Source organism: Colwellia sp. MB3u-45, assembly GCF_014077005.1.
Taxonomy (GTDB): Bacteria; Pseudomonadota; Gammaproteobacteria; order Enterobacterales; family Alteromonadaceae; genus Cognaticolwellia.
The window spans coordinates 1-115,343 of sequence record NZ_JACGVC010000047.1 but is presented as its reverse complement, the minus strand read 5'-3'; the positions used below and the strand labels follow the sequence as shown (position 1 = coordinate 115,343).

Below are 115,343 nucleotides of genomic sequence, written 5' to 3'. Positions count from 1 at the left end.
CTCATTTAATGAGGCCAGTGTTACCCTTGGTTGATCATTGTTAGAGAAGTGCGATGCTTCATAATTAACATGCGCAATAGCATAGTCACCCAAGTTTTTATAGGTGTTAGAAAACATCATAAAGTTAACGGTTAAGCCCATCACCAGTGCAACAGATGCTGCCATCGACAAACGCACACGTGTTTTACGTTTTTGTTGCTGATGGCTAGCAAAAGTTTGGCGTAAAATTAACTTATTAGCTAAATCTTCAGGCACGGGGATATGCATGGCTTGAGCGATTTTATGTTCTAATGTGTCAAGTTCTTGCGAAAATTTTTGTTTTGCGGAATCACTTTTAATCGCGGCCTTGATAGCATCATCACGGTTATTTGGCTCTGCTAGCATACTGCGTCTAAATTTTAAGTCATCCATTGTGTAGACCTCTTAATTTTGGCTCGTCGTCTACGGCCTCTTTCAATTGATTGCGTGCACGAAATAATCGTGTCATCACGGTATTTTTATTGAGTGACAAGATGCCGGCAATTTCTTCACCACTGAAACCACCAATTACCTGTAAAACTAAGGGTTCACGATATTCTTCAGGCATTTTTGCTATTTTTTCCCGTAACCAGTAGTTTTCAATTTCCTGTTCGCTACTGGTGGCTTTGACATCGGAAATAGTGGCTTCTTCATATTCGCTCATGTCAAAACGCTTACGCTCAAAACGACGAGCGTTTTCTCTGCGCAAAATAGTGATTAACCATGACTTTGCCGCCTTTTCGTCTTTCAACGAGTCAAGCGCGCGCCATGCACGTAAAAATGTTTCTTGCACTAAGTCTTCGGCAATATGCTTATCGTGGCATAACCAGTAGCCATATCGATATAAATCTGCATGTAATGCTTTAACGAGTGCTTCGTATCTAACTTGTTTTGTCGCCATGTTGTAAAAGACCTGAGGCTTTGTCATTTTATTTCACACAAAAGCATTTATTTACATAGTCCCACTATAGCTCAAATAACTGCTTGAAATTTAATTGAATTAACTTTTTCTAGATGTAGCTGTTGTTAAAAAATTTTCAAGTCAAAAGTGATGTTTTTTAGTGGTAGGTTTTTAGTGTTAAGTTATTAGCGCTAGGTTTTTTGGCTCTACGGGGTTAATCGTTTGCTTAACGCTTAACGCTTAACGGACTGAAGTCCGATCGACAAAAAATTGGCCAAGATTGCATTCTCACTCGAAGTTTTTCTGTAGATTGGACTTTAGTCCATTAAGTTAAATAAAATTTAACTATCTTTGACACAAAAGCCGACCTTGAATAGCTCGGCTTTATTTATGTTGAACAGGTGATTTCAATAACGTTAATTTAGAGCAGCTTAATTGCTAGACGCTGCTAAGGATTAATGCTGATATCAACCACGGATGATTTGCTGAATTTGCTTTTATTCAATGCTTGAATGGCAAGGCTCAGCTTGTTGCCTGACCAAGCACTTGGATTTTTTCCATAATAGCTTTGTTGCAACTCAATAATAGCGTTAGACAGTGCGGGGTCGTTAAAATAATCGTGCAATGAGTCAAGTGTTGTTAGTACTTGGCTTTGATTATTGTCTAATGATTGTTGCTTTGATTGATAGCGTGCCCATGGCAGCAAACATGCTAAGGCTAATTCGCCATTATTTTTCTTACAGGCAGCTAAGATAGCAAGATGAGCATTATTGACCTTGGTGTTAGTTTCACTATTGGCTTGCTTAGGCTTAAAAGGGCGCTTTGCTGTTATATACCAAGCTAATAAGGTGAGTAACCATAAGGCTAGAAATAGCCATTGCAAGAAGCTGTTTTGCTGAATGATTACGCTTTCTACAACCCTGGGTGTTGTTGGGTTTTCAAGATTAATACGCGGTGGTTGCTGCTGCATAGTACTTGGTGCTATATCAGCGTTGGGTAATATGATGATTTTTTGCCCTGCTATTGTGGCTATTTCTGCTTTATTAGTGACGGTATTCCACCAAGGAATACTAATTTCGGGTAACTGATATTCACCGGCTTTACTGGCAACAATGGCAAAGTTAACCACTTTTTGGCTGACTAAACGTTCATTGTTTAGGCCAGTATGCAGTTTAGCTTGATCTGGGTACACTTTAAGTCCTTGCGGAACTTGCATGTTAATTTCAGGTAGTTGCTCCTCTGAAAGCCCGACTGCGGTGAGCGTAATGGTGCGAGTGATCGGCTCACCCACTTTAAATTTTCTTGGCGCGGGTTGAAACTCTTGCTGTAAAGCGAATAATTCGCTGGGCAACCATAGCCCGCTAACTTGTGCTGGAATAGCGTTAACCGTTAACGCTATATCGTCACCTACAACACTAACCGGTTTAGTATCGGCAAAACTTAAAAAGTTAGATCGCCTTGCCGAGGCTATGATGATCTCGCCAGAAAAAACCGGTGCTTTTAATATCATATCACCGCTTTTTTGTGGGCTAATGGCGTACACGCGTTCAATAACCCGATAACGTTTGCCTTTGATAATACTTTCTGATTCTTGGTCTTTGCCGATTTGTAAAATATTCGCGCTGACCAGGCTTGGCTCACTCAAACTGCCACGCTTTAATTCTGCAGCGAAGTGTAGCCTTACGGTTAGCGTGATTTGCTGTTGTACGTATAAGTCGGTGGCAGAGGCTTGTGTGGTGATAAACAGGTCTTGCTGGTTTGAAGTGGCTGATTCGTTTGCCGCTAGTGAATTAATGGTGATGATTTGGGTTTTGAAACCATTAATGTCAAACGCGGGTATCACTAGCTCACCTGAACTTCGAGGTATTAACACTGTATTCCATGTCGTGGTGCGTGTGGTGTCAAAATTGATCATGCTCGTTTGTGAGCTAACCGATGTTCTACCGACAATAAAGTCAGTTAATAGTGCTGATGTATCTAAGGCGTTTGCGTTAACATCATCATCGGCGGTAATGGTTAATATTATTGATTCATTAGCCATGGTCAGGCTTTTATCAACCGATGCGCTGACTTTTGTTAATGCGTAGCTATGACATGATAATAAAATAGCCAACAAAGAAATTATAACTTTTACCACTTTTTCTTAACTCCTACATTTCGACGATCTTGACTACGTTTTTGATACTCTAACTGCATTTTATTTCTCAGTAACATATAGGGGTCATCAGTGACTTTGTTGAGTAATTGTTGATGTTTTTGTTCGGTTTCTTTGGCCAATTGTTCAGCTAGCTCTTTAGCTGCTAGGCTTTGTGCATCGCTTGAATCTTCAGGGCTTTTCGCTTCTTGTGCATTTTTAGCTTGCTGTTGTTCTGATTGCTGTTGTTTATCGCGGTCATTTTCTTGCTGATCTTTTTGCTCTTGGCCTTCTTCAGCATCTTTTTGCGCAGAAGATTCATCTTGTTCGCCTGGCTCTTGTTCTTCTGAGTTCTGTGGACTTTGCTGCTGTTCGCTGTCTTTGCTGTCACTATTTTCGTTTTGGCTGTCTTGACTCTCACCGTCTTGGTTTTCACCCGGCTGATCATTGTCTTGCTGGTCGTTGTTTTGTTGATCATTTTGCTGTTGTTCGTCACCTGATTCTTGTTCTTGCTGTTCTTGTTGTTGCTTTAACTTTTCAAGCAAGGCTTTATTCGCTTTTGCATCGGCTAAGTTTGGATCACGCTGTAAGGCTTGTTCATAGGCCGCTATCGCGTCGTCAAATTTTTCTAATTTAGCTAAAGCATTACCTTGATTAAATAGCGCCTCTGCGGTGTTTTCTTGTTTAAATGCGGCTAAGGCTTGTTGGTAATCACCGGCTTTGTAGTAGGCACTACCTTGCCATAGTGGGTTTTTAAATTGTTCTGCTGCTTGCTGATATTGCTCACTGTTAAAGTACGCTTGACCTTGTTGATCTTTAGTTTTCCAAAGATCTTGCCAAATATCAGCCTGAGCCTGGTTATTGGGTATTAACATGAAAGCGAACGGCAGGGTTGCCAGTAGTGCGCCACGTCTAAAATAACTTAACACCATTGGCAGAATTAATAACAGCAGGTAGGGGCCAAACTCTTGCCATTGATCGCCGGTATTTTCACTGGCTTTGGTGTTGTCTGTGTCTATGTCAGTGCTGAGCGGTTTGAAGGTCAGTCGTTCAATATCTTTGTTGTTCTGGGTCAGGGTAGCGTAGTTGCCTCTACCGCGTTGAGCTAAGCCCTGCAATGCTTGTACTGTTAACTTAGGCACAATAATCGCGCCATTGTCATCTTTCATCAGTTCGCCATTACTGAGTTTAATGGGCGCGCCCGTTTTTGTACCAATGCCAAGAATATTAAGCCGATAAGGATGATCGCGTGACCATTGGGTTATATCTTGAATATCAATATTATCGATACCGTCAGTGAACCAATAAATATCGCCGTCTTTATGACCGGCATTGATTAACATTTCATTGGCCAGTGCCAATGCGGCAAATGGGTTGCTACCCAGTACCGGCATAAGTTCGGGGCTTAATGAGGGTAAAAGTAATTTTATATTATTGCTGTCATCGGTTAACGGACTAATGTTAAAAGCATCGCCCGCATAGGCAATCAGACCGATTTCACCATCTTTAATACTATCGAGTAAATCTATGGCTTTATAACGTGCGCGTGTCAGGCGATTAGGAGCAACGTCGGTGGCATACATTGAGTACGACATGTCCATGATCAGCACTGAGCCTTGTGCTACTTGATACACTGGCTGTGGTAGTTTTTGCCAACTCGGTCCTGCCATGGCTAAAATTGACAGTAAGCCGATTAAAAACGGTAACAGCAATGAGTTAGATTTTGCTTTAGCGTTACCTTGCACTAATACTTTTGCTAAATGTGCCGGTAACAGTTGCTGCCAGCCTGACTGCTTAACACGCAATTTTTTTAACATAAACAGCATTAAAAATAAGCCAATAATAGCTAATAGCCAGAGTGGGCGAATAAAATGAAAGTCAGCCATATTAATCCGTCACTCCAGTTGCTGCTTTTTTGCTGAGGAAAAATTGCCCATTGGAGATGCTCTTAGTTAACAGCGTGAGTAAGCTTATCAGTAACGCTAAGCCTAAAGGCCAGTGGAACAAAGCGGTTAAAGGTCGCATCTGTTGTTGTTCTTGTTCTACGGGTTCAAGAGCGTCCAATAGTTGATAAATTTCACTCATGTCTTCACTGGCGCGAGCGCGAAAATAATAACCACCGGTTTCATCAGCCAGACGTTGTAAAGACTCTTCATCAAGATCACTTGAAGGGTTGACGCGACGAGCGCCAAATAATGAGTTTTGCACCATAACATCAGCGCCAATACCAATAGTGTATATGGTGATTTTTTTTGCCACGGCTAATTCAAGCGCTTGGTCGGGGGTAATTTTACCCGCGGTATTTTGACCATCGGTGAGTAACAATAAAACCCTATTCGATTCTTTTTTTTCATCAAAGCGTTTAACCGCAAGTGCGATAGCGTCACCAATTGCGGTTTTTTTGCCGACTAAGCCCAACACGGTTTCATCAAGCATTTGTTGCACAGTTTTACGATCAAAGGTCATCGGCGTTTGCATATAGGCATCGTCACCGAATAAGATCAAACCTAACCTGTCACCGCTGCGTCGTGCGATAAATTCACCCAGTAATTGTTTTAACATATCAAGACGATTAACGCTGCGGCCATTAAGGCTCATATCTTCTACTTGCATACTGCCGGATAAATCAACCGCGATCATCATCTCGCGCCCTTCAGTGGGCACATTGACGGATTCACCTAGCCATTGTGGCTGAGTGCTCGCCAGAACCAGTAACAGCCAAATAAGGCTGAGTATGAGTATTGATGACTTTTTCTTTTCGGGGGCAAACTCTTGTGTCTGAATACCTTTAATGATGGTGGGCATTCTAAGTGGCGCGGCTTGTACTTGTTTTTTAGCCGGTAACCAATAGACAAGTAACGGCAGCGGTAGGGCGATTAAGGCCCAGAGGAAATCAAAATGTATCATGATTTTGCTCCATCATTTTCAATCACTACGTTAGCTGATTTATCTGCTGCTGGGCTGTTATGCAAGCCAGTGTTTGTGTTATTAATTGTTGCAGCCGCTAACCTAGCTAACTCTTTTTTGGGTGGTAAAGCATGGCTAAGCCATAATTTCGCTGCGCTTGAAAATTCAGCCGATATTATATTTGCTGTAGTACTTACCGCAGTACTTTGGTAAACAGAAACAAAGTGTTCGGCGCTAAGTTCAGTAAATTCTTGCTGATGCTTAGGGGGTAATGTGGCGATTAAAAAGCTTTTAAAAGCATTGCCAGTTAAGTGTGCGACTTGTGATCGTGGAAAGTATTGTAAAGCCGCCCATTTTAGTAGGGCTACCATAGCGCTGATGTCAGTCGCTGTTGATAATTGTTTGAGTGCCATTTTTTTCGCCTGACGTTTAATCATGGCTTGTCGCAGTTTTAATAGGCCATAAATGATTAAGGCTAAAACAATAACGGCTAAAAGCCACCAACCTGGTGCGATAAGATAACCGTGCACATTGGCCGGTAGATGAATATCACTTAATTGTGCTAGCGGATCCATGACGCTACTCCGCGATGTAATTGAGTTTCGAGTGCTTCACTGGCACAAAAGTGCAGTAAGCGCACGCCAGCTTTGGTTAGTTTTTCTTCTTTGGTGTTACTTAAACTCAGGGCTTGTTGATGATATTTTTCAGCCAGTGCAGGGTCACCGAGTATTAATTGTTGACGCTCATCACTATCATCACCATTAGTGATGCCAACGCTAATTTTCTGTTTACTCTCTGGCAGTTTTTGTTCGAGTGGATCGCTGAGCAAGCAAACGACTAATTCACAATGTCGCGTAATATGAGCTAAATGGCGCACCGCTTCATCCGTGAGATTAAAGGCATCGGTGATCAGATACACTAAGCTACCGGGTTTAGCGAGTTGGCGAAGGCGCGCACAGTTTTGTTCAAAGGCTAATATTGCTTGTTCACGGTCTAAGGGCTCGCTAGCAATAGTTAAAGAATCAGCGTGTTTCGTAACTAACGCATGCAAGTAATGCAAAACACCTTGTTGCCTGCTACGGGGTTTTAATTCTTGGTGACTGTGTTGGTTAAAGACAATACCGCCAATGCGATCGCCGCGTGACTTGGCATGCCAAGCCACTAAGGCTGCAACATGCGCTGCTTGCACTGATTTAAAAAGTAAACGGCTACCAAAAAGCATGCTGGTGCTTAAGTCGGTGGCAATAAGCACGGGGCGTTCCACTTCTTCATGAAATAATTTTGTGTGTGTTTTTCCTGTGCGAGCCGTTACCCGCCAGTCAATAGCGCGAATGTCGTCACCATTTTGATAATGGCGAACTTCATCAAACTCCATGCCTCGGCCTTTGCTGCGGGCGAGATAATTGCCTGACATTTTGCCACGTAAACTTTTCGAGGCGGCTAAATTAATCAGTGAGCTTTTAGCCTGATAACGAATTAACTCTTCAATGGTTAATTCGATGCCATTACTGACCAGTTCATTAAGCAACAATTGCGGGTTGTTTTGCTCGGTCGATTTTTTTTGATTAAACCACATAAAGGTAACTTGCGCTTAGGCAACCGCCACTAAGCTGAGTAAGTGATCAAGTAGTTGATTACTACTGATACCTTCTGCTTCAGCTTGATAAGTCATTATTATTCGGTGACGCAATACGTTGTGAAAAACCGCTTGAACATCTTCAGGGCTAACAAAGTCTCGGTTATTTAGCCAAGCTCTTGCTCGTGCACAGCGGTCAAGTGCGATAGTAGCGCGCGGGCTAGCACCGTAGGCAAGCCATTGTTTTAATTTGTCATCGTACTTTTCTGGATGACGAGTTGCCATGATCAAATCAACGATATAGTTTTCCACCGCTGGCGCCATATGAATTTGCATGGTTTCTTTGCGAGCAGAAAAAATATCAGCCTGAGTCATTTTTTCAATGGCTTTTGTTGCTACTTTTAATGCTTCACCGCGGTTAAGTTTTAAAATTTCTAACTCACTAGCGGCATCAGGATAATCGATTTCAACATGCATTAAAAAACGGTCAAGTTGCGCTTCAGGCAGTGGATAAGTGCCTTCTTGCTCAATCGGGTTTTGTGTTGCCATGACTAAAAATAATTCAGGTAAGGGATAAGTATTGCGGCCGACCGTAATTTGGCCTTCCGCCATCGCCTCCAATAAGGCAGACTGAACTTTTGCCGGCGCGCGGTTTATTTCATCGGCTAAGACTAGGTTACGAAATAATGGTCCGGGTTGAAAAACAAAGGTACCATCTTCAGGGCGATAGATATCTGTGCCGGTTAAATCTGCTGGTAATAAATCAGGGGTAAACTGAACGCGATGAAAGTCTGCTTCGATACCTTGCGCTAATGCGTTAACCGCACGAGTTTTTGCTAAACCCGGAGGACCTTCTACAATAAGATGTCCATCAGCTAAAAGCGCTATCAGTAAGTTTTCAACAAGGGCGTGCTGTCCAATAATTTGTGAAGATAAATGTTCTTTTAATGAGGAAAAGTGTTCAATAGCCATAGTTTATCGTTCTTATTGATTAAAAAAGTTTAAGTCAGCAGGTCTGACACATAAGTTGATATAAGGTTCAGCTTTTAAAAAAACAACCATCAGGACAAAATTGTAGGGTTTTTTCTTTAGCTTTTTAGTTACTTGGTGTGTTCTTGGTATCTTCTTAGTATAAGTTTGCTTATATTTTGAAGCTAATGATTGAATTATTTCTATAGTTGGTTAGAATTATCACAAATCCGAAGAGGTCTGACCTCTTGAGTGTTGCAACAAGATGGAATTAAAAATGACAAAATCAAAATTAATAACCGGCAGTGGAGAGCGCATAGCTATAGTCGCGGGCTTACGTACGCCGTTTGCAAAACAAGCGACGGCTTTTCATGGCGTTCCTGCTGTCGACTTAGGCAAAATTGTTGTCAATGAATTACTACAAAAGCATGACGTTGACCCAAAAATTATCGACCAGTTAGTGTTTGGGCAAGTGGTGCAAATGCCAGAAGCGCCCAATATTGCCCGTGAAATTGTGCTAGGTACTGGGATGAATGTTCATACGGATGCTTATAGTGTTTCTCGTGCTTGTGCGACTAGTTTTCAATCTGCGGTTAATGTTGCTGAGTCAATTATGGCGGGTTTTGTTGATGTCGGTATTGCCGGTGGTGCTGACTCTTCGTCTGTTGCGCCCATTGGTGTCTCGAAGAAATTTGCTCGCACTTTATTAGATTTAAGTAAAGCCCGCTCATTTGGAGCAAAAATGGCGCTTATTCGCCAGCTTAACTTTAAGGATATATTACCTGTACCTCCGGCTGTTGCCGAATATTCTTCTGGTTTGTCAATGGGGCATACCGCAGAACAAATGGCAAAAACACATGGTATTACCCGTGAAGCACAAGATGCATTAGCGCATCGCTCACATACCTTAGCCACGAAAAGCTGGCAAGAAGGTAAGCTAGCCGGTGAGGTGATGACCGCGCATAGCGAACCCTACAAGTCATTTATCGAGAGAGATAATTGTATTCGTGAAAACTCAGAGCTAGCCAGTTATGCAAAATTACGCCCCGTTTTTGATCGCAAACACGGTACGGTAACAGCGGCGACAAGTACGCCGCTAACCGATGGCGCTTCGGCCATTTTAATGATGCGTGAAGGTCGAGCTAAAGAACTCGGTTATAAACCTTTAGGCTACATTCGCAGTTACGGCTTTGCCGCGATTGATGTTTGGGAAGATATGCTAATGGGGCCAAGTTATGCTTCGCCAATCGCCTTACAGCGTGCCGGCATGAATTTAGCCGATGTAGATTTAATTGAAATGCATGAAGCCTTTGCGGCACAGGCGTTGGCCAACGTGAAAATGTTTGCCAGTAACAAGTTTGCTCAAACGCATTTAGGGCGTGATAAAGCCATTGGTGAAATCGATATGGACAAATTCAATGTCATGGGTGGTTCGTTAGCCTATGGTCATCCGTTTGCGGCAACAGGTACTCGATTGATTGTACAAACATTGAATGAATTAAACCGTCGTGGCGGCGGTGTTGGCTTAACCACAGCTTGTGCAGCTGGTGGTTTAGGCGCGGCTATGATTGTGGAGACAGATTAATGACTGATGTAACAAATAGTGAACAAGCAGAAAATAATAAAACCTTTAGTTTAGCTCGCCAAGAAAATGGTATAGCGCATTTGATCATGGACGTTAAAGGCGACTCTATGAACACTTTGAAAGCTGAATTTTCTGATGAAATAGCGGAAATATTAAAAGAGATACGCGAAGACAAGTCAATTACTGGCTTAGTATTAGCCAGTGGTAAAGCGGATTCGTTTGTCGCTGGTGCTGATGTGCATATGTTGGCCAATTGTACTTCTGCTGCACAAGCCACGGCTTTGTCACGTCAAGGGCAAATGATTTTTGATCAACTGGAAAACTTATCAATCCCGGTTGTTGCTGCAGTGCATGGCGCTTGTTTAGGTGGCGGATTAGAACTTGCTATGGCGTGTCATGCCATCGTTTGTAGTGACAGTTCAAAAACCGCCCTAGGCTTGCCTGAAGTGCAATTAGGTTTACTGCCAGGTGGTGGTGGCACACAACGATTACCCAAACGTGTTGGTATTCAAAAGTCATTAGATATGATGCTAACCGGTAAGCAATTACGTGCTAAGCAAGCATTAAAATCGGGCTTGGTAAATGATGTAGTGCCGCAGAGTATTTTGCTGAAAACTGCAGAGCAGCTGGCGCTTTCTGGCAAGGTAAAACCTAAAGCTCGCCAATTATCCATAATGGATAAGTTACTTGAAGGTAACAGCGTAGGCCGAAATGTTTTATTTTCTAAAGCGACAAAAATGGTATTAGGTCAAACTAAAGGTAACTACCCTTCGCCTTTAAAAATAATTGACTGTATTCGTGCCGGTGTTGAGCAAGCTGCTTCAAAAGGTTATCAAGTGGAAGCTGATCATTTTGGTCAATTAGTGATGAGTGATGTTTCTGTTCAGCTTAGACAACTATTTTTTGCGACCACAGATATGAAAAAAGAGCAGGGAGTTGAAGGTGTGGCGCCTAAAAAAATAACTAATACCGCAGTGCTTGGTGGCGGTTTGATGGGTGGAGGTATCGCTTTTGTCACAGCAACAAAAGCTAAATTACCTGTGCGGATAAAAGATATTTCAAATCAAGGTATCAGCCATGCCTTAAAATATGGTTATGATTTGTTAAACAAAAAAGTTAAACGCCGTTTTATGCGTCATAGCGAAATGCAAAGTCAATTAGCGCTAATAACTGGTACGACAGAATATACTGGTTTTGGCAATGTTGATCTTGTTGTTGAAGCGGTGTTTGAAGATTTAACCTTAAAACAAAAAATGCTGGCGGATATTGAAAGCCATTGTAAAGAAGGTACTATTTTCGCCAGTAACACTTCAAGCTTGCCAATAGGCCAAATAGCAGAGCACGCTTTACGACCTGAAAATGTTATTGGTCTACATTACTTTTCACCGGCTGACAAAATGCCGTTAGTGGAAATTATCGCCCACGATAAAACCTCTGATCAAACTATCTCGACTACCGTCGCATTTGCCAAGCAGCAAGGCAAAACACCGATTGTGGTAAAAGATAAAGCTGGTTTTTATGTTAACCGTATTTTAGCGCCTTATTTAAATGAAGCCGCGACGTTATTGCTTGAAGGTTGCTCTATTAAAGCGCTTGATAAAGCTATGGTTAAATTTGGTTTTCCCGTTGGACCTATGCAACTATTAGATGAAGTGGGTCTTGACGTTGGTGCTAAAATCGGTCCAATTCTACAAGCAGAATTAGGGGATAGGTTTGCTCCACCAACGGCATTCTCTAAATTAATTGATGATGGCCGTTTAGGTAAAAAAACTAAAAAAGGCTTTTATCAATATAATACTAAAAGTAAGAAAAAATTAGTCGATGAAAGTGTATACGCCTTGCTAGGGCTTAAGGTTAGTAATACCACGGTTACTGACGCACAAGCTGAGCGCTGTGTTTATATGATGCTTAATGAAGCAGCTCGTTGTTTAGATGAAGATATTATCCGCAATGCCCGTGACGGCGATATTGGCGCTATTTTTGGTATAGGCTTCCCGCCTTTCCTTGGTGGACCCTTCAAATATATGGATAAGATTGGCGCGGCAACTTTAGTGAGTAAATTAACCCAATGGCAAGCTGAATTTGGTGAGCGATTTACGCCTTGTGATGCCTTAGTGAAAATGGCAGAGCAAAATGAAAGCTTTTATAATTAGCCTATACTCTGGCTAACATTACCTTGTGCGGTATTTATTTACCGCTAAGGTAGTGATAATTAATTTACTAAGGGGCAATTTATTGCCTCTTTTTTTATTTTTTTTTGAAATAGGGGGCTATTAATTTGAGATAATAAGCTCACAATAAAATACATAGTTTTTGAATAATTACTCTAAACTTGTTAAAATAACTAGGCGTGTTGGTTTTTTTACTTTTCAAGTCTAATTTTTCAAAGTGAGTAGAGCATGATTTTGTTATTCAGCGGGGTATTAAGCGTTGTTTTTTCTTTGTTTTTTTATTGCCAGGCCATCAGTAGTGGCTTAGGTATAAAGCGATGGGCAATAGCCGGTTTAATGTTTGGTCCTTTTGTTTGGCCCATGTTCTGCATGAAAAAACGTGTAAAGATATACCAGCGTTTTGGTTTTGATTGCTTGTTATTTCCAGCATAATAAAAAATATAGCCTGTTTTAATGTCAGTAACTTTTAATTTATAAAGACGCTAACTTCCTTGTAGCGTAGTGTCTAATAATCTTTATAAAAATCAACAGGCTTTATAAGGTCTTAATTCCACCAAGTACTTGCAGGCATTTCTTTTATTTCGATGCTTGCCGCAATAGTGTTTTCAGTCTTCGCAGTCATAAATAATGATTTAATTAAATTAATCATAAAGCCTCCTATATGCGAACTTGGGTGCGTCTGGTGCCAATACGAACTTGCGTACGTCTTGTGCCAACTGCATCAACCGTCAATTCTTGAGTGTTGATGCGAACTTGCGTACGTCTTGTGCCAACTTCATCAACCGTCAATTTTTGAGTGTTGATGCGAACTTGAGTACGTCTTGTGCCAACTTCTTCAATTGTGAATGTGTCAACATTTGCAGCAGGAGTGGTAGACATTGCAAAAGATAAAATTAATGAACTAAGCATGGTATTCCTTATTGTTATTAAATTAAATTAAATTAAATTCAACAAGAATAAAGCGAAAATCGTGCCAATAATAAAAGTCTTAATTTACAAGGCTCTTAACACGTTTTTTACATAAAAATTACAGCGTCATAAAGTTGACGACTTTATTTAAATGGCATTTTTTCCAAATGAAGTAGATTTATTGGCAATTTGAAAAGAAAGCAAATACTTTTGGAAGTCACCTTTAGGTAGCGGTTTACTATAAAGGTAGCCTTGTAATTGCTCGCAACGTAAGCCAGACAAAAAGCTCAATTGCTGATTGGTTTCAACGCCTTCTGCGACCACTTGCATACCTAGGTTATGCGCGATAGTCACTATTGTTGCCACCATATTCCGTCCTTGCTCTGAGGTTTCTATATCATCAACAAAAGCTTTGTCTATTTTTAGCGTATTTAAGGGGAATTTTTTCAAATAGGCCAGTGAAGAATAACCCGTACCAAAATCGTCCAGTGATAAATGGATGCCCATCGCACGAATTTGTAACATAGTATCAATCGCTTTTTGTGGTGAGTCCATTACCGTGCCTTCAGTGATTTCTAGCTCAAGATATTTTGCCAGTAAGCCACTTTCTTTTAACGTATCAGCAATCATTGCCACCAAATTTGGTTGGGTAAACTGCACCGCCGAAAGGTTAACCGCCACACGTCCGTCAAAAAGTCCGGTATCGACCCACTTTTTAGTGGCAAAGCATGCTTTGCGCAAAACTATCTCACCAATATCTATAATTTGCCCTGTTTCTTCTGACACAGGGATAAAGACGACTGGGCTTATTATGCCTTTATTCGGTGTTTCAAAGCGAACTAAGGCCTCCATACCTGCTATTTTTCCTGTTGCAATCTCGATTTTTGGTTGATAAAAAACCGAAAATAAATCTTCTTTTAATCCGTGCCGAATTAAGCTTTCTATTTGCAGGCGTTTAACGGCGGTTTTATTCATTGAGTCGCTGAAAAATTGGTATTTATTACCACCCGTATTTTTCGCATGGTACATGGCCGTATCGGCATTTTTAAGGAGCTCTTGTGGACTCGCGCCATCTTCAGGATAAATTACGATGCCAATACTACTATAAAGCACAATTTCTTGGCTTTTAAGCCTAAGCGGTAGTGCAATAGCTTTTAAAACTTCTTTAGCGATGTGGGTGATGGTATGAAGATCATTGGTGTTCTCAACAATTAAACTAAATTCATCGCCACCTAAACGATAAACCGTATCTTGATTTCGGCCTAGAACTTTAATGCGTTCGGCCACTTTGCATAGCAAAACATCGCCAACTTCATGACCTAATGAGTCATTTACTTTTTTAAAGTTATCTAAATCAAACACCAGTAAGGCATGTGGGACTTTACTGCTCACTAATTTTTGTTGATTGACTTGAAAATAAGCACGATTCGGTAACCCAGTTAGGGTGTCGGTATTGGCAAGTTTTCTTAATTCTGCTTCTGTTTGCTTGCGCTTGGTTATATCAGAAAAAACGCCGACAAAGTGCGATATATTGCCACTGTCGTCACGAATTATATCGATATTAAAGTCAGTTGAATAAATCTCGCCATTGTCACGTTTACTTTTTATTTCACCGTGCCAATTACCTTTGGTCATTAAATGTTGTTTAACCTTTTGATTAAAGCTATCAGGATATTGATCAAAATTAAGTAAAGTCCCTTGCATTTGTAACTTATTTTTACCGGTTATATTTTGAAATGCTTGATTGATATCTACGACAGTAAATTGACGGTCATAAATAACAATCGCGTCTGAAATATTCTCGATACATTTTGCAAAAAGTTTTAAACGCTCATCGGCGCGTTTAATTTGACTAATATCTTTTAAGGTCCCTGTCATTCGGCTAGGTTTGTTTTTTTCGTCTCGTTCAACAATTTTTCCACGGTCGAGCACCCAGATCCATTTTTCGTCTTTATCTTTAACACGATAGGTCGCCTCAAAGTGTTCGCTATTGTCTTCCATATGCTGGTTTAAAGCTTCCCGTACTCGTGGGATATCGTGTTGGTGAATATTGGTTTGATCTGCTCCAACATTGCGCTTACCATCTTGCGGGAATTCTAAAACTCCCCATATATTTGAGCGAAATATTTTTCCACTTTTAATGTTCCAATCCCACATTTCATCACCGCTGCCCCAAAGAGATAGCTTCAGACGTTCTTCACTTATCTTTATTTGTAGGTGATAAAGACGCTTATGGCGTATCTGTTGCAATATGTAGGCGAAGATTAATAGCGCAATAAGGCTATAGAAAAATATGGCGCTAGTTGACAGCCACCATGGCGGCATTATGGTAATATTGAGCGTTTTTATTGCACTTTCTTGCTTGTTTTGTAAATCGTATGCTTGTACTTCAAAGGTATAGTCACCGGGGCTTAAATTGGTGTAGGTGGCACGTAGGTTATTTTTACCCGCATCAATCCAATGCTTTTCTAGCCCTGTAAGACGATATCGATACTTTAAATGGCCTAATAATTTAACATTAGGTGTTATGAACTCAATACTAAATGGAGATTGGCTATGTGTTAAGTTTAGTTCCTTCAAAATATTAGGTGATCTAGTCAGAGTAAAAGGTGCCCCTGCTCGATTAATCTCTACATTTGAAATACTGATTTCTTTATTGGCAACTAAAATGTCAGTAAGGTAAGGTGCTGATAATTTTTGCTCTATGGCAAGTAACTCTCTGGGGATAAATGAATGAAAACCATAGATCCCACCAAAATAGATTATGTCGTTACTTGTCAAAATAGCGCTATCACTCATGAATTCATTATTATCTAAAAGCAGGTCTTGATTGAATGACTTTACTATATTGTTTTTTGGGTCAACCGTATTTACTCCCCGATTGGTTGATACCCAAGCAATCTGTTGATTATCTATAATAATGTCGGCTATGAAGTTATTACTTAACTGCTTACTTTCGTTTATGATTGATATCGACTCAGACTTTTTATTAATAATTGCAATACCCTGTCCTCTGGTCCCAAGCCAAATCCAATCCTCTGATAAGCCAATACTTGTTATGCTACCCAATTGTAAATTTGAAGGAATACTTGTAATTGTGTTAGAAAAACTTTCTGTTGAAATACTGTAATATAATACTTGCTTATCTTCAGTAACTAGCCACAACTTGTCATTATTATCATATTTTATTGCAGTGAAATGTTTTTTATTTTCGCCTTGTATTTCTCGTAGGTTATTGTTTTTTAAGTTAAAAGATGATAGATTTTTTGTTTTATCAATAAACCACAATTGCTCATTTGCAAGTATTAAATCACTAAAATCATTATATGTTGACTTTTTTTGCCATGCTTTATGTTCAGTCAGTTTTTCTGTTATTGTTTGATAATAATATAAGTGTCCAGGTTCAGAAGGTGTACTTTGCTCTGTTTTTAACCAAAAATTATCTTTTTCATCAACAAGTAGATGAAAAATGGGTTGGTCATTTTTCATCTTAGCTTGATGAATTTTACCAAGTTTATCAATTTTATTGAGTTGGCCATCGTCGGTCGTAAACCAAACGGTCCCATCAGATGTTTCGGCAAAGGCATATACTGCTTGACCTGAATTATTATAATCAAATAAACCGTGGTGGATTTTTAATTGTAAAGAGCTGAAGGTATTAATACCACCACCATTGGTACCAATCCACATTTTGTCAGAGCTGTCTTTAAATACTTTCAAAATAAGGTCGAACGATAAAGAGTTTTCATGTGGTGTACTTTGATAGGCCGTAATTTCACCAGTAAGCAAGTTGATACTATTCAAACCGTTTGGTGTCCCCAGCCAGATAGTTGAATTATCAAGTTGTGCTATAGAACGAACTTTGTTTGAAAGAATTTTATTTGAACTGTCTAAATTGTTCGCATTGTATTGTTTAATGACTTTGTAATCTTTTGAAACGATATAAAGTCCATTATCGGTCGCTAACCAATATTGGTTATCAATAAGCTTTAGATCATAAAGAGCATTTGCTTTGAGCTTTAAATCCCATTTATTGTCCTCGCTTAAAGAAATAGCGAATGAGAGTGCACTATTGGCTAAATATATCCCTTTATCATAAGTGCCAAGCCAATAATTACCTTTGTTGTCTTGAAAGATGGTTTTAATTTCTCTTAAAGCCGAATCAAAACCTCGAATTCTTATTCGAGAGAAGTTTTTATTGTTTTGGTCGTATTTATGTAGACCCTCTTTGGTGGATACTAAAATATCATTTTGTTGGTCTTGATAAATGTCCCAAATTTCGTTGTCTTTGAGCGAGTTACTGTCGTTGGTTTTATGAAAGAAGTTGTCAAAACTGTCTAATGCTTCGTTGTAACGGCTTAATCCTTCGTTTGTTCCAACCCACATTATATTTTGCTTATCTATAAAAAGTTTGCGAATGAAGTTGCCAGCAATAGAGCTTTTATCGGTACTGTCGTGACGATAATAAACGAAGTTTTTGCCATCATAACGATTTAAACCGTCTTGTGTAGCTATCCATATAAAGCCATTGTTGTCTTGTATAATATCGTAAACATAGCTCTGTGATAAACCTTCGGCAATTGAGATGCGTTCAAATTTCAGTGGGGGGGTATTAATATTATTTTCTGACGCTAAAATTTTGCCATAAGGGTACAGGAGAGTCACTAGAGCCAAGACAGCAAACATGGCACGAAATTGAGAAATTAATTTTTTTTTGAAAAAAAGCAAAAGCACTAATACAACCCTTTTTAGTTAAACCTATACCTTAATGATTTAGCTTATTAGGTATGCCATATATTTTGATTATTTCTGGATGCTACGCCCTATTACAATGGATGTGAGGAACTAAGTCAATCTTTGCTGTTATTGTGTCGGCATTGTGTGGTGATATTCCGGTTATTAATATATTCACTTGTTTGTATCGGCTAACTTAATATTTTCTTTGACATTTTTTTAATAAAAATTCGATATTGTCATTAATGGTTACATTCTTGGTCATTTTATCTAACTGTGTTTTGTTTTCATAACTTAATAACGACAAGCGATCTTTTAGCTCTGCGCCATTAAAATATTGTTGGATAAATTCAGCTACATTATCTATTGAGATAGTTTTAATCATTGCAATGAGTTTTTGCTTTTGGTCAAAAGAGGCTTCTTTATTACAAATAGCGGCCCAGTAACGCTGACTTTTAATTCTCAAGTTCGTATCATTTTCTTGTAACTGACTTGCTAGGCCAAATTGTAAATGCTGCCAGTGCTCAGCAGGCAAGTTTATAATGTAATTATTTGTTCGAGCGATAAAGTCATTCATGGCCTCTGTTAAGGTTACTGAATCGGTGTGCGGCGATTGAATATAAAAAGCAATGCCTGGGTAGCAATTAATCGGTATAAAACCGACACCAACCAAATAGCCATATTGTTTTTCTGTGCGCATTTCTTGGAAGAAAATAGGCGACAATAATTGATTAGTTAACATGGTTAACGCGATTGTGCGCAAATCTTTATTTGGCATGGGGTAATAGAGTAAAGCGGCGTGATCATGCTCTGGTAACTCCATTGTTAGTGTTAATGGGCCTAGGCCCTGAAGATCTAGACATGGAATTTCAACTTGGTTATCTTGAGATAACTTGCCATCAAAAACTTGTTTAACCTTGGTCATAATATGGTCAGCAGATTGTCGGGACCAATTGCCATGAATGAGTAAATTGACCGCGGTGTTTTCAAAAATATGGGCTACAAAATTTGTAAACGTTTGAAACGATATCTTCTCTAGGGCATTAATTAAACTTTGGTTACTGGGGCTTTTGGGTTGCATTGTGGCGCTAAGGTTGGCAAATAGTTGTGAAATTGATTTGCTGTTTTCTGCATTTTGCCAGTGACTGAGCAGTTCTTGCTTAAATAATGCGAATTTATTCGGACAAAATTTTCCCTGCATTAAACTAGCTAACAATAGCGGCAATAGTTTTTCTTGTTTTGTACTAATACCTGATAATTTTAGCGTTAGGCCACTCTGATGAGAATATAGGTGATAGTGAATGCCCGCTAATTCGGCGTTGTAGTGCTCCTCAATAACAGCGTCGCTGTAAAGGTCAATAAATAAACGTGTCATTGCTATCGTGCTAGCACTTTCTATTACGGCTGGAGAGTCTATAGAGAGATAGATATAGCCTTTAGGGGTATTAAAACTAGTGTCATGTTTAAACCAAACATTTAAACCATTTTGCTGACAAATCTTTTTGGGCGGTGTCAGCGGGCCATTTTCTGTATTATCATTTTTGATCAGCTTAGGCCGGGACACTATATAAGGGTTTTTACTGGGTAAAAAAAGCGCGTTTATCTTGGGGGCATTTTGCCATTGTTCAATTTTCTCGGGTTTAATATCCTTGACCGAGTAGGGAACTTGATACCATTTACTGGTGTTGATATGGGGCTGTTGAGGAACATTTTTATCGATAGAAATAATGCGGATGTTAGTCGCAACCATTAAGCCAAGTAAGGTATTTAGTGTTGATTGATTTTGACCTTCCATAACGTAATCACCGAAAATATAATCTTGCTCTGGATAATGTTGCATATTGATCACAAGTTGGCTGACAGAGTTCAGAGGTGATAGTTTTTCTTGGTAAGAAAATGATAACTCAGCTAAGGCTTTTTTTTCTTGATAATACTGTTGATTAATTGGTGCTTGCTTAAGTAAATTTAGATATGAAAATACGATACTGACAATGGTAGTGATGTGCTGTGTACCTAATTCAGAAAGTGAGATACTAATATTGAAATCTTTAAAATTAGAGCCATTTATGCCTGAGCCAGCCGTTAAAGCCAGCGCCCATTGTTTACTTTTTAATAATGATAAAATGCTACCCGGACCTTCATGACCAATTAAGTAGGCCAGAATAGCTTCAGGCTTTTGACGATAAAATTGATCAATACTTGGCATGGCAAAGCTAATGATCAGTTGTTGATCGTTTTTAACTGGCTGCACTGTGATCAATTTTTGTTGATGCTGGGCCAAGTAAAGCGGCTCACTAATTTTTGTTTTAGCCATGCCATTAGTGTTGATTTTAGAGAAATGTTCATGGGCTAAATTTTCTAATTCGGTGAGCGTTTGTGGCCCTTCTAACACTAAGGTCATAAAATGTGCTTGATAATGCTTTTGAAAAAACTCACACAACTCATCGCGTAAATTGTAACCGACTTTATCGGCTAAGGTCTCACTGCTACCGACAGAAAACTTTGCGAAAGGGTGAGCTTGATTAATGGTTTCTTTGTGAACGTCGTAAAGCCGTCGAATATCGTCTTTAAGCTTGAGTTTGAATTCGGCGTCAATGTTCTTGCGTTCTTTGTTAACAAATTCTTCAGATAATAACGGCATAGTAAAAAACTCGCCAAAACGTGCTATTGCCGCGCTAAAATGTTGATAACCTATATCAAAGAAAAAACAGGTATGTTCTGTTGCTGTCCAAGCGTTATTACTACCACCATGTTGATTAATAAATTTCTGATATTCACTGCCATCAGGAAAGTTTTTGGTGCCAAGAAATAGCATGTGCTCAAGAAAATGAGCAAGTCCCTGTCGATGATTAGGATCATCAAAATGACCCACGTTAACGGCTAAAGCAGCGGCAGATTTATTTGATTCAGGGTTATGGATTAATAAAGCTCTTAAGCCATTGCCTAAGGTGATGGTTTGATAGTGTTTAGCGTCATTCGGGCTTTGTTTCACGGTTACTCCCGCACAATTTATGCTGTTGCTCGGCGTGGCTATGCTCTATTGATAATCTTTCTAAATTACCTTAAGGAATAAGGTGAGTCCATTTTATTCTTATTAGATGTTATAAAAAGCTAAACAATTCGTTTACTATAGCCAAAATTATTGAGAACTAGGGCTAAACCACTTGAATATATAAGATTCATCTTGTTTAGACCTACAATCAACAATATTGAAAATTGTGTTGAAATTAAGGTGTTTATGCAAATTTTTGTTATGCGTCACGGACAAGCTAAAATGATTGCGCCGTCTGATGCACTCAGACCGTTAACTGAAAACGGCGTCAAAGAAGCTAAAATTATGGGACAATGGTTATTAGAAAACAGTCTTTCATTTGATTGTGTTTTTGTTAGCCCATATTTACGCGCGCAACAAACGGCAGATGCCGTGATTAGCCAATTAGGCAATGTATGTAAAAGGCAAACCTTAAGTATTATTACACCAGAAGATAGTGCTAAAGATGTTCATGATTATCTTGATGCCGTTTGCGCTGTTGAGCAGTACCAGAAAATATTATTAGTGTCACATATGCCTTTGGTAAGTTATTTGGTCGCCGAATTGAGCAGTGATAACACTATGCCGATATTTCAAACGGGCTCGGTAGCGCAAATTGACTATGATACCGACAAAATGCATGGCGAGCTTATTCGCTTAATGTCACCTAATCAAGTCGTCAGTTAATGAAGCTTTCAGTTAATGAAGTTCGGCGCTAGGTTGCCATGATGTTTTTGAGATTATGGCTCGTTAAGTGTTTTGGTTAATCAATACTAAACTTGTCTTTTAATTCGACTAAAACCAGTATGGCGCCATTGCCACCCCATTCCAATGGCGCTTGATGAAAGGCCATCACATCAGGGTGTTGTACTAACCAGTGCGGCACTTTATTTTTCAATATGCGGCCACCTAAACCATGAACAATACAAACACATTGTGCATGCTCTTTTTCACAAGCGGCAAGCAATGCGGCAATTTCACGTTTTGACTGGTAAAGATCAAGGCCGTGTAAGTCTAAAATTAAGTCTGGGGCGTATTGACCACGGCGTAAATTTTTAGCTTCAAAACTATCAACGCCATCACGAACGTACTTTAGAGGACCATTAAGATTCAGCGCGGGTTCAAATTCATCAGAGAAATGAAACTCAGCCAAGGCTTTTTTATCTTTTTGTTTTGCTAAAGTCGTTTTCTGCTTGCTGCTTCTTTTTGCCGGGTGTATTCTGTCCTGCACCATAGGTTTTACCTTACCTATGGTATCTTTAAATAAATTTATTTCTTCCACATTAAGTGCGTCTTTAGATTTCATTTGCGAAGTTTAAAAACATCGACGAACAATAACAAGTGAAAGTATAATAATAAAAACAAGTGTTATGATAATAAAACCTGAGGAAAGCGTGGGAATAATAAATTTTGTAGAGGTAAGCGAACAGTTACATACCGTTAATGATTATGTGCGTTTTGGTGCGAGTCAGTTTAATCAGGCTGAGTTGTATTTTGGCCATGGTACAAACAATGCCTGGCATGAAGCGCTTATTTTGGTGATGCATCAACTGGCTTTACCGCAAGAAATATCCAATGATCTTATGCAATGTCGTTTGGTATCCCAAGAGCGAATAGCGATTTTACACTTGTTTGAGCGGCGAATGGTTGAAGGGCTACCTGCAGCATATCTAACTAATCAAGCAATGTTTTGTGGCTTGCCCTTTTATGTTGATGAGCGTGTGCTAGTGCCACGCTCACCCATAGGTGAGTTAATCGATAATAAATTTGCCGGTTTAATTGATCATGCGCCAAAGCAAATTTTAGATTTATGTACCGGTAGTGGTTGTATTGCTATTGCCTGTGCTGTTGCGTTTCCTGAAGCAGAAGTTGATGCAGCCGATCTTTCTATTGATGCACTCAATGTCGCACAAATCAATATTGAAGGTCATGGTTTATCAGCACAAGTTATGCCAATTGAATCTGACGTTTTTTCTGGGCTCGTAGGGCAAGGTTATGATTTAATAGTGACAAACCCGCCTTATGTTGATCAAGAGGATGTCGATGCATTGCCGCAAGAGTATTTACATGAGCCAGTAATGGGCTTAGGCAGTGGTTTTGATGGCTTAGATATCGTAAGACAAATTTTGGCGCAAGCCGCGAGTCATCTGCATGATAATGGCGTGTTGATTTGTGAAGTGGGCAATTCACAAATCCATTTAAGTGCTGCTTTCCCCAATGTGCCATTTCAGTGGTTGGCGTTTGAACGAGGTGGTCATGGCGTGTTTCGTTTAACTAAAGCACAACTAGAAAATCATCAGCAAGATTTTCAGACAATAAATAATTAATACCCAACAAGCTGCCTAGCGTAGTTTGTTGGGTACTCTGATACCAATTCATTAAGGCATTTGGTATATCATCATTTTTTACGGGTAAGATTCATTATGTCAGGTAATACTTTTGGTAAGTTATTTACAGTTACTTCATTTGGTGAAAGCCACGGGTTAGGCTTAGGGGCCATTATTGATGGTTGCCCTCCAGGCTTAGAGCTTAACGAAGCTGATTTACAGCACGACCTTGATCGACGCCGACCGGGTACATCGCGTTTTACCACCGCGCGCCGAGAAGCCGACGAAGTCAAAATAATGTCAGGTGTTTTTGAAGGTAAAACTACCGGCACACCTATTGGTTTATTAATTGAGAATACCGACCAACGTTCGCAAGATTACGGTGATATTGCCAAGACATTTCGTCCTGGACATGCGGATTATACTTACTGGCAAAAATATGGCATTCGTGACTATCGTGGTGGCGGTCGCTCTTCGGCGCGTGAAACTGCGATGCGTGTGGCAGCGGGTGCAGTAGCAAAAAAATATTTAAAACAGAAATTTGGTATTACTATTCAAGCTTGTGTCACCCAGATTGGTGACGTATGTGCTGAAAATATTGATTGGAATATTGTTGAAGAAAATCCGTTTTTCTTTCCTGATGCGAATAAACTTGAACAATTAGATGAATTATTACGTGGCATTATGCGTAAAAAAGACTCTATCGGCGCTAAATTGATGGTAGTAGCGAATAATGTGCCTGTGGGTTTAGGTGAACCTATTTTTGATCGTTTAGATGCGGATATTGCCCATGCCTTAATGGGCATTAATGCTGTGAAAGCGGTAGAAGTTGGCGACGGTTTTGCTGTTGTTAATCAAAAAGGCTCTGAGCACAGAGACGAGTTAACCCCTGAGGGTTTTGCGTCAAATCATGCGGGTGGTGTTTTAGGTGGCATATCTTCAGGCCAACCTATTGTTGCGTCGATTGCATTAAAGCCAACCTCTAGTATCGGTGTTAGTGGTAAAACCGTTGATCTTGCGGGTAAGTCTGCTGACATTGTGACTAAAGGCCGTCATGATCCTTGTGTCGGCATTCGCGCAGTACCGATTGCTGAAGCTATGTTAGCCTTGACCTTGATGGATCATTATTTGAGACATCGTGCACAAAATATGGATGTGATTTGTCAAACGCCAGATATTGAACGTTAAGCTTGCGGGTAAATCCCCAAGCGATGGTAGCCTAACCTAATGGCTTCAAAGCAATTCATACGTTTGTCGACAAATTATTTTTGGTATTTTGGTCTCTTAGGTTTAATCGTGCCTTTTTTAGCGGTATTCCTTGATGACAGAGGTTTTACTTCGCTAGAAATTGGTGAAATATTAGCGGTGATCACCGCAACAAAAATAGTAGCGCCGTCATTATGGGCGCAGCTTGCTGACAAGTCAGGTCAACAACTAACGATAGTGAAAGTAGGGGCATTGCTGTCGTTGTGTTGTTTTAGTTTGATTATTTGGACATTCAGTTACTGGCCATTAATGTTTAGTTTGGCCATGTTTAGCCTCTTTATTACCTCAATATTACCGCAAATTGAAGTGATGACCCTGAACTCTATTCGCAAAAGTGCGAAAATATATGCCCGTATTCGTTTATGGGGCAGTATCGGTTTTGTCATTGTTGCTATGCTCAGTGGTGAACTCATTGAGCGTTATTCTGCCGAAGCCTTTAGTTATATTGGTATGGTCATATTAGCAGGGCTTTTTATATCGACACTGCTCAACAAGCAACCTCGAATAGCTAAAAAAACCTCCCTTGATAATGTCTCTATTAAAGCCAAAGTGTTCAACCGTAACTTTTTGTTATTCTTTTTTGCCGGCTTAATGTTGCAAATGAGCTTTGGGCCTTATTATGTGTTTTTTGCTTTATACCTTAAAAATTTAGCTTACTCAGGCTTTTTAATTGGTATTTTTATCGCTATTGGTGTGGTTGCTGAAATTGGGGTTTTTGTTTTTGCCGCTATTTTCTTTAAGAGTTTTTCGCTAAAAACGTTAATTAGCATGAGCATATTATTGACGGCATTTCGCTGGTTTATTGTCGGACATTTTGCCAATAGCGATATGGCATTGGCATTCTCCCAACTGATCCACGCGCTAAGTTTTGGTTTATACCATAGTGCCAGTATTAGCTTTATTCAACAGCACTTTAACGCGAACCAACAAAGCCGAGGGCAGGCGATTTATATCGGTGGTGTTTATGGTGTTGGTGGTGCGATTGGTGCCTATGTAGCTGGCTTATTATGGCAAGAGGGTATTGGCGCCGTGATAACCTTTGATTTTGCGGCGATTACCGCCCTAATTGGCGGGATTTTAGCGCTATTTTTGCGTAATAAACCCATTGAGCGAAAAGTTAGCCTACCTTAGAATGATCGATTATTTATTTCAATGATTATAAGTTAACCGTTTTACTTTGCTGTAACGAAAAAGCTAGCCATTTTATCGGCTAGCTTTTTTGATTTTGCCTAGTTAAGGTTAATTAACTAGGCAGTATGTACTTAGGCGGTAGGTACTATTTTACTTCTTCACCAGCGGCTTGTTTATCAGCATGGTAGCTAGAACGTACAAGTGGACCACATGCGGCGTGATCAAAGCCCATTTTATCTGCTTCACGTTTAAACATAGCAAAGTCATCTGGGTGAACGTAACGCTCGACCGGTAAATGATGTTTACTCGGTTGTAAGTATTGACCAATAGTTAACATGGTAACGCCATGAGCACGTAAATCCCGCATCACTTGAAGAATTTCTTCGTTAGTTTCACCTAAGCCAACCATTAAACCAGATTTAGTCGGTACACTTGGGTTCGCCTCACCAAATTTTTTCAATAGATCTAATGACCATTGGTAGTTAGCGCCTGGGCGAGCTTTGGTATATAAACGCGGTGCGGTTTCTAGGTTGTGATTGAAAGTACCCGGTGGATGGGTATTTAAAATTTCTAAAGCACGATCCATACGGCCACGAAAATCAGGGACTAAAATTTCTACTTTAGTATGTGGTGAATGCTCGGCAATTTCGGTAATACAATCAACAAATTGTTGGGCGCCGCCATCACGAAGGTCATCGCGGTCAACAGAAGTGATCACTACGTATTTCAGCTTCATGTCTTTTAGCGTTAAGGCTAACTTGCGCGGCTCTTCTTTATTTACCGCCATTGGGCGGCCATGGCCAACATCACAAAATGGACAACGGCGGGTACAAATATCACCCAAAATCATAAAGGTTGCTGTACCGTTATTAAAACATTCTGATAAATTTGGGCATGACGCTTCTTCACAAACAGAATGTAAATTATGTTTACGTAGTGCTGCTTTTATACTATCAATACGCTCTGAACTTTTTGGCAGTTTAATGCGTAACCAATTAGGTTTTCTTAGCATGGTTTCGCGCTCAGAAGTCATAACCTTAATAGGAATATGCGCCATTTTTTCGGCATCGCGTAGTTTAGTGCCTGGAGTAATTTGTGATGATTTAGTGGTCATGTATTGTTTCCAATCCCGTTTGATAAGATAAATGCTGGGTGTTTAATAACTCACTTAGGTGTTTAACCAATGAGTCACCCGCTTGATCTACTGTGGCAGGGCCTTGTAAATCGATTGTTTGTATCATTTCTAAGCCTTGGTAACCGCAAGGGTTAATGCGTAGAAATGGTGATAAGTCCATATTAACATTTAATGCCAAACCATGAAATGAGCAGCCTTTACGTACTCTAAGACCTAAAGAGGCAATTTTTTTATCTTCAACATAAACACCGGGTGCGTCAGGCTTTGCTTTTGCCGTAATGCCAAAGTCTGCCATTGAGGCTACTATGCCATCTTCAATTAGCGTAACCAGTGTTCTTATGCCCATTTTTCTTCGACGTAGATTGATCATAAAGTAGATCACTTGTTGGCCAGGGCCGTGATAGGTGACTTGCCCGCCACGATCTACTTTTACCACTGGAATATCTCCAGGCATAAGTAGGTGTTCATCTTTACCTGCTTGTCCTTGAGTAAATATTGGCGGATGCTCTACCAGCCAAAGTTCATCAGCAGTACTTTCGTCTCGATTATCGGTGAAATTTTGCATGGCATGCCAAACATCGACGTAGTCGAGGTTATTCAGTTGCCGAATAATCAATGTGTTTTTCAAAATACATCTCTATAGGTTTTATTGCGGGTATTATAGCTAAATAATAATGTGAATACACCGGATAAGAAGTAGGGTCAAAGCACGTAACGTACTTGCTCAATGGCGTTCAAGGTCTTATATATTGTTTCAATATGTTCTTTACTGGTAACCGTAACAACCACTGAAATTGAATGATAATTTCCTTTCGAGCTTGGTTTTACCTTTGGCGCATAATCACCAGGCGTGTGTTTTTGCAACTCACCAACCACTAGGTCTGGTAATTCGTCACACGCGATACCCATGACTTTAAAGTTTAGTACGGTGGGGAAATCTAATAATTCATCAAATTTAGTATTCATTTTATTCTCTTAATCGGTAAAGAAACCCATATGCTGTAGGTGGTTTAATCATGACTAGCATATTCGAGTTAGTGGTAAATAAACCAATCCATGTGGTAATAATTTAAGCGGCTGAATGTGCCAATTGGTGATATTTTAACACTATTTGTTACGAATGTGACCAGTCGAGGCTAGTTATTGGATATAAATGAGGGGGAGATTAACTAATATCAATGTTTGGTGATGGTTTTATTTTCTAATACAGCTGAATTAAAGCAGAAAACTTAGCCTAGGCTAAGTTTTCTGTGCAGTTTGATATAACCAATAAAACAGTGATTAAAACTAGTTAATAAATTGCAGCTTTACATAGTCGATCAATTTATTAAACAGGCTACCTTCTTGAACTTCTTGTAGCGTTACTAATGGGTATTGGGCAATATCTTCACCGTCGAGTTGTAAAAACAATTTGCCTACTACTTCACCTTTTTGCAGTGGCGCTGTAAGTTGCTTGTCTAACTCAAAATTTGCTTGTAAGTTTTTACGTTGACCACGAGGAATGGTAATTGGGGTATTAACCATAATACCTAAGTCAACTTCTTTGCGATCGCCCATCCAAACTCTATCACTAACAAATTTTTCACCGGCTTTATAGGGGGTGTATGTTTCGTAAAAACGGAAACCATAGTTCAGTAGTTTTTTACTCTCTACTTTACGAGCGCGCTCGCTGTCTGTACCCATAACGACACTGACTAAGCGCATATCGCCTTTAGTAGCCGATGTGACTAAACTATAGCCTGCTTGTGAGGTATGGCCGGTTTTTAAACCGTCAACATTCATACTTTTATCCCACAATAAACTATTGCGGTTATATTGTTTAATGTTGTTATAAGTAAAAGACTTTTGGCGATACAACTTGTACTCATCGGGTACATCACGAATAAGGGCAATGGCCAGTGTTGCCATATCACGCGCTGTGGTTTTGTGTTCTTTGCTGTCTAAGCCATGACTGTTTTCAAAAAAGCTACTATACATGCCTAATTGTTCAGCGTGGGCATTCATTAATTGGGCAAATGCACCTTCACTACCGGCAATATGTTCAGCCATAGCAACACAGGCGTCATTTCCTGATGCAACGATAATACCTTGATTTAACAAGCTTACTGATACTTCTGTACCCACTTCAATAAACATTTTTGATGACTCAGGGAAGTTTTTTGCCCAAGCTTTTTCGCTAATTTTAACGGGGTCATCATTATTGATATTACCATTATCTAGCTCTTTACCTATGATGTAACTAGTCATCATTTTGGTCAAGCTTGCTGGCGCAAGTAAAATATCGGCATTACTTTCTGCAATAACCGTACCCGTGGCATAATCTATTAAAATGTGGCCTTTAGCACTTACTTCTGGAGCGGGTGGGATAATAGTTTGTGCATGAGAAAGGGAGCAAACACTTAATAATACAGAGCCTAAAACAGTTAATAACTTTATCGGTTTTTTAGGTACTCGAGTAACTTTGATTTGGGGCATAATTGTCCTACAGCGCTATCATTTAATGGAAATTATAAAAACATTTAATGGAAATTATAAAAATTTTGTGCAGTATAACATTTTTCTTTTTTAATACTAATCAGTGCTACCATCAATTTGTTACCTTTGATGAATTTTGCTAATTATTTGTCTACGTTCAGTCGTAGTAATATGACTTGTTCGTTAAACATATTCGCTAAAAAATAACGGTTAACCTTAGGGCTTAATATTTTACTCGTGCATAAAAGCTACTAGTGAATAAAGTTACTGGCGAATAAAAGCTTTAGGGTAACCATCTGCTTTAATGGCTAACAATAACCTAGATAATTCATCACTGCGCTCTATCGGACCAACAAGCACACGAAAAATTCCATTTATTTGTTCTAATAGGGTATTTATTTGATGCTGTTTAATTAATCCCTTGGCAAGTTTAGTCGCTTGAGTATGACTTCTACTAGCAAATACCTGAATATATTGTGCTATAGGTGTAACCTTTAATAGTGATGGTGTCACTGTTTCAAGCTCAATTTTTCTCGTGGCTATTGTTTCAGTTGCGACTGAAAGCCTTGTTTTTGGCAAAGGCTTGATTGTTTTTGCGTTATCTGTGGGGCGCTGATTGCGGGCCTGAAGTTTGGCTAAACCATTAAGCGTAAAATCAGTGATTGCTGTAATGGTTACATTGGCAGTACCTGTTTTTAGCATATCGAGCTTATAGGCGGCACTGTATGACAAATCAATAATACGGCTTTGATGAAAAGGGCCACGGTCATTAACTCGAACAATAACAGATAGCCCATTGCTATTATTAACAACCCTTAAATAGCTAGGTAAAGGTAAGTTCTTATGGGCGGCACTCATGGCATACATATCGTAAATTTCGCCATTCGAGGTTAAATGACCATGAAACTTTCGACCATACCAAGAGGCCGTTCCGGCTTGACTAAAATTTTCTGCACTGTTTAATACTTGATAGTTTTCACCGCGTACTTGATAGTGTTTATTACCACCAAGGCTAAAGGCTTCAGCTCGCGGCGTAGCATCATGAAGTTCGCTAGCGGTAGGTAAGCGGCTGGGTGTACTGTCATTTTTTTGTTGGTAGCGACCATAGTTAGCGCTACAAGCCGAGACAAGTATGATCAATACACATAGGTATATAGGGTGGTTGATGTTTAGTTTCGCCATAAATATCAGTAGACTCTATTATTATTTACGTCAATCGTTTATTCGGTGATTTTTTATACGCTATTATTCCATGCGCTATTATTTAATACGCCATTCTTTTTGCTAGATATTAAATCTTCTATGGGTGCTTATTGCCATAAGCATGCCAAATCCTGCCATTAATGTCACCATTGATGTGCCACCGTAACTAATTAAAGGTAGGGGTACACCCACCACAGGCAATAAACCAGAAACCATGCCGATATTAACAAATATATACACAAAAAATGTCAGTGTTAAGCTGCCAGCCAAAAGCTTAGTAAAGGCATGCTGAGCATTGACCGCAATCCATAAGCCGCGCATAACAATGGCCAGATATACTGTTAACAATAAGCCTACACCAATTAAGCCAAATTCTTCACTAAATACCGCAAAAATAAAGTCAGTATGGCGCTCAGGTAAAAACTCTAGTTGTGATTGGGTACCTTGTAACCAGCCTTTACCCTGTATACCACCGGAGCCGATGGCAATTTTAGATTGAATAATATGGTAGCCTGAGCCAAGTGGATCTTGTTCAGGATTTAAAAATGTTAGTACTCGTTGTTTTTGATAAGGTTTCATCAAAAACATCCATAAAACTGGCGCAAATGCAGACGCTAAACCAACACAGGCCCCGATAAGTTTCCAACTGGCACCCGCAAGAAATATTACAAAGATGCCTGAGCTTGCGATCAGTAAAGACGTGCCTAAGTCAGGTTGTTTAGCAATGAGCAGTGTGGGTATTAAGACTAAAATAAAAGCGATGATTATTTTAGATATTTTGATTGGTAAATCGTATTGACTAACATACCAAGCGATCATGATAGGCATGATAAGTTTCATAATTTCAGAGGGTTGAAACTTGGTAAAGCCAAGGTCTAACCAACGTTGAGCACCTTTGCCAACATGACCAAATAGTAGTACGGCACTTAATAGCATTAAGCCGATAATGAAGACAGGCACCGCCCATCTTCGATAAGACAAGGGTGGGATTTGCGCAACAATAAACATCACAAATAATGCTAAGCCAACACGCTTTGCATGTCTTATTAGCACGGCAGACTCTTGCCCACCTGCACTGTAGACAACAAATAATCCCAGTGTTAGTAAGATTAAAATTCCGATTAATAATGGCAGGTCAATATGTAAACTTTGCCATAAAGTGCGCTCTTGGTGTTGATCATGTCCGGTATTACGCACTAGGGATTACCTGCTGTATTTTTAATTTTTTGATGAAAATCCTTGCTATGATGTGGATGCTTGCGCGGGTCTTTACTGATAATTTCGCGATCACCAAAATACTGATCCATAATCTGGCGTGCAACCGGTCCGGCATTGGTACCACCACCACCTTCAGCAACATTCTCTATGGCAACCGCAATCACTATTTCAGGGTTTTCGTACGGAGCAAAGGCAATGAACATGGCATTGTCACGTTTACTTTCTTTAACTTGACTCGCATCGTATTCTTCACCTTGTTCGATGTTAGCGGTTTGTGCCGAACCCGTTTTACCTGCCGCGTCGTATTTACTGCCTTTAAATGCGGCATAACCGGTCGCGCCAAATTTTTGCACGGTATTATGTAAACCGTCTAAAACCAGATCCCAGCTATGTTGGTCTTTTAAGACGATAGGCTGTTTTTCATCAACAACATATTCAGTGACAATGGTTTGCGCTGTGCTAGCATCTTTGTCGTGAACAACCACTTCAGTGGTTGCTTTTAATAAGTGTGGCACCTTAATCTCACCCTTGTTGACTAGAATAGATAAGGCTTGTGATAATTGCAGTGGTGTGACTGACCAGTAACTTTGACCAATACCTACCGATAGGGTTTCACCCGTATACCAAGGTTTATTATAACGGGCTCTTTTCCATTCGATACTGGGCATAATTGCACGACTTTCTTCGTGTAGGTCAATACCAGTATATTCACCGAAGCCGAACTTTCTCATCATTTGACTAATACGGGTAATGCCTAATTTATAGGCTAAATCGTAGTAATAAACATTACAAGACTGCTCTAACGATTTAGATAAACCGACTTTGCCATGGCCCCATTTTTTCCAGTCACGTCGCTTAGTTTCTATCCCGGGCAGTTGATAAAATCCGGGATCATAAATTTCTGTTTCTGGCGTAATGACCCCCGCGTCTAAACCCGTAATAGCTAATAACGGTTTAATCGTTGAAGCGGGTGGGTAGCCTTGTAATGTTCTGTTAAGTAAGGGTTTGTTGCTTTCTGGGGCTAAAAGTCTTTTATATTTTTTGCTGCTAATACCATGCACAAACAAGTTGCCATCAAAACTTGGGTTTGAATACATAGCAAGCACGCCACCGTCTCTTGGGTCAATGGCGACAATCGCACCACGTTTACCCGAAAGCGCCCTTTTTGCGATCATTTGTAGCTCAATATCCAAGGTTAAGGTCAGGTCTTTACCGGGAATGGGTGGGGTAAAGTCTAAGGTACGAATGATCCGACCTTGGTTGTTAATTTCTACTTCTTGGTGGCCAATGGTGCCGTGTAAAATGTCTTGGTAATAGCGTTCTAATCCGCGTTTACCAATATTGCGCGTAGCGGCATAGTTTTCAGCTAAACCTTGCTGTTCTAGCGCGAGTGAGTCTCTACCATTAATACGCGCGACATAACCCAGTGAGTGGGTGGTTAACTCAGCAAAAGGGTAATAACGCTTTAAACGTGCATCAATAAAAAACCCCGGGAATTTATGCTGATTGACCGAAAACAAGGCGACCTGTTGCTCGCTTAAGCGTGAATAAAGCTCTATCGGTTTAAAACGACGTTTACTCTTCATTGCTTGCAGTAGTTTGTCTTGTTTTTCTTGGCTTATATCTAACAGTTGGCTAACTGCTGACAAGCGATTTTTAATGTTATTTACTTGCTCGGGGATCACTTCTAAGCTGTAAACGGGGGTATTGTCAGCCAGTAAAACACCGTTTCTATCGTAGATTAAGCCTCTATTGGGCGCGACAGGTAAGAGTTTAATACGGTTAGAGTTTGAGCGTGTTTGGTATTTTTGATATGAGCTAACTTGAAGATTATAAACATTACTAAATAACACTAATGAAAGTATGATGATACCCGCAAAGGTGATGAAGGTACGGCGGGCAAATAAATTGGCTTCAGCGCTATGATTTCTAATAACAACACGTTTTTTGGGTGCCATTATTTATTCTCTATGATAAGGGTGATTATTATTGATTGACCAAGCACGATAGAGGCTTTCAGCCACAACAATTCGCACCATAGGGTGTGGTAAGGTCAGTGGTGACAATGACCACTTTTGCTCAGATGCCTGAATGCAAGCAGGTGCTAACCCTTCAGGTCCACCAACTAAAAGCGCAACATCTCGGCTATCTATATGCCAACGTTCCAGTTGTTTGGCAAGATCAGGAGTGGTCCAAGGCTTGCCTTCTACTTCTAACGTAACAATGCGATTACCTTTTGGAATAGCCGCTAACATTAGCTCACCTTCTTTTTCAAGAATGCGGGCAATGTCTGCATTTTTACCGCGTTTCCCTGGTGAAATCTCCACTAGATGGAAACTCATATCACGAGGAAATCTACGGCAATATTCGCTAAACCCTTGGCTAACCCAAGCGGGCATTTTATTACCAACGGCATATAAGGTAATGCGCATTGTTGTTTAGACTACTGCCATAGTTGTTCTAGTTGATAACGCTCACGAGTTTCATCAGTCATCACATGTACAACAACATCACCTAAGTCGACTAAAGACCATTCACCAACATCATTTCCTTCAACACCTAAGGCTTCAATACCAGCTGCACGGCATTCAATAGTGAGTGATTGTGCAATGGAAATAACGTGGCGTTTTGAGTTACCAGAGCAAACTAACATGTAGTCAGTGAAACTCGATTTTGTAGCTACTTCTAATGTAACGATATCGCGGCCTTTCATATCTTCGATTTTTTCGGTAACAAAAGTAATTAGGTCTGAACTTTGCAAAGTGGGATCTCTATAATTAACAACAATAATCGGCGATAATAGCATTATTTTGTTTGTCAGTTAACCATCTAATGCAGTAAATAGCCGTTTTTTTGCACAACAATGGATTTATTTCACTTAACTTCTCCCCAAGTGATACAAAATGAGTGATTTGGCGGCAGTTATTGAAAAATAATGGCGTTATCGATAGAGCTTATGTTGCTCTATATAATCATATACGCATTCAGGTAGGTATTGACTGACGTTTGAGCCCGCTTTAATTTTGGCTCTTATTGTGGTCGAGGAAATATCCACAGGGCTACTTTCATGGATCAGTATTTGTCCCGTTTGCTGGCGCTGTAATTGCGCAAGACTATAAATTAAACGAGACTTTAGTGCTGGCTCAAGTGCTGCTTCCAACGCTAGGTGCGGGTAGCCTGGGCGAATATTAACCACTAAGTTACATAAGGTGAGAATGTCTTGCCAGCGGTGCCATTGGGTAAATGATAAGAGCGAGTCCATACCCATAATAAAATATAAAGCGGCATTAGGTTGCTCAGTTTTTATTTGTTGTAAGGTATCGACGGTATATGAAGGGCTGTAACGCTTGAGCTCGCGAGTATCAAGGGTAAATACTGGGCTTTTATCACAGACTAAAGCCACCATTTTAGTACGCTGCTTCGCATTGGCATGAGTGCCAGCTTTATGTGGCGGAATATGAGCAGGAATTAAATGTAATTGTTTTGCGCCTAACCATTGCACAGTTTCTTGGGCAGGTAAGATGTGACCGAGATGAATAGGGTCGAAGGTACCGCCAAGTAACGCGATAAGCGTTGGCGTTTTTTGGTTAGTTATACTCATAATCTAAACTGAAGTGTTGACTGATGTTATCGTGAAATAAGCTGATAAAAACATCACTGAGCAAAATAAAAGCATTAAAGTCGCTACTGGTTTTACTGAGTAAATCCACTTGCGCTAGCCTCGCTAATGCTTGCTCGGCATTGCTTAAGCTTATATTGTTTAACGCATGCTGATATAAGGGTTTTTTCTTCTCCCAAATACGGTATTGCTTAAAAATGTCGTTAATATGGCTGCCTTGTGCTATTTGTTCTAACATGGCATAAAGCTGACTAATTTCTTTGTGAACCACCCAAACTAATTGGCCAAATGCGCTACCGTCATGCTGCATATGATCTAAGATAGTTAAGCACTTTTTAAGATCGCCAATCAGCAAAGTGTCGATCAGTTGAAAAGGATTAAATCTCGCTTGTTTAATTAAAAGTTGCTCTGCTTCTTCAACACTCACGGGTTGCTGTGAGAATAATATCGACAGTTTTTGCAACTCTTGAGCTAATGCCGGTAAATTACCTTCAAATAATTCAGTCATTAAATTAATAACATCGTCAGGTAAGGTTAATTGCAACTGCCGGGCTTGATTGCTGAGCCATTGTTTTAATTGTTTACCTTCAATATCGTATAAAGGCACAAAGCAACCAGCAGCTTCTAACGCTTTGAACCACTTACGTTTTTGTGTGGCAGCGTCAATTTTAGGGCCATGAAAGATGAGTTGAATATCTTGATGTAACAGGGTGAGTAATTGCGCTATACCTTTCGCACCATTATCGCCAATTTTACCCGTGGTAAACTCTACTTCTATAATGCGTAATGATGAAAACAAACTCATTGACTGATATTCTTGGAATAGCTCATCCCAATTAAATTTATCGTCAATGCTAAAACGAATAACTTCATCAAAGCCTTGTTTTTTAGCACTATTTTTAATTTTTTCTAAGGCGTCATTTTTTTGCCATGGCTCATCACCAAAGACTAACCATATCGGCTTAAAGCCTTGTGTTAAGGTTTTCTCGAGGTGATTATGATAAATGCGCATGTGAAGTTACCTAGAGCTGAATACTAGCCATGTCACGTAAAATTTTATTGGCGGCTTCTTTACGCATTTCTCGTAACATTAACGACAATTCGCGACTTTTTGCTAGGGCAATATCAGGATCATCTTGATAGTCACGATTAAGCTCAAAGCGGAAATTTTGAATATCTTGTCCGGGGATTAAAATTTGATAGCGTACGGTATAAATAAGCTCGTATTCTGCTACTTGACCATTCGGGAAAACCGATAGCGTTCTTCGGTCTAAATTGTCTTGTAGTATGCGCATTTGCGGAATAGCTTTTTCACTTTGTCGCACTAAAGTCACATCGTTAATGCTTAAGTGCTGCTTAACTAAACGGGTGAGTTCACCATATTGATCAACCGAGCTAAATATAATGGTTTGTAGCTCAGGCGCTAATAAATAATTGCCGCGTAGTTGAAAGCCACAACCATTTAACATCATTAAGACAATGCTAAAGGATAAAAGTTTGCTTACTCGACGAATTATTAATGGCTGCATAAAGTGTTCACTTTTTATAGGTAAAATTCAATCAGTGCATAGCCGACAAGTTTTAGCTATGCACTTTTAAATCGCTGTTTTAATTAAGTTATCATTAACAGCTGTAACAATAGAAGCTACTAATTAGCAACAATATTCAATAGCTTACCCGGTACATAAATCACTTTACGTACGGTTTTACCGTCAAGAAATTTGCTAACATTGACATCATTAAAACCGATTTCTTCAACCGCTTCTTTTGTTGCCTCGGCTGACACAGTAATTTTAGCGCGCAATTTACCGTTAACTTGTACAATAATAAGCTTTTCATCTTCCACTAAAGCGGTGGGGTCAACCACTGGCCAGGCAGTATTTTCAACTGGCTTACCATCGCCAACCATGTTCCATAAATGATGACTTAAATGTGGCACAATAGGTGTTAGCATTAAGACTACCGCACGAATAGCTTCATGCATCACCACGCGATCTTCAGTGCTGGCAATATTCGCTTTACCTAGATGATTCATTAATTCCATGATCGCGGCAATAGCGGTATTAAAGGTGTTTCGACGACCAATATCATCACTGACTTTAGCAATGGTTTTATGCAATTCAAGGCGTAATGATTTTTGCGCCGAGTTAAGCGTTAAGTTGGCAATCTTGGGTGCTGCTTTTGACACTTCTGCAACTTGGGTAAAGTCATAAGTGAGTTTCCAAACCCGCTTTAAGAATCTATGTGCACCTTCCACGCCGGCATCACACCATTCTAATGTTTGCTCTGGTGGTGAGGTAAACATGATAAATAGTCGTACGGTATCAGCGCCATATAAATTAATAACTGCTTGTGGGTCAATACCGTTATTTTTCGATTTTGACATTTTGCTCATGCCAGCAGAAATAACCGGTTTGCCATCTAATTTACTGATAGCAGAGGTGACATTGCCTTTTTCATCACGTTCAACGTCAACGTCTGTCGGTGCAATCCAATCTTGTCCGCCATTGTCTGCTTCACGATAATAGGTATCAGCTAATACCATGCCTTGGCAGAGCAATTTCTTAAAAGGTTCGTTAGATTCTACTAAGCCAGCATCACGTAATAATTTATGGAAAAAACGGGCATAAAGTAAATGTAAAATGGCATGCTCAATACCGCCAATGTATTGATCTACCGGTAACCAATAATTAGCTTTGGCTGGATCTAACATTTGCGTATCGTCGTTCGGTGAACAATAACGTGCGTAATACCATGACGATTCCATAAAGGTGTCAAAAGTATCTGTTTCGCGAAATGCTTCTTCACCATTGAAGGTGGTTTTAGCCCATTCAGGGTTGTCTTTAATTGGCGAGGTTACGCCATTCATCACTACATCTTCGGGTAGTTCAACAGGTAATTGATCTGCCGGTACCGGCACAGACTCACCATTGGCTAAATGCAGCATTGGAATCGGTGTACCCCAATAACGTTGACGAGAAACACCCCAGTCACGTAAGCGATAGTTTACCGTTACTTTACCTTTGTTTTCAGCGATTAATTTTTCTGAAATAGCTTTAAAAGCCTCTTCAAAATTTAAACCGTCAAATTCACCAGAATTAACTAAAAAACTCTTGCCAGTAATTGCCGCTTTTGTAACGTCAGCGCTTTCATCACTGGCAATAACTTGTTTAATCTCTAGACCATACTTAGTGGCAAATTCCCAATCGCGTTGGTCGTGACCCGGTACAGACATAACAGCGCCTGAGCCATAGTCCATTAGTACGAAGTTTGCCGCCCAAACAGGTACTATTTCACCACTAATCGGGTGCAGTGCTTTTAAGCCGGTATCAACGCCTTTTTTCTCCATTGTCGCCATATCGGCTTCAGTAGATTTATTAGTTTTACAGCCTTGAATAAATGCCGCTAGTGCCGGATTCGTTTCAGCCGCAGCTAAGGCTAATGGATGCTGTGCAGCTAAGGCAACATAAGTCACCCCCATGATGGTATCTGGGCGCGTGGTGTAGATATCGAAGCTTTCAGTCGAGTCGGCCACTTGAAAAGTCATATCTACACCTTCAGAGCGACCAATCCAGTTACGTTGCATGGTTTTAACTTGTTCAGGCCAATCGGTTAATTGGTCTAAATCGTTAATTAATTCTTCAGCATAAGCTGTGATTTTAATGAACCATTGCGGTATTTCTTTACGCTCAACTAGCGCGCCAGAGCGCCAGCCACGACCATCTATTACTTGCTCGTTAGCTAATACGGTTTGATCAACAGGATCCCAATTTACCGTGGCATTTTTCTTATACACTAAGCCTTTTTCATAAAGCTGAGTGAAGAACCATTGCTCCCAACGGTAATAGTCTTTTTTACAAGTCGCTAATTCACGACTCCAGTCGTAACCAAAACCTAATGACTTTAATTGGTTACGCATGTAATCAATATTTTCATAAGTCCATTTGGCAGGCGCGGAGTTATTTTTAATCGCGGCATTTTCAGCCGGCAAACCAAAAGCGTCCCAACCCATAGGTTGCATCACATTTTTGCCTTGCATGCGTTGGTAACGAGAAATCACATCACCTAAACTGTAGTTACGCACGTGGCCCATATGGAGTCGACCACTTGGGTATGGAAACATCGCCAAGCAATAAAATTTTTCTTTTCCTGGTAACTCTTCAGCTTTGAAGGTGTCGTTATCAGTCCAAAATTTCTGAACTTCGGCTTCAATTGATTGGGGATTGTAGATGGATTCCATTAAGATTTCTCAAACACACTTAAATAAGAGCCTTAACCCGCTTTTTTGACAATTTTACCTTGATAAAATTTGTCATGTTAAGGCTAGGTTTTAGCGATAAAAATATTCTTGATAGGATACCTTATCTCTAGCCGTTGCGACAAGTTAAAGCAGGGCTATGCGGAAAATTTTTCTAGATAAGCGAAAAATATTGCGCATTAACAGCTAAATAGCTGATAAAAGCCACTTTAGTCGTTGTTATATGCTTTAATAAAGTGCTAATGGCTGAGGTTATCTACTCAATAAGTAGACTAATAAGTGATTTTTAAATGAGGGCAGCATGATGAAAAAAAAGCAATCTCAAATTCAAGAGCTTTATCAAAAGTTACAAACATGGTTGGAAGACACCAAGGATAACGAAATTCGCTCGGCTGTTGAATTACTCGAACAAGCCAAAACAATATTGATGGCTGCTGAGCAAATTCCTGAGCAGCAAGTTAAACAGTTTATCGCTAATCTTAAGTACGACTTGGGGGATTTTTATCAGCAATATCAAGCGGACATTAAGCATTCAATATATTTAGAGCTACTTAATGAAAACCTTTGGTCAAGCTTGGCGCAAATTACCGATAAGTCGCAAGTTGAATGGGCGGAGCTGATGGATGATTTTCAACATCAAGATGGCTACCATGTCGGTGATTATGTTGGTTTTGGTCAGTTAAAATGTAAAGCATGCCAAGATTGTGTTACTTATAGCCACCCAAATGTTGTTACGGATTGTATTACCTGTGGTGGTCAAGACTTTGATCGATTGAGTTTAACGCCGTAAAAACAACTTTTTTTGATGGTTTTTCTTTATATTATTTTGCTGTTCAGTGGCGTGTCGCTGTACACTGTGCTTATTGTAGCCGTATTTATTTCACCTGATATTAAAATCGCACTCCCGAGAGATCTTCTATGACAAATGTGTCAACAAATACACGTCTTAAACCTTGCCAGTTAACCGCAGACCTAACGGTTAAACAATTTGCTAATGCCACATCGACCTCAGAAATTGAACAAGTATTTATTGGCCATGAAAGAGCGAAAGAAGCACTAACTTTTGGCTTGTCGATGGATGCGCCAGGTTTTAATGTTTACGCCATGGGTGAGCATGGTACCGGGCGTCAAACCCTGATCAAGCAAATGTTAGCCTCAACAGCGAGTCAAGAACCCACACCTGATGAATGGTGTTATATCAACAATTTTGATGACCCAAATTCGCCATATAGCCTTTATGTTAGCCCAGGTGATGGTAAGCAATTACTTACTCGCATGAATACCTTTATTGATGAGTTAATGGATTTGTTTCCAGAGATTTTTGATAACCCTGGCTATCAACGTCAAAAAGCGGCGATTGATCGTGACTTTAATAAAAAATATGATCAAGCGATTACTGAGGTTGAAAAGGCGGCATTAAAAGATGATGTGGTGTTGCTCGAAGAAAATGGTGAAATTGGCTTTTCACCATTAGTTAAAGGTAAGCCACTTAATGATAAAGAGTTTGCTGAACTCAATGAACCAAAACGTGCTGATTTTTATATTTTGTTGGCCAAATTAGAAGATTTACTTTCTGAAAAATTAATTGAATTACCACAATGGAAACGTATTTCTTCTGACAAATTACGTAAGTTAAAACATGAAACGGCAGCACAAAGTATTCAACCTTTTTTGAAAGAATTAGAGACGGAATTCGCCAGTAATACTGGCGTGCAGAAATACTTAGCTAAAGTTAAAGCGCACGTTGTTGATGCTGTTTTAGAGTTACTGGTCGATGAAAGTAACGAGGCGCCTAATGACAAAGATATGCGTAAACTCATGGTGGAACGTTTTTTACCTAACTTACTGGTGACCCGAAAAGCCAATGAAGGTGCGCCGGTTATTTATGAACAGAATCCGACCTTTCAAAACCTGTTTGGTCATGTTGATTTTGGTAGTTTTCAAGGCAGCAGTTACACCAGTTACCGTTTAATAAGACCCGGTGCGCTGCATAAAGCCAATGGCGGTTATATATTACTTGAAGCGGATAAACTTTTGACCCAACCTTTAGTTTGGGCGCGTTTAAAGCTAGCGCTAAAGTCGCAGCAAATTACTATCGAAAATCCGCATTCAGAATATGCACAACCGGGTGCCTTTAGTTTGCAACCAGAAAAAATCCCGTTAAATGTTAAAGTGATTTTATTGGGCGATCCTGAAATTTACTATACCTTACAAGATTATGATCAAGAGTTTACTGAGTTATTTCGAGTTTTGGCAGACTTTGATCGTCACTTAGAAAAAAACCAAAGTAACTTAAATGACTACGCCAGTTTAATTCGTCAGCGTGCCCATCGTAACCATTATCCACAAGTGACAGATGAAGCGGTATTTGAGTTAGTTAAATATGCGCTCAGGCGCGCAGAACACCAGCAAAAAATATCAGCTAATATAGTGGAGGTTAATGACTTATTAGACGAAGCTTTTTATTTATGGCAGCGATCAGATGGCAAAAATGACCTGTGCGGTAAACATATCACCATGGCATTGGCGGCCAAACAACGACGTACCGGCCGCATGAGTGAAGCTTGGTTAGAGGAAATTAAAGAGCGTCAGTTACTTATTGATACCGAAGGTGGGCAAGTAGGTAAAATTAATGGTCTAACAGTATTAGAGATTGGTGATAGTGTTTTTGGTACGCCCGCTCGCATAACGGCGACCGTATATGCTGGTAGCCAAGGGGTGACAGATATTGAGCGTGAAGTTGATTTAGGTAAATCTATTCACTCAAAAGGTGTGTTGATTTTAACTGGTTATTTGGGCCACAAGTATGGGCAGAAATTTCCAGTGACTATTTCTGCTAATATTGCCATTGAGCAATCTTATGGCCATATTGATGGTGACAGTGCGTCAATGGCTGAGCTTTGTGTGTTAATTTCCGCTATCGCTAAGTTACCGATAAATCAAGGTATCGCGATAACAGGTTCGATGAATCAACATGGCGAAGTGCAATCTATTGGCGGCGTTAATGAGAAAATAGAAGGTTTTTATCGTCTCTGCAAGGACAAAGGCTTAACGGGCGAACAAGGTGTTATTATACCTAAAACCAATACTATTAATTTGATGTTGGCACCTGAGGTGATACAGGCAGTGGCCGATGGACAGTTTGCTATTTATGCAGTCGATAATATAGATCAAGCGATAGAGATTTTAATGGCGCAACCCGCTGGAGCAATCACGCGTACTGGCCGTTATCCAAGAAAATCAATCCATGGTATGGTGCTAGATAAACTGTCAGCGTTTTCAGAGCTCATTAATGGCGCTGAAGAATAAGCTTTAACGATAAGCTTAAAAGATAAGTTAGCTTGAATAATTAAGTAAAAAACCTCCTCTAACAATAAACACGGCAAGCGCCGTGTTTATTGCTTTTTACACCAGTTAAAATGTTTAAATGTTAGTATTCGCTTAAAAAACAAGCATTACTTAAATTCTTTTCTATACTGGCATTATCAACAATATTTTTCATCGTAATATTTTCCCAAGCACACTAGCTGAAGTGAGGGCCGAAATTAGAGCCGAAAATCGCTCAGAAATTGATGATGCAAAGTTTGACTATTTGTACTTAGTTATAGGTGCTATCTCAGTAGGATTTATGAAGAGAGCATGTTAGCGAAAACGGAATAACAACAATAAAAAGTAAATGCAGCGAGTTAACCTTATCAATCAGTAATGGTGAGCTCCTTATAAGGTCAGGTATTTAAGCTACCGAACAGACACTTTTTGTCTGTCCCATCTACTTAGTTGTTAATGTGGGATGAAATATGTGTGATGAATTTGAATGACACTGAAATCTAATCTAGCTAACTAACATTGACATTTTTAATGGCTTAATGCGATTGCCAAGCTGCTGATGAGTATCTTGGTGATGGATTTTAAGTAGGTATCATAAGTAGGTATCGATGAGTTTGCTGTCTGTCGATTTGTAGTTTAATGAATTGTTTGCCAATGATATTTGGCATTATCACGCATTAGGTTATCAATGGAGGCTTTGTGGAAACATCGGATCAAATGACACAAGTATGGCCCATTGCGGCTTACTTTATTATTTTGGCTGCCATGCTCGTTCTGATGATGCTGCTATCCCATTTTCTTGGCCCCAAAGGTAAACAGCGAGCGAAGAACACCCCTTATGAATCCGGCATTGTTTCTGTCTCTGACAATAAAACCCGCTTTACTAACCACTTCTTTTTATATGCCATTTTTTTTGTCATTTTTGATTTAGAAACCATTTATCTTTTTGCTTGGGTTATTGCTTTTGATGAGGTGGGTTGGCCAGGTTTTATCGAAGCCAGTATTTTTATTACGGTATTACTGGCGGCATTAATTTATTTAATTCGTATTGGCGCATTAGAGTTAACCCGACGCCATCAACCTTTTAGAGCAACACAACTGCAGCGTTTGCAACAAGTTGAAAACCAGCCCGTTGAGCAAAGCCTCTTTGATAAAACTCTTTTTGATCAAACTAAAGGACAGCAATAATGGAATGGTCACTGACGAAAGCAAAATTAGATGACGCCATGGGGGAGATGAAAGGGGTTTCTGAAGCAGAATTAAAGCGCACTGTTCTGTTTGCTAAGCTTGATGACATGGTGAATTGGGGGCGTAAAAATTCCATCTGGCCGTTTAATTTTGGTTTAAGTTGTTGTTATGTCGAAATGGCAACGAGCTTTACCTCGCGACATGACATTGCTCGCTTTGGCGCTGAAGTGATTCGTGCAACGCCAAGACAAGCTGATTTAATGGTGATTTCAGGTACTTGCTTTCGAAAAATGGCGCCGGTGATCCAACACCTTTATGAACAATTATTAGAACCTCGTTGGATTATCTCCATGGGATCTTGCGCTAATTCTGGCGGTATGTACGACATTTATAGTGTTGTGCAAGGGGTTGATAAGTTTATCCCGGTTGATGTCTATGTGCCGGGTTGTCCGCCAAGGCCAGAAGCTTTGCTTGAAGCCTTATTGCTGTTGCAAACCAAAATACAACATCAGCCACGACCGCTAAGCTGGGCGGTTGGCGAACAGCAAGTCAGCGAAATTGGTAAACCGTCATTGCGAGACATTAAGCACGAAGAGCGTATTCAAGTGACGAACCTTGATTCACCCGATCACACTTAAGCGGCTGTTGGTGTTTTTTAACACTTATTTTTAAAAACTGAGTGTTATTAAAACTAAGTTTTATTAAAGAAAAGTGTCATTAAACAATGTGTTAATAAAGTTAAAACCCAGTAAAAACAGACTAATAAGAAAAATGGCAAGCGTGAAGGGAAGCTGATGGCATCACAAGTAAATATGAAAGCGAGTAATGATTGGCAGATGCTACAAACTGTGCCTTTGCTTGATGAAATTATTACCCTTGCACCTAAGCTCAATTTACAGCCGGTTACTGCCGTTGAAAACATTGTTGACGATATTCCTTCTTATTGGTTAGAAAAAAACCAGTTAATGACATTGATGCAAGTATTAAAGCAAGAGTTAGATCAGCCGTTTGATATGTGTTTTGATCTTACCGCTATCGATGAAAGCGAACGAGAGCATCAATCATTGTTATCACAAGCTTTTACGGTCAGCTACCATTTACGCTCATATCAACGTAATCAAGACATTCGTATTAAAGTTGCGCTGAGCACAACAGATAAAAGTTTAGAAAGTGTTTGTAGTTTATGGCCAAATGCCAATTGGTACGAACGAGAAGTGTGGGATATGTTCGGTATTATTTTTAAAAACCATCCACACTTAAGCCGAATTTTAATGCCAGATACCTGGCAAGGACACCCGTTACTTAAAACTCATCCTGCACGTGCAACTGAAATGGACCCCTTCACGCTTCCTCCTTATCAACAAGATAAAGAACAAGCCGCGCTACAATTTAACCCTGAAGCTTGGGGCATGAAACGACAAAGTAAAGACAGCGATTTTATGTTCTTAAACCTTGGGCCCAATCACCCGAGTGTTCATGGTGCCTTTCGTATTGTGTTACAAATGGAAGGCGAAGAAATAGTCGATTGTGTGCCCGATATCGGTTATCACCACCGCGGTGCTGAAAAAATGGGCGAGCGACAATCTTGGCACAGTTATATTCCTTATACCGACCGCATTGATTATCTTGGCGGCGTAATGAATAACTTTCCCTATGTGATGGCGGTTGAAAAACTGGCGGGTATTACCGTGCCAGATCGCGCGAAAGTTATTCGTATTATGACCACAGAAATGTTTCGTATTCTTAGTCACTTACTATTTTATGGGACTTTCGCGCAAGATCTTGGCGCACTTTCACCTATATTTTATATGTTTATCGATCGTGAAAAACTCTTTGGTATTATTGAAGCCTTTACTGGCGCTCGCATGCATCCGAGTTGGTTCCGCATTGGCGGTGTTGCACAAGACTTGCCAATAGGTTGGGAGGGGTTAGTGCGCGATTACGTTAATTACCTGCCTAAGCGCCTTGATGAATATGAAAAAATGGTCATGCAAAATTCAATTTTAAAGCAACGTACTGTCGGCATTGGTGCTTATTCCACGCAAGAAGCTATTGACTGGGGCGTAACGGGTCCAGGATTAAGGGCAACCGGTTTTTCATGGGATCTACGCAAGCAGCGGCCTTACGGCGGTTATGATCAATTTGATTTTGAAGTACCGCTGGGCCACAAGGGTGATTGCTATGATCGTTGTCGGGTGCGTATAGAGGAAATGCGGCAGAGTATTCGCATTATTAAACAGTGCCTTAACAATATGCCTGAAGGGCCCTATAAAGCTGAACATCCGCAAACTACGCCACCATTAAAAGATCGGACCATGCGTGATATTGATACCTTAATACCGCATTTTCTCAATGTTTCATGGGGGCCTGTGATCCCCGCAGGTGAAGTGTCTATCAGCGTTGAAGCAACAAAAGGCATTATGGCCTATCACCTTATTAGTGATGGTAGCACCATGAGTTATCGCACCCGTATTCGCACGCCTAGTTTCCCTCACCTACAAATGTTGCCATTAATTAGCAAAGGACAAATGGTGGCTGATCTTATTGCGACACTGGGCAGTGTTGATTACGTGATGGCAGATGTTGACCGATAAATTTTTATGCTTGTTTAATAGCAGTAAATTCAATATTGAAAAATATAGTTAAGTGAGTAATACCAAGAATTTCAGCTTTTTTGACAACCAATACTCGTTAATAAAGAGATAGTGATGGAAACAATCAACACCACAATAATTGATTATCAGCATTATTTAACGGCAACTGAAATTGCTGTTATTGAGCATGAGGCCAGTATTATGGAAACGCGTGAAGCTGCTGGTATTGAAGCACTTAAAGTGGTGCAAGCACACCGTGGTTGGATCAGTGATGAAAGCTTATTTGCCATTAGTGACATGTTAGTCATGCCGATTGCGCAACTTGAAGGGGTCGCAACTTTTTATAATTTAATTTACCGACAGCCTGTTGGTCAATACGTTATCCACTTGTGTGACAGCATCGCTTGTCATTTAACTGGCGTTGACTCAGTGCTTGTCGCGATTAAACAACATTTAAATATCGAATACGGCCAAACCACAGCAGACGGTAAATTCACGCTACTTTCTAATGCGTGTTTAGGCAGTTGTGATAAAGCGCCCACGATGATGATTGGCACCGAACATTATCAGTATTTAAGTCCAGAAATCGCGGTTGATATTCTACAAAAACTTTTGGCTAAGGGAGAAGTTAATGGCTGAGTCGATATCTAACAACATCAAGCCGTTAACCCAATGGGTGAATCTACAGCAGCCGTTGTCATTTGATGCATATTGCCAAGCGGGTGGTTATCAAGGAGCAAAAGTAGCGCTAGAACATTCGCCAAACGACGTATTAGAGATCGTTAAAAACTCAGGTTTAAAAGGGCGCGGAGGTGCAGGCTTCCCTACGGGCATGAAATGGAGTTTTGTGCCTATGTTTACTGATGGTGATGAAGAGGCGCCGGATAATAAATATTTAGTCGCTAATGCCGATGAAATGGAGCCCGGGACATTTAAAGATAGGTTATTACTTGAAGGTGTGCCGCACCAGTTGGTTGAAGCTATGATTATCGCGGCTTACACCATAGGTGCGAACAAAGCTTATATTTTTCTGCGCGGTGAATATTACTTAGCGGCAAAGCGCTTACAAGATGCCATTGACCAAGCGTACCAAAATAATTGGCTTGGTGAAAAAATTCAAGGCAGCTCATATTCAATGGATTTATACATCCATTGTAGTGCTGGTCGCTATATTTGTGGCGAAGAAACCGCCTTGATAAATGCGCTAGAAGGTAAGCGTGCAATCCCTCGAGCTAAGCCGCCATTTCCACAAGTCAGTGGTTTATTTGGCAAACCTACCATAGTCAATAATGTTGAGACTTTATGTAATTTACCGCACATTTTAAAAAATGGCATTGCATGGTTTCAGGCTATTTCTCCTAACAGTGATGCTGGTAGTAAAATTTACAGTGCTTGTGGGCGGGTGAAAAATCCGGGCTTGTGGGAACTTCCTATGGGGCCAACCTTGGGGGAGGTGTTATATGACTATGCCGGTGGTATGCAAGATGGCTTGAAATTTAAAGGGCTACTACCGGGTGGTGCATCGACTGACTTTTTAGTGGCAGAGCATTTAGATACACCAATGGATTTTGACTCTATCGCTAAAGTGGGTAGTCGTTTAGGCACAGGTGGCTTGATTGTTTTAGATGATAAAAACTGTCCTGTGGCTATGGTATTAAATTTGATGCGCTTTTTTGCCCAAGAGTCTTGTGGTTGGTGCACGCCTTGTCGAGATGGCACGCCTTGGGCTGTTGAAGTACTAACACGTATTGAGCAAGGCCAAGGTAAAATACAAGATTTAGACACCTTAGCTAAACTCTGCGATTTTATGTGGATAGGTAAAACCCATTGCGCCTTGGCTCCGGGAGCAGTAGAGCCGCTAAGAAGCGCTTTAAAATATTTTCATGATGATTTTTTGCAGCATATTGAGCATGGCTGTTGTCATTATAATCCGTCAATGAGCGCTAAACGCACTAAAGTATCGCAAGCTCAAGTAACAAATATTAAAAAACATCAGTCAGTTAAATCACCTCAGTCACCTCAATCTCCAAAGGTAGGGCAATAACATGAGTGAAAAGAAAGTCACTATTTTCATTGATGACATGCCTTATCAGCTCAGCACTGAAGACAATTTGCTAGCTGGGGTGTTATCACAAAAATTAAACTTGCCTTATTTCTGTTGGCATCCAGCCATGGGCTCGGTTGGCGCTTGTCGTCAGTGCGCGGTTACGCAGTTTCAAGATCAAGCGGATCAACAGGGCCGCATTGTTATGGCTTGTATTACGCCAGTTACTGACGGTATGCGCATTAGTATCAAAAATAAAGCGGCCAGTGAGTTTCGCGAACAAGTTATTGCCGCGATGATGACTAATCATCCTCATGATTGTCCTGTTTGTGCTGAGGGGGGCGAGTGCCATTTACAAGATATGACGGTAATGACCGGCCACAGTGTACGAGAATATCAAGGCACAAAACGCACATTCACTAATCAATATTTAGGTGACTTGGTAGGTCACGAAATGAACCGTTGTATTACCTGTTATCGCTGTACACGTTTCTACAATGACTATGCGGGCGGTAAGGACTTTGGTGTTTATGGTTCGAAAAACCAAGTGTATTTTGGTCGCCAGTCTGATGGTGCTTTGGAAAGTGAATTTAGCGGTAACTTAGTCGAAGTTTGCCCAACCGGCGTGTTCACCAATAAAGTTTTTTCATCGCACTATACCCGAAAATGGGATTTGCAATCTGCCCCGTCGGTTTGTAGTCATTGCTCGGTGGGTTGTAACTTAAGTATTGGCGAACGCTATGGTTCGGTTCGTCGGGTGATGAATCGCTACAACATTGATATTAATGGCTATTTTATCTGTGATCGCGGTCGTTATGGTATCGGATTTGTTAATGGTGAACAGCGTATCAGACAAGCTAAAGGTATTGCGCAGCAGTCACCTGCAGCCTTAACTACATTAGATGTTGCTAAAGCTTTCTCGCATTTTAGAAAAAAACAATTTATCGGGATTGGCTCTGCTCGTACCTCATTAGAAGCGAATTTTTATTTAAAAAATATTGTTGGCGCTGAGCAATTTAGCCCCGGCTATAACGATGAAGAAATGAAAGTGGCGGCACAACATGCGCAATTACTGACCTCAAACAAAGCACCTAGCCTTGCTGAGATTGAAGACAGTGACTTTGTTTTTATTATTGCTGAAGATATTAGCCAAACTGCGCCAAGAATGGCGTTGTCGGTGCGTCAAGCATTGCGTAATGCCGCTAAGACTAAAGCCGAAAAAATAGGTATTGCATCATGGCAAGACAGCGCGGTGCGAACCATTGGCGGTAAGTTACTGTCACCGTTATTTTCCCTGCAAAGTACCAGTACTAAACTCGATGATGTTTGTCAGCAAGCATTACTTTTACCTGTAGAGCAAATATCAAAATGTTTAGCGACACTGGAAAAGCTTTTACAACTGGGCAATGCTCAAACGATTAACAATGACCAAGCTTTAGTACAAGCCGTTAAGCACTTAGCTGAGCAAGATAAGTTGAGCGTCACTGAACAAGGCTTTATTGCCTCAGTTTATAAAGCCTTGCGTAAAGCCACTAAGCCGTTATTTATTTCAGGTACCAGTGGTGTTTGTGCCAACGTACTGAGTAATATTGCCAATTTAATGTCGGCGTTTACAGCGCAAAATAAGCTGATAGCACCAAGGTTAATTATTGTGCCGCCGTGCAGTAATAGTGTTGGGTTATTATCGATTTTAGATGAAAAATCTTTGTCTATTGAGCAAGTATTAGCACAGCTTAATGACCCAGATAAAAGCTATCAAGGACTGATTTTACTCGAGCAAGAACTGGCAAATCTCTCAGCGGTTCAAATCACGCAGTTACGAAAATCAGCGCAAACCCTGATTGTGCTAGATCATTCAGCACACCGACTTTCAAGTATCGCCGATATTGTTTTACCTGTTGCGGCGGTTAGCGAAGGAGATGGTCATTATGTTAATTACCAAGGCCGAGCCCAACAGTTTTTTCAAGTGCATCCTCCTGTTTTGCCAATTCAAGAAAGCTGGCGTTGGTTAGATAATATTGCCGATATTGTCGGTACAAAAGTGACCAGTAAAGCCTCAGATGCAGGTGACCATGAGTCAAATTACTATACTCAAGTTGTGGCTAAAAAAACTCGCTATGAATCACTGACTCAGTTGCATCAATTTTTTCTTGATACTTATGCTCAATGGCCAAAGTTAATAACAAAAAAGGGAGATAAAACACAGCGTGATAAGAGCCAGCAAAAAGCTATTGCGAGAATGAGTCACCGAGCCAGTGGCCGAACAGCTCAAATGGCTAATATCACGGTACATGAAGCAAAAACCACCCAAAAAATTGATGATAGCTTTACTTTTTCAATGGAAGGTAAAGCTACTGGACAAAGTAGCGATATGCCCTTTACTTGGGCGCCAGGGTGGAATTCAAATCAAGCGATTGGCCAATTTCAAACAGAAATTAATGGTCAATTATTGAAGGCAAGCGCCGCGGTATTTATCCCACTATCAAGTGCATTAGCCAACAACCCTTGCTGGCGATTAACTAAGAGTATTAAAAATAGTACTTTTAAAAGTGAGGCTGCTGACAGTACGGTCGCTAAAAATAAAACGGCTAATCACTTAATTTATGTTCAACAAAAAAATGTTTATTTCAGTGAGTGGCAAGCATCGCTCACCGCTGAATTTCAAATGTTGCGACAAAGTAATCGAATCTATATTAATGCTAAGACAGCTCAGCAAGCCGAGGTTACAAAAGGCCAGTGGGGTAAAATTATTTTTTCAGCGACAAACGAAAAAATGCTATGGGTTAATCAAACAGTCATCAGTCAAATTTTTATTGTTAATGATTTGCCTGACACTTTAGTTTTTGGCAACTTCGCCCTCTGTCAGTCGCTGCACCATCAACTAGAAATGACAATATCCTTAGCGTGTGAGCAAGAAGTTACTGATTATCTTGCTCAATTTAATGATGCGTTAATAGCAGCGAAAAAAAGTAAAGAAAACATACTTGAGAGCTTGAAAATAAAGGATCAAACCATTCCTATTCGACTGTTCTCAGGAGGGTTGAATGATGGCTGACATGCTTTGGAAGTTATTTGAAATAACCACTATTATCGCCTTGCTTATCCCTATAGCCGCGATGTTGGTATGGGTTGAGCGCCGAATGATAGGTATATGGCAAGACCGTTGTGGTCCAAATCGCGTTGGGCCATTTGGTGTTTTACAATCATTGGCAGATTTATTGAAAATTCTGGGTAAAGAAGATTGGATCCCGCCTTTTAGTGATCGTTTAGTCTTTGTGCTAGCACCAGTGATTGGTGCTATGTGCGTCTTAATGAGTTTCGCCGTAGTCCCTTTCTCTCCAAGCATTGGCGTTTCTGATTTAAACATTGGTTTACTATTTTTTCTCGCTATGGCTTCGCTCGCTGTTTATAGCGTGGTGTTGGCGGGTTGGGCGTCAAACTCTAAGTATGCTTTGTTAGGCGGCATGAGAGCGGCGGCTCAAACTGTTAGCTATGAAGTGTTTATGGGCTTGTCTGTAATGGGCGTGGTGCTACTTACAGGTAGCTTTAATTTGCGTGAAATCGTGTTGGCACAAACCGATGGCTGGCTTATTCAATCACAATTTGTTGGATTTTTTATTTTCTTAGTGGCTGGTATTGCTGAAAGTCATCGACTGCCTTTTGATTTGCCAGAAGCTGAAACTGAACTCACCGCGGGTTTTCATACCGAATATTCTGGGCTGAAATTTGCCTTGTTTTTTCTCGGTGAGTATTTAAGCGTTACCTTAATATCAGCCATGTCAGTGGTACTGTTTTTTGGCGGTTGGTTAATGCCAGAGCCGCTTGCTTCATGGTTGCCTCCATTGCTGTGGTTTATTATTAAAATTATGTTTTTTGTGATGTTTTTTATTCTGCTTAGAACATCGCTGCCACGACCACGTTTTGACCAACTACTCAAGTTTGGCTGGGTCGTTATGTTGCCTTTAGCGTTATTAAACCTTTTGGTCACCGCGGTGTTGCGCTTAACGGGAGTGCTATAACTATGATTAATTATCGGCAAACTTATGCGGTTACTTTTAAGGCAAACGGGGGCGAAAATGTTTAGTCAACTTCGAACCATTTGGTTAGTGCTTAAACACACATTTACCAAAGCCGATACGGTCCAGTATCCAGAAGAAAAACCTTATTTAGCACCCAGATACCGAGGTCGCATTGTGCTGACCCGAGACCCTGATGGCGAAGAGCGCTGCGTTGCCTGTAACCTTTGTGCGGTGGCTTGTCCGGTTGATTGTATTGCCTTGCAACAAGTGGTTGATGACGATGGCCGTAAACGTGCTGATTTTTTTCGTATTAACTTTTCACGTTGTATTTTATGTGGTTTTTGTGAAGAAGCTTGTCCGACCTATGCCATTCAGTTAACCCCAGATGTGGAATTGGCAGAATACGATAGGCAAAACTTAGTTTATGAAAAACAGCACCTACTGATTAATGGTCCAGGTAAATATCCAGATTATAGTTTTTATCAACAATCAGGTATTGCGATTGCAGGTAAAGGCAAGGGACAAGCAGAGCAGGAAAGGCCACCCATTGATATTAAAGGATTAATGCCATGAATTGCGAACTCTTTATGTTATATAAAGCTAAAAATAGTGGCAAGGAGAGAGAAAATGTTAGCTAATTTAACCTCAATTGAAAGCTTATTTTATCTTGCTGGTTTGGTCGCTGTTATTGCTAGTTTAAAGGTGGTTACTGGCCATAATACCGTGCACGCTTTGTTGTATTTAGTGGTGTCGCTATTAGCTGTTGCGGTTTGCTTTTATTTAATGGGAGCACCCTTTGCTGCTGGCTTAGAAGTGATTGTTTATGCAGGTGCAATCTTAGTGTTGTTTGTTTTTGCTGTACTGATGTTTGGCTTAGGTAAAGATGAAACCACAAACGCACCTAAGCATAAAGGTTTAGCTAATATGCTGGGCGCGATGTTGTTGGCGTTTGCGCTGTTAGTAGAAATTATCGTTATTATTAATAATGCCGATATGCAACAAAACTTACAAGCTACGGTTATTAGTTCAAAAACGGTGGGAATTATGTTGTATGGCCCCTATTTACTTGCCGTTGAAATTGCTTCCTTTCTACTCTTATCCGGTTTACTCGCCGGTTATCACTATGCAAAACCTGATGTTACTGGCGGGCCATTATGACCACTATTCCCTTGTTTCATGTGCTTATTTTATCAAGTCTATTGTTTGCCATTGGCTTTGTTGGTGTGGTGGCAAGAAAAAACACACTATTTATGTTGATGAGTTTAGAAATTATGCTAAATGCTGTTGGCGTTGCCTTTATTGGTGCGGGCAGCGTTTGGCAACAAGCGGATGGGCAAGTGATGTTTATTTTAATTTTAACGCTTGCCGCTGCTGAGGTCGCCGTAGGGTTGGCGTTATTAATCCGTATGCAGAAGAAATATCACTCTTTAGATATTGATTTGTTAAATCAGATGAAGGGGTAATAACAGTGTTATTAGCGAGTTTACCTTTTTATCCCTTAGTGAGCTTCTTAGTGTTAATTGCCTTTGGCAAAAGACTGTCATGGCAGCTTGCGGCTATCATTGGTGTCAGTAGCATGGCACTGACGGTATTAGTTAGCGCGATATTATTGTTTGAATTATCCACTAGCCAAAACCAAGTGCTAAGCGTCAACCTCTGGCATTGGTTTGATTTAACTAATCAAATGGGGACGGGTGAAGTTAACGTGAGTTTTTACCTTGATGGCTTATCCGCTGTCATGATCAGTGTTGTTAGCGGTGTGGGTTTTCTTATTCATTTATTTGCTGCTATTTACATGAAAGCTGATGCGAATTTCTCACGTTTTATGGCGTATATGAACCTATTTATTGTCGCTATGTTGATATTGGTCTTAGCGGATAATTTAGTACTGCTCTATTTGGGCTGGGAAGGTGTGGGTTTATGTAGCTTTTTATTGATTGGCTTTTGGTATCAAGAAAAGAGCAATGTTTTAGCTGCACGTAAAGCTTTTATTGTTACCCGTATTGGTGATACCTCGATGGCGATAGGCTTGCTGTTAATGTTTAATACCTTTGGCGAATTAAATATAGCCGCGGTAACAACACTGGCTCAACAAGCCAATATGGTTACTGGCCCTAATTCTGTTTCTAGTGCAGAGCAAGCCAACAATATTTATTGGATTGCCTTATTATTGCTTGGCGGCGCTGTGGGTAAATCAGCGCAATTGCCACTGCAAACTTGGTTACCTGATGCTATGGCAGGGCCAACGCCGGTGAGCGCCCTAATACATGCCGCGACTATGGTCACGGCAGGGGTGTATTTAATTGCCCGTATGCATGGCATTTTTTTATTAGCACCTGAAGTCATGAATTATGTCGCTTGGTTGGGTGCACTGACCTTATTACTCGCCGGCGTTGCTGCACTCGCGCAAACTGATATTAAACGAGTTTTGGCCTATTCAACCATGAGCCAAATTGGTTATATGATGCTGGCGCTCGGAGCGGGTGCGTGGTCTGCTGGCGTTTTTCATTTAATGACCCATGCTTTTTTTAAAGCGCTGTTGTTCTTAACGGCAGGTGCGGTTATTTATGCGCTACATCATCAACAAAATCTTTTTAAAATGGGCGGTTTATGGAAGCAGCTACCCTTTGAAACGAGTTTATTTGTGGTGGGTTTAATTTGTTTGATGGCGCTACCTGGTACTTCTGGTTTTTTCTCTAAAGAAGCGATTATTGCCCAGCTTTGGTCGTCCAATACGGCAGGGCCGATGTTATGGTGGTGCGCCATTCTAGGGGCGTTATTAACCAGTATTTATAGTTGTCGATTATTTTTTCTCGCCTTTCTGGGTACGGCACGCTGCAGTGAAAATCCCCAGGCTGAAAAGAATGTATTACTGCGTAGTGCATTGATTATTTTAGCCTTGTTATCTTTATTTGGTGGGCTTATTCCGCTTGATCTTACCTTGGTGTTTTCAGCGGCTATTCAAAGACCTTTAGTACAGTTGATTGAGCCTACTTGGTTACATAGCCTTGCCATAATAACGCCATTTATCGGTATGCTGTTTTCTTGGTTTTATTTCAAAAACTATCGTCTTTCACCGCTTAAAGGTATTGAGCAACATATTGAGGCGAGTGAAGGTAAATTTGTGCTGTTCTGTCGTCAAGGTTTAGGTTTTGATGCGTTTTATAATGCGCTGTTAGTTAAGCCTTATCAGTGGCTTGCCCAAGTAAATCAACGCGATATTCTTGACCAAATCATTATGCTCAATGCTTGGTATGTTGGATTATGGCACGATAGTTTGATTCTAGTGCAAAATGGTAGTTTACGCTGGTATTTAGCTGCTTTTGGACTAGCGATAATCTTGCTGTTAGGAGTGAGTTTCTTATGACAGTAACTTTAATTATGCTGGCATTAGTTATTGCGGGTGCATTGGCCTGGCGAGCTGAAACATACTGGCAAGGTAGTGCTAAATGGCTAGCGCTAATTAGCTTAGCGTTATTAGCAACAGTTTTTGCGGTCTTTGTTATCGACTACGCTATTAACCACAATAATGACTTTGCGCAGTTACAGGTATTGAGCCGAGTAAATTGGATTCAAACCTTTAATATTCAATATAGTATAGCGCTTGATCAGTTGAGTATTGTATTAATAGCGCTGACCTGGCTGTTAGCGATTATTTGTGTGTTAGTTTCTTGGCATGAAATTAAGCACCATGTTGGTTTTTACTATTTTAATTTACTGTTAACTATTGCGGGCATTATTGGGGTTTTTGTTGCGGTTGATATGTTTCTTTTCTTCTTCTTTTGGGAAGTCATGTTACTGCCGATGACCGCTATTATTGCTATTTGGGGCCATGAAAAAAGACACTTTGCAGCGTTAAAATTTTTCATTTTTACCCAAGTAAGTAGTTTATTGATGCTAGTGGCTATTATTGCCACCGGCTATTTTCATTTATTACAAACGGGGCAGTTAAGTTTTTATTACCTAGATTGGTTGATGTTGGATATACCGCTGTCCATGAGTCAATATTTAATGTTAGGTTTTTTTATTGCTTTTGCGGTTAAGTTACCTTCTGTGCCGTTGCACAGTTGGCTACCTGACGCGCATACCCAAGCGCCAACCGCGGGCAGCGTATTACTTGCCGGCGTATTATTAAAAACGGGCGCTTATGGCTTAATACGTTTTGTTATTTCTTTGTTCCCACAAGCCAGTACGCAATTTGCCCCTATTGCCGCGACATTGGCGGTGGTAAGTATTTTGTATGGTGCGAAAATGGCCTTTGCCCAGCAAGATTTTAAACGTTTAGTGGCTTATAGCAGTATTAGCCATATGGGCTTTGTCATGTTGGCACTTTTTGCTTTTAATAGTGTGGCTTATCAAGGGGCTATTGTGACTATGGTGGCGCATGGTCTTAGTAGCGCTGCTTTATTCGCGCTCGCAGGCATGATTTACCAACGTATTAATAGTCGAGATTTGGCTGATATGGGCGGCTTTTGGCAAAGTGCACCTCGTATGGGGGGATTTGCTTTGGCCTTTGCCGGTGCTGCTTTTGGTTTACCGGGTTTAGCTAATTTTATTGGTGAATTTTTCAGTCTAGTGGGTGTGTTTCAAGTCTTGCCTGAATTTGCCGTTATTGCTGCATTGGGGCTTATTGGTTCAGCTATTTATGGCATGGTGCTGTTTCAATCAAGTTTTCAAGGTACGCCAAGACAAGACATTATTGATCTACAGCCTAGGGAGCTGATTATTTGTGGCTCATTATTATTGATGCTCTTAGCCATTGGTTTATATCCAAGGCTATTGCTTAAATTCTCATTTGGAGCCTAAGTGATGATGTCTATAACGAGTAACTCACCACCTTTACTAACCATGACGATGGCCGGCGCAATTTTGCCACAACTCATTATCGCTTTTGGCATCACCTTAGCGTTATTGCTGGTGGCTTGGAAAAGATCACAACGCACCATCGCGGTATTTTCCTCTTTGATACTTTTTACCGCCTTGATAGCCAATGTTAGCTTGCTAGCCATGCCAACAACCCAAGTAACGCAATTGTTAAAAGTTGATGGTTACAGCCGCTTTGCTTTTAGCTTGATACTGATTTCAGCCTTGGTGGCTTTACGTATGAGCCATAGTTTTCTTAAAGCGCATATAGAAGTGCATGATGAATACTATTTATTGTTATTGCTACTCGTACTTGGGGCGGGCGTTTTGGTTACTAGCGACCATTTTGCCAGTTTATTTTTAGGCTTTGAGCTGCTAAGCCTAAGTTTGGTCGGGCTAGTGGGTTATCATCGAGAGAGTCATTACAGTGTTGAAAGTGCTTTTAAATATCTGGTATTAAGCGCCACCGCATCGAGTTTTATGCTCTTGGGTATTGCCTTTATTTATAGCGTTACCGGCGATATGAGCTTTAACGCCACCACAGCTTCTGCGATATACCATCAGCAAGGTTTAGGCATGTTTTTTCAGCTAGGGCTGTTGTTATTCGTTTCTGGCATCGCCTTTAAATTATCAATTGCGCCGTTTCATTTCTGGACACCTGATGTTTATCAAGGAGCACCAACACCAATCACTATGTTGATGGCCACCATATCAAAAGTCGCTATGTTCGTTGTTTTGCTTAAGTGCATTATTGCTCAGCGCTATTGGTTACACGACAGCTTTCAATTATTTTTGATGTCATTTGCGGTGATTTCCATGTTGCTAGGTAATGTGATGGCACTTAAACAGCAACATTTAAAACGCTTATTGGCTTATTCATCGATTGCCCATATGGGCTACTTACTGATAGTGATCATTGTGAGTTCAGCGCAAAGTTTGGCGTTTACTTGGCAAAGTGCGTTATTTTATTTAGCGGCCTATACCCTGGCTAACCTATCAATTTTTATCGTTATTGCGTTAATTCAGCAGCAAAATACCCGCGCGGCTTTTCAAGAAGATATTTTATTAGCAGACTTACAAGGTTTGTTTTGGCGCGTACCGAGTTATGGTTTGTTGATGTTACTTGGCTTGCTGAGTTTAGCGGGCATTCCTTTAACCATGGGTTTTATTGGTAAATTCTATATCTTAAGTCAGGCAACTATTGCTCATGCTTGGTGGTTAATTGCCACGCTTATTGTCGCTAGTGGTATCAGTTTAGCTTACTATTTACCGATGATATTTAAAATTTTTGCCGATGCGCCATCTGATACGTTATCCGATACACAAAAAATTAACGGTAACGTTAAAGCGCTTAGAGGGCATATTATTGAGCAAGTATTAGTGTACAGCTTTATTGCCTTTGGCTTGGTCTTTGGCATTTTACCAGAAGTGATTAATCAACTTATCGCTTCCTAGCTATTGTGAGCAAGCTCGCTAATTGATGGTCATTTTTAGCAAATATATCGAATTTGTGTATCTATTATTGACGGCTCACAAGCCATAGAGATTAATGACCTTGATGATAATTTTTATATTGACCATAGTTCAGGCAATATTAGTTCAGGTAACCTTTTTTAAAAGGTCTATTAGACAGGGCATTTTTTGAAGATGGCTCAGGTGGCTTAAGGGTAAAAAAGTAGATGGCGAGATCACTATTGACGATGGCTTTGGTGATCTCGAGATAGAGTAAGCTAGCGGGTTAAAAATCCTGGCAAGTGGCTCAGGTGGTTTACGGGTTAAAAAGGCAAAATCCGGCTTTGAAATCGACAGTTAAGTAAGATTCGTTTAAATTATTGTAGAATGTTCAGCACAGCGTAAAGTAGCATTTTTAGGTTTTTATGCTTTTCTTATGCTTTTTTACGGTTTAATAGCGTTTAATGCACATTATAGCTTGTATAAATTAACAACATCCGTATAATGCGCGCCTCTGTAATCGTCAATCAAAAAAGTTTCCAAGTGAAACTTAGCGAATTATAGAAACTTAAAATGAGTGGGGTATATCCGCCCATAGACTTGCCCAGTTAACCTTTCAACGTTAACGTAAGAATGTGCCTTAAGTCTTCCTGGTGGTTTCCTCGTATATGTACGTAGGAATTTTGGCGCATAGCCAGTTTCTACCATGAGAAGACAAAAATTATATGACTGATCTTAACAACGCCTCTGTAGGCTTTGACGCCCTTGGTTTGCCTGAAAACTTAGTATCTGCTGTAAAAGCACTAGGTTTTGAATCATCTACTGCAATTCAAGCGCAAACAATTCCCCCTTTACTTGCTGGTAAAGACGTCCTTGGTGAAGCGCAAACAGGTACCGGTAAAACGGCTGCATTTGGTTTGCCTGCACTAGCAAAAATTGACGTAACGATTCGTAAACCACAATTAATGGTTTTAGCGCCAACGCGTGAGTTAGCGATTCAAGTAGCAGAAGCAATTGAAACATTTGCACAACACATGAAAGGTTTACGTGTTGCTACTTTATATGGTGGTCAATCGTACCAGCCACAATTTCAACAACTAGAACGTGGTGCACAAGTTGTTGTTGGTACTCCTGGTCGTTTGATGGATCACTTACGTCGTAAGAGCCTTAAACTAGATAACTTATCATTTTGTGTGCTTGATGAAGCTGATGAAATGTTAAACATGGGCTTTTTAGAAGACATTGAGTGGATCCTTGAGCACTTACCAAAAGAAACACAAATGGCATTGTTTTCTGCAACTATGCCAGCGCAAATTCGCAAAGTAGCGAATCGCTTTTTGAAAAATCCTGAGCATATTAAAATTGCGGCAGTGAAAAAAGAAAAAGCCAATATTACTCAATATGCATGGAAAGTTAGCGGCATTAACAAAATGACAGCTTTGGAGCGTATTGCTGAAACTGTTGAATACGATGCAATGCTAATTTTCGTACGTACTCGTAATGATACCATTGACGTTGCTGAAAAATTAGAACGTGCAGGTTATGCTTCTGTTGCCTTAAACGGTGACATGAACCAAGCACAGCGTGAACGTACTGTTGACCAACTTAAATCAGGTGCGTCATCAATTCTTGTAGCAACTGATGTTGTTGCTCGTGGTCTTGATATTCCTCGTCTTTCATTAGTTATTAACTATGATTTACCAGGTGACAACGAAGCTTATGTTCACCGTATTGGCCGTACTGGCCGTGCAGGACGAAGTGGTACAGCAATTTCATTTGTTCGTCCACGCGAAATGTATTCTTTACGTCATTATGAACGTTTAACTTCTGGTACGATTGCTATGTACGACTTACCAAATATTCAAGAAATTGGTAAGGCACGTATTGAGCGCACTTGTACTGAGTTAGCGAGTATTGTTGCTGATAAAGAGTTAACGGCAATGCGCGAAATTATTGAAACTATGGCGAGTGAGTCAGAACTTTCAATGACAGATTTAGCGGCAGCGTTACTTTATCACAAACAGTTAAAGCAGCCTCTACAGCCGAAAGAAGATCCAAAGCCTCGTCGTGATGCACGTGAAAGAAATGATCGTGACAGCAAAGGTGGTGAAAGTCGTGGTGCTCGTAATGACAGCCGTGGCGGTCGTAATGAAGCCCGTGGCGGTCGCAGTGAAGCCCGTGGTGATAGTCGCAATGAGAACCGTCCAGAGCGCGCTCCTCGTAAAGCGAAAGTTGCACGTTCAGATGTCGATTGGCAGACTTACCGTCTAGAAGTAGGTAAAGAACATGGTGCACGTCCTGGTGATATCGTTGGCGCTATTGCTAATGAAATTTCATTAGACAGCAGCTACATTGGCGCGATTAACTTACACGACAAACATAGTTTTGTGCAATTACCTAAAGGTATGCCTGACAAGTCATTCACGCAATTAAAGCGTGTTCGTGTTCGTCGTCAAGCATTAGAGATTACGGTTTCTGATACTCAGACACCAGCAGCATCGTCTGAGCGTCCACGTAAAGAGCAACACACTAGCAGCTAGTTCATTAGTATAAATAACATGCTTAAAGCGCTAATTCTTCACTAGAATTGGCGTTTTTTTTTGCCTGTAGCATTCAGTTCAAGCACAGGTTCTTTTAATAGCAGTTTCATTAATTATCGGGTCTATTTATAGACAGGTAAAATAAGACAGTAGTACGTTGTTTTAACCAGGTAAAATGATCAGAAAATTAGTGAAATTGGTATAACGAGTCTCTTAATTTATTGAAGATTTTTTGACGGTTAACTGAACGAATTGTCGAGCCTTAAACTTGCTGTAAATATATAGTTACATCTGTGGGTGTTGCTAGCTATAGCTTAGATCCTCATCACTAATAAATCATCTGTTTTGCACGTAAAAATAGATTTACGCCTCAAAAAATGTCAGTTTTTTCATTCACTTCCTCTGCGATGAATTCACGGTGATAATCGCCTCATTGCTACAATGAGAGAAACAACTATGACAGAATTAACAAAGACAGAATTAACAAACCCACTTAATTTACGTGGTATCGAATTTATTGAATATGCATCGCCAGATTCTGACTTTATGGAAAATGCGTTTTATGGTTTTGGCTTTTCAAAAACAAAAAAATTCACAGGCCGCGATATCGATTATTTTAATCAGAACGATATTCATTTTTTATTAAATCATGAACAAGCGGGTTTTTCTAAAGAGTTTGCTAAAAGCCACGGCCCAGCAATTTGTTCAATGGGTTGGCGAGTAGAAAATGCCGATTTTGCCTTTGAACAAGCGGTTGTTCGTGGTGCAAAGTCAGCGCAAGACGTTGATAATAAATTACCTTACCCCGCTATTTTTGGTATTGGTGATAGCTTAATTTACTTCATTGAGAAATTTGGCGCTAAAGGCTCAATATATGAAGATGATTTCGAAGATATTGCTGAACCTGTATTAGTAAAAGATAAAGGCTTTAAAGCCGTTGATCATTTAACTAATAACGTTTACCAAGGCACAATGGAGCATTGGGCTAATTTTTATAAAAACATCTTTGGTTTTACTGATATTCGCTACTTTGATATTAAAGGGGCAAAATCGGCGTTGGTTTCATACGCTTTACAATCGCCTTGTGGCACTTTCTGTATTCCTATTAATGAAGGGAAAGGTACCAGCAATAACCAAATAGACGAATATTTAAATGAGTATAATGGTCCAGGTGTACAACACTTAGCTTTTATTTCAGATGATTTATTGGGCTCTTTAGATCAATTAGATAAAAACATCATTGATACCTTAAATATCGTACCTGAATATTATGATGATGTGTTTGATCGTATTCCTTGGGTAAAAGAAGATCACCAGCGCATTCGTGATCATCAGGTATTAGTCGATAGCCAAAACGAAAATTCATACTTGTTACAGATATTCACTAAGAATATTTTTGGACCTATTTTTATTGAAATGATCCAACGTGTTGATGACCAAGGTTTTGGCGAAGGTAACTTCACCGCTTTATTTAAGTCAATCGAACTTAACCAGATAGAACGTGGCGTGCTTTAAGCTAATTTATAGCGCTATAATTTATCTAAAAAGCCAGCATTTGCTGGCTTTTTTATGTTCTGACATAAGCCAAGAACCAAAGTTTGTCTGGCTAGGGATATAAGTTCCCTATCCAACTCTAGTCGCTGCGTTTATGTAGGGACAGGCTAATAACCTAAGTACTGCATCCGTGTTGGCAATATCATGGCTATATAGCTGTTCTTAGCCATTGATGTCATACGATATTAGCCTCTCTTGATAATTGCTCCCGTATATACGCTAATAAGCTTCATTCATTGATGAAAGTGTAGGTTAATACGACAGAGTCATTATTTTCAGGACAGCAATAGACTAATCACCTAGCTATGGTGTCAATGCTAGTAAATCATATAACCTAAATTGTAGAGCCAGAGCCAGAGTCAGAGCTAGGTTATGTTATTTCAGGTAAAAAAAAAGCGCCAGAAGGCGCTTTTGATCGTCATGTCTAATGCAAGTATTTACTTACTTAGCGCATCACCTAAATGAGGTCGAATATCTTTTAAAATTTCTTTTGCTAAGCGTGGGCTACTTGCGACAATATTGCCTGAGTTACCGTGATTATGGCCACCAACAAAGTCAGTTACTAAACCACCCGCTTCAATGACCATTAATTCACCTGCGGCGCTATTCCAAGGTTTTAAACCAATTTCAAAGTAACCGTCAACACGGCCAGCAGCCACGTAAGCTAAATCTAGAGCGACACAGCCAGCATGACGCATATCAGATGTTTTACCAAAGAGTGTTTTAAACATTTGTAAATAAGCATCAGTGTGTTGCTTATGTTTAAACGGGAAGCCGGTCGCTAAAATAGAACCTTTAAGTTCTTTAGATTGTTTTACGCGAATACGGAAACCGTTTAGTTGAGCACCTTTACCACGACTTGCGGTAAATAACTCACCACGAATGGGATCGTAAATAACTGACTGGTCTAATTTGCCTTTCACTTTTAAAGCAATTGACACGGCAAAGTGTGGAATACCTTTAACAAAGTTAGCCGTTCCGTCAAGTGGGTCAATAATCCACTGATAGTCGTTGTCTTTACCTTCAATTAATCCACACTCTTCACCAATAATAGTGTGATTAGGGTAAGATTTTTGAATTGTTTCAACAATAGCTAGTTCAGCACTTATATCAACATTAGTAACGATATCGTTCGTACCCTTAGATTCAATTTCAATCTTATCTACTTGTTCAAAAGCGCGCAAAACTACTTTGCCCGCAGCACGCGCAGAGCGCACGGCAATATTTAGCATCGGATGCATTATCGACTACCCTATATGTTGTAAAATGTCATAAACAGCTATGTAAAAGAACGAGGTTAACCTTAAGCGCCATACGATGATGAACCCCTAAAATTAAGCGCGCGAATTATAGCAAAATAATTATTACTTTGCGACACTCTTATTTATCATTAATGAACTGATATCCGTTAGGTCAGATAAAGTCATAACGAATAAGGTAAAACTTACCCTATTTTCTTCGTCTTATAAGCAAAAGAGCTAGGCCATATTGATAAACACTATAAAACTAATATAAAAGCCGTGATTTTTTCTCAGTACAAGGATAATGTTCTGTGTTAACATTATCGGCAATTTTAGCCGTCTAGATAGGTAGTGTTGTTAGCTAATTACAGTCATGTTAACTAATTATTGCCCTCGAATTAAGTAAGTGTAGATAATGTCAGATTCTTTATTAAGTAAGGTTCGTATCGTTCTTGTTAATACCTCAGATTGTCGTAATATCGGCTCAGCCGCTCGCGCCATGAAAACAATGGGTTTAACTGACCTCATTTTAGTTGATCCTATTGAAATGCCCAATGGTCAAGCACAAGCTTTAGCGGCTGGTGCAACCGATGTCTTAAAAAATGCCAAAGTAGTGGCAACACTCGAAGAAGCCATTAAAGATTGTGGTTTAGTCGTTGGGACAAGTGCTCGGTCGCGCACGTTACCTTGGCCCATGCTAGAGCCTAGAGGTTGTGGCGAAAAACTGATCACAGAAGCAGAAGAATATCCTGTGGCATTAGTCTTTGGCCGTGAGAGTAGTGGCTTAACGAATGAAGAACTTCAGTTATGTAACTTTCATGTGCAAATTCCAGCAAATCCAGAATACAGCTCATTGAATTTGGCTATGGCAGTACAAACCTTAAGTTATGAAGTGCGTACAAGCTTCCTAATCCATCAACAACAAGCCTTTACTCTGAATGAAAATGAAGAATATCCGCTTGCTGAGGAAACAGAGCGCTTTTATCAACATTTTGAAAATTCACTAAAAGCAACGGGCTTTATTATGCCAAGTCACCCAGGTTTAGTGATGACTAAGCTGCGCCGTTTGTTTAACCGTGCACGACCCGATGTAAAGGAATTGAAAATGATGCGTGGTATTTTAGCCTCAGTTGAACGCACTGCAAAAGCATCTAATATTGAAAAAAACAAAGATTAATTATAGCGTTAGTTAGTCACTTAACTCAGTGACTAACTCTGATTACAGCATAGAGAATTAAGGAACGTGGTATGTTTAACCGCATGAAAGAAGACATCAATAGTGTATTTGACCGAGATCCTGCCGCACGTAATGTTTTTGAAATTTTAACCAATTATCCTGGCCTTCACGCCGTGTGGTTTCATCGTTTAAGTCATCGTTTGTGGAAATGTAATTGGAAATGGTTAGCGCGAACACTCTCAACATTTTCCCGTTGGTTAACGGGTATTGAGATCCACCCGGGTGCGACTATTGGTCGGCGATTTTTTATTGACCATGGTATGGGTGTGGTCATCGGTGGTACCGCTGAAATAGGTGACGATGTCACTTTATACCAAGGGGTTACCTTAGGCGGCACAAGTTGGAAAGAAGGCAAGCGCCATCCAACCTTAATGAATAATGTTGTTATTGGTGCCGGTGCTAAAATTTTAGGTCCAATTACCATTGGAAAGAACGGCAAGGTAGGTTCTAACTCCGTGGTGGTAAAAGATGTGCCTGAAAACGGCACAGCTGTTGGTATTCCCGCTCGCATTGTTAACGCTAAAAAGGATGATAGTGCCGCTGAAAAACGTGAGAAAGTAGCAAAGAAATATGGCTTTGATGCTTATGCGGTGGCTACTGACAATCCAGATCCCGTCGCTAAAGCGATAGGTCGTTTACTTGACCATATGCATTTAATGGAAAATAAAGTTTCTGATTTATGTCGAGAGGTTAATCAGCTTGGTGGTCATGTTTGTCAAGAAGCGCTGCCTGAATTAAGGGTCGGTGAATTTGACGAAGATGAGAAAGCGGCAGCAAAACGTCGAGAAAGCGTAACAGAATCTTTTGATCCAGCAATTTAGTCATTGTTTATTTGCAGCTAGAGATTATGCTTGCTGCAAGCGAACATTTAGCCTAGCTATTGATACTAAATTTCTACCCCAGCTTTACTTCATTTAGAGGTTATTAAACATTAGAGTGATGTAAACTTTAATGTTTCTTCCTTCGTATTGACTAAGTATTAAAGGCGAGTATAATACTTGAGTAAATCAGTCGGGTATTTAGTTGACTATATTGTAGGGACATGTAAATTCGTAGGGATATGTAAAATTGCCAACGAATTGATAGGGGTAATAAATGAAATTGACGTCTAAAGGCCGATATGCAGTAACAGCAATGCTTGATGTAGCTATTCATGCGGTAACAGGACCTGTTCCACTGGCTGATATTTCTGAGCGCCAAGGCATCTCACTATCATATCTAGAGCAACTTTTTTCACGGCTGAGAAAATACGGACTAGTCAATAGTGTTCGTGGGCCAGGTGGCGGTTACCGGTTAGGACAATGTTCAGCGCAAATTACCATTGCTGATGTTATCAACGCTGTTGACGAAAGTATCAATGCAACTAAATGTGGTGGTACAGGTAATTGTCAAGACGGTCAGCAATGCTTAACGCATTATTTATGGACCGATTTAAGCGACAGAATTGAAGATTTTTTAAAAGGCATTTCACTTGCCGAGCTCGTCGAGCAACGAAATGTAAAAATAGTGTCACAACGACAAGATAAAGCGACAGCGAAAGCTCGCAAATCCCCTTCGTTAGAGACCTTAATTACTACCCGCAATATTATGAATGACTGGCATTAATAGCTGGTTCAACTGGAGATTATTAATTAATGAAGCTTCCCATTTATTTTGATTATTCATCGACAACACCGGTAGACAAACGTGTTGCTGAAAAAATGATGCAATATATGACTACTGATGGTTTTTTTGGAAACCCAGCATCACGTTCACACAAATTCGGCTGGCAAGCTGAAGAAGCGGTTGATATCGCTCGTAATCAAATTGCTGATTTGATTAACGCCGACCCACGCGAAATTGTTATTACCTCAGGTGCAACAGAGTCTAATAACTTAGGTATTAAAGGTGCCGCTAAGTTTTACAGTAAAAAAGGTAAGCATATTATTACCTGTAAAACAGAACATAAAGCCGTACTAGATACTTGTCGTGAATTAGAACGTCAAGGCTTCGAAGTCACTTACCTTGATCCTGAAAGCAATGGTTTAATTGATTTAGACAAATTAAAAGATGCCATGCGTGAAGACACTGTTCTTGTTAGTATCATGCACCTTAATAACGAAATTGGTGTGATTCAAGATATTGCTGCTATTGGCGAAATGTGTCGCGAACGTAAAATTATTTTTCATGTTGATGCGGCGCAAAGTGCCGGTAAAATTGAAATTGATTTACAAGTTTTAAAAGTGGATTTAATGTCATTTTCTGCCCATAAAATTTATGGTCCAAAAGGCATAGGTGCACTTTATGTTAGTCGTAAACCTCGTGTGCGTCTTGAATCACAAATGCACGGTGGCGGCCATGAACGTGGTATGCGCTCAGGTACACTAGCCACTCACCAAATTGTGGGTATGGGTGAAGCATTTAGACTTGGAAAAGAAGAACTAGCACAAGACGCAATACACGTAACTAAAATGCGTGATCGTTTATGGGCTGGTTTAAACGACATGGAACAAGTTTTTGTTAACGGCGATTTTGACCAACGTTATCCAGGTAACTTAAATATCAGTTTCAACTTTGTTGAAGGTGAATCGCTTATCATGGCGTTAAAAGATTTAGCAGTATCTTCAGGTTCAGCCTGTACTTCTGCAAGTTTAGAACCATCGTACGTACTTCGAGCTTTAGGGCTAAATGATGAAATGGCGCACAGCTCAATTCGTTTTAGCTTTGGTCGTTTTACTACAGAAGAAGAAATAGATTATGCCATTGACCTGATTAAAAAGGCAATTGGCCATTTACGTGACATGTCACCGCTTTGGGAAATGTTCAAAGACGGTATCGATTTAGATTCAATAGAGTGGGCTGCTCACTAGAGCACCAGGAGAAATATTATGGCTTATAGCGAAAAAGTAATTGATCATTATGAAAATCCACGCAACGTTGGTTCTTTTGATAAGAATGATCCACTAGTTGCTACGGGTATGGTTGGCGCACCTGCATGTGGTGACGTAATGAAGTTACAACTTAAAATTTCAGCAGACGGCATTATTGAAGATGCGAAATTTAAAACTTACGGCTGTGGCTCCGCGATTGCCTCAAGCTCATTGGTAACAGAGTGGGTTAAAGGTAAGTCAATTGATGAAGCTGGCCAAATCAAAAACACGGCGATTGCTGAAGAACTTGCATTACCACCAGTGAAAATTCACTGTTCAATCTTAGCGGAAGACGCAATTAAAGCGGCAATCGAAGATTACCGTAGTAAGCATAAAGGTTAAGCTGGAGACACAATATGAGTGTAACGATGACACCTGCTGCATCTGACAGGATCAAATCGTTTATCGAAAACCGAGGCAAGGGCCTCGGTCTACGATTAGGTATTAAAACAACGGGTTGCTCTGGTTTAGCTTATGTACTTGAATTTGTAGATGATCTAAATGACGACGACTCAATGTTTTCCATTAATGATGTTAATATCATTATTGACGGTAAAAGCCTGGTTTATCTTGATGGTATCGAACTTGATTTTATTAAAGAAGGTTTGAACGAAGGCTTTAAATTCACCAACCCAAATGCCAAAGGCGAATGTGGTTGTGGTGAAAGTTTTAATGTTTAATGAGCGATTAATTTCACTGGAGTTGTTGTGAATTATTTTCAGTTATTTGGTTTAGAAATTCAGTTTACTATTGACTTGGATAAGCTTTCAACAATTTATCAAACATTACAAAAAAAAGTACATCCTGATCGTTTTGCTCATGGTTCAAACCAAGAGCAAATGCTAGCCGTTAAAAAATCAACCTTGATTAACGATGCCTACCAAACGCTAAAAAAACCACTAAAACGCGCGCAATATCTCTTAGAATTGCGCGGTATTAGCATGCCTAACGAGCAAGCTTCTTTTGGTGATGTAAGTTTTTTAATGCATCAAATGGAACTGCGAGAAATGCTAGACGAAGTTAAGCATGCTGATGATGTTGATGCAGCTGTGTTTGACGCCTCACAAGTGTTTGAAGCAGAATTCCAGCAACTCTTTAATCAGCTGCAAAGTCAATTGGCAGAAAACACGCCAGACTCTAATAGCTTAGCTTGCGATAACTTAAGAAAACTTAAGTTTTATCAAAAGCTTAATCTTGAGCTAGATAAGCTCGAAGAGTTATTGCTAGACGGCTGAGCATAAAAAATTAAGACGTTAACAACTACATTGATTTTTCTATGAAAAAACAATGTAGTTGTTAATACAAAATTCGTAAAACTATCACCTAACGAGCTTTTACAATGGCATTATTACAAATCGCTGAACCAGGGCAAAGTACAGTTCCTCACGCCCACCGCCTTGCGGCGGGTATTGATCTTGGTACGACAAACTCTTTAATTGCTAGCGTAAAAAGTGGCCTAGCGGAAACTATTGTTGATGATAATGGGGCTGATATTTTACCGTCAGTGGTCAGTTATCAAAGCAAGGGTATACTTGTCGGTCATGACGCAAAAGCGTTAGCCGTGAGTGACCCTGAAAATACTATCGTGTCAGCAAAGCGCCTAATTGGCCGCTCTAAAGCTGATATAACGACAAAATATGCCTCACTGCCGTATGTTTTTTCTGGTGATGAAAACCATCCCTCAATAGCAACTCGCACCGGCGAAGTTAATCCGGTACAAGTGTCGGCCGAAATACTTAAAACTTTAGTGAAACGAGCTGAATTATCGCTAGGCGGCGAACTAACCGGTGTGGTTATTACCGTGCCGGCTTATTTTGATGATGCACAACGCCATAGCACGAAAGACGCGGCAAAATTAGCTGGTGTCAATGTCTTACGTTTACTTAACGAACCGACAGCGGCCGCAGTTGCTTATGGTTTAGACACTGAACATCAAGGAAAACAAGAAGGCGTTGTTGCGGTTTATGATTTAGGCGGCGGCACCTTTGATATTTCCATATTACGCCTCAATAAAGGTGTATTTGAAGTGTTAGCTACCGGTGGTGATTCCGCGCTTGGTGGTGATGACTTTGATGGCATGCTGGTTGAACATCTGATCAATAAAGCGGGCTTAGTTCGCCCTTTGTCTGCTTCAATGGAACGACAATTAACCCAGCAAGCTTGTTTTGCTAAAGAGCAATTGTCAAACAGTGACAGTGTTGAAATATCACTAACACTTGCCAATGATGAAACTTGGACCAGCAGTTTTACCCGCGTTGAGTTTGAGCAGTTGATCGCGCCATTAGTAAAGAAAACACTGCGAGCATGTCGTCGAGCTGTTAAAGACGCAGAGCTAGAGATCAGTGATATTATTGAAGTGGTCATGGTTGGTGGTTCTACCCGTGTACCCTTAGTGCGTCAGGAGGTTGAAGATTTTTTCAAACGACAACCTTTAACCTCAATTGACCCTGATAAAGTCGTTGCTTTAGGTGCAGCCATTCAAGCTGATATTTTGGCGGGTAATAAGCCAGATAGCGATATTTTGCTACTTGATGTTATTCCTTTATCATTAGGTTTAGAAACCATGGGTGGGCTAGTTGAGAAGGTTATTTCGCGCAACACCACCATTCCAGTGGCTAAAGCGCAAGAATTCACCACCTTTAAAGATGGTCAAACGGCGATGGCTTTACATGTATTACAAGGCGAGCGTGAGTTAGTTGATGATTGTCGTTCATTAGCACGTTTTGAACTTCGTGGCATTCCGGCAATGACCGCTGGTGCTGCACATATTCGTGTCACCTTTAAAGTGGATGCAGACGGCCTGTTAGAAGTATCAGCGATGGAAAAATCAACCGGTGTTGAGTCGAGTATCACGGTTAAACCAAGTTTTGGTTTAGAAGCAGATGAAATCACTAACATGCTAAAAGACTCCATGGTAAATGCTGAGCAAGACATGCAAGTAAGGATGTTGAAAGAGCAGCAAGTTGAAGCGTCACAAGTGATTGAGTCGATTCAAGCGGCGCTTCTTGCGGATAGCGCTTTATTAAACGCAGCGGAAATCAGCAAAATAGATAGCGCTATTTCTGCGCTGAAACAAATAAGCCAAACAGGTAATGCCGATGAAGTTGAAGCGGCAATAGCGATATTAAATAATAGCACCGCCACATTTGCTGAACGTAGGATGGATTCATCTATAAGAACAGCATTATCTGGCCATTCAGTAGACGAGGTTTAGTCAAATGCCACAAATTATATTTTTACCCAACGCAGATCTTTGCCCAGAAGGCGCAGTAGTAGAAGCCGAAAAAGGCGAGAGCGTATTAGACGTAGCACTGAGAAACGATATTGGTGTTGAGCATGCATGTGAGAAAGTGTGCGCTTGTACCACGTGTCATATGATTATCCGTGAAGGTTTTGACTCTATCAAAGAGGGCGATGAACTCGAAGAAGATATGTTAGATAAAGCTTGGGGTTTAGAGCCTGAATCACGCCTTGGTTGCCAAGCATTAGTAGGCGACGAAGACTTAGTAGTAGAAATTCCTAAGTATACCGTTAATATGGTCTCTGAAACCCACTAGTTTTTCAGTCGGTAGCAGATAAAAAAGGGTAGTAACCGTGATGTTATTGCCCTTTTTTGATCAAGCCTATTGGCTGATTGAACTCACCTTTAGCAGGGACTTTAGTTAATTATTTTGACAATAGTGAGCAAGGATTACATTACTAACGCACTTGACATCGAGCACAGTAAGCTTTAATTATCGCTGATGGTTATGCTTTAAGTCATACTTAAATTGTGTAAATATCAGTGTGAAGGATGACACATACTCACCACCTACAAGATATATTATTAATGAAAATTTACTTTATTAGCGTATTAGCTATTCGCATTTATATGACATAGCTAAATAGACACGTGATTAAAAATTTGCTTTAATCAAGGTTCAAGTTTTTTGCGTTGAGAGCGCTTTATAACCCAAGGAACGGATACCTATATTTTAAATAACTTCTAGGCATCATAAATTTGTCAGTACTATCTAAATCACAAACGATAAAAAGTTTAATCATCACTAATCAGTTTGCTACTGATATTTTGTTATTAAACACCCCAAATGAAATTTGGCAGTATTTAGCCCAAAATATTGTTGAAAAGCTCGGTTTTGACGATGCCGTTATTTACACTTTAGATGCTGGGGGGGAAACCTTAAGTCGCATGTCGGGCTTTGAAAAGAAAACCTCCTTTAACCATGATAAAAGCAGTAATGTTGAAATAAAAAACACTTCGTCTAACTCGATAGTTATTCCTTTTAATGAAGGTGTTATTGGTAAGGTTGCGGCAACTAAGCAAGCACTATTAGTCAAAGATATTCGAAAATTTGAAGGCTATATTGTTGAAGATGAAACTACGTTATCAGAGTTAGCGGTTCCTATTTTATTTAAAGAGCAACTATTAGGTGTTATTGACTCCGAACATGCACGGGTTGATTTTTACACTGAATATCACCTGAGAACACTGACTGCATTAGCTTCTCTTACCGCAATGAAAATATCTCAAATCATCAAAGTTGATGGCCTGGAAGAGGTGATTGAAAATTTAGAATATGCCAATAAAATTCAAGATGCCCTATTTGAGATTGCTGAACTTACCTTTACCACTAGCACTATGGGTGATTTTTATCGGAGTTTACATCAATGTATTGGCCGTATTACTTTTGCAAAAAACTTTTTTGTTGCCTTACTTAAAGATGACGGAAAAACCATCGAATTTCCTTATGCGGTAGACGAACTTGACCAAGATATTGTTGACGAGTTAGATCAAGGAAAGATTTTCGATAAAGTAGCTATTGATCCACAACATTTAAGTATTACAGGCTATGCCCTGTTAAAAGATAAACCTTTTCTATTATATGAAAAAGATATTCAAAAAATGCTGGATAACAAAGAGCTCTATATTTTAGGCAGCATAGCAAAAGCTTGGTTAGGTGTGCCTTTTGGTCGCGGTGATAATAAAGGTATTGTCGTTGTACAAAGTTATAGCACTGACTTTTTATTCCAAGAAAAAGACAAACAACTATTATCTTTTGTCGCGAAACACATCCATAACGCCATTGAAAGAATGGCAGCTCAGCAGAAGTTGCAGTTTTTAGCATTACATGATCCTTTGACAGACTTACCTAATAGATCGCTTTTTAAAGATAGAATGCAACACGCGTTTTTACATTGTCAGAATAATCGCCAAGACAATTTAGCCATACTGTTTATCGATGTAGATAGATTTAAGCAAGTTAACGACACTTATGGTCACCATGTTGGTGATAAGTTACTTATTGCTATTGTAAAATCAATAACGACAACTTTAAGAAATACCGATACATTGGCTCGTTTAGGTGGCGATGAATTTGCCATACTGCTTGATGGTAAGATTGATTATGAGACCATTTGTCGGGTAACAGAAAGTATTATCGAGGCGACATCAGGGGCTTTCACTATCGATGGTTTGAATATTTCTAGTAGTGTCAGTATTGGCATCGCCACTTACAGTGATGCGAGTGAGAGTGCTGATCAATTATTGATTGATGCTGATCATGCTATGTACCAAGCCAAGCTCAAAGGCCGTAATCAGTATGTCTTTTTTGAAGCACTTGAAGAACAAAATAAATCAACCAATGTTAAAGTTGAGTACGATTTCGAACATGGAGTTAAAAATCTTGAGTTTATCGGCAATTATCAACCGCTAATTGATTTTGATACCGGTGATGTTATTGGTGCTGAAATTTTGGTACGTTGGCAGCATCCTAAATTAGGCCTGTTATTTCCAGATATTTTTATTCCTATTTTAGAAAGATCAGGGCAAATAGTGCAGCTTGATCTTTATATGCTGAAGTTGGCGGTGAACAACCTCAAGCTTTGGGCAGATTGGCTGCCAGAAAAATTTAAGCTCAATGTTAATGTCTCAACATCAGGTTTTGCGTCACAAGATTTTATTAATTATTTGCAAGAACAACACCTTGAGTCTGCTGGTGTTACTGAACGATTATGCGTAGAAATTACTGAAGCAAGTCTAATTCTAAATGCTGATGCCGTGAAAAAACATCTAGATATTTTGAAAAGTCTTAATATTTCAGTCGCCTTAGATGACTTTGGTACGGGTTTTTCGTCGCTGAGTTATTTACATCAATTTTCTTTAAATTATTTGAAAATAGATAAAAGCTTTGTTGATGACATCAATGAAGTGAGCAGTAAGGTCTTGATATTAGACGCTGTGGTTAATTTAGCTAAAGCATTGAAAATAAAAACGACTGCGGAAGGTATTGAAACTAAAGCGCAATATCAAAAGCTTAAAGAAATTGGCTGTGATTTAGGACAAGGCTATTATATTGCAAAACCGCTACTGGATACTGACTTTAAACGTTTTCTTTTAAACAGGGGGTATTAATACCAATCTCACTAATTATCTGATCATTTTTACTGGTTAAAATAACCAACTACTGCGTTATTTATTTAATAATTAGAACAACTAGTTATTAAAATAAATATCTTATATTTGGCCACTTTTCCTGCGTATAAAGTAGACCACCTAATTAATGAAATTGGTATAACTTTAAATGGCTTAATACCGATACAGCTAACTTAAGTTAATGCTAGGTAAGTATCTAGCTAGCTAGGCAATCAATATTTTTAAGCAACAGCCTTAAGCCACACCTTTAAGTAATAGCTTTAAGCAATATCGTTATGCCGTATTAAGTTTCACTACCTGTTTACCGGTAAAACCGCCGGCTAACTGTTTGTTTAGCGCGGCGGAAACATTCGCTGCGCTAAAGTTAACTAGGTTAACTTTAGGTACAATTAAATCACCTTTTTCTACACTATCAAGCAATAAATTACTCATAAAACTCATACGTTGCTGTGCACACAAACTATTAGCTAGCCAAGCACCAGCAAGCGATACAATGCTAATGTTAGGTGCCTTTCTAAACAGCAGTTCTTGCTCAAAGCTAGGTAATGATTTTAAACAGGCAATACGACCACAAAAACGCATTAATTCAATATTGCGCACCGTGACATCACCGCCAATGGAGTCAAGTACAGCATCAAAACCTTGCGGACCTAATTCACGGCGAATTTTCTCACAAAGTTTTCTATCCTGATAATCAAATACCGCATCAGCCCCTAACGATTTGACTAATTTATGATTATGTTTTGCTGCTGTGGTAAATACATCTACACCGCGTTGTTTAGCAAATTGAATAGCAATTTGACCAACGGCACCTGCGCCCGCTTCAATCAATAAAGTATCACCCTCAACAAGTTGTAATCGGTCGAGTGCAATTAACGCTGTCATACCCGCACAAGGCAGTGCAGCCGCTTGTTCGGGACTGACGCTTTCAGGTACAACAGAAACCGCATAGTTTGCTACTTTGGCGTACTCACTCAGTACACCTTGTGCGCCCATGCTGGCATGCCACATAACACGTGCGCCTATATTGGGATAAACTCCTTTTGGCGCTTTAACGACTATGCCTACCGCATCTAAACCCAGTATATGTGGATACTGCCAATGACAAAACCCTGTTTTGGCATATTCTGCATCTAAGGGATTCAGGCCAACATATTCTACTTTTATTAAGAGTTCGTTATCGTTGCATTTAGGCACACTAAGCTCAATATTCTCCAAGCGAATTTCTTCGTTAGCTTCGCGTAAAACAATAGCTTGCATTGTTTTTGAAATATCTTTTTGTGGTGAAAATTCAGTATCAAACATAGGTAAACTCAATCATTAAAAGCGGGTTAAAGCATCACTCCAGCAAGCATTAAAGCCATGATAGAAATTAACTTTTGCCAGCAATGACGCAATAACTGCGTCTACAGCATTCTCTTGAACTATTAAAGCATTCTGTCGAGCATCTAACAACGCCAAGTCAAGCCTTTGGCCTATTTGCTCTATAGCACCTGCAGGCAAAAAGCATTGATAATCTATGAATAACGCGCTTTAGCGCAGTGTTCTTAGCTACCTTGCTTTTTGCCTAATCGCCAGAATGTTCCAACGGCTACCTTAAGGTTTTAGCCAGCATAATACTGCGTTGATATTATTTTAATGTCGGCACTTTTTTCTCATTACTGCCTTTAGTCACTAAAATATAAAACACTGGCGTAAACAATAAGCCAAAGAAAGTAACGCCAACCATGCCAGAAAATACGGCATTACCCATGGCATGGCGCATTTCTGCCCCAGCACCCGTAGCTAATACTAAGGGTATTACGCCTGCAGTAAAAGCAATTGAGGTCATTAAAATTGGCCGAAGTCGCATACGACATGCGGCCATAATAGCGTCAAGATGAGACATGCCGTGTTGGTTTTGATCTTTGGCAAACTCCACCATTAAAATCGCATTTTTCGAGGCTAAGGCGACCAGCACTATTAAGGCAATTTGGGTGAAAATATTGTTGTCTGAACCGACATACCAAACCCCTAATAATGCTGAAAATATGGTCATGGGCACAATCAGAATAATAGCCAAAGGTAAGCGTAAGCTTTCATATTGTGCAGCAAGTACCATAAAAACTAACAATACGACTAAGGGGAATATATATATCATGGTATTGCCAGCAATAATTTGCTGGAAGGTCACATCGGTCCATTCATAAGCAATGCCTTGAGGTAGCGTATTGGCCAGTATCAGCTCAATGGCTTGCTGAGCCTGATCCGTGCTATAACCGGGCGCAGGACTGCCATTAAGCTCGGCACTTGGGTAACCATTGTAATGCATTACGCGATCAGGGCCTGTGGTCGGTGTAACCATTAATACTGAGCCTAGTGGCACCATATTACCTAAGTTGTTACGTACTTTTAGATTCAAGATTTGTTCAGGATCTTTGCGAAATTCAGCATCTGCTTGTGCTTTAACTTGATAAGTACGACCAAATAAATTGAAATCATTGACATAAACTGACCCTAAGTAAATCTGCAAGGCGTTGAATACTTCGTCTAATGCAATGCCTTGTATTAAGGCTTGTTCACGGTCAATATCAATATCCATTTGCGGTGTTTGAATACGAAAGCTTGAATACAAGCCAACGAGGGCAGGGTCTTGTTGTGCTTTTGTAATGACTTTTTGCAAGCTATTAAATAGCGCCTCAAAGCCTTTGTTATCTCGGTCTTCAATTTGCAATTTAAAGCCACCAGTTGTACCTAAGCCTTGAATAGGTGGTGGTGGAAATACAGCAACATAGGCCGCATCAATCACACTAAATCGTTGATTAAGTTGTCCGGCAATAGCCATAGCCGACAAGCTAACATCTTCACGTTTTTCAAAAGCGTCTAAGGTGACAAAAACAATCGCGCTATTAGGGCTGTTAGTAAAACCATTCACTGATAAACCAGGAAATGCTACCGTATGGGCAACGCCATCAATGGTATGGGCAATGGCTTCCATTTCTTGTACAACGTCTTGGGTACGATCAAGACTCGCCGCATCGGGTAACTGAGCGATAGCCACTAAATATTTTTTATCTTGCGCAGGAATAAACCCGCCAGGTACAGCATCAAATAAGGTCACTGTGCCACCTAATAAAGCGACATAAGCGACGAGCACAACTATGCTCATACGTATTAGCTTTTGCACTAATTTTTGGTAACCCTTTGCGCCACGGTCAAACAAGCGATTAAAAGGTTTAAACAACCAGCGGCCAAAAATAGCATTTAAAAAGCGTGTTAAGGCGTCGGGTTTACTGTCATGCGATTTCAATAATAGCGCAGCTAATGCTGGCGATAATGTCAGTGAGTTAAAGGCTGAAATCACAGTTGAAATAGTAATCGTTAAAGCAAATTGTTTATAAAACTGGCCCGATAAACCAGAGATAAAGGCCGTAGGAATAAATACCGCTAATAATACTAAGGCAATGGCAATAATAGGACCGGTAACCTCAGTCATGGCAACGCGGGTGGCTTCTAAAGGCGATAAACCTTTCTCGATATTACGTTCAACATTTTCTACCACCACGATGGCATCATCAACGACGATACCTATGGCTAATACCAGACCAAATAACGACAAGGTATTGATAGAAATTCCCAGCCATTGCATAACAGCAAAAGTACCAATTAATGATACCGGCACGGCAATTAATGGAATAATTGAGGCACGCCAAGTTTGTAAAAATACCACCACAACAATCACGACTAGGGCAATAGCTTCTAATAAGGTGGTAATCACCGCATCAATAGAGTCACGAACAAAAACGGTGGGGTCATAAACAATGTCATACTCAACCCCAGCAGGAAATTTCTCTGATAACCGTGCCATGGTTGCACGTACTTGGTCGGATAACTCAATGGCATTTGAACCCGGGCGTTGAAAAATAGGCATAGCCAGGGCAGGTTGGCCATCTAGGAGGGCTCTTAATGCATAATTATTTTGACCTAGCTCTAACCGAGCAACATCTTTAAGGCGGATCAACTGACCTTGCTCGCCCACTTTAATAATGACTTGGTCAAACTCTTCGATACTATTTAAGCGACCTTTAACATTGAGTAGAATTTGAAATTGGCTATCGTTAGATGCAGGTTGTGCACCTAAGCTACCGGCGGCCACTTGTTGGTTTTGCGAGCGTAATGCACTTATCACATCCATTGCGGTTAATTTACGGGCAGCTAATGCATCTGGATTTAACCACACTCGCATCGCATATTGACCACCACCAAATAATTTCACATCACCGACACCGGGTAAGCGAGCAATTTCGTCTTTAACATACAAATCAGCATAGTTAGATAAATAAGTTGTATCATGCGTTTTTTCGGGCGAATAAAGATGCACCACCATAGTCAGGTCCGGAGATGACTTTTCTGCCACTACGCCAAGGCGTTGTACTTCTTCTGGTAAACGTGGCAAAGCACTGTTAACACGGTTTTGTATTTGGACTTGTGCGCGATCTAAATCGGTACCCAAGGCAAAAGTAACGGTTAATGTCATACGACCATCACTAGTGGCTTGAGAAAACATATACAACATGTTTTCAGTACCATTTATTTCTTGCTCAAGCGGTGTTGCTACTGTTTGTGCAATAACGGTTGGGTTAGCACCAGGGTAATTAGCGGTGACCACAACGGTTGGAGGTACCACTTCAGGGTATTCACTGATCGGTAATTGAAATAATGAAATACCGCCACCGATCAAAATAATAAGTGACAAGACGGCCGCGAAGATAGGCCGTTGAATAAAAAAGTGAGAAAAATTCATCAAAAGCTCTTAATATTTAGCAATAAGGCTAACATCGCCCATTGCAGACAAAGTAAATGCGATATCGCTCGTATCAATGGCAACAGTTCTTGGCTTGATTGGCATACCAGGTCCAACACGGGCTGGGCCGTTAACTGCGATAATATCCCCTTTGCTCAAACCCGCGGTAATCGCACGTAACTTTCCGTAACGTTCACCAATTTCAACTAATTTGTACTCTAGAACGTTATTTTTATCTACCGTAAGCACAAAACGATTTTTCAAATCTGTACCTATGGCACGTTCAGGTATAATAATTTGCTTAGTGATGGCATTAGCTGCGAGCTTAATGCGGGCAAAAGATCCCGCACGTAGTTGATCGTTTACTTGCTTATGTTTACCTTCAAAGATGGCGCGCACTCTTAATGTACCCGTTGATGGATTAATGCGGTTATCAATAAAATTAATGTAACCCTCATGGCTAAAGTGTTTCTGTCCGAGTTTTTGCATTACAACTTGTTGTTTACTTGCTGCAGTGATATCAGCAAATGAACTATTCCAAGTGCGTTCATCAATATCAAAATAAGCATACATTTCATGATTAGATACGATTGACGTGAGGATACTTTGGCCGGCAAGTACGTTATTACCACGGGTGATATTCGCGCGTGAAATTACACCATTAATAGGTGATCGAATGGCAGTAAATTCTAAATCAAGTTCTGCGGAAGTGAGTTGTGCTTGCAATGCGGCTAGCTGTGCTTCACGTTGGTGTAAAATCGAGGTGCGAGACTCAGCTTGCTCTTCAGAGATAGCTTTTTGCGCTGTTAAGCGTATTGCACGTTTGGCTTCACTTTTCGCTTGACCTAATGCGGCCTTTGCACTGAGAATTTGTGCCTCCAAACTAGCAACAACGGCGGCAAAAGGGCGATCGTCAAGTTGAAATAATAAGTCGCCTTCTTTGACATCATCGCCTTCTTTAAAAGCGATGTGGTTAATAACACCTGAAACTCGTGGCATTAAAGCGACTTCTTGGGGAGATTCTAAACGGCTAGTATAAATATGCCAATTTTGTACAGGTTTAACCAACACCTCCGCAACATCAATAGCTTGCAAAGGTTGTGCTGCTTTTTTTTGCTCTGGCTCTTCTGCACAGCCGGTTATTGCTAAGCTGAGGGTGAGGATAGCGGCAATAAAAATATTTTTACTCATCATGATTCTCGTTTTGCTCAAAATAATACTCTAGGATAATGGCGTGCATGATACGTAACTAATGTGTGGACAAAAAGTATAGATTTTTAAATACATTAGTGCCAAAATTGCACCAATTGGTGTGGTACGGAATAAATAATGGATACAACAAGCCGGTTATTAATGTTGTTAGATGTGGTCGAACTTGGCTCATTTACCAGCGCAGCGCAAAGCAGGAACATTGACCGCTCGGTTATTTCAAAACAAATTAGCCGACTTGAAGATGATTTGGGTGTCAGGCTATTAAATAGAACAACCCGGTCTTTTTCACTGACTGCTGCGGGTGCTGAAATGATAAAAAAATCTCGGGAGCTGCGTGAGTTACTGGGACAAACCGTTAGGTTGGCGGAAAATTATCATCAAGAACCACGAGGGGTATTAAAAATCACCTCGCCAACCATCATCGCTAAGCGATACTTACAACCTGTGATCAATGATTTTCAAAAACGTTTTCCGCAAGTTGAAGTTGAGCTACGTTTAGACGATCGTGTGATGGATATTGTTGCCGAAGGTTTTGACTTGGCTTTTCGTATTGGCGAACCTAAAGACTCGACCTTGATTGCCCGAAAACTGGCCCGTAATCGCATGATTATTTTGGCGTCACCCGAATTTATCCAAACCTATGGCATGCCTAAAACTATCGATGAACTCGCATTATTGCCGGCGGCAAGCTATACCAGTAATTCGCTAAGAGTAACGAGTATTAGCACCATTGATCAACATGGCGATAGGTGTGAAAAAACTATAAAAAGTATCTTTCGAGCGAATGATGCCGAGGTATTGTTATTAAAAGCGCTGTCTGGCACTGCATTTGTGGTAGTGCCGGCGTTGACCCTTGGCAATGAAGTTGCTGATGGACAGTTAGTCCCCCTGCTGACAGATATACAATTGTCAGATTATAGCGCCATGTATGCGATATATCCTCATCGAGATCTGCCAGTAAGAACGCGACTATTCTTTGACGCAGTTCGAGAATATATTGGTAAAACCACACCTATTTGGGAAAGTAACATTCCAAATTTTGAGCACTTATATCAAGGGTGATTCAAAATAGTTTATATAAATCAAAAGGATTATTTTTATAGCTTAATCATTGCTGGGCGTGTGGCATATTAACTAACCCATAGTGATAAAGGCGGGTCGACGCTAATCACTTGCACGGGAGTCGTGATAACTTGATAGGCATTAAGCATTAACCCGCGAGCATTCGGTTGGTTGATGGCCGCTCTAAAAGCATGGATCGCTTTAGGCGGCAATGCATAATATTTCTTGGCAAAAGGTGGGGTATCATCAACCTCATGTTGTTTTCAGGTATGGTTAACGAATTGAGACTTTTCAACTTGATGAAGTGCTTCAAGTAGTCCTGAAAACCATCTACCATTTGGAGTATAAATAGCAAACATAACTCATGTTTGCTTGAAAAGTATCGAATTTATCTTGTTCATAACAAGGTGTTGTGAACAAGATCTGCTGTTGGATTAAAGCAATATCAATAGTGCTAACAAGGAAAGTCAGCAATCAGAGTTTCAAATATCACCTGTTTAAGTTGCTTATCAGCTAATTGATTAATATCCATAGATTTAGCAATCGATGAAGCAATTTCTTTTCTGTCATACTCACGTGGAATACAAAATTGGTACGCCTCTTCATTACTCAACATGGAAGATGTTGTTAACACGCGTGTTCGATAAGCTCGCTTTAAAAAATCGCTTTGTTCAGGAGCTGTGCGCTCAATCATTGCCTTGGGTTTTACCACACCATCATCGTTGAGTAATGACGAGTCAATAAAGCCATCTATATATAGCTTACAGGCATTTATTTCACTTTTGTCGTCACCTTGTTGGTAAGCTTTACAAGAACTGATAACGTCAGACTTAAAGTCAGCCTTTACTACTGTAGACATAGCCAATAGTCCAATTGCAGCCATATTAAGTATTAGAAGTTTTAAATTTTTCATTTTTTTGTCCTTTTGTTACGGTTAATTTGTTTGAAGATCGACTGATTAACCAAGCACCAGCAACGGCTGATATTAATGAACCAACTAACACGCCAACTTTTACTTGGGTTTGATAAGCCAAACCCTGCTCTTCAAAGGCGAGTGAGCCAATAAATAAACTCATAGTAAAGCCTACGCCACAAAGTAAACATACGCCGTATAATTGTGTCCAAGTGGCGTCTTTGGGCAAGCGACATAGTTTTAGTTTCACGGCAATAACACAAGCCGCGAATATACCTAATTGTTTACCGATGAATAATCCACCAATAATACCTATGGATATGGGGGTGAAAAGTTCATTAACTGAAACCCCGGTTAAGCCCACACCTGCATTGGCAAAGGCAAAAAGTGGTAGCACAAAAAACGCTATCCATGGATGCAAGCCATGTTCAATTTGATATGACATAGACTGTGACTTTTCACGGGCGATAGGAATAAACCAAGCGACGGCAAAACCGGCTAAAGTTGCATGTACACCTGATTTTAATACCGCAGCCCAAACGATAATTGACAGTAATATATAAGGCGCTTTGTTCTCTAATTTAAGTCGATTAAAAATAAAGAGTGTCACTAAACCTATACCCGCGATAATAAGCGAGTTAGTGGCTAGCTCTTGTGAGTAAAATATGGCGATAATAATAATTGCACCAATATCGTCAATAATAGCAACAGATAACAGAAACAGCTTTAAACTAGGGGGTAAGTATTTGCCAAATAAAATAAAAATGCCTAAGGCAAAAGCGATATCTGTTGCGGAAGGAATCGCCCAACCATTCATAGCAACCGCATCTTGATAATTAAAAGCCACATAAATTAATGCCGGGCAAATAATACCGGCAATAGCGGCCAAAAAGGGTAATACCACCTGGTCAGGACGTGACAACTGACCGTAAAATAATTCACGCTTAATCTCTAAACCAACAACAAAGAAAAATAACGCCATTAAACCATCGTTGACCCACAAGACTAAGGGTTTACTGATAGCAAAGGAGCCTAACGTAATGCTCACGGGGAACTCAAGGAAGTCATTGTAACTCTGACTAAAAAAACTGTTAGCCATTATCAATGCCAGTACTGCGGCTAATACTAAAATAATGCCAGAACTCGCATCAGTTTGGATAAATTGTTTCCAACGTAGAACAATAATGTTTTCTGCCATAAAATCTCCTTTGATCTAGCTCATACCAATATCACTAATTTTCTGCTCATTTCACCTGGTTAAAACCAGCCATTCCTGCGTTATTTATTTAATAATTATCGTTGCATGTATACAACTGATTAGACCATGCAGGAGCCTATTGTGCTGAACAACGCGTTATTAAAATCAATGCCTTGTATTTGGTCATTTTCCCTAGGTGTAAAATAGCCCCGCAAATTAATTAAACTTGTATGACACATTTATAGCTAATAATTCAACGCAATGAAAGTCGACTGTAGCTGTGTTTTTATCAACAAAAAGTTGCTAAGGTATAGTGCTAGAAGGCTAAACAGTGACAGGGAAATTAAAGAGGTTATATGGCTAAGCTTAATTATCATCACTTACAGTATTTTCATGCAATAGCAACACATGGCAGTATTGCTCAGGCGGCAAAGGTTATGCATATCACACCACAAACCCTGAGCGCTCAACTCAATTTATTAGAAGAACAATTAGGCTATAGCTTATTTGAACGTAAAGGTAAGCGTTTGGTCCTTAATGACATGGGGCGTATTTCTTTTCGTTATACCCAGGAGATATTTAGTTTAGGCGATGAACTGCTGCATTCATTAAAAAATCATTCAACTGATTTTTCTTTTCGTTTTTCCATTGGCGTCACTGATGTTATCGCGAAAGTTTTTTCATTTAATTTATTGAAATCTATCTATGACATAGACAATTCTATCAAGCTGGTGTGTAAGGAAACTAGCTTAGATGTTTTACTTGGAGAGCTTGCGATGAATAAATTGGACGCGGTATTAAGTGATACTCCACTGCCGACAGGTTCACCATTAAAAGCCTATAGTCACTTGATAGGTAAATGTGGCTTAAGTTTTTTTGCTGACAAAAAATTAGCGCAATCATTAACAGGCGACTTTCCAATGTCACTTGATGGTATGCCTTTTTTTACCGCTGGCGAAGGCTCAAACCAACATTTAAACGTCTTGTCTTGGTTTAATGAATTAGATATTTCCCCCAAGGTAATTGGCGAGTTTGATGATTCAGTGTTAACTAAATATTTTGGCCAGGCGGGATACGGTATTTTTTGTGCGCCCACTATGATTGAAAATCATGTTGTTGAGCAGTTTGATGTTGAAATTATTGGTAGAACTAACGATATTATCGAGCATTACTACTTAATATCCCCTGAACGGAAAGTAAAACATCCAGGGGTGCAACATTTATTAACCGAAGGCAAAAAATTATTTAAAAAGCCTATGTCGTAAAGCTTATGTTGTACAAATTTAAGTTATAAAAGTTAAGTTATTAAGGTTAAAGGATATTGTTAAGTGATGACGAGCAATAATAGATTTGTAAAGCTAACAGCCAACAAACCATCACTATTAGCAGTATAATTTAATGAATGCCATGTGCTTTTATTTATTTTAAAATACTATATAAACATCAACTTAAATCAGAGATTTTGCGTGAAATAAATTTTTCAGGGCAGTAAATTGGTGTAAGGTTTTGTTTAAAAACCGTTAAGCGTTAAATTAATATGATTAATTTAACGCTGTTCAGTGACTGGGTTTTTGTACCACGATGTTGGGCTAATAATGCTTATTTTTTGCTTATTTTTTGCTTTTTTTTCATCCATCACCTGATCAGCATCACTAAGCAGATGCTCAATATTAATATGCTTTTTTTGATCAAAAGATACAATGCCATGCGCAAAAGATATTTGGTAAGGTAGATCTAGGTGTTTACTGACAGAAATTAAATTATAAGCAAAACGTTTTATCACTTGTTTAGCTGTTTCAAGCTCTGTATCGCTCAGCAATACCACAAACTCATCACCGCCTATTCGGGCACAAACATCAGACACTCTAAAGCTGACTTTCAATTGTTCAGAAAATAGTTTTAATACTTGATCGCCAATCATATGGCCATAATTGTCATTGAGTAATGTAAAGTCATTAAGATCAAAATAAGCCAGATGACAGTCATTGTTTTGTCTAACAGCCTTATCAATAGAATGTTGACTTAAACGTTTGAAACCTATTCTATTCGTTATATTGGTTAGTTCATCCATAGTAGCCCCATGCCATGAAATAAACTCATCCGTTATTAAGGCACTCAACTCTGTTAACGAAGCAATTTCATCCTCGCTTAAGGTTCTTGTTTTTGTGTCTATAATACATAAGGTTCCTATGTTTTCACCGCTTGGTGAGGCAATGGGATGACCAGCGTAAAAACGTATATCAGGTAGGTCGACAACCAAAGGATTATCAAAAAAACGCACGTCTTGTAAGGCATCTTCAATAATAAATGTATTTTTTTGGTGAATTGCATGGCCACAAAAAGAAATATCTCTGGGCGTTTCTTTGGCGTCTAAGCCAATTGAAGATTTAAACCACTGGCGCTCTTTATCAACTAAAGTAACCAGTGCAATAGGCACATTAAATAGCTTTTTAGCTAGGCGAGTAACGCGATCAAATCGCTCATCAGGATCAGTATCTAATATGTTCAGAGCATCTAACGACGCTAATCGACATTTTTCATTTTTTGGTAGACTAGGTGCAAGCATTATTTATACGCAAATTGATGACCACTTAGTGAGTATAGTGCTATTTAATAGTGAAAGAAAAATGCTTTTACTTTTTATTGACTGAAATTAATAAAAAAGACTTTTTTGTAGTATTTCACTACAGCGATTTTGCTAATAATGGTTTGAGGTTGGTTGTTTATTGTGCAAATATGATAGGGCAAAAATAGTTTACGTATGATAAAAATAATAGAACTAAAAAGGAGTTTGTTTTGAATTATTCAATTAAAAATATAATAAAGCCTATGTCAATCATAGGATTATTTTCAATGTTATCAGCATGTGGGGGTGGTGACTACACCTATATTGGCACGCCAGAACCTGAAAAACCAGAGCCGATTACGCCGCCAGTTGTCGTTACACCTGTACCTTCATTTGATGGCGATGGCGTATTATCAGCAAATATTCGTTGGACAGATTATGGTGTACCGCACATTACCGCCGACAACTTAGAAAGTATGTCGTATGGCGTGGGTTATGCATTCGCTAAAGATAATATTTGTATGCTTGCCGATCAAATCCTAAAATATAACTCACAACGCGCAAAGTATTACGGCCCTGATATCGTGCCTAGTTCAGGTGACTCAGCGCATTTAATTAATGACTTTGGTTTTTTAACCTTAGGAATTAGAGCGCATGCAGCACAAAATATAAAGTCACTTTCAAGCAATAGCCAAGCTTTATTGTCAGGCTATGCACAAGGTTATAATAAATACTTAGCCGATACGGGTGTTGCTAATATTGATGGCTCATGTGCCAACATGCCTTGGGTACAGCCGATTAGTGATATTGATATGCTGACTTACACACTCGGTATTGCTTTGTTACCAGGAGCCGCAAATTTTCTTGGGCCAATGTTTTTAGCTGCTCCTCCAGGAGAAAATTTCGCACCTTACCCACAAAGTGCTGATGTTAATCAGTATAAAGTTAATTCAAATCCGGTTGTTACACTCCCTAAAAAGAACCCAAGTGATTTGGGGTCAAACGGTTGGGGCTTAGGTAAAGATAAAACTGAAAACGGTAAAGGCATGGTGTTAGCGAATCCACACTTTCCACATACGGGAAATTTACGCTTTTGGCAATTCCATATTACTATTCCTGAGCATTTGAATGTTATGGGGAGTTCGCTTACCGGCATGCCAGGAGTCGTAAACATTGGTTTTAATGAAAATGTGGCTTGGACCCATACTTTTTCATCAGCTGAGCACTTTGTGGTTTATCAGTTGACATTGAATCCAAACGATCCGGCACAAATGTCGCAAGTGATTGACGGAGCAAACCGTTTAATCACAGGTAAAGAAATCGCCATTGATGTGGCTGTGGGGCCGGGCCAAACGATTAAACTCGCGAAAATGACTTACTCAACCCATCATGGCCCTATGGTTGTTGTTCCGGGAAGTTTTGCATGGGGCCCTGGTGGTAGTGCCTTTGCCATAAAAGATGCTAACTTGGGTAATGTCGATATTATCGACCACTGGTTAGCGATGAATTTAGCGGGTAATATTGCTGAATTTAAACAAGCCTTTGTTGATTATGATGGGGTGATTTTTAACAATACTATGTCAGCAGATAGTGACGGCAATGTTTTCTATATTGATGACTCAACGGTGCCCAATTTAACTGCGACAGCCATTAATGAAATGACCACAAATCCATTGCTTGTTGGTGCTAAGCAAGCTGCGGGCTTTACTGTTTTACCGGGATTTTTATCCGCATTTGATTTTGACCGCGCTGTACCCTATGAAAATGCACCCCAATATTCTGGCACTGACTCTGTCCAAAATTCAAATGACAGCTATTGGCTTACCAATATTAATGCGCCTATAACAGGTGTTTCACCTTTATATGGTGCGGTAGATAATCAGCAGTCTCTACGTTCTCGCTTAGCACAGAAATTATTGGTAGATAGTGCCGGCAGTGATGGTTTATTTAATCCGGCAGAGGTCGAGCAAGCCTTATTAAGTAATCGCAGCTATTTAGCTGAAAATATTCTGACTGATCTTTTAAGCATTTGCCAAGCACAAGGCAGTACAGTAGTTAGCCTTGAAACACAGGACGTTGATATCAGTGACGGTTGTGCGGCATTAGCGCTTTGGGATGGTACTTTTAATAAAAATAGTAGTGCGGCACATTTATTTCGAGAGTTTGCCTTTTTATTTAATCAAAAACCGCAGTGGCAACAAAGTTTTTCTGCAGATAATGTGCTGACCACACCTAGTGGCTTAATAAATAATGCCACAACACTGGAACAGTTTGCCCAAGCTCAGCTTAATGTTGAATCAGCGGGGTTAGCATTATATGCTACATTGGGTTCAGTGCAGTTTGTTGAGCGTAGTTTAGCTGATGGCAGTGCCTCAGGTATCAAAATTCCTTGGGCAGGCTCTCACAATATAGAAGGAGGCTTTAATGTCTTTGATACCCGCACAGGTAATGACGGTTCATTGTTGCCTCGCCATGTTTATCCGGCACAAAATAGCGATTCTATACTAAGTGCTGAAGGTGGTGGTTATCATATTAATTATGGTAGCAGCTGGATGACAGTAGTGAACTTTACCGATGATGGCCCAGTTGCTAGAGGTTTATTGAGTTATTCTCAATCTCATGAATATGGCAGCGATCATAGCATAGACCAAACCTTGCTCTATTCACAACAACCACAATTGAGACCTTTGCGCTTTACCCAAGCAGATATTGAAGCTAATAAAGTCTCTGAAATGACGATTAGTTCTGCTCCAGAGTAACATTTAGCGCGTTGTAAAAAAAAGCCAGTAGTAACCTTAAAGGTTATGCTGGCTTTTTTTAGCGGTAATAGCATCAGTGAGTAAAGTTAGCTGGTGATTGAAGCAAGCTCTAAGGTTACTTGATCTAAGCCTAAATCTGATATCTTACGATTAATTTCAGATTGTTTGCTACTAATTAACGATATACCTTCAACAATCATGTCGTAGGCTTTCCATTCTTGCGACTTGGTGTCTTTGCGCATTTGAAAGGTAATATTTATATCTGGCTTACCCGTGTCGATAATTTTGACATCAACAGAAGCTGATCTCACATTCGCCCTCAGTTGACTTTCTGGTTCAAATAACACTTTCTGATTACTGTATTGCGTTAAAGCGTTGGCATAAGTGCGAACCAAATAAGCACGCATGGCAGTAATAAATTTTACTCTTTGCTCTGACGTTGTTTGTCGCAAATGTTTACCTAAAATTTTAAACGCAGCATATTGATAATCAATAGATGGCATTAATTCTTCTTCAACAATATCTCGCATTAGATCTGGAAATTTTTTCAAAGCATCTTGATTGTTCGCAATTTTAGTAAATAGGTTATTACCTGTTACAGCGATGACTTGATAAGGAGAAACTGATGGCGTAGCTTCAACTGCCATACTGTTTTGGACAAAACTAGTGAATAACACCAACAGCATTAAGAGCTTTTTCATGATGACCCTGTAAGATATAGTTAATTTTAATTGCAGCTATTATACATACCGACCGCGCGGTATGTAAATGCTTTTTAGGCTTAAGATAGAAGATAAAGTGTTAAGAAATGTTAACTCAGTGAGGCGTTAATTTAGCATTAACGTTTTAATTGGCCCATGTATCGGCAAAGCTCTTTGATGACTTTGTCAAACAGCTCTTTGTTTAATGAGCTTTTACTTAAACTGGAAGAGCCATGAAAGGTTGAGACAATAAAGTAAGCGATCTGGCTAAAATCAAGGCCTGGTTGTAACTGGCTGCTAACCCGCGATAGGTTAGTGGCAATTAATAAGTTTAACTGTTGTTGCATCGCCAGTATGCGAATACGAAAGCCTTCATCTACGCCTGACATTTCCTGACAGAGGTTGTTTAAAGGGCATCCACAGACTAGTTCATCACAACTCATCTCTTTAGACATTGAACTGAAAAAATCAGATAAGCCTTGAATGGGATCTTCAGCTTCTACGGGCGGTTGCCAAAGCGCAATAAAAGCGGGGGCATAAACTTCCTCAAATACCGCATAGCCAAGTTCCATTTTATTAGCAAAATGATGATATAACGCCCCTTTAGATATTTCACAGCGAGCTAAAATACAAGACAAGCTAGTGGCGTTGAAACCCTTTCGATGAATTTCATCAGCGCTAACTTCTAGTATTTTTTGGCGGGTTTGCTCTGGGTCTCTCATGGGCTTACCTTAAAATATCTTACAACATAATAGCCCTAGTTTAACCGACCGACAGGTCGGTTGCAAAGATAAAGTGTGAAAACCATGTATTGCAATGGTTGCTAGCCATATTGATAGAGTAAAAGCTAAAGCGTTTGCAGCTGAATTAACTTTCCAATTGGATCGTCCAAAGATGCTGGCGGCATAGTAAACCATTGTGGGCCATTTTGGGTTAGGTAAATACAGTCTTCAAGTCGTACACCAAATTCACCTTGAATATAAATACCTGGCTCATTAGAAAAACACATGCCTGGTTTTAAACGTTCAGTTTCGCCATGAACAAAGTTGACACTTTCATGTCCTTCCATGCCGATACCGTGCCCGGTTCTGTGCGACAATCCGGGCAATTTATAGCCAGGACCAAAACCTTTGCTTTGATAAAATTTACGCACAGCATCGTCAACTAAGCCCGCTTGTGTACCAATTTTTGCTTGTTCAAAGGCAATTTCTTGACCTTGTCTAACCGTTTGCCAAACCTCACGCTGGCGCTTACTTGCTTCACCAAAAACAAAAGTACGACTGATATCAGATTGATAACCATGAACATTGCAGCCGCAATCCATTAATACCACCGAACCTTCAGTTAGTATTTGCTTTTGTTTAGTGCCATGCGGGTAAGCACTGGCTTGATTAAATAGCGCCATATTCCATGCGCCTTTACCGCCTAATTGCCCTTGGGCTGTGTGCATTAATGATTTTACATCGCTTTGGCTCATGCCAATTTTTAGCTGAGCGAAAACATGAGCGTAGGCAAGTAAAGTCACTTCATTGGCTTTGTGCATTAACTCAAGCTCATGTTGGCTTTTATACATACGACAACCAAGCGTTACTGGCTCGGCACTGACATGCTGCATAGTAGAAAGTTGGGCCATAACGCCACTCATAACAAAATAACGCACTGAATTTTCAAAGGCGACTTTGCCTTTATTTAATCCTGAGTCTTTTAATATTTGTTTAATTAAAACGAATGGACTTTCATGCTCTTGCCAAACACGAATGTCATCACCAACCGCTAAACTCTCGCGTACGCTTGGCGCTTCAAAAAAAGGACAAACAACAGAAATTTTACCTTCACGTGGGATAATAACCGCCGTTACACGTTCACTGCGCCGCCATTGTATACCTGAGAAATAATCCATCGCGGCGCCGGGTTCAAGTATCAAGGCTGATATTTCAAGTTGTTGCATTAATTTTTGTGCTTTGGCTATACGCTCCAATCGCTCGACTGGATTAATGCCTGTTACCGTACCTGTAATCGATTTAAGTGCTGCTCTTTGGTCTTGCTTTTGGCCTTTGTTATCAGGCTGATTTAGGCTAGCGGCAAGGGCCGATGACGTCAGGGTTTGTCCAGCAATAGACAGGGTGGCAATACTTGCACCACTGGCTTTTAAAAAAGTTCTTTTACTGATGTTCATGTCTTGTTCCTGTCTATAACCCAGTATAAAAATGCTATCTAGGTTTGAAGGTTATATTAAAGGGTAAAATAATATTTATACTTTACGCTAGCGTTTATTTTCTCAATGAGCAAGCGCTTACTGATAAAAGCCATTGCGCAGTTTTGGTTTAATATTTGAGGTTATTCAGCCTTGAGGGTATCTGCAAATAATGATGATTTATTTTGGGGTTAACCTACAAACCGCCAGCGATGGAAAGCGCAGGCGGTACTTTTTTACTCTTGTACTCTGGTTCAATTGAGCTAGCTTAAGTTAATGGGAATTGACCAGAATAAAAGGGCATTGATTTGACATCTGCTATTTATCTGTAAGTCGCTTGATACAAAAGGCTATTAGGTAATTATGTGGCGCAGGTATAAAACAGGCTCATTTCTGTTATGGTGAGCTAACTAGCTTATTAAGTTTAGATAGTAGCTTTTTATTGTTATAAAATATAACCATTAGCATGAAATATTCATGTGATTTACAGACTAAAAATGACTAAGTACGCTGACATAATTTATGGCAAAACCGAATAAAAAAGGCCCAACAAAAACCATCGATATTTTTTGTGTGGGCTGTAATACCTTGTTATTTAAATACCGAAAGGGCGGCAAAGGAGCCTTAGTAAAAAGCTTTAAAGAACGGATCAGCCAAGATTATACCGTTGAACCTTGTCTTTGCCCAAAATGCTATAAACCTTTTGCCCGAGATACTTTGATCCGCGGTTTACCTGCTTATAAATTTATTGGTGGTAAAGTTTGGTTTAAATAACTCAGACATCAGGGTAACCACTAACACGCATTGTGCTGGTTATTATTGCGCGAAAGTTACAAAGGCAGCGAGTGTTTAAATAGGGAAGTGGCGAATTTTAAATACTTGTTATCACATCATTGATCTGAGGTATTTGAGATTTAGCTCAAGCATTGATGTCTTTAGCTATTGTTTAGCTATTGTTTAACTATTGTTTAGATGAACTTCGGTTCTATTTCTTCCCCGCGATTTCGCTTTATATACCGCATTATCCGCTTGAGTAAATAAATCGATAAATGATATTTGCTCATCACAAATGCTCACGCCAATACTTACGGTCAGCGAACTGTCGCCGACTTTAATTTCAGCGATTAACTTATGTAGTTTACTGCATAGTAATAAGGTATCACTTTTGTTGGTATCTGGTAACATGATCAAAAATTCTTCTCCGCCAAAACGGGAGATAAGATCTGTTTTTCGGCCAAATCCTTTTAATAACTGCCCGAGTTTTTTTAGTACTCGGTCACCTTCTAAATGGCCCATGGTGTCATTTATTTTTTTAAAATGATCGACATCTAGCATTAATAAACTTACTGAGTAATGAGATCTTGCTGCTTGTTCTAACATTAAGCTACTGCGAAATTTCATTTCTCTTCTATTTAATAACTCGGTTAACTCATCAGTTGAGGCCAGTAATTTCAATTCCTCAGCTTGTATCTCAAGTGTTTCTCTGGTTTTTATCAGCTCATCATAGAGTTCATTTCGTTTAGATGCATTGAATAAACTCCAATAAATACAACCATCAGCACTCAAACTAGCATTCACTGTGATAGGAATACGTTGTCCATCTGCATGAAATATAATGAGCTGCATTTCCTCACACATTTTTTCGTGTAAAAGTGTCGGAATTAAATAACTTTGAAAAAATATTCTTGAAGATTGAGTAAACAGAACATCCACACTTTTACCAATAAGATCATTAGGCTGCCACAATAGTTGCTTGGTAAAGTATGAATTGATATAGGTAATAACTCTTGCGGAATTAGTGACTAAAGCACCACATGGAAAGCTATCAAGAGAGTAATTTAATCCCCTGTTATTCTCAATGTTATTTTCCCCCACTTTAATTACTTCGCATATTCTATTATCGAATTCATAATAGCTTCAGGATGAGTCATGTGTAGGCAATGGCCATTAGCGGCTATCACTTTAAGGTGACTATCAGGCATTTCACGAGCCATGAACTCACCAACAGAGACTGCAGCGAGTGCGTCATTTTCACTTTGTAAAATTAATGATGGCGGTTTAATCGCTTTTAAAAGATAACGATAATCGGATAAAAATGTTACTTCAGCAAAATTTCTGGCAATAACAGGGTCGGTAGAACAAAAGCTGCCCGATAGCTCGCCAATAAGATCATCTGAATTAGCTGTACCCATCACTAATGGTGCCAAATAATGAGCCCAGCCGATATAGTTTTTATCCATAAGGTTTAATAATTCTTTTAGATCTTCTTTATCAAAACCACCAAAATATTCAGGAGGAAAATTTAAAAAACAGGGCGTAGGACAGATCATTATTAACTTAGAGAATAACTCAGGTCGTTGGATGCTAACAATGCCACCAATCATACAGCTGACTGAGTGTCCGATGAAAGTAGCATCAGATAGTTCTAAAGTGTCACAGATTTCTATAATATCGTCAGCATATCCTTCAAGTTTACTGTAACGTCTTTTACTGTATTGAGATATATCAGAAGCACCTGAGCCAACATAATCAAATAATACAATAGTGAAGTGCTTGGACAATTCTGGCGTTAAAAAGCGCCACATATTTTGATCGCAGCCAAATCCATGGGCAAGAAACAGGGTTTTACTGCCTTGGCCAATTAATTTAACATTATTTCTAATAAGTACATTATTTGTATCTAGCAAGCTAATTTAATCCTTATTTATGAGCTTAACATCCATTAGTGCTGATCGATTGCATCTTAGTCAATCTAATGTAATCGTTCGAGTTAAGCAAACCCTTTATCATTAATCAAATATTATAATAAAGTTGATGATGGAGATATTAATGGTGGTGATTACAGTGTGGCGAATTCATTGTTTCAAAAAATACAATTTTACGCTAATCAATAGCGAAAAAAAAATGCTAGCCTTGCTCAGCATTTATACATTATTTTACTTATGTCGGCTTTATGCAGGGCAGTGGCAAGATGGTGAGTGTTAGCTTGAATTAGTTGTACTAAGTGACACGCTAGTGACCAAAGGTGATAAACGGCTATGAGCTAACAGCAGTTGAAGTGAATAATTTAGTATCGAGAGAAGTAATACGAATTTGATTAAATAAGCACACTCAAATTAACCAACCCACTATATTAAATGGCCTAAGTAATTTGAGTGACTTAACGTTAAAGACTCTAAATCATAAATTATGAATTTCAGTTCTCTTCAGGTAGAACTTTAATCGCCATATAATAGCTAGCTTCTAGCTCATCATTGATACAGTTTAATAAGTAACTGTTCATGTCTGATGTAGTAATTTCATCTTCTACAGCGTCATTTTTACATTCTGCTAAAAGGCTGACGACATATTCTGAAGGGGCTGCCATTAATTCGGTTTCATCTTCTTGGCCAAATGCTGCAGTTGACGTTAATGCTAGTACAGCGAATGCTAAAATTAATTTTTTCATATTGAATCTCGTTGATGTTTCATTACATGTCCCAATAGTCACTTAAAGAATTAAGCTCTCTATCAAGAAATCTTTTTTCATTTAATGAATCTAATCTTTGTCTTATTTGATAATTTTGTTTTGCCGTTTTTCTAATTGCTTTTTTATTGGTTGAGCCAGAGTCAATTTCAAAACTAGCAATACCCGTATCAAAATTTGAATCATCATCAACATCTATATCAGTATCTGCATATGTATCAATGTTCATTTCTTTACCTTATAAAAAATCATATTTGTGTTTTCAAGCTGATAATGGGCCGTTAATTTAAAATTGGAAAGTGAATTATTTTGCGGTTATTAATCAAATTTTTTTATCAAATTAATTTAACGGTTAAAATCTTGATTAGCATTATTGAGATAAAAATTCCACGTAATGGTTAATAGGATGTATAAGCTTATAAGTTATTATAAAACAATGGGTTAATATTTTCACGGTAGTTTTTATGATCGTTTTTCTTGTTTAGTCAGAGGTGTGTTTAATCATGTTTTGTTTTAGTGGCAGCAGGTAAGGGGATTATGCAACGCTAATTTTTTTAAGTCTACACTGGTCGTTATCAAGTCGTTATCAGGTCGTTATCAAGTTTAACGGGCTATTAGCCCTAAAAATAAAGTGGAGGGTAGATAAGGGCAAGCTGTTGAAAAATTAATTTATCAGCCACGGGCTAACTCAATATTTACGGTCATAACTCTAGCTTAACCTTGGTCTGGTCAACTTCTTTATGGTGATAATTAAGCGGTGGATACGCGAAAATTATAGCGGAAATGAGATTTTTTAAAGGCTTTAGCCTTAAACTTAGCGTAAATTATTAAAGCTTTTTAGCTAATAACTCAAGTTTTTCTTCTAATTGCGTTAGCTTTTCAGTGATGGCGGTATTTTGAGTAATAATTTGAGCATTTTGCATTCTCAGCTCTCTGTTTTTAATGTTGGTATCGGCAAAACCAAATATTTTGTTGATAAACATCGCCCCCATAGCACCCAGTATACCTACGCCGAGTATAAACATAATAAAAACAGACGCTCGACCAATAAAAGTGATGGGGTAAACGTCACCAAAACCAATCGTGGTAGAAGACATCACCATTAGCCAAATAGCATCGCTATAGCTTTTTATGTTTGAGCCTTCAAGCCCATACTCAGCTTGATAGGTAATATAGCCCAAGGATAAGTTTAAGGTTAAAAATAAGAGGAAAGAGGCAATGCCAATAAAGCCGTAGTTGTAATTTTTTATGCCGAAGTCATCAACACGGTATAAATTAGTTTTCTCCATTGCTTTTTGAACGACTATCATTTTAATCTCTTACATTATCTATGGGCTTTTATGAAACAAGTTAATCGGGGTAAACTTAGCTCGGCTTTAGTCAATAAGGCTATTATTGACATAATTAATTAAATCATCCATTAATTTTTTCTTAATTTCAAGTTGCTGTTCTGATGATAAAGCATATTTTTCAGCCAGTAAGGCATAATCGTCAGCTGACAAGCTTACGGTTAATCTTGGACGTTTAGGGCGCTTATTTATCGGTAAGCCCAGAATGTCTCGAATTTGCTCTGACGGGCTGATACCAGCCTCTAACGCTTGCTTTCTAATGGCGAGTTGAATTTTCTCATCCATATCAAAAGCAACTTGCACTGCTTTGACCGCTTTTACGGATGATTGCCATTTGTCGGGAATTTTTCGTGACACAATTAACTCCCTGGATACATATCAACAATATCTGTGGTGGGTTTAAATAAGGTTAAAAATACTTCGGTATCGCCGTCTTGCCATACTTCAATATCGACGCCTTTATCTTGATCTTCATCAAATAGCGAATAAAGCTCAAATTGCTCACCACTGTCTTTGCCTTGGTAAGCTGAGAGTTCATCTTTTCGATAATCTTTGCGATGAAAGTAACCTACTTGGGCATAACTGCTTTGTCGATATATTTCGCTGCTCCAGCCTGACGTGGTGCTACTGTCTGCTATGCGCTCTAATTGCGCTTGACCCGGTTCATCGAAAACTTCAGCAAATTGCTCAAGATCAAACAGTGTTTCAACATCTTGATGCAATATTTTCAGGGAAAATTTTAGATAGGTTTTATCATCAACGTCCAAAGTTAAATACAACTCTGTATTGTCACCGCCCTGCAAAACCCATTCTGCTTGAGTTTTATTTTCAAATTCATAGCTGTTAACGGCCGTTACTTGAAATTCTTGCGCTCTTAGTGCTGCGGGCAAACCAAAACTGTCTGATAGCACAATGATGTCACCTAGGGTGAGTTCTTTTACATTATTGAGTTTACGTTCTGGCGTTGGTTTCTTAAATATATTTTTAAAAAAGCTCACTATTTGCTCCGAATATCAATGGCTAAACTGGCATTTAATTAAACTAAAAAACCGCTTTGCATCATGGATACAAAGCGGTGGTAGTAACTTGTAAGTTACTTCTTTTTAGCTTTTAAACGCTCTAATACTGAATTTGCGTTGTTGTCACTAGCGCCAATGCCAGCTTCTTTAAGCTTAGCTTCAAGTGAGTTATCTGAGTTTTCTGACTCAAGTACTTCAGCGGCTTTCATGCGATCATCAAATTTCTGTTGCTTAGCTTTAATGCGCTCTAATGAGTCTTTGGCACTTAATAGCTTAGAGTTACTTGATGAGAAGTTATCGGTAATTGCCGAGGTGGCTTTTTGCACGCTTTCTGTGGTTTTCACCATAGACAATTGACGTTTGTATTCAGCTACGTGACGTTCACTCTTTTTCACTAACTCTTTCAAGCGTTCAGCACTGCCTTGAAAGCTATCAAGTGATTGTTGCTGCGTGGCGAGTTCATTTTCAAGTGCTGATATCTTTTCAGCAACTGCTAAAGCAAGTTCGTCGTCACCTTTTTCTAGGGCTTGAACGGCATAACCTTCATGCTCAGTAACTTCACGCTTAATGCGCTCAACGTCACGGCTAGACGACATTTGTTGTGCCATAACACCGGTTAGGTCACGTTTAGCTTTAGTGAGGTGATTTTCTGCGTCACGAATTTCTTGTTCAAAAATACGGGTTGCATTTGAGTCAATAATGTTTTCACCGACTTCAGTTGCGCCGCCGCGAATAGCGGTCATAATTTTTTTAAAAATACTCATCATAATACTCCTAAGGTGGTTGCTTAAATTAAGTAATCACTCATGTCATCAATAATTTCTAGCGCATTATTGCTCAATACCGCTAGTTCGTGTTCGATATCATCAAATGTTGAGCTAATCGCTAGCGCACCAAAAATGACATATTTATCACCAATTTTCGAAAATGAAGATAATGGCATAGGTATGTTCATTTCTAACATACTGACATGCATTTCATTTATCTTGTCTGATTTAACTTCTTCTTCACCCCAGAGGTAGGTGATACAAAGAATTTGATCATCCGTTACCGACACAAAAATAGGTAACTCTTCACGGCCGAATACCGAAATTTGTAATACATCGACTTCACCTGAAATGGGTTGGCAATCAAACACCATCCCAGTATCTGAATCATCAGCCAAGGTATTTAGGTAGTCAGCTATTTTATGAATATTCATGTTATTCCTCATGCTCGAATAAGTAGCGTAAAATCAGTGATACTGTTTTACTTAACGACATAATATGTCGTATTGGGTTAATTTAGCATCATGACATATTATGTCAAGTGCTTATTTCATTTTTCTTATTTTATCTTAGCTTAAGCTATATCAAACGTCTTGGTGCTAAATAAAAGATCAATAATGCCGTTGCAGTTTATCTGTATTCATTGTGCTCACTGTAAATGAGCATTGTTCAAGCCTTGTTGATCTTGCCATGCTTTTTGATGTAATTGATAAATTGCATGACTGCCAAGGTAATTAATCGGTACGGTTTCACTGTCTTGATAAAAATCTCGAGAAAATTCAAAGGCATTAGTCACCATAGGTAAGGTTAGCCAATGGTGATCAACAGGCAATTGAGGTAAGCGTTTTAATCTTGTTAAAGGCGCTGCGCCCATTTTACTGGCAATAGTCCAACCCCATTCGCCGAAACTAGGTACGTTGTCATGATATTGCTGAACCGTTGAATATCCAGCGGCTTGTACCGTTTTACCAATAGCAATAAAGGCGTCTTTAGCATGATAAGGACTGGCCGATTGAATGCCAATTAAGCCATCGCCCGCCAGTAGTTGCTTTAATCGGGCATAAAAATTAACTGAATAAAGTTTATTTAAATCTGGATGGCTGGGGTCGGGTAGGTCAACAATAATCGCGTCAAAGGTTTGATGGCTTTGCAATAGTTGATCGATAGCGATAAAAGCATCAGCGGCAATAATTTCAACACGCTCATCGCGCAAACTTACTGCGTTTAAGTCTTCAATGGCATTAGCCAGCCTCAGAGGTAATTTATCATGTGGATTTTTAAATAATTCAATGAGTTGCGCATCTAAATCCACTAAGGTGACTTTTTTAGGTTGCCACTGTAAAACATCTCTTAATGCTAGGCCATCACCGCCACCAATAATGAGAATGTTGTCATGGCGTGCTGAGCCAGCTAATACTGGGCTAACAAGATAACTGTGGTAAATAAATTCATCTGAGGATGAAAACTGTAAGCGGCCATTTAAATAAAAGTTAATAATGCTGCCTTCTTCAGGGCCCATATTTCTTTTGGTAAAAGTCAGTTGTTGAAAACGCGTTTTGTCACTATAAACAACTTTGTCGAGATAAAGTAAGTTACTCATTTGACTTAACCAGCCATTACCAAATTGGTAAATTGCCATGATCATCACTAATAAAATGCCATGAGCCGTTATTAAGGTTTTTCGCCAGGTCAGTTTTTGCCAATAATATAAAATAAATACAATGCCAGCAGTTAGATTTAAGGCGGCAGTTAATGCACTCGCTTTGCTGATGTCTATAGATAAGAGAAATATTACCCAAATGGCAGCGCCAATACCGGCGCCAATATAATCAGCGCCGTAAATGGTGCCAAGATTATTTTTAAGATGTTTTTGATGTATTTCTTCGCGAATGCGTGCAATAAGGGGGATTTCCATACCAATAAAAAAGCCCAGAATTAGACCGAAAAAATAGGGACTATTAAAGGCAATAAAACTCAGTTGTTTAAATAAACCACCTCGCGGGTAGGCGTCAGGGGGCAAGTTAAACATCGAGCCTAATATGTCAGGAAAAGTTTGTGTGATGGCGATCAGTCCACCAATAATGAGTATTGAGCTACTACCCAGAAAAGCAATCATTAGCTCTAACCAAACAAAGCCATTAAAGGCGCATTGAATTTTTCGCGCCGCAAAAGCACCTAAACCCATAGCGACAATCATCAGGCCAATCATAGCGTAAATGGTACTTTCCATAATACCCAGTACACGACCGGCATAATGTGACAATAGGTATTCGTATATCAGGCCACAACCCGCTAAAACAGCCATAGTTAAAATCAGGAGTACATCATCCCATAGGCGATTTCTATTGCTTGTCATGGTTATTCCTAGCTTGAGTTAAATGGGTGTTTAATGAAACGGGGAAAATAACCAAGCGTAATAATTTACCCTTGGTTATTTTAATAGCAAAATTTTGATAAAACTATGACATTAACGCCGTTAAAATAAGCGCAATTGAAATGCTAATCGCCATCTCAACACTGGCGACACCAATATTGTGTTGATGGTCTACTTCCTCAACTAAGTTGATACCCATCAGCACTAGGCGTTTAGCAATAGAAGTAAGAACAGCGACTAATATGGTCATAATTATACCAAAGATAAACCAGCCAACTATATTAGCTAATAAGGTCTCTGGGCTATAAGTTAAAAAGTGGCTGGCAGCTGTTACCGCTAGGGCCGTACTAATAACTTGACCAGCATAACGAATGGCGAGAGCCACTTGGCCTTCAGCAAAGGCATTTTGCATGCAGCTATTTTGATTGTTTTTAGCATACTGGCGTTCTTTAATACGGGTAACTAACACTAACATGGCTTGTGAGACTATAAAGCCAGCAATAATAGCGATAAAGGTGTTGATATCTAAACCGTAAACCCACAGTAATACCGCGCGAATAATAATGGCGGTGGCAATAGCACCTGAAGCATCGACAATACCCACTGAGATATTATGGGCTTTAATTTGCGCATTTTTATCTATTTGGTTTAAAGCAAAACGGTCATGAAAAACCCGGCCTACTTTAATTAAAATTAAACCTAAAATGCCATAGCTTGCCATGCCGACAATTTCCATTAAATAACTTTCGGCATTTTCACCGGTAATGGCACCCGTTAGTACAATACCCAAGGCAGCAACACTACCGGCAACACTAACACCAAAAGCAAAGTTATCTTCTTTGGCAAGTTCGTCTGTAGAGTTAACTTTTGCAGATAAACCACTAATAAAGCGCATGGCGCAAAGTAATATAATGGCAATCGTTATATCGATAGCTAAGAAAATTAATAACTCTATATTTAGACCAGTTATTTCAATAAATGTATTCATACTTATCCCTACTTTCCACGTCTAAAGCTTCGTGACGTTGTACTCTTACTGTTTCTAAAGCTAGCATTTTTTCCACTTGTGCTTGATCTTGCATAAGCGCTTTTATTGGCTGTTTTGCTAGCAAATCGATTGGCACTGGTTTGTGCGCTTTTGCTCTGGCTAGAAATACTTGACGCGCCAGTTCTATTTTTGCTGTAAGTACTGGTGTATTTTTGGCCGCGGCTTTGAAATGATTTTTTGGTGCGAGCATCTAAATCAGTTTGTTTACTTAGTTGATTTGGCGAGCTGTAGCGCTTGCGGCCATAATCATTGTAATAACTATAATTTCGGTTACGGCCCCAATCATTATAACTCGTTCGGCGAGAGCCAAATACATCACCCATCATCGAGTACATACCGTACCAAGCCCAAAATGACATGCCATTTGAGCCAGTAGTCCAGTTACCGTAAGACGGATTGCCAATAAGCTGTTCACCTGTGCCAAAGTCTTGTGCTTTATTGGCTGCTAAGCTTTGCTCTTTTGACATCGCATTAACGCGCGGTAAAGTGCCATCAGACATATCAGCCAAGACATTAAGCGGATCGCTTAAGGCATCAGAATATAGAACGGGATCGGCTGCTTGATACAGGTTTAATAACTCATCATAAATAGCTTGAGAACTCTCAAACATTTGTGGTTGTTTTTTTACCGTATTTAGTCGGTCAACTAAGGCAATAAACATCGGGCCTTTTGTGCCGGTATCTTTTAAAAACTCGTCAATTAAGGGTTTATAATCTGGCTTACTTTGTAGTAATCTCTCCCCGTATTGAGTAATCAAATTAGCATTACGAACTTGCCCGTTAGCAAGTGCTTGAGCAAGTAATTCAATACGTTGTTCAGTGAGTGGGATTTGTTGAGTGATTTGCCCTTTTATTGGATCTCCACAAGCGGAGAGCAATAACGTTAGCAAGAGTATCATTGATTTTAGCGGCTGCATTCCTGCCATAGTGTCCTCAAAAATGCTATGGTTATCATTCATTAGTATCACTTCTGACATATTATGTCTATTTTTTTAAGTATATCAGTGAAATTAATTTGTTACTGATTGTTATTAATTATTACTTACCTTACTCATTTTCATTTTAGCTTTTATCGAGGATAACGTGTCTAATTCATCGTCTTTGCCATTTCCGCCATTACTTGCCAGCCAACAAGCTGATAGTTGGCTAGAGTTTTCTCAACAATATCCGAATGTTACCGATACTTTATCACCAGAGCGCTTAGCGCTGTTTAAAAGGGCATTAGGGTTAAGTGACTTTATTTTGCGTAGTGCCATACAAGCCCCCGAGTTGCTGGTTGAGCTTTTTAATAGCGAGCAGTTATTGTCGAGTGAAACACCGCAATATAGCGTAATGCTTGCTGACAGTATTGATAAATGCTCCACAGAAGAACAACTGCAAAAGTGCCTGCGATTGTTTCGTTTAAAGCAAATGGTAGATATTGCTGTTGGTGATTTTCTATTGGATATAACGCTTGATGAATCGTTAAAACGACTGTCTTCATTAGCTGATAGTTTGATTATTGCGGCTAATGCTTGGTTAACAAAGTTTTGTGAAAGCAAGTGGGGTGTACCGGTCAACAGTGCCAATGAAACCCAAAATTTACTGGTATATGGCATGGGTAAATTAGGCGGACAAGAGCTTAACTTTTCTTCTGATATTGATTTGATTTTTGTCTATCCTGAAGCGGGAGCAACCCAAGGGCTTAGGCGAAGTATCGACAATCAATTATTTTTTACTCGCTTAGGGCAAAAATTAATTACCGCGTTAAATCAACATACCGCTGACGGTTTTGTTTATCGTGTTGATATGCGTTTACGCCCTTTTGGTGAAAGTGGGCCATTAGTCTTATCGTTTAATGCCATGGAAGATTATTATCAAGATCAAGGGCGTGATTGGGAGCGTTATGCGATGTTAAAGGCGCGGTTGGTCGGAGAAGGTAAGTATCATGACCAATTGTCTAATATGTTGCGACCTTTTGTATATCGACGCTACATTGATTTTAGCGTTATCGACAGCCTGCGACGTATGAAAGCTATGATTGCCCAAGAGGTTAGGCGTAAGCAACTCAATAATAATATCAAGCTGGGCGCGGGCGGTATTCGCGAAGTTGAATTTATTGTGCAAGTTTTTCAAATGATCCGAGGTGGCCGTGTTAGTGATTTACAGCATCGTAACTTACTCACCGTACTGCCTTTATTGGTAACACACGATGTGCTTACACAACCCAGTGCGCAAGTGTTAACGGCTAGTTATCGATTTTTGCGTCGGGTTGAAAATATTATTCAAGCGTTAAATGATCAACAAACTCAAACCTTACCTGACAATGAATTAGACCAGCAGCGCTTAGTCAGCATTCTTGCCGACGAAAATTGTACAAACTGGCCAACTTTTTTGGCACAGCTTGCTACTCATATGCAGGGCGTTCATCAACAATTTAGTGAACTTATTGGTGAGGAAAGTCCAAACCGTCAGGCGCTTGATCAATATTGGACCACACTTTGGGATAGTGAATGGAGCGATGAGGAGGCTATTGCTTGGATTGATCAGTCTCCGCAATTGCTAGAGACAAAAGCTGGTGTTGAGTTTTCTCACAGTGAAACTATATGGCAGGCGCTGAGAGATTTTCGCGCTGAAATGACCAAACGCAGCATGGGCAGCCGTGGCCGCCAAGTGCTAGATAAATTGATCCCAACCCTGCTGTGGCATCTTGCTGATTTAAGACTAACCGATCAGACCTTAGCACGAGTATTAGGGGTGCTAAAAACGGTGGCAACACGTACCGCCTATCTGGAATTATTATTTGAGAATGAAGGGGCATTAAAGCAATTAATTCATCTGTGTCGCAACAGTAGTTGGGTGGCAGAGCACATTGCTAAATTTCCCATATTACTTGATGAACTCATTGATCCTAAATTATTTTATCAGCCACCACTGTTATCTTCTTATGTCGCGGAACTACGTGAAACTATGTTACGGGTACCTGAAGACGATCAAGAAGCGCAAATGATCACCTTACGTGAGTTTAAACAAGCTAAACAATTACGTATCGCCGCTGCCGATATTACTGATATTTTACCGATTACCAAAGTCAGTGATCATTTAACTGCATTGGCAGAAGCCCTAGTCGAAGAAGTAGCCAACTTAGCGTGGCAACAAATGGCACTGCGTTTTGGTGTGCCAACCAGTAAATTAGACGGCCAAGACAAAGGTTTTGCTGTTATTGGTTATGGAAAGTTAGGCGGGATTGAACTCGGTTATAGCTCTGATTTAGATTTAGTGTTTGTCCATGATGCTGATTTGGCAGAAATGACCTCAGGAGAAAAGTCGATTTCTGCTGGACAATTTTACTTAAAGCTTGCTCAACGTATGATGCACTTATTTAATACTCGCATGGCAAACGGTATTTTATATGAACTCGACATGCGATTAAGACCTTCGGGCAATGCCGGTCTTTTAATGGTGCACATTGATACCTTTGCTCATTACCAGTCCAGTGACGCTTGGACCTGGGAGCATCAAGCGTTAGTCCGTACCAGAGTCATTTATGGTCACGCCAGATTAGCCGACAGGTTTAAAGAAATTAAACGCAATGTTTTAATGAGAACTCGTGATAAAAAAGTGCTACGTGAAGACGTGATAAAAATGCGTAATAAAATGCGCCAACACTTGGATAAGTCATCAAAGACTGAAGTCGATATTAAACAGGGACTGGGTGGTTTAGTCGATATTGAGTTTCTTGTACAATATTTGGTTTTAGCACACAGTGCTCAGCATCCCAATTTGAGCGATTATTCAGACAACATTAATCTACTGGAGTATTTAGCGAACATAGGCGTTATAACTAAACAACAACAGCAGGCATTAGTGGATAATTACTGCAAGTTACGTGACATCAGCCACCATGCAACCTTGCAAAACAGCGCAGCCATGATCCCCGTTACTGAATTTAGCGCTGAGTATAGTCAAGTTATGGTAATGGTTGAACAGTTGTTGCAGTAGCCTATAGCCGATGAAAACCGCTTGGTGATATTAGTGACGCCTGTTCGGTAACAGCAGGCATTCTTTATCCAAGTAAGCCGTGCCATGCTCGATGACAACAATAGTACGTTGCTGATAACAAAAGTAAATTGAAAGGCCATTTTCAAAATGGCCTTCAATAGCTTTGCCGACTTGATAAGAGGTAGTGACAATATCTTTATTAATTCTAAAGGCATTTTTAACGACAAAGTCACGATTAAGCCACCAAATTACTTGTAGATTATTATCTCCCGCATACTCTGATAATTTGCCAAATAAGGTTTCGCCAAGACGAAATGGATGGTTATCAGTTTCGCCGATCCAATTTTTTGGTAAGGGTCGAGTGATTAAAGCTCGTGCGGTTAATATTTTCTCTAAATCACCTTTTGGCTCTGGTAAATAGACAATGTTATTACGAATTTGCGGGCCATCTCCAGTCATGTCACCACGTATGCTAGCATAATAGTTAGAAAGCCCGTCAGCAGCGGCATTGGTACTTTTTTCAGCATCAAGGATTTCTTCTTGTGCTGAGGATTCAGCTTGCTCTGCCTGATAAGTGTCAACCTTTGTGGCAACCACTTTATCGGCTGGCTCTTGGCTGTCGGAAAATAAGGGCTCTGTGTTGAGCAGTAATGCTGACGCTAAGCCAATTAGGATCAAACCTAAAATAATACTTCGTAACCAAAATTTCATAAATTACTTAAAATTAAATTCATACTTTACTGACACCATAGCTAATTTCAACTATTTATACAATGACGGATCATCTTCATTCGGGCGAGTTTTAAAGCGGCGGTGCAACCACATATATTGTTCAGGTTTCACCATGATTGCTTTTTCTAACTCTTGATTTATTCTTAATACGTCTGCGGTGTCATCACCGGTGGGGAAATTCTCCAGCATAGGCTTTATCTCTAAGGTGTAACCACTGCCGTCATCATTACGAGTAGGGATTAACATATGTGTTTGGCAATTTTTTTGCCGAGCAAATATTAATGTACCTGTGGTTGAGGCGGCGTCTGGTACCGCGAAAAAGGGCACAAAAACACTGCGACTGCGACCATAATCTTGATCAGGTAAGTAAATACAGGCTTCGCCCTCTTTTAGTGCTCGAAGTAAGCCTTTAACATCACGTTTGCCCAGCATATATTTGTTTGAGCGACCACGACCACGAAACTGAAAATATTCCATTAAGTAATTGTTATGAGGTCGATAAAACACCACCATAGGATGTCCGTAACCTATGCCTCGACAATTAATTTCGGCGCTAAGGTAATGCATGGCGAGTAATAGTATACCTTTACCTTGCTTTTGTGCTGCTTCAATATGCTCAAGGCCAATAATTGTTGTGTGACGTTTTACCCGCCAATCTGGCCACCACCAACCCATACCAGTCTCCAATAAGGCAATACCGGTATTTTCAAAATTGCGTTTGAGCAAAATTTGGCGTTCGGCATCTGACATCTTAGGAAAACAAAGCTCTAAATTTCGTAAGGCAACTTTTTTGCGGCTTGAGCCTATTTTATATAGTAAGCGGCCAATCATTTTGCCGAGAAAAAGCTGAAACCGATAAGGTAACCAAGAGATAGTGTAAAGAATAAATACCCCAATCCAAGTTGGCCAATACTTAGGTAACAGGAAAGATATTTTAAAATTTGGTTGTAAAACTTTGTTTTTACTCACAGGATGATTTCAACTCATTGAATTGCTTGTGTTACAATATCGCTTATTATATCTGTTATAGGGTACAGGATGAAAGTAGATATTCCCGCTTTTGAAAAAGCACGTGTTTTAGTCGTTGGTGATATCATGTTAGATCGCTATTGGTCTGGTCCAACACAACGTATTTCACCCGAGGCACCTGTGCCGATTGTTAAAATACTTCAAGACGAAGATCGCCCAGGAGGCGCAGCCAACGTCGCTTTGAATATTGCATCACTAAATGGCCAGGTTACTTTACTGGGTATTACCGGTCAAGATGAAGCGTCGACAACATTGCAAACTCAGTTGTCAGCAATGAATATAAATTGTCAATTTATTCAATCGCAAGCTCACCCAACGATCACCAAATTGCGTATTTTAAGTCGTAATCAACAATTATTACGCTTAGATTTTGAAGAATCATTTGCCGAACTTGATAAACAGCCGTTGATAGAGCAAACCCAAGCCTTAATTGCTCAGCATGATCTTTTACTGTTATCAGATTATAACAAAGGTACCTTGTCAGAAGTTCAAGCCCTGATCAAAGTGGCGAAAGCACAAAACATTCCTGTGTTAGTTGACCCAAAAGGCACTGATTTTTCACGCTATCGCGGTGCTACGTTAATTACGCCTAATCTCGCAGAATTTGAAGCGGTAGTAGGACACTGTAAAAGTGAGGCCGATATCGTTAGTAAAGGCCAAGCATTACTTAAATCATTAGATTTAACGGCCATGCTAGTCACTCGAAGTGAGCAAGGCATGACCTTGTTACGCCATGATCAAGAAGAATTCCATTTACCCACGCAAGCGAAAGAAGTTTATGATGTAACTGGCGCGGGAGATACGGTTATTGCAACACTTGCCCTTGCGATAGCCGCCAAAGCTGAATTTACCCAAGCCAGTGCTTTAGCCAATATTGCGGCCGGCATTGTTGTGGGTAAACTAGGTACCTCGACCGTAAGCCAAGCTGAATTAAGTGCAGAATTATCATCGGGTCAAGAAAGTGGTTTTGGTGTGATGTCTGAAGAACAGTTAAAAATTGCTGTTGCATTAGCGCAAGCACGTGGCGAAAGTATTGTGATGACCAATGGTTGTTTTGATATTCTGCATGCTGGTCATGTTTCTTATTTGACCACGGCAAACACGTTAGGTAGCCGCCTAATTGTTGCGGTAAATGATGACGCTTCTGTGACGCGCTTAAAAGGCCCAGGTCGCCCGGTTAATCCTGTGGATCGCCGAATGGCGGTATTAGCAGGTCTAGGTGCTGTTGATTGGGTAGTCCCCTTTAGTGAAGATACCCCGCAACGCTTAATTGCCAATATATTACCCAACACCTTAGTTAAAGGCGGCGATTATAAAATAGCAGATATTGCTGGAGGCAAGGAAGTTATTGCGGCGGGCGGCGAAGTGAAAGTGCTTAATTTTGAAGATGGTATTTCGACCACTAAAATTATTAACGCGATAAAACAAGAGAAGTAGTCAGGTGAATTTTCTTCTAGCATCGTCGTTCTTTCACCTCGATGTAGATAAATGTTCTCATGCCCTGAAGCTATGGATGGCTCAGAAAGGCCAAGTGAACACGACATTGCTGACATAGATACAGGTATTTGAGTTATGTCTGCAACTGATAATTCGTACTTACTACGGACGTGAGTACTTATTTTTTGTCAGAGACAATAAATTAACTGTCTGTCCTGAACATAAAAAAGCAGCATTAATGCTGCTTTTTTTCAATTTTTAAGCTAAGGGATTTATTTAGCAGCGATTAAACCTTGGTTTATGTCGGCTAAATCTTGCTCGGTAATGGTGCCGCCAGCACGCTTTAAGGCTAATACATTTTGAATGTAATTATATCGCGTTGACGATAAATTACGCTTGGCGTCATATAAGTTTCTCGTACTGTTTAAAACATCAACAATGGTACGCGTACCCACTTCAAAACCTGCTTCAGTCGCTTTTAACGCACTTTGTGCACTCACCACGGCTTGCTCTAATGACTTAATAGCTGACACTGCAGTGATAACGGTATTATAGGCATTACGGGTGTTACGCACTACGTTACGATGCGTTTGTTCCATATTCTGGCTTGCAGCAACATAATTGCTTTGCGCTTGACGAACACTGCTTGATATTGCGCCGCCTGAATAAATGGGCACATATAAAGACACACCAATTGAGTGGCTGTCTAGTGCGGGGTTATTAAAGTTGAGACTATTGACTTCATTATCTTGCTCTCGGCTGCCATAGCTGCCATTTAAGCTTAACGTTGGGTAATGTCCTGATTTTGCGATATTGATATTTTCTTTGGCAATATCAATGCTTATTCTTTCTGCAATCAGTTCTAAATTTTTTGCTTCTGCCGTTTGCTGCCATTCGTTGGCGCTATCTGGGTATGGGCGAGAAGTACTAAAGCGTTCGGTATTTAAAATGTTCAAATCACGGGGATAAACATTGGTGATAACACGTAATGCTTCTTCGGCATTAAACACTTGGTTTTCTGATCTAATTTCACTGGTTACGGCATTGTCATACTGAGCCTGAGCTTCATGAACATCCGTAATAGCTGTTAAGCCAACAGAAAACCTTTGTTTTGTTTGTTCTAACTGACGTTCAATAGCGGCTTTTTCTGCTTTTGAGAATTCCAAATCATCTTTTGAACTCAGCACCTGAAAGTAGGCTTGTGTTACGCGCACAATTAAATCTTGTTTCGCTAACTGGTATGACACATCACTTTGGTGCGCAACTTTCTTGGCATTATCAAGTTTTAACCAAGTACTATGATTATATAACTCCATGTCTAAGTTAATACCATAACTCGTGGTGTCACTTTTATTAGTCAGGAGTAAACCTGAAGATTGTCCAGTATCAGAAGTAGGAATAAACTCACTCTCGCTTTCTGTATAGCTTGCTGAGCCGTAAACCTGTGGCAATAAGACTGAGCGCGCTTGTTCAATACCTTCTTCTGTTGCTAAATATTGCGCATGGGCTCGAAGAACAACCGGATCACTAGCTTGGGCTTGTTGGTATACTGACAGTAAATCTTCGGCATTAGCTAAAGAGCTACTTGCAGCACAGGCAAGGCCAATAAATAATGCGGTTATTGTTTTTTTCATCTTGAGGAGGTTCCTATAATAATGAACTGGCTATTATTTTTCTAATTGTAACCATCTTATCGCGAATAAGGAATTAGCTAAATAAAATAAGTGTTTAGGAAAGTATTCTAGTGTAACAAAATGTTAAATGCTAGGGTATTGGAAAATTGCCTAACAGCATAAGAGAGAACTCACGATGAGTATAACCAAAGACGCTTTATTACGCTTTAATTTAACCGACGTAGAGGTGATTAAAAAATCAAGAAAATACCAAGGTTTTTTTGCCCTCGATGAGTATCAACTCCGTCACAAAATTTATGCTGGCGGCTATAGTAAAGTACTAACACGAGAGGTTTTTGAGCGCGGTGATGCGGTTGCTTTATTACCCTATGATCCGATAACCGATTGTATCGTATTAATTGAACAATTTCGCCTAGGCGCATTACGCAGTAAAACCGGACCTTGGCAATTAGAACTTATTGCGGGTATGTTTTCAGAAAATGAAGTGGCATTAGACGTTGCGATCCGAGAAGCAAAAGAAGAAGCTAACTTGGATGTAGCGCCTGAAAAGGTGATTAAAGTGATGGATTACCTTTCAAGCTCAGGCGGTATGAGTGAGTGCATTCACCTTTATTGTGCCTGTGTTGATAGTGAGCATATTTCAGGCGTTCATGGTTTAGAGACCGAAGGTGAAGATATTTTAGTGCATGTTGTTACGCGCCAAGACGCTGAAAAGTTACTTGCAGAGGGAAAGATAGCTAATGCTGCGACTATTATTGCGTTACAATGGCTAGCTCTAAATCTTGATAAGCTCAAAGCTAACTGGAAATAAATGTCAGTTGTTGTAAAAAAATATCGTCCTCATTTACCCACTTTAATGACCTTGTTTGAAGTTAACTACATGTTATTGCTGCGCGTACTTGCTGATAAAGAACAGGTAGGCGAACAACGCTGTTTTTTTATCTCTGATTTTTTGAGTTACCGAGTGAGAGTTGACGAAATTACTAAATACACAACCTTACTGACGATTAATCAAGAAGCCAATATTCACGGTTATAATTTAACCGCGTTATTTCGCCCAAAAATGGTGATTCGCTTATATCATGACGCTCGCATGGCTGAAGTGATCAGTAATCAAGATGTACAGCAAATTAAGCCACGCTATGATTACCCTAATAAAAAAATGCACTTACCTGATGAAAAACAGCAAATTAATTATTTCTTAAAAGAATGGTTACAGCTGTGTTTGCAATTAGGCCAAGTGCAGATCAATCTCAATATCCTGAAAAACTCCTAAGTTAATGTTAAAGAAACTCAAGTGAAAGCGCTTAATGTCAGATAAAACAATACCCAACAGTTTAAGGTTAAAAAAACTGAACTTAGCGCAAATTAGTGATAGCCATTTATTTGCTGATCGCACTGGCCTGCATCACCAGGCTAATGTTTACCAGAACTTAATCAATGTGTTGTTGGCCATCAAAAATCAGCCATCAATTGATGCGATTATTTTTACCGGTGATTTAACACAAGATCACACACTAGAGTCTTATCAGCTATTTGTCAGCGCATTTGAAGCCTGTGAAATTATCACCCCGGTTTATTATATTGCCGGTAATCATGATGAGCCTAGGTTGTTATCACGCTATTTGTCACATGCCCCTTTTTGCCAAGACAGTATAATTGAAAATGATGATTGGCAAGTGCTATTGTTGGAAAGTAAAAGTGCCACACCTGCTGGCGAGATCAGCAAAGCACAGTTTGATATTGCCGCTGGCATGATTGACCCGACCAAAGCTCAATTGTTATTAATGCATCATCATCCAGTTGATGTTGGTTATTTTATTGATCAACATGGCTTAATAAACCAAGCAGAATTTCAACAGTTCTTAACTAACTTTCCCTCGATAAAAGCCGTAGGCTGTGGTCATATTCACCAAGCATTAACCTTGCCTATAAAGTTGGAACACAGCACAGTGAGTTTATATACTTGTCCGGCAACATCGATTCAATTTGACATCAATTCACTGACAGCTAAGTCAAATGGCCAACCGCCAGGCTATCGACTATTTACCTTGGCCACAAATGGCGAATTTACCAGTACAGTACATTTTGTTTAACTTAATGAGAGGAAACAACTTATTATGATTAATGTTTTATACATTCATGGTTTTAACTCATCACCTCAGTCAATGAAAGCTCAGATCACGCAGGATTTTTTTGCTAAAAACCACCCAGAAATAAACTTTCACTGCCCACAAATTGCCTCTTCACCCGATACCGCCATGGCACAACTTGAGGCTATTATTACCCTTGAACCCAGCGCGACTTGGCTATTAGTCGGCTCGTCTTTAGGCGGTTATTTTGCCACTTATTTAGCTGAAAAATATCAAGTGAAAGCAGTACTAATTAACCCAGCGGTTAAGCCATTCGAATTAATGAAAGCTTACCTAGGTGAGCAGGTAAATCCTTATACGCACGAGTGCTATCAAGTTAAAGAGCAACATATCGTTGAATTGAAAGCACTTGAACAGGAAAATATTTCTAACAATAATTACTTGGTCATGGTACAAACCGGTGATGAAGTGTTAGATTACCAACAAGCTGTTGAAAAATACCGCCAGTGCCAATTGGCAATAGTGCAAGGGGGAGATCATAGTTTTATTGATTATGAAAATACCTTGCCTAACATAGCGTCATTTTTCAACTTACCCCTAATATCAGCCTAATTATCAGAACCTATAAATGAGCGAACAATATAATTCCGACTCCATTGAGGTCCTAAGTGGCCTTGACCCGGTGCGCCATCGTCCTGGCATGTATACCGACACTACTCGTCCTAATCATTTAGGCCAAGAAGTTATCGATAACTCTGTTGATGAAGCATTAGCCAAGCATGCACAAAATATTACCGTCATTCTTGATAAAGACCAATCATTAGAAGTGATTGATGACGGTCGAGGTATGCCGATTGATATTCACCCAGAAGAAGGAGTGTCAGGGGTAGAACTTATTTTTTGTAAGTTACATGCCGGTGGTAAATTTTCTAATAAAAATTATCAGTTTTCTGGTGGTTTACATGGTGTGGGTATTTCTGTTGTCAACGCCTTGTCTACCCGTGTAGACGTGTCGGTTAGGCGTGATGGTAAAGTCTATGAAATGGCTTTTGAAAGTGGCTATAAAGTAGAAGAGTTAAGAGAAACTGGTATCGTGGGTCGTCGTAATACCGGCACCCGGGTGAAATTTTGGCCTGATGCTAGTTATTTTGATTCTGCCAAATTTTCAGCACGTAGGTTAGTACATTTATTAAAAGCTAAAGCCGTACTTTGCCCCGGATTGACCATAAAGTTTCATGATAAAAATGAAGATAATAAATATCAATGGTGCTATGAAGACGGTTTAGTTGACTATTTAAAAGAGTCAGTTAAAGGTTATCCAAGCTTGCCAGAAGAGCCTTTCGTTGGCAGTTTTACCTCGCAACATGAAGCCGCTGAATGGGCGATAACCTGGTTGCCAGAAGGGGGTGAGTCGGTTGGCGAAAGCTATGTTAACTTAATTCCTACGGTGCAAGGCGGTACACATGTTAATGGTATGCGCCAAGGCTTATTAGAGTCAATGCGTGAGTTTTGTGAATTTAGAAGCTTACTGCCACGTGGTGTTAAGTTAACGCCAGATGATATTTGGGATAAGTGTTGTTATATCCTGTCGGTGAAGATGGAAGACCCACAATTTGCCGGACAAACTAAAGAGCGACTCTCTTCACGCCAATGCGCTGCATTTGTTACCGGCGTAGTAAAAGACTCGTTTAGTTTATGGCTAAACGAGCATACTAGCATTGCGGAAACATTAGCTGAGTTTTGTATTTTTAATGCGCAGCGTCGTTTACGTGCCGGCAAAAAAATCATTCGTAAAAAAGTCACCCAAGGGCCGGCTTTACCGGGTAAGTTAACTGACTGTGGTAGCCAAGATATTTTGCGTACCGAGCTATTTCTGGTCGAGGGCGACTCAGCTGGAGGTAGTGCAAAACAAGCCAGAGACCGTGAAGTTCAAGCCATCATGCCGCTACGTGGTAAAATTTTAAATACCTGGGAAGTTGACTCGGGACAAATCTTAGCTTCGGAAGAAGTGCATAACATTTCTGTGGCTTTAGGTATTGACCCTGATAGCGATGATTT

Annotated in this window: 95 protein-coding genes (1 of these 95 running past the window's edge); 45 read left to right on the top strand and 50 right to left on the bottom strand. The window is 39.8% G+C overall.

Annotated elements, in window-relative coordinates:
* From H4J41_RS10030 to H4J41_RS09995, 8 genes are all read right to left on the bottom strand, one after another.
* On the bottom strand, positions 1-411 hold the 5' portion of the coding sequence (locus H4J41_RS10030) for a DUF3379 family protein (protein WP_182138281.1). It extends 303 nt beyond the left edge of the window; only the first 411 of its 714 coding nucleotides appear in the window; its start codon is at positions 409-411; its stop codon lies beyond the left edge, outside the window.
* The gene (locus H4J41_RS10025) at positions 404-919 is read right to left on the bottom strand and encodes a sigma-70 family RNA polymerase sigma factor (RefSeq protein WP_259364503.1); all 516 of its coding nucleotides are present in this window, start codon (positions 917-919) and stop codon (positions 404-406) included. The genes H4J41_RS10030 and H4J41_RS10025 overlap by 8 nt, the downstream gene beginning before the upstream one ends.
* A gap of 448 nt (positions 920-1,367) precedes the next feature.
* Entirely contained in the window at positions 1,368-3,056 is a 1,689-nt protein-coding gene (locus H4J41_RS10020) for a BatD family protein (RefSeq protein ID WP_310649836.1), read from the bottom strand.
* Positions 3,050-4,939 (bottom strand): tetratricopeptide repeat protein, encoded by a 1,890-nt coding sequence (locus H4J41_RS10015; protein WP_182138283.1) that lies wholly within the window; start codon positions 4,937-4,939, stop codon positions 3,050-3,052. Before H4J41_RS10015 ends, H4J41_RS10020 begins: the two co-directional genes overlap by 7 nt.
* A gap of 1 nt (position 4,940) precedes the next feature.
* Positions 4,941-5,960 carry a VWA domain-containing protein gene (locus tag H4J41_RS10010; protein WP_182138284.1) on the bottom strand — a complete coding sequence of 340 codons (1,020 nt, stop codon included), beginning with the start codon at positions 5,958-5,960 and terminating at the stop codon, positions 4,941-4,943.
* Positions 5,957-6,535: a DUF4381 domain-containing protein gene (locus H4J41_RS10005; protein ID WP_182138285.1), complete on the bottom strand. Its 579-nt coding sequence runs from the start codon at positions 6,533-6,535 to the stop codon at positions 5,957-5,959. The genes H4J41_RS10010 and H4J41_RS10005 overlap by 4 nt, the downstream gene beginning before the upstream one ends.
* Entirely contained in the window at positions 6,523-7,536 is a 1,014-nt protein-coding gene (locus H4J41_RS10000; RefSeq protein WP_182138286.1) for a DUF58 domain-containing protein, read from the bottom strand. Before H4J41_RS10000 ends, H4J41_RS10005 begins: the two co-directional genes overlap by 13 nt.
* Before the next feature lie 15 nt (positions 7,537-7,551).
* Positions 7,552-8,508, bottom strand: coding sequence for a MoxR family ATPase (locus H4J41_RS09995; protein ID WP_182138287.1), 957 nt, complete (start codon positions 8,506-8,508; stop codon positions 7,552-7,554).
* Between the two features lie 274 nt (positions 8,509-8,782).
* Between H4J41_RS09995 and fadI the strand changes: the two genes are divergently transcribed.
* The 3 genes from fadI (at position 8,783) to H4J41_RS09980 (ending at position 12,693) form a co-directional block, all read left to right on the top strand.
* Positions 8,783-10,090: an acetyl-CoA C-acyltransferase FadI gene (gene fadI, locus H4J41_RS09990; RefSeq protein WP_182138288.1), complete on the top strand. Its 1,308-nt coding sequence runs from the start codon at positions 8,783-8,785 to the stop codon at positions 10,088-10,090.
* Positions 10,090-12,243: a fatty acid oxidation complex subunit alpha FadJ gene (gene fadJ / locus H4J41_RS09985; protein WP_182138289.1), complete on the top strand. Its 2,154-nt coding sequence runs from the start codon at positions 10,090-10,092 to the stop codon at positions 12,241-12,243. The genes fadI and fadJ overlap by 1 nt, the downstream gene beginning before the upstream one ends.
* Before the next feature lie 246 nt (positions 12,244-12,489).
* Positions 12,490-12,693 (top strand): hypothetical protein, encoded by a 204-nt coding sequence (locus H4J41_RS09980; RefSeq protein WP_182138290.1) that lies wholly within the window; start codon positions 12,490-12,492, stop codon positions 12,691-12,693.
* 225 nt (positions 12,694-12,918) lie between these two features.
* Here H4J41_RS09980 and H4J41_RS09975 read toward each other — a convergent pair whose 3' ends face one another.
* The 3 genes from H4J41_RS09975 to H4J41_RS09965 all read right to left on the bottom strand — a co-directional run bounded on the left by H4J41_RS09975 (position 12,919) and on the right by H4J41_RS09965 (position 20,896).
* A complete protein-coding gene (locus H4J41_RS09975) occupies positions 12,919-13,140 on the bottom strand; it encodes a hypothetical protein (protein WP_182138291.1) in 222 nt (73 codons plus the stop codon).
* Between the two features lie 177 nt (positions 13,141-13,317).
* Positions 13,318-17,904, bottom strand: a complete 4,587-nt coding sequence (locus H4J41_RS09970) for an EAL domain-containing protein (RefSeq protein WP_182138292.1) — start codon at positions 17,902-17,904, stop codon at positions 13,318-13,320.
* A 196-nt stretch (positions 17,905-18,100) separates the two neighbouring features.
* The gene (locus H4J41_RS09965; RefSeq protein ID WP_182138293.1) at positions 18,101-20,896 is read right to left on the bottom strand and encodes an insulinase family protein; all 2,796 of its coding nucleotides are present in this window, start codon (positions 20,894-20,896) and stop codon (positions 18,101-18,103) included.
* 246 nt (positions 20,897-21,142) lie between these two features.
* On the opposite strand from H4J41_RS09965, the gene sixA reads away from it, so the two are divergent.
* Positions 21,143-21,622 carry a phosphohistidine phosphatase SixA gene (gene sixA, locus H4J41_RS09960; RefSeq protein WP_182138294.1) on the top strand — a complete coding sequence of 160 codons (480 nt, stop codon included), beginning with the start codon at positions 21,143-21,145 and terminating at the stop codon, positions 21,620-21,622.
* A gap of 76 nt (positions 21,623-21,698) precedes the next feature.
* Here the strand turns inward: sixA and smrB are convergent, their stop codons facing one another.
* Positions 21,699-22,241 carry an endonuclease SmrB gene (gene smrB, locus H4J41_RS09955; protein WP_182138295.1) on the bottom strand — a complete coding sequence of 181 codons (543 nt, stop codon included), beginning with the start codon at positions 22,239-22,241 and terminating at the stop codon, positions 21,699-21,701.
* A gap of 88 nt (positions 22,242-22,329) precedes the next feature.
* Here smrB and prmB point away from each other — a divergent pair, with 88 nt between their 5' ends.
* The 3 genes from prmB to H4J41_RS09940 all read left to right on the top strand — a co-directional run bounded on the left by prmB (position 22,330) and on the right by H4J41_RS09940 (position 25,659).
* The gene (gene prmB / locus H4J41_RS09950) at positions 22,330-23,262 is read left to right on the top strand and encodes a 50S ribosomal protein L3 N(5)-glutamine methyltransferase (RefSeq protein WP_310649837.1); all 933 of its coding nucleotides are present in this window, start codon (positions 22,330-22,332) and stop codon (positions 23,260-23,262) included.
* Between the two features lie 96 nt (positions 23,263-23,358).
* Positions 23,359-24,450, top strand: coding sequence for a chorismate synthase (aroC, locus tag H4J41_RS09945; protein WP_182138297.1), 1,092 nt, complete (start codon positions 23,359-23,361; stop codon positions 24,448-24,450).
* A gap of 39 nt (positions 24,451-24,489) precedes the next feature.
* Complete coding sequence (locus H4J41_RS09940; protein ID WP_182138298.1) at positions 24,490-25,659, top strand: MFS transporter; 1,170 nt, start codon at positions 24,490-24,492, stop codon at positions 25,657-25,659.
* A gap of 145 nt (positions 25,660-25,804) precedes the next feature.
* Here H4J41_RS09940 and lipA read toward each other — a convergent pair whose 3' ends face one another.
* From lipA to leuS, 13 genes are all read right to left on the bottom strand, one after another.
* Positions 25,805-26,773: a lipoyl synthase gene (gene lipA, locus H4J41_RS09935; protein ID WP_182138299.1), complete on the bottom strand. Its 969-nt coding sequence runs from the start codon at positions 26,771-26,773 to the stop codon at positions 25,805-25,807.
* Entirely contained in the window at positions 26,763-27,425 is a 663-nt protein-coding gene (gene lipB, locus H4J41_RS09930) for a lipoyl(octanoyl) transferase LipB (protein ID WP_182138384.1), read from the bottom strand. Before lipB ends, lipA begins: the two co-directional genes overlap by 11 nt.
* 71 nt (positions 27,426-27,496) lie before the next feature.
* Positions 27,497-27,760, bottom strand: a complete 264-nt coding sequence (gene ybeD, locus H4J41_RS09925; RefSeq protein ID WP_182138300.1) for a DUF493 family protein YbeD — start codon at positions 27,758-27,760, stop codon at positions 27,497-27,499.
* Between the two features lie 321 nt (positions 27,761-28,081).
* Positions 28,082-29,269: a serine hydrolase gene (locus tag H4J41_RS09920; protein ID WP_182138301.1), complete on the bottom strand. Its 1,188-nt coding sequence runs from the start codon at positions 29,267-29,269 to the stop codon at positions 28,082-28,084.
* 264 nt (positions 29,270-29,533) lie between these two features.
* A complete protein-coding gene (locus H4J41_RS09915) occupies positions 29,534-30,451 on the bottom strand; it encodes a septal ring lytic transglycosylase RlpA family protein (protein WP_182138302.1) in 918 nt (305 codons plus the stop codon).
* A 102-nt stretch (positions 30,452-30,553) separates the two neighbouring features.
* On the bottom strand, positions 30,554-31,669 hold the full coding sequence (gene rodA, locus H4J41_RS09910; protein ID WP_182138303.1) for a rod shape-determining protein RodA: 1,116 nt from the start codon (positions 31,667-31,669) through the stop codon (positions 30,554-30,556).
* Complete coding sequence (gene mrdA, locus H4J41_RS09905; RefSeq protein ID WP_182138304.1) at positions 31,669-33,648, bottom strand: penicillin-binding protein 2; 1,980 nt, start codon at positions 33,646-33,648, stop codon at positions 31,669-31,671. Before mrdA ends, rodA begins: the two co-directional genes overlap by 1 nt.
* A gap of 3 nt (positions 33,649-33,651) precedes the next feature.
* Entirely contained in the window at positions 33,652-34,122 is a 471-nt protein-coding gene (gene rlmH, locus H4J41_RS09900) for a 23S rRNA (pseudouridine(1915)-N(3))-methyltransferase RlmH (RefSeq protein ID WP_182138305.1), read from the bottom strand.
* An 11-nt stretch (positions 34,123-34,133) separates the two neighbouring features.
* A complete protein-coding gene (rsfS, locus tag H4J41_RS09895) occupies positions 34,134-34,451 on the bottom strand; it encodes a ribosome silencing factor (RefSeq protein WP_259364505.1) in 318 nt (105 codons plus the stop codon).
* A 180-nt stretch (positions 34,452-34,631) separates the two neighbouring features.
* A complete protein-coding gene (nadD, locus tag H4J41_RS09890) occupies positions 34,632-35,291 on the bottom strand; it encodes a nicotinate-nucleotide adenylyltransferase (RefSeq protein WP_182138307.1) in 660 nt (219 codons plus the stop codon).
* Positions 35,278-36,321 (bottom strand): DNA polymerase III subunit delta, encoded by a 1,044-nt coding sequence (gene holA, locus H4J41_RS09885; RefSeq protein ID WP_182138308.1) that lies wholly within the window; start codon positions 36,319-36,321, stop codon positions 35,278-35,280. Before holA ends, nadD begins: the two co-directional genes overlap by 14 nt.
* Positions 36,322-36,331: 10 nt before the next feature.
* Complete coding sequence (gene lptE / locus H4J41_RS09880) at positions 36,332-36,838, bottom strand: LPS assembly lipoprotein LptE (protein ID WP_182138309.1); 507 nt, start codon at positions 36,836-36,838, stop codon at positions 36,332-36,334.
* 119 nt (positions 36,839-36,957) lie between these two features.
* Positions 36,958-39,549 carry a leucine--tRNA ligase gene (leuS, locus tag H4J41_RS09875; protein WP_182138310.1) on the bottom strand — a complete coding sequence of 864 codons (2,592 nt, stop codon included), beginning with the start codon at positions 39,547-39,549 and terminating at the stop codon, positions 36,958-36,960.
* Positions 39,550-39,868: 319 nt separating this feature from the next.
* Between leuS and H4J41_RS09870 the strand changes: the two genes are divergently transcribed.
* The 17 genes from H4J41_RS09870 to hppD all read left to right on the top strand — a co-directional run bounded on the left by H4J41_RS09870 (position 39,869) and on the right by hppD (position 63,109).
* On the top strand, positions 39,869-40,357 hold the full coding sequence (locus tag H4J41_RS09870; protein WP_259363158.1) for a zinc ribbon-containing protein: 489 nt from the start codon (positions 39,869-39,871) through the stop codon (positions 40,355-40,357).
* Positions 40,358-40,485: 128 nt separating this feature from the next.
* Positions 40,486-42,876: an ATP-binding protein gene (locus tag H4J41_RS09865; protein WP_182138311.1), complete on the top strand. Its 2,391-nt coding sequence runs from the start codon at positions 40,486-40,488 to the stop codon at positions 42,874-42,876.
* Between the two features lie 717 nt (positions 42,877-43,593).
* Positions 43,594-44,082: an NADH-quinone oxidoreductase subunit A gene (gene ndhC, locus H4J41_RS09860; protein WP_310649838.1), complete on the top strand. Its 489-nt coding sequence runs from the start codon at positions 43,594-43,596 to the stop codon at positions 44,080-44,082.
* A 38-nt stretch (positions 44,083-44,120) separates the two neighbouring features.
* Positions 44,121-44,720, top strand: a complete 600-nt coding sequence (locus H4J41_RS09855) for an NADH-quinone oxidoreductase subunit B family protein (RefSeq protein ID WP_310649844.1) — start codon at positions 44,121-44,123, stop codon at positions 44,718-44,720.
* 156 nt (positions 44,721-44,876) lie between these two features.
* A complete protein-coding gene (gene nuoC, locus H4J41_RS09850; RefSeq protein ID WP_220460934.1) occupies positions 44,877-46,676 on the top strand; it encodes an NADH-quinone oxidoreductase subunit C/D in 1,800 nt (599 codons plus the stop codon).
* Between the two features lie 123 nt (positions 46,677-46,799).
* On the top strand, positions 46,800-47,315 hold the full coding sequence (gene nuoE / locus H4J41_RS09845; protein WP_404842452.1) for an NADH-quinone oxidoreductase subunit NuoE: 516 nt from the start codon (positions 46,800-46,802) through the stop codon (positions 47,313-47,315).
* The gene (gene nuoF / locus H4J41_RS09840) at positions 47,308-48,720 is read left to right on the top strand and encodes an NADH-quinone oxidoreductase subunit NuoF (RefSeq protein ID WP_182138314.1); all 1,413 of its coding nucleotides are present in this window, start codon (positions 47,308-47,310) and stop codon (positions 48,718-48,720) included. The genes nuoE and nuoF overlap by 8 nt, the downstream gene beginning before the upstream one ends.
* Position 48,721: 1 nt before the next feature.
* Complete coding sequence (nuoG, locus tag H4J41_RS09835) at positions 48,722-51,775, top strand: NADH-quinone oxidoreductase subunit NuoG (protein WP_182138315.1); 3,054 nt, start codon at positions 48,722-48,724, stop codon at positions 51,773-51,775.
* The gene (gene nuoH, locus H4J41_RS09830) at positions 51,765-52,739 is read left to right on the top strand and encodes an NADH-quinone oxidoreductase subunit NuoH (protein WP_310649839.1); all 975 of its coding nucleotides are present in this window, start codon (positions 51,765-51,767) and stop codon (positions 52,737-52,739) included. Before nuoG ends, nuoH begins: the two co-directional genes overlap by 11 nt.
* Positions 52,740-52,796: 57 nt before the next feature.
* Positions 52,797-53,312: an NADH-quinone oxidoreductase subunit NuoI gene (gene nuoI / locus H4J41_RS09825; RefSeq protein WP_182138316.1), complete on the top strand. Its 516-nt coding sequence runs from the start codon at positions 52,797-52,799 to the stop codon at positions 53,310-53,312.
* Positions 53,313-53,366: 54 nt separating this feature from the next.
* Positions 53,367-53,897, top strand: coding sequence for an NADH-quinone oxidoreductase subunit J (gene nuoJ / locus H4J41_RS09820; RefSeq protein ID WP_220460935.1), 531 nt, complete (start codon positions 53,367-53,369; stop codon positions 53,895-53,897).
* Positions 53,894-54,202, top strand: coding sequence for an NADH-quinone oxidoreductase subunit NuoK (gene nuoK / locus H4J41_RS09815; protein WP_182138317.1), 309 nt, complete (start codon positions 53,894-53,896; stop codon positions 54,200-54,202). The genes nuoJ and nuoK overlap by 4 nt, the downstream gene beginning before the upstream one ends.
* Positions 54,203-54,207: 5 nt before the next feature.
* Positions 54,208-56,106, top strand: a complete 1,899-nt coding sequence (gene nuoL, locus H4J41_RS09810) for an NADH-quinone oxidoreductase subunit L (RefSeq protein WP_310649840.1) — start codon at positions 54,208-54,210, stop codon at positions 56,104-56,106.
* Positions 56,103-57,545, top strand: coding sequence for a NuoM family protein (locus tag H4J41_RS09805; protein WP_182138318.1), 1,443 nt, complete (start codon positions 56,103-56,105; stop codon positions 57,543-57,545). Before nuoL ends, H4J41_RS09805 begins: the two co-directional genes overlap by 4 nt.
* 3 nt (positions 57,546-57,548) lie before the next feature.
* Complete coding sequence (locus H4J41_RS09800) at positions 57,549-59,057, top strand: NADH-quinone oxidoreductase subunit N (RefSeq protein WP_182138319.1); 1,509 nt, start codon at positions 57,549-57,551, stop codon at positions 59,055-59,057.
* Positions 59,058-59,779: 722 nt separating this feature from the next.
* Complete coding sequence (locus H4J41_RS09795) at positions 59,780-61,594, top strand: DEAD/DEAH box helicase (protein ID WP_182138320.1); 1,815 nt, start codon at positions 59,780-59,782, stop codon at positions 61,592-61,594.
* Positions 61,595-62,050: 456 nt separating this feature from the next.
* Entirely contained in the window at positions 62,051-63,109 is a 1,059-nt protein-coding gene (hppD, locus tag H4J41_RS09790; RefSeq protein WP_182138321.1) for a 4-hydroxyphenylpyruvate dioxygenase, read from the top strand.
* Positions 63,110-63,585: 476 nt separating this feature from the next.
* Here hppD and suhB read toward each other — a convergent pair whose 3' ends face one another.
* Entirely contained in the window at positions 63,586-64,389 is an 804-nt protein-coding gene (suhB, locus tag H4J41_RS09785; protein ID WP_182138322.1) for an inositol-1-monophosphatase, read from the bottom strand.
* A gap of 415 nt (positions 64,390-64,804) precedes the next feature.
* On the opposite strand from suhB, the gene trmJ reads away from it, so the two are divergent.
* From trmJ to H4J41_RS09735, 10 genes are all read left to right on the top strand, one after another.
* Positions 64,805-65,566 carry a tRNA (cytosine(32)/uridine(32)-2'-O)-methyltransferase TrmJ gene (gene trmJ / locus H4J41_RS09780; RefSeq protein ID WP_182138323.1) on the top strand — a complete coding sequence of 254 codons (762 nt, stop codon included), beginning with the start codon at positions 64,805-64,807 and terminating at the stop codon, positions 65,564-65,566.
* Positions 65,567-65,637: 71 nt separating this feature from the next.
* The gene (gene cysE, locus H4J41_RS09775) at positions 65,638-66,447 is read left to right on the top strand and encodes a serine O-acetyltransferase (protein ID WP_182138324.1); all 810 of its coding nucleotides are present in this window, start codon (positions 65,638-65,640) and stop codon (positions 66,445-66,447) included.
* Between the two features lie 274 nt (positions 66,448-66,721).
* Complete coding sequence (gene iscR, locus H4J41_RS09770) at positions 66,722-67,231, top strand: Fe-S cluster assembly transcriptional regulator IscR (protein WP_182138325.1); 510 nt, start codon at positions 66,722-66,724, stop codon at positions 67,229-67,231.
* 29 nt (positions 67,232-67,260) lie between these two features.
* Positions 67,261-68,475, top strand: a complete 1,215-nt coding sequence (locus H4J41_RS09765; RefSeq protein WP_182138326.1) for an IscS subfamily cysteine desulfurase — start codon at positions 67,261-67,263, stop codon at positions 68,473-68,475.
* Positions 68,476-68,493: 18 nt separating this feature from the next.
* Positions 68,494-68,877, top strand: coding sequence for a Fe-S cluster assembly scaffold IscU (gene iscU / locus H4J41_RS09760; RefSeq protein WP_182138327.1), 384 nt, complete (start codon positions 68,494-68,496; stop codon positions 68,875-68,877).
* Between the two features lie 14 nt (positions 68,878-68,891).
* Positions 68,892-69,215 carry an iron-sulfur cluster assembly protein IscA gene (gene iscA, locus H4J41_RS09755; RefSeq protein ID WP_182138328.1) on the top strand — a complete coding sequence of 108 codons (324 nt, stop codon included), beginning with the start codon at positions 68,892-68,894 and terminating at the stop codon, positions 69,213-69,215.
* Positions 69,216-69,242: 27 nt separating this feature from the next.
* Positions 69,243-69,770: a co-chaperone HscB gene (gene hscB / locus H4J41_RS09750; RefSeq protein WP_182138329.1), complete on the top strand. Its 528-nt coding sequence runs from the start codon at positions 69,243-69,245 to the stop codon at positions 69,768-69,770.
* Positions 69,771-69,874: 104 nt separating this feature from the next.
* Complete coding sequence (gene hscA, locus H4J41_RS09745; protein ID WP_182138330.1) at positions 69,875-71,749, top strand: Fe-S protein assembly chaperone HscA; 1,875 nt, start codon at positions 69,875-69,877, stop codon at positions 71,747-71,749.
* Between the two features lie 4 nt (positions 71,750-71,753).
* Entirely contained in the window at positions 71,754-72,092 is a 339-nt protein-coding gene (gene fdx / locus H4J41_RS09740; RefSeq protein ID WP_182138331.1) for an ISC system 2Fe-2S type ferredoxin, read from the top strand.
* A gap of 443 nt (positions 72,093-72,535) precedes the next feature.
* The gene (locus H4J41_RS09735; RefSeq protein ID WP_182138332.1) at positions 72,536-74,947 is read left to right on the top strand and encodes an EAL domain-containing protein; all 2,412 of its coding nucleotides are present in this window, start codon (positions 72,536-72,538) and stop codon (positions 74,945-74,947) included.
* A 294-nt stretch (positions 74,948-75,241) separates the two neighbouring features.
* On the opposite strand, the gene H4J41_RS09730 is transcribed toward H4J41_RS09735, so the two are convergent.
* The 3 genes from H4J41_RS09730 to H4J41_RS09720 all read right to left on the bottom strand — a co-directional run bounded on the left by H4J41_RS09730 (position 75,242) and on the right by H4J41_RS09720 (position 80,942).
* Positions 75,242-76,273, bottom strand: coding sequence for a zinc-binding dehydrogenase (locus tag H4J41_RS09730; protein WP_182138333.1), 1,032 nt, complete (start codon positions 76,271-76,273; stop codon positions 75,242-75,244).
* 325 nt (positions 76,274-76,598) lie between these two features.
* A complete protein-coding gene (locus tag H4J41_RS09725) occupies positions 76,599-79,751 on the bottom strand; it encodes an efflux RND transporter permease subunit (protein WP_182138334.1) in 3,153 nt (1,050 codons plus the stop codon).
* 9 nt (positions 79,752-79,760) lie between these two features.
* Positions 79,761-80,942 carry an efflux RND transporter periplasmic adaptor subunit gene (locus tag H4J41_RS09720; RefSeq protein WP_182138335.1) on the bottom strand — a complete coding sequence of 394 codons (1,182 nt, stop codon included), beginning with the start codon at positions 80,940-80,942 and terminating at the stop codon, positions 79,761-79,763.
* 138 nt (positions 80,943-81,080) lie between these two features.
* Between H4J41_RS09720 and H4J41_RS09715 the strand changes: the two genes are divergently transcribed.
* The gene (locus H4J41_RS09715; protein ID WP_182138336.1) at positions 81,081-82,025 is read left to right on the top strand and encodes a LysR family transcriptional regulator; all 945 of its coding nucleotides are present in this window, start codon (positions 81,081-81,083) and stop codon (positions 82,023-82,025) included.
* Positions 82,026-82,479: 454 nt separating this feature from the next.
* Here the strand turns inward: H4J41_RS09715 and H4J41_RS09710 are convergent, their stop codons facing one another.
* Entirely contained in the window at positions 82,480-82,884 is a 405-nt protein-coding gene (locus tag H4J41_RS09710; protein ID WP_182138337.1) for a Rap1a/Tai family immunity protein, read from the bottom strand.
* Positions 82,885-82,909: 25 nt separating this feature from the next.
* Complete coding sequence (nhaA, locus tag H4J41_RS09705) at positions 82,910-84,136, bottom strand: Na+/H+ antiporter NhaA (RefSeq protein WP_182138338.1); 1,227 nt, start codon at positions 84,134-84,136, stop codon at positions 82,910-82,912.
* A gap of 356 nt (positions 84,137-84,492) precedes the next feature.
* Here nhaA and nhaR point away from each other — a divergent pair, with 356 nt between their 5' ends.
* Complete coding sequence (gene nhaR / locus H4J41_RS09700) at positions 84,493-85,401, top strand: transcriptional activator NhaR (protein ID WP_182138339.1); 909 nt, start codon at positions 84,493-84,495, stop codon at positions 85,399-85,401.
* A gap of 281 nt (positions 85,402-85,682) precedes the next feature.
* Here the strand turns inward: nhaR and H4J41_RS09695 are convergent, their stop codons facing one another.
* Positions 85,683-86,702: a sensor domain-containing diguanylate cyclase gene (locus H4J41_RS09695; RefSeq protein ID WP_182138340.1), complete on the bottom strand. Its 1,020-nt coding sequence runs from the start codon at positions 86,700-86,702 to the stop codon at positions 85,683-85,685.
* Positions 86,703-86,965: 263 nt separating this feature from the next.
* Here H4J41_RS09695 and H4J41_RS09690 point away from each other — a divergent pair, with 263 nt between their 5' ends.
* The gene (locus H4J41_RS09690) at positions 86,966-89,461 is read left to right on the top strand and encodes an acylase (protein ID WP_182138391.1); all 2,496 of its coding nucleotides are present in this window, start codon (positions 86,966-86,968) and stop codon (positions 89,459-89,461) included.
* A gap of 86 nt (positions 89,462-89,547) precedes the next feature.
* On the opposite strand, the gene H4J41_RS09685 is transcribed toward H4J41_RS09690, so the two are convergent.
* The 3 genes from H4J41_RS09685 to H4J41_RS09675 all read right to left on the bottom strand — a co-directional run bounded on the left by H4J41_RS09685 (position 89,548) and on the right by H4J41_RS09675 (position 92,338).
* Positions 89,548-90,162 carry a phospholipid-binding protein MlaC gene (locus tag H4J41_RS09685; RefSeq protein WP_182138341.1) on the bottom strand — a complete coding sequence of 205 codons (615 nt, stop codon included), beginning with the start codon at positions 90,160-90,162 and terminating at the stop codon, positions 89,548-89,550.
* Between the two features lie 137 nt (positions 90,163-90,299).
* Positions 90,300-90,884 (bottom strand): TetR/AcrR family transcriptional regulator, encoded by a 585-nt coding sequence (locus H4J41_RS09680; protein WP_182138342.1) that lies wholly within the window; start codon positions 90,882-90,884, stop codon positions 90,300-90,302.
* Between the two features lie 125 nt (positions 90,885-91,009).
* Positions 91,010-92,338 (bottom strand): Xaa-Pro peptidase family protein, encoded by a 1,329-nt coding sequence (locus tag H4J41_RS09675; protein WP_182138343.1) that lies wholly within the window; start codon positions 92,336-92,338, stop codon positions 91,010-91,012.
* 540 nt (positions 92,339-92,878) lie between these two features.
* Between H4J41_RS09675 and H4J41_RS09670 the strand changes: the two genes are divergently transcribed.
* A complete protein-coding gene (locus H4J41_RS09670) occupies positions 92,879-93,130 on the top strand; it encodes a hypothetical protein (protein ID WP_182138344.1) in 252 nt (83 codons plus the stop codon).
* Positions 93,131-93,313: 183 nt separating this feature from the next.
* Here the strand turns inward: H4J41_RS09670 and H4J41_RS09665 are convergent, their stop codons facing one another.
* The 12 genes from H4J41_RS09665 to H4J41_RS09610 form a co-directional block, all read right to left on the bottom strand.
* A complete protein-coding gene (locus H4J41_RS09665; protein ID WP_182138345.1) occupies positions 93,314-94,231 on the bottom strand; it encodes a diguanylate cyclase in 918 nt (305 codons plus the stop codon).
* 5 nt (positions 94,232-94,236) lie between these two features.
* Positions 94,237-95,043, bottom strand: coding sequence for an alpha/beta fold hydrolase (locus H4J41_RS09660; protein ID WP_182138346.1), 807 nt, complete (start codon positions 95,041-95,043; stop codon positions 94,237-94,239).
* A 509-nt stretch (positions 95,044-95,552) separates the two neighbouring features.
* Complete coding sequence (locus tag H4J41_RS09655; RefSeq protein ID WP_182138347.1) at positions 95,553-95,804, bottom strand: hypothetical protein; 252 nt, start codon at positions 95,802-95,804, stop codon at positions 95,553-95,555.
* A gap of 22 nt (positions 95,805-95,826) precedes the next feature.
* Entirely contained in the window at positions 95,827-96,051 is a 225-nt protein-coding gene (locus tag H4J41_RS09650; protein WP_182138348.1) for a hypothetical protein, read from the bottom strand.
* 598 nt (positions 96,052-96,649) lie between these two features.
* Entirely contained in the window at positions 96,650-97,132 is a 483-nt protein-coding gene (locus H4J41_RS09645) for a potassium channel family protein (protein ID WP_259364506.1), read from the bottom strand.
* A 66-nt stretch (positions 97,133-97,198) separates the two neighbouring features.
* Positions 97,199-97,528, bottom strand: coding sequence for a hypothetical protein (locus H4J41_RS09640; RefSeq protein WP_182138349.1), 330 nt, complete (start codon positions 97,526-97,528; stop codon positions 97,199-97,201).
* Positions 97,529-97,530: 2 nt separating this feature from the next.
* Positions 97,531-98,169, bottom strand: a complete 639-nt coding sequence (locus H4J41_RS09635) for a hypothetical protein (protein ID WP_182138350.1) — start codon at positions 98,167-98,169, stop codon at positions 97,531-97,533.
* A gap of 95 nt (positions 98,170-98,264) precedes the next feature.
* Positions 98,265-98,954, bottom strand: coding sequence for a PspA/IM30 family protein (locus tag H4J41_RS09630; RefSeq protein ID WP_182138393.1), 690 nt, complete (start codon positions 98,952-98,954; stop codon positions 98,265-98,267).
* Positions 98,955-98,977: 23 nt separating this feature from the next.
* Positions 98,978-99,391, bottom strand: coding sequence for a YjfI family protein (locus H4J41_RS09625; protein WP_182138351.1), 414 nt, complete (start codon positions 99,389-99,391; stop codon positions 98,978-98,980).
* A 215-nt stretch (positions 99,392-99,606) separates the two neighbouring features.
* Complete coding sequence (locus H4J41_RS09620) at positions 99,607-101,313, bottom strand: polyamine aminopropyltransferase (RefSeq protein WP_182138352.1); 1,707 nt, start codon at positions 101,311-101,313, stop codon at positions 99,607-99,609.
* Between the two features lie 103 nt (positions 101,314-101,416).
* Positions 101,417-102,319 (bottom strand): DUF350 domain-containing protein, encoded by a 903-nt coding sequence (locus H4J41_RS09615; RefSeq protein WP_182138353.1) that lies wholly within the window; start codon positions 102,317-102,319, stop codon positions 101,417-101,419.
* An 8-nt stretch (positions 102,320-102,327) separates the two neighbouring features.
* On the bottom strand, positions 102,328-103,338 hold the full coding sequence (locus tag H4J41_RS09610) for a hypothetical protein (protein WP_310649841.1): 1,011 nt from the start codon (positions 103,336-103,338) through the stop codon (positions 102,328-102,330).
* Positions 103,339-103,462: 124 nt separating this feature from the next.
* On the opposite strand from H4J41_RS09610, the gene glnE reads away from it, so the two are divergent.
* Entirely contained in the window at positions 103,463-106,360 is a 2,898-nt protein-coding gene (glnE, locus tag H4J41_RS09605; RefSeq protein ID WP_182138354.1) for a bifunctional [glutamate--ammonia ligase]-adenylyl-L-tyrosine phosphorylase/[glutamate--ammonia-ligase] adenylyltransferase, read from the top strand.
* Between the two features lie 30 nt (positions 106,361-106,390).
* On the opposite strand, the gene H4J41_RS09600 is transcribed toward glnE, so the two are convergent.
* Entirely contained in the window at positions 106,391-107,071 is a 681-nt protein-coding gene (locus H4J41_RS09600) for a TcpQ domain-containing protein (protein ID WP_182138355.1), read from the bottom strand.
* A gap of 51 nt (positions 107,072-107,122) precedes the next feature.
* Positions 107,123-108,061, bottom strand: a complete 939-nt coding sequence (lpxL, locus tag H4J41_RS09595) for an LpxL/LpxP family Kdo(2)-lipid IV(A) lauroyl/palmitoleoyl acyltransferase (protein ID WP_182138356.1) — start codon at positions 108,059-108,061, stop codon at positions 107,123-107,125.
* A gap of 69 nt (positions 108,062-108,130) precedes the next feature.
* On the opposite strand from lpxL, the gene hldE reads away from it, so the two are divergent.
* Positions 108,131-109,558 carry a bifunctional D-glycero-beta-D-manno-heptose-7-phosphate kinase/D-glycero-beta-D-manno-heptose 1-phosphate adenylyltransferase HldE gene (gene hldE, locus H4J41_RS09590; RefSeq protein ID WP_182138357.1) on the top strand — a complete coding sequence of 476 codons (1,428 nt, stop codon included), beginning with the start codon at positions 108,131-108,133 and terminating at the stop codon, positions 109,556-109,558.
* 272 nt (positions 109,559-109,830) lie between these two features.
* On the opposite strand, the gene tolC is transcribed toward hldE, so the two are convergent.
* The gene (gene tolC / locus H4J41_RS09585) at positions 109,831-111,192 is read right to left on the bottom strand and encodes an outer membrane channel protein TolC (RefSeq protein WP_182138358.1); all 1,362 of its coding nucleotides are present in this window, start codon (positions 111,190-111,192) and stop codon (positions 109,831-109,833) included.
* Between the two features lie 175 nt (positions 111,193-111,367).
* Between tolC and H4J41_RS09580 the strand changes: the two genes are divergently transcribed.
* The 5 genes from H4J41_RS09580 to parE all read left to right on the top strand — a co-directional run.
* Complete coding sequence (locus H4J41_RS09580) at positions 111,368-112,003, top strand: NUDIX domain-containing protein (RefSeq protein ID WP_182138359.1); 636 nt, start codon at positions 111,368-111,370, stop codon at positions 112,001-112,003.
* On the top strand, positions 112,004-112,468 hold the full coding sequence (locus tag H4J41_RS09575) for a DUF1249 domain-containing protein (RefSeq protein ID WP_182138360.1): 465 nt from the start codon (positions 112,004-112,006) through the stop codon (positions 112,466-112,468).
* A gap of 34 nt (positions 112,469-112,502) precedes the next feature.
* The gene (locus tag H4J41_RS09570) at positions 112,503-113,288 is read left to right on the top strand and encodes a metallophosphoesterase (RefSeq protein ID WP_182138361.1); all 786 of its coding nucleotides are present in this window, start codon (positions 112,503-112,505) and stop codon (positions 113,286-113,288) included.
* Between the two features lie 24 nt (positions 113,289-113,312).
* The gene (locus H4J41_RS09565; RefSeq protein WP_182138362.1) at positions 113,313-113,897 is read left to right on the top strand and encodes a YqiA/YcfP family alpha/beta fold hydrolase; all 585 of its coding nucleotides are present in this window, start codon (positions 113,313-113,315) and stop codon (positions 113,895-113,897) included.
* Positions 113,898-113,913: 16 nt separating this feature from the next.
* On the top strand, positions 113,914-115,343 hold a 1,430-nt coding region (parE, locus tag H4J41_RS09560; RefSeq protein ID WP_182150452.1), incomplete at its 3' end, for a DNA topoisomerase IV subunit B.

Bases quoted from the DNA above. Each gene is read 5' to 3' on its own strand.
- hppD (WP_182138321.1), top strand. From the start codon at position 62,051: ATGACAGAATTAACAAAGACAGAATTAACAAACCCACTTAATTTACGT.
- iscU (WP_182138327.1), top strand. From the start codon at position 68,494: ATGGCTTATAGCGAAAAAGTAATTGATCATTATGAAAATCCACGCAAC.
- H4J41_RS09915 (WP_182138302.1), bottom strand. From the start codon at position 30,451: ATGGCGAAACTAAACATCAACCACCCTATATACCTATGTGTATTGATC.
- H4J41_RS09615 (WP_182138353.1), bottom strand. From the start codon at position 102,319: ATGAATACATTTATTGAAATAACTGGTCTAAATATAGAGTTATTAATT.
- nuoK (WP_182138317.1), top strand. From the start codon at position 53,894: ATGACCACTATTCCCTTGTTTCATGTGCTTATTTTATCAAGTCTATTG.
- H4J41_RS09870 (WP_259363158.1), top strand. From the start codon at position 39,869: ATGATGAAAAAAAAGCAATCTCAAATTCAAGAGCTTTATCAAAAGTTA.
- H4J41_RS09570 (WP_182138361.1), top strand. From the start codon at position 112,503: ATGTCAGATAAAACAATACCCAACAGTTTAAGGTTAAAAAAACTGAAC.
- nhaR (WP_182138339.1), top strand. From the start codon at position 84,493: ATGGCTAAGCTTAATTATCATCACTTACAGTATTTTCATGCAATAGCA.
- nuoC (WP_220460934.1), top strand. From the start codon at position 44,877: ATGGCATCACAAGTAAATATGAAAGCGAGTAATGATTGGCAGATGCTA.
- nuoF (WP_182138314.1), top strand. From the start codon at position 47,308: ATGGCTGAGTCGATATCTAACAACATCAAGCCGTTAACCCAATGGGTG.
- H4J41_RS09720 (WP_182138335.1), bottom strand. From the start codon at position 80,942: ATGAGTAAAAATATTTTTATTGCCGCTATCCTCACCCTCAGCTTAGCA.
- nuoI (WP_182138316.1), top strand. From the start codon at position 52,797: ATGTTTAGTCAACTTCGAACCATTTGGTTAGTGCTTAAACACACATTT.
- H4J41_RS09610 (WP_310649841.1), bottom strand. From the start codon at position 103,338: ATGAATGATAACCATAGCATTTTTGAGGACACTATGGCAGGAATGCAG.
- holA (WP_182138308.1), bottom strand. From the start codon at position 36,321: ATGCGCATTTATCATAATCACCTCGAGAAAACCTTAACACAAGGCTTT.
- H4J41_RS09765 (WP_182138326.1), top strand. From the start codon at position 67,261: ATGAAGCTTCCCATTTATTTTGATTATTCATCGACAACACCGGTAGAC.
- H4J41_RS10015 (WP_182138283.1), bottom strand. From the start codon at position 4,939: ATGGCTGACTTTCATTTTATTCGCCCACTCTGGCTATTAGCTATTATT.
- fadJ (WP_182138289.1), top strand. From the start codon at position 10,090: ATGACTGATGTAACAAATAGTGAACAAGCAGAAAATAATAAAACCTTT.
- nuoJ (WP_220460935.1), top strand. From the start codon at position 53,367: ATGTTAGCTAATTTAACCTCAATTGAAAGCTTATTTTATCTTGCTGGT.
- H4J41_RS09800 (WP_182138319.1), top strand. From the start codon at position 57,549: ATGATGTCTATAACGAGTAACTCACCACCTTTACTAACCATGACGATG.
- H4J41_RS09655 (WP_182138347.1), bottom strand. From the start codon at position 95,804: ATGAAAAAATTAATTTTAGCATTCGCTGTACTAGCATTAACGTCAACT.
- suhB (WP_182138322.1), bottom strand. From the start codon at position 64,389: ATGCATCCGATGCTAAATATTGCCGTGCGCTCTGCGCGTGCTGCGGGC.
- trmJ (WP_182138323.1), top strand. From the start codon at position 64,805: ATGTCAGATTCTTTATTAAGTAAGGTTCGTATCGTTCTTGTTAATACC.
- H4J41_RS09995 (WP_182138287.1), bottom strand. From the start codon at position 8,508: ATGGCTATTGAACACTTTTCCTCATTAAAAGAACATTTATCTTCACAA.
- H4J41_RS09855 (WP_310649844.1), top strand. From the start codon at position 44,121: ATGGGGGAGATGAAAGGGGTTTCTGAAGCAGAATTAAAGCGCACTGTT.
- H4J41_RS10010 (WP_182138284.1), bottom strand. From the start codon at position 5,960: ATGATACATTTTGATTTCCTCTGGGCCTTAATCGCCCTACCGCTGCCG.
- hscA (WP_182138330.1), top strand. From the start codon at position 69,875: ATGGCATTATTACAAATCGCTGAACCAGGGCAAAGTACAGTTCCTCAC.
- H4J41_RS09730 (WP_182138333.1), bottom strand. From the start codon at position 76,273: ATGTTTGATACTGAATTTTCACCACAAAAAGATATTTCAAAAACAATG.
- leuS (WP_182138310.1), bottom strand. From the start codon at position 39,549: ATGGAATCCATCTACAATCCCCAATCAATTGAAGCCGAAGTTCAGAAA.
- smrB (WP_182138295.1), bottom strand. From the start codon at position 22,241: ATGAAATCTAAAGACGCACTTAATGTGGAAGAAATAAATTTATTTAAA.
- H4J41_RS09690 (WP_182138391.1), top strand. From the start codon at position 86,966: ATGTCAATCATAGGATTATTTTCAATGTTATCAGCATGTGGGGGTGGT.
- cysE (WP_182138324.1), top strand. From the start codon at position 65,638: ATGTTTAACCGCATGAAAGAAGACATCAATAGTGTATTTGACCGAGAT.
- mrdA (WP_182138304.1), bottom strand. From the start codon at position 33,648: ATGGCACCCAAAAAACGTGTTGTTATTAGAAATCATAGCGCTGAAGCC.
- H4J41_RS09980 (WP_182138290.1), top strand. From the start codon at position 12,490: ATGATTTTGTTATTCAGCGGGGTATTAAGCGTTGTTTTTTCTTTGTTT.
- H4J41_RS09920 (WP_182138301.1), bottom strand. From the start codon at position 29,269: ATGCCCCAAATCAAAGTTACTCGAGTACCTAAAAAACCGATAAAGTTA.
- H4J41_RS09620 (WP_182138352.1), bottom strand. From the start codon at position 101,313: ATGACAAGCAATAGAAATCGCCTATGGGATGATGTACTCCTGATTTTA.
- H4J41_RS09940 (WP_182138298.1), top strand. From the start codon at position 24,490: ATGGCTTCAAAGCAATTCATACGTTTGTCGACAAATTATTTTTGGTAT.
- H4J41_RS10000 (WP_182138286.1), bottom strand. From the start codon at position 7,536: ATGTGGTTTAATCAAAAAAAATCGACCGAGCAAAACAACCCGCAATTG.
- lipA (WP_182138299.1), bottom strand. From the start codon at position 26,773: ATGACCACTAAATCATCACAAATTACTCCAGGCACTAAACTACGCGAT.
- H4J41_RS09565 (WP_182138362.1), top strand. From the start codon at position 113,313: ATGATTAATGTTTTATACATTCATGGTTTTAACTCATCACCTCAGTCA.
- rlmH (WP_182138305.1), bottom strand. From the start codon at position 34,122: ATGCGCATTACCTTATATGCCGTTGGTAATAAAATGCCCGCTTGGGTT.
- hldE (WP_182138357.1), top strand. From the start codon at position 108,131: ATGAAAGTAGATATTCCCGCTTTTGAAAAAGCACGTGTTTTAGTCGTT.
- H4J41_RS09680 (WP_182138342.1), bottom strand. From the start codon at position 90,884: ATGAGAGACCCAGAGCAAACCCGCCAAAAAATACTAGAAGTTAGCGCT.
- fadI (WP_182138288.1), top strand. From the start codon at position 8,783: ATGACAAAATCAAAATTAATAACCGGCAGTGGAGAGCGCATAGCTATA.
- aroC (WP_182138297.1), top strand. From the start codon at position 23,359: ATGTCAGGTAATACTTTTGGTAAGTTATTTACAGTTACTTCATTTGGT.
- H4J41_RS09865 (WP_182138311.1), top strand. From the start codon at position 40,486: ATGACAAATGTGTCAACAAATACACGTCTTAAACCTTGCCAGTTAACC.
- fdx (WP_182138331.1), top strand. From the start codon at position 71,754: ATGCCACAAATTATATTTTTACCCAACGCAGATCTTTGCCCAGAAGGC.
- lptE (WP_182138309.1), bottom strand. From the start codon at position 36,838: ATGCAGCCATTAATAATTCGTCGAGTAAGCAAACTTTTATCCTTTAGC.
- H4J41_RS09650 (WP_182138348.1), bottom strand. From the start codon at position 96,051: ATGAACATTGATACATATGCAGATACTGATATAGATGTTGATGATGAT.
- H4J41_RS09725 (WP_182138334.1), bottom strand. From the start codon at position 79,751: ATGAATTTTTCTCACTTTTTTATTCAACGGCCTATCTTCGCGGCCGTC.
- H4J41_RS09600 (WP_182138355.1), bottom strand. From the start codon at position 107,071: ATGAAATTTTGGTTACGAAGTATTATTTTAGGTTTGATCCTAATTGGC.
- H4J41_RS09795 (WP_182138320.1), top strand. From the start codon at position 59,780: ATGACTGATCTTAACAACGCCTCTGTAGGCTTTGACGCCCTTGGTTTG.
- H4J41_RS10025 (WP_259364503.1), bottom strand. From the start codon at position 919: ATGGCGACAAAACAAGTTAGATACGAAGCACTCGTTAAAGCATTACAT.
- sixA (WP_182138294.1), top strand. From the start codon at position 21,143: ATGCAAATTTTTGTTATGCGTCACGGACAAGCTAAAATGATTGCGCCG.
- H4J41_RS09805 (WP_182138318.1), top strand. From the start codon at position 56,103: ATGACAGTAACTTTAATTATGCTGGCATTAGTTATTGCGGGTGCATTG.
- H4J41_RS09630 (WP_182138393.1), bottom strand. From the start codon at position 98,954: ATGAGTATTTTTAAAAAAATTATGACCGCTATTCGCGGCGGCGCAACT.
- H4J41_RS09575 (WP_182138360.1), top strand. From the start codon at position 112,004: ATGTCAGTTGTTGTAAAAAAATATCGTCCTCATTTACCCACTTTAATG.
- H4J41_RS09715 (WP_182138336.1), top strand. From the start codon at position 81,081: ATGGATACAACAAGCCGGTTATTAATGTTGTTAGATGTGGTCGAACTT.
- H4J41_RS10005 (WP_182138285.1), bottom strand. From the start codon at position 6,535: ATGGATCCGCTAGCACAATTAAGTGATATTCATCTACCGGCCAATGTG.
- H4J41_RS09685 (WP_182138341.1), bottom strand. From the start codon at position 90,162: ATGAAAAAGCTCTTAATGCTGTTGGTGTTATTCACTAGTTTTGTCCAA.
- H4J41_RS09645 (WP_259364506.1), bottom strand. From the start codon at position 97,132: ATGATAGTCGTTCAAAAAGCAATGGAGAAAACTAATTTATACCGTGTT.
- ybeD (WP_182138300.1), bottom strand. From the start codon at position 27,760: ATGAATACTAAATTTGATGAATTATTAGATTTCCCCACCGTACTAAAC.
- nuoH (WP_310649839.1), top strand. From the start codon at position 51,765: ATGATGGCTGACATGCTTTGGAAGTTATTTGAAATAACCACTATTATC.
- nadD (WP_182138307.1), bottom strand. From the start codon at position 35,291: ATGAGTATAACTAACCAAAAAACGCCAACGCTTATCGCGTTACTTGGC.
- nhaA (WP_182138338.1), bottom strand. From the start codon at position 84,136: ATGGCAGAAAACATTATTGTTCTACGTTGGAAACAATTTATCCAAACT.
- nuoG (WP_182138315.1), top strand. From the start codon at position 48,722: ATGAGTGAAAAGAAAGTCACTATTTTCATTGATGACATGCCTTATCAG.
- H4J41_RS09580 (WP_182138359.1), top strand. From the start codon at position 111,368: ATGAGTATAACCAAAGACGCTTTATTACGCTTTAATTTAACCGACGTA.
- H4J41_RS09710 (WP_182138337.1), bottom strand. From the start codon at position 82,884: ATGTCTACAGTAGTAAAGGCTGACTTTAAGTCTGACGTTATCAGTTCT.
- H4J41_RS09625 (WP_182138351.1), bottom strand. From the start codon at position 99,391: ATGAATATTCATAAAATAGCTGACTACCTAAATACCTTGGCTGATGAT.
- iscR (WP_182138325.1), top strand. From the start codon at position 66,722: ATGAAATTGACGTCTAAAGGCCGATATGCAGTAACAGCAATGCTTGAT.
- H4J41_RS09670 (WP_182138344.1), top strand. From the start codon at position 92,879: ATGGCAAAACCGAATAAAAAAGGCCCAACAAAAACCATCGATATTTTT.
- H4J41_RS09975 (WP_182138291.1), bottom strand. From the start codon at position 13,140: ATGTCTACCACTCCTGCTGCAAATGTTGACACATTCACAATTGAAGAA.
- tolC (WP_182138358.1), bottom strand. From the start codon at position 111,192: ATGAAAAAAACAATAACCGCATTATTTATTGGCCTTGCCTGTGCTGCA.
- iscA (WP_182138328.1), top strand. From the start codon at position 68,892: ATGAGTGTAACGATGACACCTGCTGCATCTGACAGGATCAAATCGTTT.
- H4J41_RS09695 (WP_182138340.1), bottom strand. From the start codon at position 86,702: ATGCTTGCACCTAGTCTACCAAAAAATGAAAAATGTCGATTAGCGTCG.
- H4J41_RS09675 (WP_182138343.1), bottom strand. From the start codon at position 92,338: ATGAACATCAGTAAAAGAACTTTTTTAAAAGCCAGTGGTGCAAGTATT.